This window comes from Microbacterium sp. EG9, assembly GCF_059759475.1.
On sequence record NZ_CM186217.1, the window covers coordinates 2,085,773 to 2,200,702 of the forward strand.

Annotated in this window: 99 protein-coding genes, 4 tRNA genes, 1 other RNA gene and 1 riboswitch (2 of these 105 only partly in view); of the genes, 31 read left to right on the forward strand and 73 right to left on the reverse strand. The window is 71.3% G+C overall.

Annotated elements, in window-relative coordinates:
- The 3 genes from AC6CQV_RS09860 to AC6CQV_RS09870 all read left to right on the forward strand — a co-directional run.
- Positions 1-526, forward strand: partial view of a fasciclin domain-containing protein gene (locus AC6CQV_RS09860; RefSeq protein WP_060960478.1) — the 3' portion only. It extends 137 nt beyond the left edge of the window; 526 of the gene's 663 nt are visible here — the last part of the coding sequence; the start codon falls outside the window, past its left edge; the stop codon is at positions 524-526.
- A 100-nt stretch (positions 527-626) separates the two neighbouring features.
- Positions 627-702 (forward strand) — tRNA-Lys (locus AC6CQV_RS09865).
- A gap of 28 nt (positions 703-730) precedes the next feature.
- Positions 731-1,966, forward strand: a complete 1,236-nt coding sequence (locus AC6CQV_RS09870; protein WP_498259358.1) for a serine/threonine-protein kinase — start codon at positions 731-733, stop codon at positions 1,964-1,966.
- 30 nt (positions 1,967-1,996) lie between these two features.
- On the opposite strand, the gene AC6CQV_RS09875 is transcribed toward AC6CQV_RS09870, so the two are convergent.
- The 9 genes from AC6CQV_RS09875 to AC6CQV_RS09915 form a co-directional block, all read right to left on the reverse strand.
- A complete protein-coding gene (locus tag AC6CQV_RS09875; RefSeq protein ID WP_498259359.1) occupies positions 1,997-2,746 on the reverse strand; it encodes a DUF2510 domain-containing protein in 750 nt (249 codons plus the stop codon).
- Positions 2,743-3,327, reverse strand: coding sequence for an isochorismatase family protein (locus AC6CQV_RS09880; RefSeq protein ID WP_205282470.1), 585 nt, complete (start codon positions 3,325-3,327; stop codon positions 2,743-2,745). Before AC6CQV_RS09880 ends, AC6CQV_RS09875 begins: the two co-directional genes overlap by 4 nt.
- 45 nt (positions 3,328-3,372) lie before the next feature.
- The gene (locus AC6CQV_RS09885; RefSeq protein ID WP_498259360.1) at positions 3,373-5,655 is read right to left on the reverse strand and encodes an MMPL family transporter; all 2,283 of its coding nucleotides are present in this window, start codon (positions 5,653-5,655) and stop codon (positions 3,373-3,375) included.
- A gap of 62 nt (positions 5,656-5,717) precedes the next feature.
- Positions 5,718-6,113 carry a hypothetical protein gene (locus tag AC6CQV_RS09890; protein WP_498259361.1) on the reverse strand — a complete coding sequence of 132 codons (396 nt, stop codon included), beginning with the start codon at positions 6,111-6,113 and terminating at the stop codon, positions 5,718-5,720.
- 92 nt (positions 6,114-6,205) lie between these two features.
- Positions 6,206-6,484 (reverse strand): HPr family phosphocarrier protein, encoded by a 279-nt coding sequence (locus AC6CQV_RS09895; RefSeq protein ID WP_498259362.1) that lies wholly within the window; start codon positions 6,482-6,484, stop codon positions 6,206-6,208.
- Positions 6,477-7,346 (reverse strand): PRD domain-containing protein, encoded by an 870-nt coding sequence (locus tag AC6CQV_RS09900; protein ID WP_498259363.1) that lies wholly within the window; start codon positions 7,344-7,346, stop codon positions 6,477-6,479. Before AC6CQV_RS09900 ends, AC6CQV_RS09895 begins: the two co-directional genes overlap by 8 nt.
- Before the next feature lie 9 nt (positions 7,347-7,355).
- Positions 7,356-8,843, reverse strand: a complete 1,488-nt coding sequence (locus tag AC6CQV_RS09905; RefSeq protein WP_498259364.1) for a glycoside hydrolase family 1 protein — start codon at positions 8,841-8,843, stop codon at positions 7,356-7,358.
- A 1-nt stretch (position 8,844) separates the two neighbouring features.
- Positions 8,845-10,812: a glucose PTS transporter subunit IIA gene (locus tag AC6CQV_RS09910; RefSeq protein ID WP_498259365.1), complete on the reverse strand. Its 1,968-nt coding sequence runs from the start codon at positions 10,810-10,812 to the stop codon at positions 8,845-8,847.
- Positions 10,813-11,002: 190 nt separating this feature from the next.
- A tRNA-Thr gene (locus tag AC6CQV_RS09915) sits at positions 11,003-11,078 on the reverse strand.
- A gap of 243 nt (positions 11,079-11,321) precedes the next feature.
- Between AC6CQV_RS09915 and AC6CQV_RS09920 the strand changes: the two genes are divergently transcribed.
- From AC6CQV_RS09920 to AC6CQV_RS09930, 3 genes are all read left to right on the forward strand, one after another.
- Positions 11,322-12,215, forward strand: a complete 894-nt coding sequence (locus tag AC6CQV_RS09920; protein ID WP_060960469.1) for a MetQ/NlpA family ABC transporter substrate-binding protein — start codon at positions 11,322-11,324, stop codon at positions 12,213-12,215.
- Positions 12,216-12,294: 79 nt separating this feature from the next.
- Positions 12,295-13,332 carry a methionine ABC transporter ATP-binding protein gene (locus tag AC6CQV_RS09925; RefSeq protein ID WP_498259366.1) on the forward strand — a complete coding sequence of 346 codons (1,038 nt, stop codon included), beginning with the start codon at positions 12,295-12,297 and terminating at the stop codon, positions 13,330-13,332.
- Positions 13,325-13,984: an ABC transporter permease subunit gene (locus AC6CQV_RS09930; RefSeq protein WP_060960471.1), complete on the forward strand. Its 660-nt coding sequence runs from the start codon at positions 13,325-13,327 to the stop codon at positions 13,982-13,984. The genes AC6CQV_RS09925 and AC6CQV_RS09930 overlap by 8 nt, the downstream gene beginning before the upstream one ends.
- 18 nt (positions 13,985-14,002) lie before the next feature.
- On the opposite strand, the gene AC6CQV_RS09935 is transcribed toward AC6CQV_RS09930, so the two are convergent.
- The 9 genes from AC6CQV_RS09935 to AC6CQV_RS09975 form a co-directional block, all read right to left on the reverse strand.
- Positions 14,003-15,598, reverse strand: a complete 1,596-nt coding sequence (locus AC6CQV_RS09935; RefSeq protein ID WP_498259367.1) for an alpha/beta hydrolase — start codon at positions 15,596-15,598, stop codon at positions 14,003-14,005.
- Positions 15,595-16,770 carry a DNA polymerase III subunit delta' gene (locus AC6CQV_RS09940; protein WP_191008080.1) on the reverse strand — a complete coding sequence of 392 codons (1,176 nt, stop codon included), beginning with the start codon at positions 16,768-16,770 and terminating at the stop codon, positions 15,595-15,597. The genes AC6CQV_RS09935 and AC6CQV_RS09940 overlap by 4 nt, the downstream gene beginning before the upstream one ends.
- A gap of 155 nt (positions 16,771-16,925) precedes the next feature.
- Complete coding sequence (gene tmk, locus AC6CQV_RS09945) at positions 16,926-17,549, reverse strand: dTMP kinase (RefSeq protein WP_061782570.1); 624 nt, start codon at positions 17,547-17,549, stop codon at positions 16,926-16,928.
- Entirely contained in the window at positions 17,546-20,197 is a 2,652-nt protein-coding gene (gene topA / locus AC6CQV_RS09950; RefSeq protein WP_240191390.1) for a type I DNA topoisomerase, read from the reverse strand. Before topA ends, tmk begins: the two co-directional genes overlap by 4 nt.
- 127 nt (positions 20,198-20,324) lie before the next feature.
- Positions 20,325-20,651, reverse strand: coding sequence for a helicase (locus tag AC6CQV_RS09955; RefSeq protein WP_492493160.1), 327 nt, complete (start codon positions 20,649-20,651; stop codon positions 20,325-20,327).
- Positions 20,652-20,679: 28 nt separating this feature from the next.
- Positions 20,680-21,015, reverse strand: coding sequence for a TadE family type IV pilus minor pilin (locus AC6CQV_RS09960; protein WP_101305825.1), 336 nt, complete (start codon positions 21,013-21,015; stop codon positions 20,680-20,682).
- Positions 21,012-21,251 carry a DUF4244 domain-containing protein gene (locus tag AC6CQV_RS09965; protein WP_060960476.1) on the reverse strand — a complete coding sequence of 80 codons (240 nt, stop codon included), beginning with the start codon at positions 21,249-21,251 and terminating at the stop codon, positions 21,012-21,014. The genes AC6CQV_RS09960 and AC6CQV_RS09965 overlap by 4 nt, the downstream gene beginning before the upstream one ends.
- A gap of 74 nt (positions 21,252-21,325) precedes the next feature.
- Positions 21,326-22,219, reverse strand: a complete 894-nt coding sequence (locus AC6CQV_RS09970; protein WP_498259368.1) for a type II secretion system F family protein — start codon at positions 22,217-22,219, stop codon at positions 21,326-21,328.
- The gene (locus AC6CQV_RS09975; protein ID WP_498259369.1) at positions 22,216-23,283 is read right to left on the reverse strand and encodes a TadA family conjugal transfer-associated ATPase; all 1,068 of its coding nucleotides are present in this window, start codon (positions 23,281-23,283) and stop codon (positions 22,216-22,218) included. The genes AC6CQV_RS09970 and AC6CQV_RS09975 overlap by 4 nt, the downstream gene beginning before the upstream one ends.
- A gap of 377 nt (positions 23,284-23,660) precedes the next feature.
- On the opposite strand from AC6CQV_RS09975, the gene acs reads away from it, so the two are divergent.
- Entirely contained in the window at positions 23,661-25,634 is a 1,974-nt protein-coding gene (gene acs, locus AC6CQV_RS09980; RefSeq protein ID WP_191008074.1) for an acetate--CoA ligase, read from the forward strand.
- On the opposite strand, the gene AC6CQV_RS09985 is transcribed toward acs, so the two are convergent.
- From AC6CQV_RS09985 to sp36, 4 genes are all read right to left on the reverse strand, one after another.
- Complete coding sequence (locus tag AC6CQV_RS09985; protein WP_498259370.1) at positions 25,618-30,363, reverse strand: HtaA domain-containing protein; 4,746 nt, start codon at positions 30,361-30,363, stop codon at positions 25,618-25,620. The genes acs and AC6CQV_RS09985 overlap by 17 nt on opposite strands.
- Before the next feature lie 121 nt (positions 30,364-30,484).
- Complete coding sequence (locus tag AC6CQV_RS09990) at positions 30,485-30,952, reverse strand: neocarzinostatin apoprotein domain-containing protein (RefSeq protein ID WP_498259371.1); 468 nt, start codon at positions 30,950-30,952, stop codon at positions 30,485-30,487.
- Between the two features lie 213 nt (positions 30,953-31,165).
- A complete protein-coding gene (locus AC6CQV_RS09995) occupies positions 31,166-31,633 on the reverse strand; it encodes a RidA family protein (protein ID WP_498259372.1) in 468 nt (155 codons plus the stop codon).
- Positions 31,630-31,848 (reverse strand): Sp36 family protein, encoded by a 219-nt coding sequence (sp36, locus tag AC6CQV_RS10000; RefSeq protein ID WP_061782358.1) that lies wholly within the window; start codon positions 31,846-31,848, stop codon positions 31,630-31,632. Before sp36 ends, AC6CQV_RS09995 begins: the two co-directional genes overlap by 4 nt.
- Before the next feature lie 88 nt (positions 31,849-31,936).
- Here sp36 and AC6CQV_RS10005 point away from each other — a divergent pair, with 88 nt between their 5' ends.
- The 4 genes from AC6CQV_RS10005 to AC6CQV_RS10020 all read left to right on the forward strand — a co-directional run bounded on the left by AC6CQV_RS10005 (position 31,937) and on the right by AC6CQV_RS10020 (position 36,432).
- Entirely contained in the window at positions 31,937-34,513 is a 2,577-nt protein-coding gene (locus tag AC6CQV_RS10005) for a transglycosylase domain-containing protein (RefSeq protein WP_205282458.1), read from the forward strand.
- On the forward strand, positions 34,510-35,505 hold the full coding sequence (locus AC6CQV_RS10010) for a metallophosphoesterase (protein ID WP_498259373.1): 996 nt from the start codon (positions 34,510-34,512) through the stop codon (positions 35,503-35,505). The genes AC6CQV_RS10005 and AC6CQV_RS10010 overlap by 4 nt, the downstream gene beginning before the upstream one ends.
- Positions 35,506-35,521: 16 nt before the next feature.
- Positions 35,522-35,595: transfer RNA gene (locus AC6CQV_RS10015), tRNA-Pro, on the forward strand.
- A gap of 72 nt (positions 35,596-35,667) precedes the next feature.
- Positions 35,668-36,432: an HAD-IIB family hydrolase gene (locus AC6CQV_RS10020; protein ID WP_060958320.1), complete on the forward strand. Its 765-nt coding sequence runs from the start codon at positions 35,668-35,670 to the stop codon at positions 36,430-36,432.
- 38 nt (positions 36,433-36,470) lie between these two features.
- Here AC6CQV_RS10020 and AC6CQV_RS10025 read toward each other — a convergent pair whose 3' ends face one another.
- Complete coding sequence (locus AC6CQV_RS10025; protein ID WP_061782357.1) at positions 36,471-37,208, reverse strand: FadR/GntR family transcriptional regulator; 738 nt, start codon at positions 37,206-37,208, stop codon at positions 36,471-36,473.
- A gap of 103 nt (positions 37,209-37,311) precedes the next feature.
- On the opposite strand from AC6CQV_RS10025, the gene AC6CQV_RS10030 reads away from it, so the two are divergent.
- Positions 37,312-38,148 carry a DUF1295 domain-containing protein gene (locus tag AC6CQV_RS10030; RefSeq protein ID WP_498259374.1) on the forward strand — a complete coding sequence of 279 codons (837 nt, stop codon included), beginning with the start codon at positions 37,312-37,314 and terminating at the stop codon, positions 38,146-38,148.
- Here AC6CQV_RS10030 and AC6CQV_RS10035 read toward each other — a convergent pair.
- The 4 genes from AC6CQV_RS10035 to AC6CQV_RS10050 all read right to left on the reverse strand — a co-directional run bounded on the left by AC6CQV_RS10035 (position 38,141) and on the right by AC6CQV_RS10050 (position 42,883).
- On the reverse strand, positions 38,141-38,743 hold the full coding sequence (locus AC6CQV_RS10035; protein WP_060958317.1) for a thymidine kinase: 603 nt from the start codon (positions 38,741-38,743) through the stop codon (positions 38,141-38,143). The two genes, AC6CQV_RS10030 and AC6CQV_RS10035, sit on opposite strands and share 8 nt — an antisense overlap.
- 19 nt (positions 38,744-38,762) lie before the next feature.
- Positions 38,763-40,196, reverse strand: a complete 1,434-nt coding sequence (gene mqo, locus AC6CQV_RS10040; protein WP_232784042.1) for a malate dehydrogenase (quinone) — start codon at positions 40,194-40,196, stop codon at positions 38,763-38,765.
- A gap of 165 nt (positions 40,197-40,361) precedes the next feature.
- Entirely contained in the window at positions 40,362-41,435 is a 1,074-nt protein-coding gene (locus AC6CQV_RS10045; RefSeq protein ID WP_060958315.1) for an aspartate-semialdehyde dehydrogenase, read from the reverse strand.
- Positions 41,436-41,581: 146 nt separating this feature from the next.
- The gene (locus AC6CQV_RS10050; RefSeq protein ID WP_101305812.1) at positions 41,582-42,883 is read right to left on the reverse strand and encodes an aspartate kinase; all 1,302 of its coding nucleotides are present in this window, start codon (positions 42,881-42,883) and stop codon (positions 41,582-41,584) included.
- Between the two features lie 122 nt (positions 42,884-43,005).
- Between AC6CQV_RS10050 and AC6CQV_RS10055 the strand changes: the two genes are divergently transcribed.
- Entirely contained in the window at positions 43,006-43,494 is a 489-nt protein-coding gene (locus AC6CQV_RS10055; RefSeq protein ID WP_498259375.1) for a hypothetical protein, read from the forward strand.
- Here the strand turns inward: AC6CQV_RS10055 and AC6CQV_RS10060 are convergent.
- From AC6CQV_RS10060 to AC6CQV_RS10130, 15 genes are all read right to left on the reverse strand, one after another.
- Positions 43,379-44,263 (reverse strand): lytic transglycosylase domain-containing protein, encoded by an 885-nt coding sequence (locus AC6CQV_RS10060; protein ID WP_498259376.1) that lies wholly within the window; start codon positions 44,261-44,263, stop codon positions 43,379-43,381. The two genes, AC6CQV_RS10055 and AC6CQV_RS10060, sit on opposite strands and share 116 nt — an antisense overlap.
- A 5-nt stretch (positions 44,264-44,268) precedes the next feature.
- Entirely contained in the window at positions 44,269-45,084 is an 816-nt protein-coding gene (locus tag AC6CQV_RS10065) for a phosphate ABC transporter ATP-binding protein (RefSeq protein ID WP_205283673.1), read from the reverse strand.
- A 192-nt stretch (positions 45,085-45,276) separates the two neighbouring features.
- On the reverse strand, positions 45,277-46,242 hold the full coding sequence (locus tag AC6CQV_RS10070) for a sortase (RefSeq protein WP_498259377.1): 966 nt from the start codon (positions 46,240-46,242) through the stop codon (positions 45,277-45,279).
- Positions 46,239-47,009 carry a hypothetical protein gene (locus AC6CQV_RS10075; RefSeq protein WP_498259378.1) on the reverse strand — a complete coding sequence of 257 codons (771 nt, stop codon included), beginning with the start codon at positions 47,007-47,009 and terminating at the stop codon, positions 46,239-46,241. The genes AC6CQV_RS10070 and AC6CQV_RS10075 overlap by 4 nt, the downstream gene beginning before the upstream one ends.
- Positions 47,006-48,103 carry a hypothetical protein gene (locus AC6CQV_RS10080; RefSeq protein ID WP_498259379.1) on the reverse strand — a complete coding sequence of 366 codons (1,098 nt, stop codon included), beginning with the start codon at positions 48,101-48,103 and terminating at the stop codon, positions 47,006-47,008. Before AC6CQV_RS10080 ends, AC6CQV_RS10075 begins: the two co-directional genes overlap by 4 nt.
- Before the next feature lie 175 nt (positions 48,104-48,278).
- Complete coding sequence (locus AC6CQV_RS10085; RefSeq protein WP_498259380.1) at positions 48,279-49,895, reverse strand: DUF8696 domain-containing protein; 1,617 nt, start codon at positions 49,893-49,895, stop codon at positions 48,279-48,281.
- A 40-nt stretch (positions 49,896-49,935) separates the two neighbouring features.
- Positions 49,936-51,096, reverse strand: coding sequence for a hypothetical protein (locus tag AC6CQV_RS10090; RefSeq protein ID WP_061782356.1), 1,161 nt, complete (start codon positions 51,094-51,096; stop codon positions 49,936-49,938).
- A 63-nt stretch (positions 51,097-51,159) separates the two neighbouring features.
- Positions 51,160-53,682 (reverse strand): hypothetical protein, encoded by a 2,523-nt coding sequence (locus AC6CQV_RS10095; RefSeq protein WP_498259381.1) that lies wholly within the window; start codon positions 53,680-53,682, stop codon positions 51,160-51,162.
- A gap of 157 nt (positions 53,683-53,839) precedes the next feature.
- The gene (gene pstS, locus AC6CQV_RS10100) at positions 53,840-55,324 is read right to left on the reverse strand and encodes a phosphate ABC transporter substrate-binding protein PstS (protein ID WP_498259382.1); all 1,485 of its coding nucleotides are present in this window, start codon (positions 55,322-55,324) and stop codon (positions 53,840-53,842) included.
- A complete protein-coding gene (pstA, locus tag AC6CQV_RS10105) occupies positions 55,321-56,568 on the reverse strand; it encodes a phosphate ABC transporter permease PstA (protein ID WP_498259383.1) in 1,248 nt (415 codons plus the stop codon). Before pstA ends, pstS begins: the two co-directional genes overlap by 4 nt.
- Positions 56,568-57,581, reverse strand: a complete 1,014-nt coding sequence (gene pstC / locus AC6CQV_RS10110; protein ID WP_060960205.1) for a phosphate ABC transporter permease subunit PstC — start codon at positions 57,579-57,581, stop codon at positions 56,568-56,570. Before pstC ends, pstA begins: the two co-directional genes overlap by 1 nt.
- A gap of 207 nt (positions 57,582-57,788) precedes the next feature.
- Positions 57,789-59,471, reverse strand: a complete 1,683-nt coding sequence (locus tag AC6CQV_RS10115; protein ID WP_498259384.1) for a protein kinase domain-containing protein — start codon at positions 59,469-59,471, stop codon at positions 57,789-57,791.
- Positions 59,468-59,953 (reverse strand): hypothetical protein, encoded by a 486-nt coding sequence (locus AC6CQV_RS10120; protein ID WP_498259385.1) that lies wholly within the window; start codon positions 59,951-59,953, stop codon positions 59,468-59,470. Before AC6CQV_RS10120 ends, AC6CQV_RS10115 begins: the two co-directional genes overlap by 4 nt.
- Before the next feature lie 174 nt (positions 59,954-60,127).
- Positions 60,128-60,721 (reverse strand): recombination mediator RecR, encoded by a 594-nt coding sequence (recR, locus tag AC6CQV_RS10125; protein ID WP_060961043.1) that lies wholly within the window; start codon positions 60,719-60,721, stop codon positions 60,128-60,130.
- A gap of 3 nt (positions 60,722-60,724) precedes the next feature.
- A complete protein-coding gene (locus AC6CQV_RS10130; protein ID WP_498259386.1) occupies positions 60,725-62,905 on the reverse strand; it encodes a DNA polymerase III subunit gamma and tau in 2,181 nt (726 codons plus the stop codon).
- 86 nt (positions 62,906-62,991) lie between these two features.
- Here AC6CQV_RS10130 and AC6CQV_RS10135 point away from each other — a divergent pair, with 86 nt between their 5' ends.
- From AC6CQV_RS10135 to thiD, 4 genes are all read left to right on the forward strand, one after another.
- Positions 62,992-64,095: an NAD(P)-binding domain-containing protein gene (locus AC6CQV_RS10135; protein ID WP_498259387.1), complete on the forward strand. Its 1,104-nt coding sequence runs from the start codon at positions 62,992-62,994 to the stop codon at positions 64,093-64,095.
- Between the two features lie 49 nt (positions 64,096-64,144).
- Positions 64,145-64,239, forward strand: a riboswitch (TPP riboswitch).
- Positions 64,232-65,035, forward strand: a complete 804-nt coding sequence (gene thiM, locus AC6CQV_RS10140) for a hydroxyethylthiazole kinase (RefSeq protein WP_498259388.1) — start codon at positions 64,232-64,234, stop codon at positions 65,033-65,035. It overlaps the preceding riboswitch by 8 nt.
- A complete protein-coding gene (thiE, locus tag AC6CQV_RS10145) occupies positions 65,032-65,715 on the forward strand; it encodes a thiamine phosphate synthase (RefSeq protein ID WP_498259389.1) in 684 nt (227 codons plus the stop codon). The genes thiM and thiE overlap by 4 nt, the downstream gene beginning before the upstream one ends.
- The gene (thiD, locus tag AC6CQV_RS10150; RefSeq protein ID WP_498259390.1) at positions 65,712-67,145 is read left to right on the forward strand and encodes a bifunctional hydroxymethylpyrimidine kinase/phosphomethylpyrimidine kinase; all 1,434 of its coding nucleotides are present in this window, start codon (positions 65,712-65,714) and stop codon (positions 67,143-67,145) included. Before thiE ends, thiD begins: the two co-directional genes overlap by 4 nt.
- Before the next feature lie 91 nt (positions 67,146-67,236).
- Here the strand turns inward: thiD and AC6CQV_RS10155 are convergent, their stop codons facing one another.
- Genes AC6CQV_RS10155 through AC6CQV_RS10165 form a run of 3 tightly spaced genes read right to left on the reverse strand, consistent with a single transcriptional unit; the run spans position 67,237 to position 71,284 of the window.
- Positions 67,237-67,749: a hypothetical protein gene (locus tag AC6CQV_RS10155; protein ID WP_498259391.1), complete on the reverse strand. Its 513-nt coding sequence runs from the start codon at positions 67,747-67,749 to the stop codon at positions 67,237-67,239.
- Positions 67,750-67,753: 4 nt separating this feature from the next.
- Positions 67,754-69,742, reverse strand: a complete 1,989-nt coding sequence (locus AC6CQV_RS10160; protein WP_060960006.1) for a primary-amine oxidase — start codon at positions 69,740-69,742, stop codon at positions 67,754-67,756.
- Between the two features lie 57 nt (positions 69,743-69,799).
- A complete protein-coding gene (locus AC6CQV_RS10165) occupies positions 69,800-71,284 on the reverse strand; it encodes an APC family permease (protein ID WP_498259392.1) in 1,485 nt (494 codons plus the stop codon).
- Positions 71,285-71,503: 219 nt separating this feature from the next.
- Between AC6CQV_RS10165 and AC6CQV_RS10170 the strand changes: the two genes are divergently transcribed.
- The 3 genes from AC6CQV_RS10170 to AC6CQV_RS10180 all read left to right on the forward strand — a co-directional run bounded on the left by AC6CQV_RS10170 (position 71,504) and on the right by AC6CQV_RS10180 (position 75,259).
- The gene (locus AC6CQV_RS10170) at positions 71,504-72,991 is read left to right on the forward strand and encodes an APC family permease (protein WP_498259393.1); all 1,488 of its coding nucleotides are present in this window, start codon (positions 71,504-71,506) and stop codon (positions 72,989-72,991) included.
- On the forward strand, positions 72,984-73,694 hold the full coding sequence (locus AC6CQV_RS10175) for a helix-turn-helix domain-containing protein (RefSeq protein WP_498259394.1): 711 nt from the start codon (positions 72,984-72,986) through the stop codon (positions 73,692-73,694). Before AC6CQV_RS10170 ends, AC6CQV_RS10175 begins: the two co-directional genes overlap by 8 nt.
- 188 nt (positions 73,695-73,882) lie before the next feature.
- Positions 73,883-75,259 (forward strand): HNH endonuclease signature motif containing protein, encoded by a 1,377-nt coding sequence (locus AC6CQV_RS10180; protein ID WP_498259395.1) that lies wholly within the window; start codon positions 73,883-73,885, stop codon positions 75,257-75,259.
- A gap of 42 nt (positions 75,260-75,301) precedes the next feature.
- On the opposite strand, the gene AC6CQV_RS10185 is transcribed toward AC6CQV_RS10180, so the two are convergent.
- The 10 genes from AC6CQV_RS10185 to ffs all read right to left on the reverse strand — a co-directional run bounded on the left by AC6CQV_RS10185 (position 75,302) and on the right by ffs (position 86,838).
- Complete coding sequence (locus AC6CQV_RS10185) at positions 75,302-77,845, reverse strand: glycoside hydrolase family 65 protein (RefSeq protein WP_498259396.1); 2,544 nt, start codon at positions 77,843-77,845, stop codon at positions 75,302-75,304.
- A 32-nt stretch (positions 77,846-77,877) separates the two neighbouring features.
- Positions 77,878-78,606 carry an HAD family hydrolase gene (locus AC6CQV_RS10190; RefSeq protein ID WP_061782345.1) on the reverse strand — a complete coding sequence of 243 codons (729 nt, stop codon included), beginning with the start codon at positions 78,604-78,606 and terminating at the stop codon, positions 77,878-77,880.
- A gap of 67 nt (positions 78,607-78,673) precedes the next feature.
- Complete coding sequence (locus AC6CQV_RS10195) at positions 78,674-79,864, reverse strand: acetate/propionate family kinase (RefSeq protein WP_101305791.1); 1,191 nt, start codon at positions 79,862-79,864, stop codon at positions 78,674-78,676.
- Positions 79,861-82,011 carry a phosphate acetyltransferase gene (gene pta, locus AC6CQV_RS10200; protein WP_498259397.1) on the reverse strand — a complete coding sequence of 717 codons (2,151 nt, stop codon included), beginning with the start codon at positions 82,009-82,011 and terminating at the stop codon, positions 79,861-79,863. The genes AC6CQV_RS10195 and pta overlap by 4 nt, the downstream gene beginning before the upstream one ends.
- A gap of 230 nt (positions 82,012-82,241) precedes the next feature.
- Positions 82,242-82,946 (reverse strand): hypothetical protein, encoded by a 705-nt coding sequence (locus tag AC6CQV_RS10205; protein ID WP_498259398.1) that lies wholly within the window; start codon positions 82,944-82,946, stop codon positions 82,242-82,244.
- Positions 82,947-83,923: 977 nt separating this feature from the next.
- Entirely contained in the window at positions 83,924-84,112 is a 189-nt protein-coding gene (locus AC6CQV_RS10210) for a hypothetical protein (protein WP_498259399.1), read from the reverse strand.
- A gap of 75 nt (positions 84,113-84,187) precedes the next feature.
- Entirely contained in the window at positions 84,188-84,814 is a 627-nt protein-coding gene (locus AC6CQV_RS10215; protein WP_498259400.1) for a hypothetical protein, read from the reverse strand.
- A 255-nt stretch (positions 84,815-85,069) separates the two neighbouring features.
- Complete coding sequence (locus AC6CQV_RS10220) at positions 85,070-85,573, reverse strand: hypothetical protein (RefSeq protein ID WP_498259401.1); 504 nt, start codon at positions 85,571-85,573, stop codon at positions 85,070-85,072.
- An 806-nt stretch (positions 85,574-86,379) separates the two neighbouring features.
- Complete coding sequence (locus AC6CQV_RS10225; RefSeq protein ID WP_498259402.1) at positions 86,380-86,580, reverse strand: hypothetical protein; 201 nt, start codon at positions 86,578-86,580, stop codon at positions 86,380-86,382.
- 161 nt (positions 86,581-86,741) lie between these two features.
- Positions 86,742-86,838, reverse strand: an RNA gene (gene ffs, locus AC6CQV_RS10230) — signal recognition particle sRNA small type.
- A gap of 82 nt (positions 86,839-86,920) precedes the next feature.
- Here ffs and AC6CQV_RS10235 point away from each other — a divergent pair.
- Genes AC6CQV_RS10235 through AC6CQV_RS10245 form a run of 3 tightly spaced genes read left to right on the forward strand, consistent with a single transcriptional unit; the run spans position 86,921 to position 91,405 of the window.
- Positions 86,921-87,901, forward strand: a complete 981-nt coding sequence (locus tag AC6CQV_RS10235; protein WP_101305789.1) for an AAA family ATPase — start codon at positions 86,921-86,923, stop codon at positions 87,899-87,901.
- An 8-nt stretch (positions 87,902-87,909) separates the two neighbouring features.
- The gene (locus AC6CQV_RS10240) at positions 87,910-89,184 is read left to right on the forward strand and encodes a DUF58 domain-containing protein (protein WP_498259403.1); all 1,275 of its coding nucleotides are present in this window, start codon (positions 87,910-87,912) and stop codon (positions 89,182-89,184) included.
- Entirely contained in the window at positions 89,171-91,405 is a 2,235-nt protein-coding gene (locus AC6CQV_RS10245) for a transglutaminase TgpA family protein (RefSeq protein ID WP_498259404.1), read from the forward strand. Before AC6CQV_RS10240 ends, AC6CQV_RS10245 begins: the two co-directional genes overlap by 14 nt.
- Positions 91,406-91,441: 36 nt before the next feature.
- Here AC6CQV_RS10245 and AC6CQV_RS10250 read toward each other — a convergent pair whose 3' ends face one another.
- From AC6CQV_RS10250 to AC6CQV_RS10265, 4 genes are all read right to left on the reverse strand, one after another.
- The gene (locus AC6CQV_RS10250) at positions 91,442-92,851 is read right to left on the reverse strand and encodes a dicarboxylate/amino acid:cation symporter (protein ID WP_082734188.1); all 1,410 of its coding nucleotides are present in this window, start codon (positions 92,849-92,851) and stop codon (positions 91,442-91,444) included.
- Between the two features lie 152 nt (positions 92,852-93,003).
- Positions 93,004-93,294, reverse strand: a complete 291-nt coding sequence (locus AC6CQV_RS10255) for a hypothetical protein (protein WP_498259405.1) — start codon at positions 93,292-93,294, stop codon at positions 93,004-93,006.
- Between the two features lie 338 nt (positions 93,295-93,632).
- Positions 93,633-93,721 (reverse strand) — tRNA-Ser (locus AC6CQV_RS10260).
- Positions 93,722-93,768: 47 nt separating this feature from the next.
- The gene (locus tag AC6CQV_RS10265) at positions 93,769-94,479 is read right to left on the reverse strand and encodes an NUDIX hydrolase (RefSeq protein ID WP_498259406.1); all 711 of its coding nucleotides are present in this window, start codon (positions 94,477-94,479) and stop codon (positions 93,769-93,771) included.
- A 69-nt stretch (positions 94,480-94,548) separates the two neighbouring features.
- On the opposite strand from AC6CQV_RS10265, the gene AC6CQV_RS10270 reads away from it, so the two are divergent.
- A complete protein-coding gene (locus tag AC6CQV_RS10270; RefSeq protein ID WP_498259407.1) occupies positions 94,549-95,442 on the forward strand; it encodes an ATP-grasp domain-containing protein in 894 nt (297 codons plus the stop codon).
- 10 nt (positions 95,443-95,452) lie between these two features.
- On the opposite strand, the gene AC6CQV_RS10275 is transcribed toward AC6CQV_RS10270, so the two are convergent.
- From AC6CQV_RS10275 to AC6CQV_RS10295, 5 genes are all read right to left on the reverse strand, one after another.
- Entirely contained in the window at positions 95,453-97,138 is a 1,686-nt protein-coding gene (locus AC6CQV_RS10275) for an ABC1 kinase family protein (protein WP_498259408.1), read from the reverse strand.
- Between the two features lie 5 nt (positions 97,139-97,143).
- Positions 97,144-97,746 carry a PadR family transcriptional regulator gene (locus AC6CQV_RS10280; protein ID WP_498259409.1) on the reverse strand — a complete coding sequence of 201 codons (603 nt, stop codon included), beginning with the start codon at positions 97,744-97,746 and terminating at the stop codon, positions 97,144-97,146.
- Positions 97,747-97,853: 107 nt separating this feature from the next.
- On the reverse strand, positions 97,854-98,408 hold the full coding sequence (locus AC6CQV_RS10285) for an NYN domain-containing protein (protein ID WP_060960013.1): 555 nt from the start codon (positions 98,406-98,408) through the stop codon (positions 97,854-97,856).
- A 79-nt stretch (positions 98,409-98,487) separates the two neighbouring features.
- Entirely contained in the window at positions 98,488-98,667 is a 180-nt protein-coding gene (locus tag AC6CQV_RS10290) for a hypothetical protein (protein WP_060959994.1), read from the reverse strand.
- A gap of 55 nt (positions 98,668-98,722) precedes the next feature.
- Entirely contained in the window at positions 98,723-99,367 is a 645-nt protein-coding gene (locus AC6CQV_RS10295; protein WP_498259410.1) for an NAD(P)H-binding protein, read from the reverse strand.
- A gap of 63 nt (positions 99,368-99,430) precedes the next feature.
- Here AC6CQV_RS10295 and AC6CQV_RS10300 point away from each other — a divergent pair, with 63 nt between their 5' ends.
- Positions 99,431-100,465 carry a lactonase family protein gene (locus AC6CQV_RS10300; protein ID WP_060959992.1) on the forward strand — a complete coding sequence of 345 codons (1,035 nt, stop codon included), beginning with the start codon at positions 99,431-99,433 and terminating at the stop codon, positions 100,463-100,465.
- A 71-nt stretch (positions 100,466-100,536) separates the two neighbouring features.
- On the opposite strand, the gene AC6CQV_RS10305 is transcribed toward AC6CQV_RS10300, so the two are convergent.
- From AC6CQV_RS10305 to AC6CQV_RS10325, 5 genes are all read right to left on the reverse strand, one after another.
- Positions 100,537-101,373, reverse strand: coding sequence for an SDR family NAD(P)-dependent oxidoreductase (locus AC6CQV_RS10305; protein ID WP_498259411.1), 837 nt, complete (start codon positions 101,371-101,373; stop codon positions 100,537-100,539).
- An 18-nt stretch (positions 101,374-101,391) separates the two neighbouring features.
- The gene (locus AC6CQV_RS10310) at positions 101,392-102,702 is read right to left on the reverse strand and encodes an MFS transporter (protein WP_498259412.1); all 1,311 of its coding nucleotides are present in this window, start codon (positions 102,700-102,702) and stop codon (positions 101,392-101,394) included.
- Positions 102,703-102,850: 148 nt separating this feature from the next.
- A complete protein-coding gene (locus AC6CQV_RS10315) occupies positions 102,851-104,152 on the reverse strand; it encodes a M18 family aminopeptidase (RefSeq protein WP_498259413.1) in 1,302 nt (433 codons plus the stop codon).
- A 27-nt stretch (positions 104,153-104,179) separates the two neighbouring features.
- Positions 104,180-104,560, reverse strand: a complete 381-nt coding sequence (locus AC6CQV_RS10320; RefSeq protein ID WP_060959988.1) for a DUF3054 domain-containing protein — start codon at positions 104,558-104,560, stop codon at positions 104,180-104,182.
- Positions 104,561-104,598: 38 nt separating this feature from the next.
- A complete protein-coding gene (locus AC6CQV_RS10325) occupies positions 104,599-105,381 on the reverse strand; it encodes an isocitrate lyase/PEP mutase family protein (protein ID WP_498259414.1) in 783 nt (260 codons plus the stop codon).
- A 93-nt stretch (positions 105,382-105,474) separates the two neighbouring features.
- On the opposite strand from AC6CQV_RS10325, the gene AC6CQV_RS10330 reads away from it, so the two are divergent.
- Positions 105,475-106,110 carry an NADPH-dependent F420 reductase gene (locus tag AC6CQV_RS10330; RefSeq protein WP_498259415.1) on the forward strand — a complete coding sequence of 212 codons (636 nt, stop codon included), beginning with the start codon at positions 105,475-105,477 and terminating at the stop codon, positions 106,108-106,110.
- A 16-nt stretch (positions 106,111-106,126) separates the two neighbouring features.
- Here the strand turns inward: AC6CQV_RS10330 and AC6CQV_RS10335 are convergent, their stop codons facing one another.
- The gene (locus AC6CQV_RS10335; RefSeq protein WP_060959985.1) at positions 106,127-106,486 is read right to left on the reverse strand and encodes a winged helix-turn-helix transcriptional regulator; all 360 of its coding nucleotides are present in this window, start codon (positions 106,484-106,486) and stop codon (positions 106,127-106,129) included.
- Positions 106,487-106,585: 99 nt separating this feature from the next.
- On the opposite strand from AC6CQV_RS10335, the gene AC6CQV_RS10340 reads away from it, so the two are divergent.
- Positions 106,586-107,446 carry an NmrA family NAD(P)-binding protein gene (locus AC6CQV_RS10340; RefSeq protein WP_061782336.1) on the forward strand — a complete coding sequence of 287 codons (861 nt, stop codon included), beginning with the start codon at positions 106,586-106,588 and terminating at the stop codon, positions 107,444-107,446.
- A gap of 28 nt (positions 107,447-107,474) precedes the next feature.
- Here the strand turns inward: AC6CQV_RS10340 and AC6CQV_RS10345 are convergent, their stop codons facing one another.
- A complete protein-coding gene (locus AC6CQV_RS10345; RefSeq protein WP_498259416.1) occupies positions 107,475-108,902 on the reverse strand; it encodes a dihydrolipoyl dehydrogenase family protein in 1,428 nt (475 codons plus the stop codon).
- Positions 108,903-108,998: 96 nt separating this feature from the next.
- Between AC6CQV_RS10345 and AC6CQV_RS10350 the strand changes: the two genes are divergently transcribed.
- From AC6CQV_RS10350 to AC6CQV_RS10365, 4 genes are read left to right on the forward strand one after another with little or no spacing between them, the layout of a single operon-like run.
- Positions 108,999-109,823, forward strand: a complete 825-nt coding sequence (locus AC6CQV_RS10350; RefSeq protein WP_060959983.1) for an ABC transporter ATP-binding protein — start codon at positions 108,999-109,001, stop codon at positions 109,821-109,823.
- Positions 109,820-110,527 (forward strand): ABC transporter permease, encoded by a 708-nt coding sequence (locus AC6CQV_RS10355; protein WP_060959982.1) that lies wholly within the window; start codon positions 109,820-109,822, stop codon positions 110,525-110,527. Before AC6CQV_RS10350 ends, AC6CQV_RS10355 begins: the two co-directional genes overlap by 4 nt.
- Positions 110,524-111,237: an ABC transporter permease gene (locus AC6CQV_RS10360; protein WP_498259417.1), complete on the forward strand. Its 714-nt coding sequence runs from the start codon at positions 110,524-110,526 to the stop codon at positions 111,235-111,237. The genes AC6CQV_RS10355 and AC6CQV_RS10360 overlap by 4 nt, the downstream gene beginning before the upstream one ends.
- A gap of 37 nt (positions 111,238-111,274) precedes the next feature.
- Positions 111,275-112,204 carry an ABC transporter substrate-binding protein gene (locus AC6CQV_RS10365; RefSeq protein WP_060959980.1) on the forward strand — a complete coding sequence of 310 codons (930 nt, stop codon included), beginning with the start codon at positions 111,275-111,277 and terminating at the stop codon, positions 112,202-112,204.
- A gap of 158 nt (positions 112,205-112,362) precedes the next feature.
- On the opposite strand, the gene AC6CQV_RS10370 is transcribed toward AC6CQV_RS10365, so the two are convergent.
- Both AC6CQV_RS10370 and AC6CQV_RS10375 read right to left on the reverse strand, forming a co-directional pair.
- Entirely contained in the window at positions 112,363-113,679 is a 1,317-nt protein-coding gene (locus AC6CQV_RS10370; protein WP_498259418.1) for an LLM class flavin-dependent oxidoreductase, read from the reverse strand.
- On the reverse strand, positions 113,676-114,930 hold the 3' portion of the coding sequence (locus AC6CQV_RS10375) for an O-acetylhomoserine aminocarboxypropyltransferase/cysteine synthase family protein (protein WP_205282415.1). 59 nt of this gene lie beyond the right edge of the window; 1,255 of the gene's 1,314 nt are visible here — the last part of the coding sequence; its start codon lies off the right edge, out of view; the stop codon is at positions 113,676-113,678. The genes AC6CQV_RS10370 and AC6CQV_RS10375 overlap by 4 nt, the downstream gene beginning before the upstream one ends.

Here is a 114,930-nt window from a genome sequence, read left to right on the forward strand (position 1 = left end):
GATGGCGCCATCGCCGTCCACGATGGACCCGGCCGCCAACCTCGTGGGCCCCGGATGCGCCGCGTACGCCGAGGCCGTGCCGTCCGGCGCCGGTTCGGTCGAGGGCATGTCTCAGGACCCGGTGGCCGTCGCCGCCTCGAACAACCCGCTGCTGAAGACCCTCGTCGCTGCCGTGAGCGGCCAGCTCAACCCCGACGTGAACCTCGTCGACACCCTCAACGGCAGTGAGTTCACCGTCTTCGCCCCGGTCGACGACGCGTTCGCCAAGATCGACGCGGCCACGATCGACTCGCTGAAGACCGACAGCGCCGCGCTGACCAAGATCCTCACGTACCACGTGGTTCCCGGCCAGCTCGACCCGTCGCAGGTCGTCGGCACCCACAAGACCGTCGAGGGCGGCGACCTGACCGTCACCGGCTCGGGCGACAACCTGAAGGTCAACGACGCCACCGTCATCTGCGGCGGCGTCCAGACGGCCAACGCGACCGTGTACCTCATCGACACGGTTCTGACGCCGACCAACTGATCGTCTCCGGTCACACCCCGGCCGAGGCCGCCGGCGCACTGCGCGCCGGCGGCCTCGTCGCGTCCGTGCCCCGCCCGCAGCCGGTACGCTGGGATGCCTGGGGCCTCTAGCTCAGTCGGTAGAGCATCGGACTTTTAATCCGCGGGTCGTGGGTTCGAGCCCCACGGGGCCCACCAGTGGGGCGCGCGCGGCTAGCCTCGGAACGTGGACGATCGGACGTCAGCTGTGGATGTCGGGATGCTGCTCGATGCGCGCTACCGCATCGATGCGCTCATCGGCACGGGCGGCATGTCGCGTGTCTACGCGGCGCACGACCTCACGCTGGGTCGCACGGTCGCGATCAAGATCATCACGGCGACAGGCGATGATCTCGATGCCGGCCAGCGGGTGCGGGTCGAGACGGCCGCGCTCGCGGCGCTCACCCACCCGAACCTCGTCGTGCTGCACGACGCGCGCCTGACCGGTCCCGGCCCCCGCTACCTCGTCATGGAACGTGTCGACGGCCCCTCGCTGTCGGCGCGGCTCGCCGAAGGAGCGCTGACGGATGCCGAGCTCACCCGCATCGCCGGCGAGCTGGCCGAGGCGCTGAGCGCGGTCCACGCCGCCGGTGTCGTGCACCGCGACATCAAACCCTCCAACATCCTGCTCGCGCCCGGCGCGACATCGAGCCGGCCGCGTCGCGCGAAGCTCGCCGACTTCGGCATCGCTCATCTGCTCGGCTCGGAGCGGATCACCCAGCCCGGCACCCTCATCGGCACCGCCGCTTACCTCGCTCCCGAGGTCGCTCTCGGTCACGCTCCGGCCCCGGCATCCGACGTGTACTCCCTCGGCCTCGTGCTGCTGGAGGCGCTCAGCGGTGCGCGGGCCTTCCCGTCCGCTCAGGGCGCGGGGCAGCTGCTCGCCCGACTCGCGCAGGACCCCGAGATCCCCGCGGACCTCCCGCCCCTGTGGGCGGGGCTGTTGCCGGCGATGCTCGACCGCGACCCGGCGGCGCGCCCGAGCGCCGCCGCGATCGCCGACACCCTCGCTGCTCCCCCGCGCGCGACGGGTGCCGAAGACACCCGCGTCCTCATCCCGCCGCTGCCGCCGGCGGAGCCCGCCGCCGCAGCCGCGGCGCGGTTCGATCGGGATGCGGCCGGGGCACGCCCGTGGTGGCGCCGCACTCCGCTGCTGATCGGCGCGGGCGCGGCGGCGGCCGCGATCGTCATCGCCCTGTCGGCATGGTCGGGACTGTCGTCGGCGCCGAGCGTCGAACCGTCACCGACCACGACGCCGCCGTCGTCGACGCCCACGCCCACGCCCGCGGCGACCGACGCGAGCACGGTGTCGAACCCCGACCCCGTCGCTCCCGCCGACCCGAAAGACAAAGGCAAGGACAAGGGCGGACCGGGCGAGAACAACGGCGGCAAGGGCGGCGGCCCGGGCAAGGGCGGCGGCTGAGCCGCGCCTTCCCCCGGACGGATGCCGCGGTCAGCTGCCCAGAGTGCCGACGGACAGGACCTGCAGGATCTCGCCGACCAGCCATACGCCGAGCGAGATCGCGGCGACGAAGCCCACGACCGTCGCCGCGACCCACGTCCACAACGGAGCCCAGCCGCCGGCGACGGTCCGCCGCCGCAGCACCACCGCGCGCCCGATCATGTAGACGGCCGACCCTGCGCTCACCAGCACGAAGAACGACCATGCCCAACCGAACGGCGCCGGCACGCCGCGGCGCTTCAGCTCGCGCCAGTCGAGCCAGCTGAACACGATGAACGCGGCGTAGCACGCCCAGCCGATCAGGGAGATGCCGAGAGTGCGGATCTCCCACGACGTCAGGTCCGCGGTGGCCGCGGCCGCGGCCGTCCCCGAGCTCGACTCCGCCGCGCGCATCATCGCCGCGATGATGGAGAGGTAGCCGTTCCAGTCGAAAAGGAAGATCGACAGCATCGGCAGCACGGATGCGGCGACCGCCAGCCACACCCAGATCGTCTTTGTTGGAACGTCGACGGCGGGCGGGGTGGCCCCCGGACCCGGAGACGCGGGAGCCGTCGGGTAGGCCGGATACGCCGGAGCGGCCGGCGCGGCCGGCGCGGCGGGTGCGACCGGCGCGGCGGGATTCGGTGCGTATTCGCCGAACCGCGGCGCGGGCGCCGTCTGCGCGGTCCACTGGGTGCCGTCCCACCAGCGGCGCGCGGCGGCATCCGCCGGGTCGGGGTACCAGCCGGCGGGGGCGCTCACGAGGCCGCTCCGACCAGCTCGGCGCCGGCGTGGGCGAGTTCGGCGAGCGCGGCATCCGAGCTCTCCGGCGCGACGCCCGCGATGAGGTCGGTCAGGACGCGGACGTGCAGCCCGTGCGCGATCGCGTCGAGCGCCGACGCGCGCACGCAGTGATCGGTGGCGAGGCCGGCGACATCCACCTGCGTGACGCCGTGGGCGCTCAGCAGGGACGACACCTTCTCACCGGCATCCGTGGTTCCTTCGAACAGCGAGTAGGCGGGCATGCCCTGTCCCTTCTTGACGTGGTGGGTCACGGCGTCCGTGACGAGTTCCGGGTCGTAGTCCGCTCCGGCCGTGCCGGCGACGCAGTGCACCGGCCAGGTGTCCACGAAGTCGGGGGCCGCATCGGAGGCGAAGTGGCCGCCGTTGTCGGTGTGACCTTCATGCCAGTCCCGCGACGCGACGATCAGCGCGTAGTCGTCGGCGTGCGCGGACAGATACGCCGTCAGATCGCGCGCGACCGCGTCACCACCTGCGACGGCGAGCGCTCCGCCCTCCGTGAAGTCGTTCTGGACGTCGACGATGAACAGTGCTCTGGTCATACCACCGAGGCTAATCCCTCGGGGCGGCTGCGGTCGGCGCCCCGGTCACAACTCCGCCGAATCGCCCCCACCACGTCGCCGCGACCGGCGTGTCGCGCCCGCCGCCACCGGAATGGAGGAGTTTCGCCCGGCATCGACGTCGGCCCGCGCGAGACGTGAGGGCCACCAGATCCGCCGGCCGAGGTCGTACGCGACCGCCGGCACCAGCAGCGAGCGCACGACGAACGTGTCGAGCAGCACGCCGAAGGCGACGATGAACGCGAGCTGGGCGAGGAACAGGATCGGGATCACGCCCAGCGCGGCGAAGGTCGCGGCCAGCACGAGCCCCGCCGAGGTGATCACCCCTCCGGTCGCGACGAGCCCGCGCAGGATGCCGGGGCGTGTGCCGTGACGCTTCGACTCCTCCCGCACGCGCGACATCAGGAAGATGTTGTAGTCGACGCCGAGTGCCACGAGGAAGACGAAGCCGTACAGGGGCACGGCGGGGTCCGCCCCCGGGAAGTGGAACAGGTTGTCGAAGACGAGCGCGCTGACGCCGAGTGCCGCGCCGAACGACAGGATGACGCTCAGGATCAGGATGACCGGGGCGACGACCGCCCGCAGCAGCAGCATCAGGATCACGAGGATCACGGCGAGGATGACCGGGATGATGAGGGTCCGGTCGCGGATCGAGGTGTCGTTCGTGTCGAGGTCGATCGCCGTCGGCCCGCCGACCAGGGCGACGTCCGCGCTGAGCTCGGTCGTGAAGCTCGTCCGCAGATCGCGCACGGTCTGCTCCGCGGCCAGCGAGTCGGCCTCGTCCGACAGCGTCGCCACCAGCAGCACGTCGCCGTCGACGATCGTGGGCTGGGGCGGCGTCGCACTCGGCGGACCGGCCAGCGTGTAGACGGGGGCGCCGTTCTGCACGGAGACACCGATCTGACCCGACGCGGTGTCCTTCGCGGTCGCGGCGACGGACTCGATGCCGGGCGCCTTCTCGAGCACGGTCACGGCGTCGGCCACCCGGTCCTGGGGCACGACGATGTACGCCGGGCTGCCCGATCCCGCGGCGAAGTGCTGGGCGAGCACGTCCTGCCCGTCGCGCGCCTGCGACGCGCCCAGCACCAGGTCGCTCTGCGGCACCCCGTCGGCCTTGAGCTGCAGCACGCCGACGGATGCCGCGAGCAGCACGACCGTCGAGATGATCCACACGGGCCGTGCGTGGCGCGCGACCAGCCGCGCCTGGCGGCCCCAGAAACCGCGGACGGGGGCGTGCGGGTCGGTGACGAGCCGCTCGGCGTTGTCCCCCGGGTCGCCGTCGGCGCCCTTCGGGATGAAGGGCCAGAACGCCGCGCGCCCGAAGATCGCGAGCAGCGCCGGCAGGAACGTGAGGGCGGACAGCACCGCGAACGCGATGCCGATCGAGGCGATCGGCCCGAGCGCCCGGTTGCTGGCGAGATCGCTCAGCAGCAGGCAGAGCAGGCCGGCGATGACCGTGCCGCCCGAGGCGATGATCGGCTCGAACGCGCCACGCCAGGCGGTGATCGCGGCATCCCACCGCTTGGCCCCCGTGCCGATCGCTTCGCGGAAGCGTGCCGTGTAGAGCAGGGCGTAGTCGGTGGCGGCACCGATGACGAGGATGAACAGGATGCCTTGCACTTGCCCGTTCAGCACGAAGATGCCCGCCTTGGCGAGCCACCAGACCGTCAGCAGCGCGACGCACAGGGCGAAGGTCGAGGTGAGCAGCACGAGCACCGGCAGCAGCGGCGAGCGGTAGACGATCACCAGGATGATGAACACCGCCCCGAGCGCGACGGCGAGCAGCAGGCCGTCGATACCGAGGAAGCCCGCCACCAGATCGGCGGTGAAACCGGCGGGGCCGGTGACCCACGCCTCCAGGCCCGACGGCAGGTTCTTCTCGATGCTCTCGCGGACGGCCGTGACCGTCTCGCCCACGTCGCCCGCGGTCGAGATCGGCACGAAGAACTGCACCGCCTCGCCGTCTTCGGACGGGATGGCCGGCGACACCTGCTCGACGCCCTCGACGCCGGAGATGGTCGAGGCAAGATCGGAGATCTGGGTGAGCTGCGCCGCGCTGAGCGCCCCGTCGCCGGTGACGACGACGACGGCGGGGATGCTGTCGCCGCCGGTGAACTGCGAGAGCCGCTCCTGCACCTGCGTGGACTCCGCGGAGGACGGCAGGAACGAGGACTGGTCGTTGGTCGCGACCTCGTCGACCTTGCCGAAGTAGGGGCCGCCGATGGATCCGCCGACGAGCCAGATCAGGACCAGCAGAACGGGGATGCCGATACGCAGCCAGCGCGTCGGGGTGTCGGTGCGACGAATCATGTCGCTAGCTTATCTAGTAATAAGTCCCGCATGCCAGCGCCGTGATGCGCGGGGACGCGCACTCACCCGCGGACGAAGTAGAACACCCAGCCCGTGACGAGACTGATCATGCCGAGGGCGAGCATCCCCGCCGCCGACCAGGTCAGCGCACGCAGCCCGGCGGGGCGCCGCTGCAGCCGCATGCGTCCCTGCCAGCCGTGGCGGTACCAGATGGATGCCGCGTCGGCGTCGCCGATGACCGCGGCCTCCGCCGCCGACAGGGGCGCACTGTTCGCGTCGCCGTCCGCGTCGAACCACCGCGCGAGCGGATGCTCGCCGTCGCGGTCGATGATGGCCTCGGCCGGGAGCCACGTGCCGTCGGCCGCCCACACGACGACAGCCGCGGCGGCGAGCACGACGAACGCGCCGAGTCCGACCCACGTGAAGATCTCGATCAGCGCGTCGATCGCGTGATCCATCGAAGACGATCCTCCACGGGTCGGCCGAACGAGTTGGACAGGAACGGAGTCGACTCCATCCGCATCGCAACGCTACCCCACGGCATCTGCCCTCAGGCGTCGAGGTCGCTCTCCAACATCTCGATCAGCTCTTTCAGCACGCCAGCGGCGTCGGTACGCCGTGTGCGCAGAACGATGCGCTCACCGCGAGCGAGATCGAGCGCGAGCAGGTCGATCACACTCGCCGCCGGGTACCACGGCCCTGCCGGCTCGTCGGCTCGAGCCACTTCGATCCCCCACGCATCGGCACGCGAGGCACGCGCAGCGAGAAGAGCCGCCGGCCGGCCGTGCAGGCCGCGTCTCGCCCCGATGGTCGCCACCGTCTCAGTCACGCTCACGCCTCTCGGGCTGCGTGCGAGCAGACCCCGCCAGCCGGACCACGTGCAACGTCAAGAGGAGGATCTCCTCGGCACTCAACGCGCCCCCGATGCGATCAGCGATGATCAGCGCCATCTCACCTGCCGCCGCGTACTCATCCGGCTGCTGCTCCCGGAGCGGAGCCAGCAGCGATCCGAGGGCGTCGGAACTCCCCGCCTCCGCCCGTCGGCGCGCCAGGAGATGCAACACGTGACTGGCGAACCGGGCCAGGGCGTGGTCGTCCGCCGCACGAGAAAGCGACAGGCGCTGTTCGACGAGAGCGACGCACCGACCGATCACATCGGTCATGTCCATCGTTGCCGCCACGGACTCCGTGCCGAGTTCGGCATTGACGATGTGCAACCCGATCGGGATGGCTTCGATATCGGGAAGCGTCACCGACGCGAGCCGTTCGACGGTGGCGATGGCCTCTCTCCCGAAGGCGACTTCACGGGGATAGAAGGCCGCAGCCTCCCACCGCAACGGATAGTCGATGAAGATCCCCGCCCGCACCCGGTCGATCGCACCGTCGAGATGATCGGCCAGCGGGACGATGAGCCGGTCGATCACGTGGTCACCGAAGCGGACGCCGGCGTCCTCGGCGATCGCGATCGCCAGATCGACGTGCGCGATGGGAAGCGCCGCGATGCGACGCGCGAGCCGGTCCGCGCGCTCTCGGTCTGTGCTCACGAAGAGGCGGTGCACCTTGTCAGGGTCCACCGCCCCGCCGACGGGCACCAGGAAGGCGATCCCTCGGCCGATGGCCACATACTCCTCGCCCGCGTCGTTCGTGCACAGGACGACGTTGTTGTTCAGGACCTTGTGAGCGGTGAGCATGTGCGGCCGTCAGCCCGCGTCGATGAGAGACGTCCCGCGCGAGGCGATGACGTGCGTGTACCAGTCGAAGGAGTCTTTCTTCGTGCGTGCCAAGGTGCCGTTCCCGTAGTCGTCCTGGTCGACGTGGATGAAGCCGTAGCGCTTCGTCATCTGCGAGGTCGAGCAGCTGACGAGGTCGATGGGCCCCCACCACGTGTACCCACGCACGTCGACGCCGTCCTCGATCGCCTCGCGCACCTGCAGGAGATGCGCACGCAGATAGTCGATCCGATAATCATCGTGGATGCTGCCGTCGTCGTCGACCTTGTCGCGGGCGCCGAGACCGTTCTCCACGACGTAGAGGGGCTTGCCGTACCGACCCCACAGCTTCAGCAGCGCGATACGCAGGCCGACGGGATCGACGGGCCATCCCCACGCCGACAGCTCGAGGTGCGGGTTCTTGAGCTTACTGACCAGGCTGCCGGAGATCTCGTCGGCGTCCGGACGGTCTTCGGCCAGGTACGTCATGTAGTAGCTGATCGAGATGAAGTCGGCGGTGCCCGCGCGCAGCGTCGCGGCATCCTCCGGCTCCATCGCGATCTGAATGCCCTTCTCCCGGAGATAGCGCGTCATGTAGGTCGGGTATTCGCCGCGCACCTGCACATCGGGGTAGAACAGGTTGAGATTGTCTTCGTGCGTCGCCCGGAGCACGTCCTCCGGCTTGCTGGAGGCCGCGTATGTCTCGAGCCGACAGATCATGCAACCGATCTGCGCGCCGGGCATCAGTTCGTGACCGAGAGCGACGACGCGTGCCGCTGCGACGAACTGGTGGTGCGTCGCCTGGTATGCGGCCTGTAGTTCCCGCCCCTGCACACGGTCGGGGAAGACGCCTGCCCCGGTATAGATGCTCGTCAGGTTCATGTTCATCTCATTGAAGGTGATCCACAGCTTCACCTTCGAGGCGTACCGTTCGAACACGGTCCGGGCGAACCGCTCGAAGAGCCCGATGGTCTCGCGGCTGAGCCAACCGTCCAGTCGTCGACTGATCTCGATCGGCATCTCGTAGTGGGACAGAGTGACCAGGGGCTGGATGCCGTGGGCCAGCAGTTCGTCGAAGACGGCGTCGTAGAACGCCAGTCCCTCCTCGTTCGGCTCGCTCTCGAAGCCGGTCGGGAAGATGCGTGCCCACGAGATCGACATCCGGAACAGCCCGAAGCCCATCTCCGCGAACAGCGCGATGTCCTCGCGGTAGCGGTGGTAGAAGTCGATGCCGTGGCGCTTGGGGTACATGGTGCCCTCCGGCGCCCGGCCCGCCAAGGCCTCCTCCACCTGCTCCGACGTCGCATCGAAGGTGAAGTCGGCGATGCTGCCGTCAGCGGTCGGCGGGACGAAGCGGGCGAAGTCGGACGTCGACAGTCCCTTTCCGCCTTCTTCGGCGGCGCCCTCGATCTGGTTCGCGGCGGTGGCTCCGCCGAAGAGGAAACCCTCCGGGAAAGCACCGAGTTGCGTCGTTGTCATATCAGTTCTCCTTGTCGACGGAAATGGTCGGGGTGCCGACGGCCAGAAGCGGCTCGCCGGCGGGGATGATGTCGTCACCGGGCGTCACCAGCGCTACGACCGAACCGGCGATCTCGGCGTTGGTGATCACGACCGGGGTGGCCAGGCTGAGGCCTGCCGAGGTGATCGCGGCGGGGTTGAAACTGATCAGCCTCTGGCCGGCGACCACGCGATCGCCCTGTGCGACGAGCGGCGTGAACGTCCCCAGCGGCAGGGTGACGGTGTCGATACCGACATGGATCAGCACCTCGATGCCGTCCTCGGTGACCAGGGCGACCGCGTGCGCCGTCGGAGTCATGACCTCCACGACGCCATCGGCAGGGGCGAACACGGACCCGTTCACGGGCAAGATCGCGATGCCGGGTCCGAGCAGCCCGCCGGCGAAGGTCGAGTCCGGCACATCATCGAGTGCCACGACGCGACCCTCCACGGGAGCGGCGATCAGCCGGACACCGCGACTCGCGGTCGCCGCCGGCGACGACGGAGCAGCGGCATCCTGCGCAACGCCTGCGGTGCGCGGCTCACGAACGAAAACGACCGTGAGGACGAAGGCGATCGTGAAGGAGATGGCGATGGAGACGAACGCATTCACGATGTTCGCGGGGTCGTCAGCGTTCACATAGAGCGGCAAGGACGCCAGCCCGGGTACGGCGAAGCCGTAGCACTTGAGGGCCGTGAGCCCCGCGTATGCGCCTCCGACGGCGCCACCGATGAGGGTGAAGAAGAACGGCTTCTTCAGACGAAGCGTGACGCCGAAGATCGCCGGCTCGGTGATGCCGAGAGAGGCGGGGAACGCGGTCGACAGCGCCAACGCCCGCAGCGACCGCACGCGGATCGCGACGGCGAGCGTCGCGCCGACGGTCGCGAGGTTCGCCACGACGTTGAACGGCAGCAGGATCAGGTCGTACCCCCGCGTCGACAGCGACTGGAACGTGGTCGGGAAGAAGGCGTAGTGCATGCCGGTGATGACGATGAGCGGCATGAGTCCACCCAGGAGGATGCCCGCGAACAGTCCCCCGTGATCCATCAGCCAGTTGGCGCCCTCGCTGAGGTAGACGCCCGCGTAGCTGCCGAGCGGGGCGATGACGATGAGAGTCAACGGAATCGAGATCAAGAGGGTCACGAGCGGAACGACGACGATCTTGACCGACGAGGGGGTGATCCGTCCGATGAGTCCTGCGATCTTCCCCAGGACATAGACGCCCAGGATCGCCGGGACCACCGAGCTGCTGTAGCTGAGGAACGGAACCGGTAGACCGAGGAAACTCAGCCCGGCGGGGCCGCCCTGCGACACGGCCGCCGCCCCTTGGACGATGGTGGGGTACAACAACGCGGCCGGGACCGACAGGGCCAAAGACATGTCGACGGAGAAGCGCCGCGCGCTCGAGGCGGCGACGAGGAACGGGAGGAAGTAGAAGGGCGCATCACCGATGAGACCGAGGATGCGGTCGATATCGCTGCCTGCGACCACCCAGCCGAGCTGGCCGACGAGCGCGATCACCCCCTTCAACAGACCCGCCCCGACGATCGCCGGCAAGATCGGCGTGAAGATTCCCGACAACGTCTCGAAGAGCAGGTTGACGAGGCGCTTCGGCGAGAATCGGCCGGCACCCTTCGGCTGAGTCGCGGCGTCGGTATCGCCGGCATCTCCGAGGGCGGATGCCGACAGCAGCGGCGCCAGAGAGGCGAACTGCGCGGCGACATCGGTGCCGACGATCACCTGCAGCTGTTCTCCGCTGAACTGAGCCCCGACCACGCCGGTCCTCTTGATCGCTTCGAGATCGACCCTGGCGCGATCGACGATGTCGAAGCGCAGCCGGGTGATGCAGTGCCACGCCTGAGAGATGTTCTGCGCACCGCCGACAGCGTCGACGATTCCCCTCGAGATGCTGTCGCGCGTGACAGCGGTGGGGCCCTGTGAGCCGGTCATCGTTGACCTCCTGGTCGAAAAATGGCAACAAAAAAACCTGAGGTCGACGTCTGCTTCGAAAAGCATGACGACGAACTCAGGTTCCGCCCGAAGTGAATCGGTTACGCCCTGTGGGTCGTGCGATCACTGTACACCCTGGGAGCCCTCGACAAGAAGTCGCGACGATCTGCCCGGGGGTGAGGTGAAGAAGTGGAGCCGCCTAAGGGAATCGAACCCTTGACCTATTCATTACGAGTGAATCGCTCTGCCGTCTGAGCTAAGGCGGCGCAGGGAGCCGGAGCGCCATGCACGATGATCGATCCTACAGGGTCGGGGCGCCTCTCGCGAACCGGTCGCCGGGGCCGGCGACGCCGACCCGATCCGGCGGTGTCGTCGTGTTACGTCCCGATTCTGATCTGGACGCCGGATCTGCCTACCGTCGATGAGGCACCGCGACGAGGCGAGCGCGGAAGCCGACCCTGCAGTCCTCCCGCGCCACGCGGTGCCCCGACCCACAAGGAGCACCACCCATGTCCAAGAAGACCCTGGCCGCCGCTCTGGCGCTGCCGCTCGTCCTGCTGCTGAGCGCGTGCGCCTCCGGCGCCGCATCGCCCTCCGACTCCGCGGGGGCCTCCTCCGACCCCGTGCGCATCGGCGTCGTCGGCGCCGGCGACCCCTACTGGGAGACCTACAAGGAAGCCGCTGCCGCCGAGGGCATCAACGTCGAGATCGTGAACTTCGACTCCTACGACCAGCCGAACCCGGCTCTGTCGGCGGGCGAGCTGGACCTGAACCAGTTCCAGCACATCATCTACCTCGCCACCTACAACGTGAAGGCCGGAGACGACCTGGTGCCGATCGGGGCGACCGCGATCTACCCGCTGGGCCTGTACTCGACCAAGTACGCCAGCGTCGCCGACATCCCCGCCGGTGAGACCATCGCCGTCCCCAACGACGAGTCCAACCAGGCGCGCGCGCTCCTGGTCCTGCAGTCGGCGGGCCTGATCACACTGAAGGACGGCGGGTCGATCTTCTCGGCCGTCGCCGACATCGAGCCGGGCTCCAAGGTCAAGGTCGAGGCCGTCGCCGCCGACTTCACCGCCTCGTCGCTCCCCGACTTCGCCGGCGCGGTCGTGAACAACGACTTCGTCGCCAAGTCCGGACTGACCAAGGACCAGCTGCTCGCGCAGGACGACCCGGCGGACTCGTCGGCGTTCCCGTACATCAACATCTTCGCGGCCAAGGCCGCGGACGCCGACAACCCGACCTACGCGAAGCTCGTCGAGCTGTACCAGAACACCGCCGCTGTCCAGGAGGGCGTGCTGGAGGCCTCGGGCGGCACCGCGGTGCTCCTGAAGACGCCGGTCGCCGATCTGGTGACGTCGCTGAAGAAGACCGAGGACGACATCCGCGCCCAGCAGTGATCGCCCCGCGTGTGCGGCCCGTCGGAAGGCGGGCCGCACACGCGTGCGTCGTCTCCGCCTCGACCCGGATCGGGAGCCCATGAGCATCATCAGACTGACATCGGCCACGAAGGTCTTCCCCCCGCAGACGAAGGGGGCACCGCCCGTGGTCGCCCTCGACGACGTCTCCCTCGACGTCGCGGCGGGTGAGATCTGCGGCATCATCGGATACTCCGGTGCGGGCAAGTCCACCGTGCTTCGTCTCATCAACGCGCTGGAGACGCCGTCGTCGGGACGCGTGGAGATCGACGGCTCCGACATCACCCGGTTCGGTGAGCGGGAGCTGCGGAGGCTGCGCGCGGACATCGGCATGATCTTCCAGCAGTTCAACCTCTTCGACTCGCGGACGGTCGCCGGGAACGTGGCCTACCCGCTGGAAGTCGCCGGCCGCCCCCGTGGCGAGATCCGCTCACGCGTCGCGGAACTCCTCGAGTTCGTCGGCCTGTCCGCCAAGGCGCAGAACTACCCCGAGCAGCTGTCCGGCGGGCAGAAGCAGCGGGTCGGCATCGCGCGCGCTCTCGCGACGAGCCCCCGCATCCTCCTCGCCGACGAGGCGACGAGCGCGCTCGACCCCGACACGACCCAGGAGGTCCTGGGTCTCCTCCGCCGGGTGAACGCGGAGCTCGGCGTCACCATCGCGCTCATCACGCACGAGATGGAGGTCATCCGCACCCTCGCCGATCGCGTCGTCGTGATGGAGCAGGGCCGCGTCATCGAGACCGGCACCGTCTTCGACATCCTCTCCGCCCCGCAGCATCCGGCGACCGCGCGCTTCGTCGCCAGCGTCATCGACGACGTCCCCACCGGCGACGACCTCGCCGCCCTGCGCGCTCGGCACGACGGACGCATCGTCACGCTGGACGTCCGCGACGGCGTCGCCGCACAGGCGGACGTCTTCGCCGCCCTGGCGGCCCACGGCGTGCGCTTCGAGGTCGTGCACGGCGGCATCAACGACATCCGGGGCCGCGTCTTCGGACACCTCACGCTCGCCGTGACCGGCGACGCGGATGCCGTCACGCGCGCGCTGGCCGCGGCATCCGCGCACGCGCCCCTGACCGAGGAGGACCCCCGTGGATAGGCTCATCACGCTGCTGCCCCAGCTCTGGGAGGCGACGCTGGAGACGCTGTACGTCGCGAGCGCGGCGCTGGTGCTGGGCGGTGCCGGCGGCCTGCTGCTCGGTCTCGCCCTCTACGCGACCCGCCCGGGCAGCCTCTTCCCGCAGCGCGCGGTTTTCGGAGTGCTCAACGTCATCGTGAACACGATCCGACCGATCCCCTTCATCATCCTGCTGGCCGCCGTGCAGCCCATCGCGCGCGGGGTCGGCGTGCCCGGCATCGGCGTGCCGTTCGCGGTGTTCGCCATCACGATCGCCTCGCTGTTCGCCATCAGCCGCATCGTCGAGCAGAATCTGCTGACCGTGCGCCCCGGGGTCATCGAGGCCGCGCGCGCGGCGGGCGCGAGCCGGTCGCGGATCCTCTTCCGGCTCGTCCCCCGGGAATCCCTGGGCCCGCTCGTGCTCGGCTACACCTTCGTCGTCGTCGCGCTCGTCGACATGACCGCGATGGCCGGCGCCGTCGCCGCCGGCGGACTCGGCGAGTTCGCGATCAACTACGGCTTCAAGCAGTTCAACCCGTGGGTGACGTGGTCGGCCGTGCTGGTCATCGTCGTGATCGTCCAGCTGGTGCAGTTCGTCGGCAACGCGCTCGCCCGCCGGGTCCTGCGCCGCTGAGCACCCCTCCGCGCGAGCTCAGCAGGTGAGCCCGTTCTGCGGCACCGTGCCGTCGACCAGGTAGTCCTCCACGGCCGTGTCGACGCACGTGTTGCCCTTGTTGTAGCCGGTGTGACCCTCGCCCTGGCGGGTCACCAGCACCCCCGACGACAGCTGCTCGGCCAGCGAGACCGACCACTCGTACGGCGTCGCGGGATCGTTGGTGGTGCCGACCACCACGATGGGTGCGGCGCCGTCGGCGGCGATCTTCTCGCGCACGCCCGTCGGCGGGTACGGCCAGACCTCGCACACGTCCACACCCTGCCAGTACGGCGCGATGGTCGGCGCCTTCTGGCGCACGAGCGCGTCGGCGGCATCCTTGTCGGCCTGCGACGAGTCGAGGGGGTAGTCCATGCAGTTGTAGGCCCGGAAGGCCTCCGTCGAGTTGTCCTGATAGGTGCCGTCGGAGCGGGCGTAGTAGAAATCGGCCAGCGTCAGGGCGGTGTCGGCGTCGCCGGCGAGGGCGTCGGTGAGGGCCTTGCTGAGGTAGGACCAGCTGTCCTGCGAGTACAGGGCGGCGATGATCGCGGTCATCAACGTGTCGGCGCCCAGCTCACGCCCGTCCGAGCCGGTCAGCGGCGAGCTGTCGACGCTCGCCAGGAGCGTGCCGAGGGCGGCCATGCCCTCGTCGACGCTGCCCGAGAACGGGCAGGAACGGCCCTGCAGACAGTCGGCCATGTAGGCCCGCAGCGCCGACTCGAATCCGATGGCCTGCGTCGTGCTCACGTCCAGTCCCGACACCGACGGATCGATCGCGCCGTCGAGCACGAGGCGCCCGACGCGCTCGGGGAACAGCTTGGCGTACGTCGCGCCGAGGAAGGTGCCGTACGAGTAGCCCAGGTAATTGAGCTTCGTGTCGCCGAGCACGGCGCGCAGCAGATCCATGTCGCGCGCCGCGTTGTCGGTCGTGATGTACGGCAGGATGCCGTCGCTTCCCGCTTCACAGGCCTTCACGAAGTCCTGGTTGCGGGCCGTCAGCTCGTCGGTCCAGCCCTGGCTGCCCCGCGGATCGGCGGGGATGTCGAAGAGGTAGGCGTCCATCTCCGCGGCATCGAAGCAGCGCACCGCCGTGGAACGGCCGACGCCGCGCGGGTCGAACCCGATGACGTCGTACACATCGGAGAGCGCCGCACCGACCGCGAACGACGACGACTGCGCGATGAGATCGTAGCCGCTCGCGCCGGGTCCGCCGGGGTTGGTCAGCAGCGACCCGATGGCGTCGCCGTCGGTCGCGGCGCGGCGGATCACGGCGAGATCTATGGTCCCCACCGAGGGATCGGTCCAGTCCAGCGGTGCGGTGACCGTCGCGCAGTCGAAGCTCCCGGCATCCGCGCCGCTGCAGGCCTGCCAGTCGAGCTGCTGCCCGTAGAACTCCTCGAAGCCGGCGGGAGCCCCGTCGAGGTCGGGTTCGCGGCTGGGCGCCGGCGTGGCGGCGCTCTCCGGGGGGATGGCCGCGTACAGGCAGCCGGACAGCATCGTGGTCGCCGCCGCGAGGGCGGCGATCGTGACCACGGCGCGCCGGACGACGGATCGGCCGACGACGGAACGACGACGGCGGTGGGATGTCTCGGTCACAGTGTCCTCCCGCTCGCGACGGTCACGAGCATGCTCTCCAGGGCCAGGGCGGGGGCGGCGTTGCCCTCCAGGTTCGTGCGCGTCTGCGAGATCGCGTCCAGCACCACCAGCGTGCGGGGGGCCGACCAGGCGTCGGCGAGGGCGCGCAGTTCCGACGCCAGCTCGCGGTTGATGAGATCGTCGCCGCGACCGAACTGCAGCATGAGCACATCGCGGAACATCGACTCGAGATCGGTGAGCACGCGGTCGATGCCGTCGCGCAGGCTGCGGGTCGCGCGCCGCTTCTGATCGTCCTCCAGCGCGCTGAGCTGACCGCGCACGGCGGGCGGCACCGCCGCGCCGGCGACGATGCCGAGGGTGCGCAGGAGCGACGCGCGCTCGGCCTCGTCGCGCTCGGCCGTCAGCGCCTTGGCGTCGTCGGTGGCCAGCTGCACGATCCGCGCCGCGGTCTCGACCGCTCCCCCGACGCCGCGGACCGACAGCACGGCGCGCAGCGTCTCGTCGCGGCGGGCGCGCGCACCCTCGTCGGTGGCCAGGCGCACCGCCATGCCGATGTGGCGCTGCGCGAGCCGTGCCGCCTGCTCGGCGGTGGCCGGGTCGACGCCGGTGCGTGCCACGATGAGGCGTCCGACGTCGGCGACATCGGGTTCACGCAGACGCAGCGTGCGCACGCGCGAGCGGATCGTGGGCAGGAGGTCGGCGTCGCTGGGCGCGCAGAGGATCCACACGGTCCGCTCCGGCGGCTCTTCGAGCGCCTTGAGGAGCACGTTGCTGGTGCGCTCGACCATCCGGTCGGCATCCTCCATCACCATGACGCGGTAGCGGCCGAGCGACGGGGAGAAGTAGGAGCGCTCGACGAGCGCGCGGGCGTCTTTGATCGAGATGATCACACCCTCGGTGCGCAGCGCGGTGAGGTCGGGGTGCGTGCCGGCGAGCACCTGACGCATCGCGTTCTCATCCCCCGGCTCGGCGATCAGCGCCGCGGCGAACGCGTATGCGAGGGTCGAGCGGCCCGAGCCGGCCGGGCCGGTGATGAGCCACGCATGCGCGAGCTGAGCGGGATCGGATGCCGCGGCGCGCAGCTGCTGCAACGCCTCGTCCTGGCCCCACACCTCGCCCCACGGGACCTCCGTCCCGGGCTCCCCCTCGGCGATCGGAGCATCCGCAATCATGCCCCCAGCCTACGTGCCCGCACGGACACCCCCAGGGAGTTCTCCCCCCAGCGGCGAGCCGCCATGTCTTGTGCGAGCCGCCACGGCGCGTCCGGCCCGGGGCGTGGCGGCTCGAGCGCGGGATGGCGGCTCGGCGGGGTGGGGTGGGGGCGGGGTCAGGCGAGGCGGTGGGCGATGTGGGTCTGGATGGCGGCGGCCAGCTCGGCGGCGGGGAGCGCGGCGTCGAGCACGAGGAACCGCTGCGGATCGGCGGCGGCCAGGCTCAGGAACGCGACGCGGACACGATCGTGGAACTCGGCCTTCTCCGCCTCGAGACGGTCGAAGGGCTTGTCGGCGGCATCCAGTCGCCGACGGGCGGCGGCCGGATCGAGGTCGAGGAGCACCGTCACGTCGGGAAGCGCGTCCTCCGTGGCCCACAGCGACAGCTCGCGCACCTGGTCGGCATCCAGCACACGCCCCGCACCCTGGTAGGCCACCGACGAGTCGAGGTAGCGGTCCTGGATGACGACCTCGCCGCGGTCGAGGGCGGGTCGCACGAGCGTCGCGACGTGCTGGGCGCGATCCGCCGCGTAGAGCAGCGCCTCCGCGCGCGGGGCGACCTCGCCGCGGTGGTGCAGGACGATGTCACGGATCAGGACGCCGACCTCCGTGCCGCCGGGTTCACGGGTGCGCAGGACCGTGCGCCCCTGATCGCGCAGCCAGCGCTCGAGGAGGCTCGCCTGCGTCGTCTTCCCGGTGCCGTCACCGCCCTCGAACGTGACCCACAGTCCGCGGGTCATTTCTTCTTGGCGGCCGGCTTGCGCGTGGTCGTGGTCGTCCGGCGGGTCGTGCGCTTGGGCGCGGGACCCTTCGCACGCTTGTCCGCGAGCATCTGCACCGCGACCTCGAAGGTGATGTCGTCGGCGGTCTGCCCGCGCGGGATCGTCACGTTCGTGGTCCCGTCGGTGACGTAGGCGCCGAAGCGGCCGTCCTTGATGCGGATGGGCTTGCCCGACACCGGATCGGCCTCGAACTCCTTGAGGAAGCTCGCGGCGCGGTTGGCGTACTTCGGCTGCGCGTAGATCTCGAGCGCCTGCTCGAGGGTGATGTCGAAGATCTGGTCCTCGCCCGCGAGCGAACGCGAGTCGGTGCCCTTCTTCAGGTACGGACCGTAGGGGCCGTTCTGCGCCGTGATCGGGGTGTCGGTCTCGGGGTCGACACCGACGGTGCGCGGAAGCGAGAAGAGCTTCAGCGCGGTCTCGAGGTCGATCGTCTCGGGCGACATGCTCTTGAAGAGCGAGGCGCGGCGCGGCTTGGGCGCCTCGACCTTCTTCTTCGCGACCCGCTTCTTCGGCGCCGACTCGGCCGCGGCCTCCGCGACGGGCGCGGGCTCCGGCTCGGGCTCGGCGGGGAGCACCTCTTCGAGGTAGGGACCGAAGCGACCGTCCTTCACCACGATGTCGCGCCCGTTCTCGGGGTTCTGTCCGAGCACGCGGTCGCCGGCGATCGGGGCGTCGATGAGCTCGCGCGCCTTCTCGGGGGTGAGCTCGTCGGGGGCCAGATCGCCGGGGACGTTGACGATGCGCGACGTGCCGTCTTCGTTGGGCACGTCGAGGTAGGGGCCGTACCGGCCGAAGCGCAGGGTGGCGACGTCGCCGATCTTCGTCGCGTTGATCTCGCGCGCGTCGATCTCGCCGAGGTTGTCGAGGATGTGACGAAGGCCCACGTGGTTCTCGGAGCCGAAGTAGAACTCCTGCAGCCACGCGACGCGCTGCTGCTCGCCGCGCGCGATCGCGTCGAGGTCGTCTTCGAGCGCGGCCGTGAAGTCGTAGTCGACGAGGTCGGCGAAGTGCTCCTCGAGCAGCCGCACGACGCTGAACGCCAGCCAGCTGGGCACGAGCGCCTGACCGCGCTTGGTGACGTACTCGCGGTTGATGATGACGTCGATGATGCTCGCGAACGTCGAGGGACGACCGATGCCCTTCTCCTCCAGCGCCTTCACGAGCGACGCCTCGGTGTAGCGGGGCTTGGGGCTGGTGGCGTGCCCCTTCGGCTCGACGTCGTGCAGCGAGAGCACGTCGCCGACGGCCAGTGGCGGCAGCGACTGGTCGTCGGACTTGTCGGCGTCACCGCGCTTCTCGTCGCGCCCTTCCTCGTACGCCTCGAGGAAGCCCTTGAAGGTGTACACGGTGCCGGATGCCGTGAACGACGCCGTGCGGCCGGCCGCCTCGGTCTCGAGCGTCACCGTGGTGGTCTCGTACTTGGCGTCGGACATCTGCGAGGCGACGGTGCGCTTCCAGATGAGGTCGTACAGGCGCAGCTCGTCGCGGTCCAGCGACGACGACACGGATGCCGGGGTGCGGAAGGAGTCGCCCGAGGGACGGATCGCCTCGTGCGCCTCCTGCGCGTTCTTGCTGTTGTTGCGGTAGCTGCGCGGGTTGGCCGGCACCGCCTTGTCACCGTACAGCGCCACGGCCTGGGTACGCGCCGCCGTGACCGCCTGCGTGGACAGCGCGGTCGAGTCGGTGCGCATATAGGTGATGTACCCCTTCTCGTAGAGCCGCTGTGCGACGCCCATGGCGTGCTTCGCGCTCATCGAGAGCTTGCGACCGGCCTCCTGCTGGAGCGTGGAGGTCGTGAACGGGGGCTTGGGGCTGCGGGTTCCGGGCTTGGCCTCGACGGCCGTGACGGTCGCCTCCCCGCCCGCCTCGATCGCGGCGGCCAGCTCGCGCGCCTGCGATTCGGTGAGGACGACGACGGCCTTCTTCAGCTGCCCGGCATCGTCGAAGTCGGTGCCGCGCGCCAGCGGAGCGCCGTCGAGGCGGGCCAGGCGAGTGGCGAACGACTCGCCGCCGGAGGCGGCGAGCGCCTCGACATCCCAGTACGACGCCGAGACGAAGGCCATGCGCTCGCGTTCGCGATCGACGACGAGGCGCGTCGCAGCCGACTGCACGCGCCCGGCGGAGGTGCCCTGTCCGACCTTCCGGCGCGTGACGTCGGAGACGTCCCAGCCGTACAGACGGTCGAGGATGCGGCGCGTCTCCTGCGCGTCGACGAGGGCGAGGTCGAGCTCGCGGGTGTTGTCGACGGCGGCGCGGATGGCGTCCTTGGTGATCTCGTGGAACACCATGCGCTTGACGGGGACCTTGGGCTTGAGGGCCTCGAGCAGGTGCCACGCGATGGCTTCGCCTTCGCGGTCTTCATCGGTGGCGAGCAGGAGCTCGTCGGCGTTCTTGAGGGCGCGCTTGAGCTCGGCGACGGTCTTCTTGCCGCGCTCGCTCTCCACATAAAGAGGAGTGAAGCCGTTCTCGATGTCGATCGAGTACTTTCCGACCGAGGTCTTCTTCAGCTCGGCGGGGATGTCCTTCTTGTCCGCGAGGTCACGGATGTGACCGACCGAGCTGAGCACCTCGTATCCGTCGCCCAGGTATCCCTGGATCGACTTCATCTTCGTCGGCGACTCGACGATGACGAGCTTCTTGCCCCCAGCACTCTTGACAGCTGCCACGTGGCGTCCTTTCTCCGATGCACACCATACACACCGCTCGACGTGGAGGACGCTGGGAGCCGCCGCCTCACCCATCACCGGGAGGGGGCCCGGCCCGCGCGCGAGCCTCCGCGGCAAGCACCCCCGACCCGAGGCGGACACGGACCGTCGCGGTCGTTCCGACCACGGTGCACGCCACGACCGCGGCACCCGCCACGGCCGCGACATCGACGGCGCGTTGGCACGCCGTCCCCGACACGAGGCCCGCGGCCGTATCGGCGGCGGCGAGGGCCGCGGCATCCGCGATGCCCGCCGCGCGGGCACCGACGACCGCCGCCGCCCCGGCGGTCACGACACCGACCGCCACGGCCGACGCGACGGCGACCGCGGCGAGCGCGGCCGCTGCCCCCGCCATCAGCGATCCCCCCTCATCATCACTGTCGTCACCGTCCACCGTCGAGGGCGCAGGAGCGGGCCCGCAGCTCGGGCAGCGGAAGCGGGATGCCGGGGGACGCCGTCGCGGTGACGCACACGAGATCGCCGTCGGCGGTGACCCCGGCGACGTGTCCACCGGCGATCGCCTGCACGATCTCGCCGGCGCGATCGGGCTCGCCGCGCGCGGCGAGCCTCGAGGCCTGCGCGGCCGCGTGCTCCAGCCGCACCTGCCGTCCCACCGCGGACACGGCGCCCGCGGTCAGCGCCACGAGCAGCAGCACCGCGGGAACGATGACGGCGAACTCCGCGGTCGCCGAACCGCCGTCATCGTCCCGGCGACTCATGCGACCGTGAGTGCGCGGCGGACCAGATCGGTGAGGATGCCGCGCACCTCGTCGCTGCGCATGATCACGACGAGCAGCCCCGCGAACGCGACGGCCGCCATCGTCGCGACGGCGTACTCCGCCGTGGCGGCACCGTCCTCGTCGGCGTACAGGGCGCGGGCGCGTCGAGCGCTCAACGGCGGCAGCGACGCGGTCGCAGTCCTCGGCGAGGGGCGGTCGAGTGATGAGAGTGACATGGGATCTCCTTTTCGTGACGGTGGACGAGCGGGCACGGGGTGACGGCGGCGGTGTGCCGCCGAGTCGGTGAGGGCTAAGGCGGTGCCGCGGGTGCGCCGAGCGGCAGGGACGCGCCGCCGACCACCGAGAGCAGCAGCGGGGCGACGCCCAGCAGCAGGAAGGCAGGCAAGGTGCACACGCCCATCGGCAGCAGCAGCGACGCGCCCAGACGGGCCGCACGCAACCGGCCCTCCGTGCGTGCGGCACGGCGTTGCTCCGCGGCGGCCGCCCGGAGGAGGTCGACGGCCGGGGCGCCCGCCCGCTGCGACAGCCGCAGGACCGCGTGCACGTCAGGAGCGATCCGTCCGGCGCCGGCACCCTCCGCCGTCGCCAGCGCCCGATCGATCGACACGCCCCCGGACAGGGCGATGGCGACGACTTCCGCCTGCATACCGGCGAGGCGGTCGTCGGGCTGGGCGCGCGCCACCAGGCGCTTCGTCCAGCCGCGTGCGGCGAGCATCAGTGCGACGCCTGCGACCGCGCACGCGATGCCGATCGGCTGGGTGAGCGCCGCGACGAGGTCGAAGCCCAGCGTCATGCCGAGGAGCACCGCGACGACCGGGAGCCACGTGACGAGACGCGCGGTGGCGGTCGGGTCGGCCAGCGCCACGCGCACGTCGTCGCGCGCCTCCTGGGCGCCGCGCAGCGCGTCGGCGAACCGCCGGAGGCTGGATGCGAGCGGCGCGCCGACGGTCTCCGCGACCTGCCACGCGGCGGCGACATCGACCCACGCGCCGCCCAGTGCGCGCAGCGCGGCGGAGGCGCCGGGCCCGTCGGGAGCCGTCGCGACCCGCAGCGCGACGGGATCGCCGTCCTCGGCCAGCAGCTCCCACGCCCGGCCGGGCGCGACGCCGGATTCGAGGAGGACCGACACCTTCTGGACGGTCGCCGCGGCGTCGGAGGCCTCCGCGGGCCGAGCGGCGCTCACGATCCGACCTCCATGCGCAGGCGGCCGCTGTCGTCGAGCGCGGGCCGCGCGATTCCCGAGACGCGCCGGATGCCGTCGGCGCCCCGCTCGACGTGGACCACCACGCCGATGGCGCTGACGACCTGACGCGCCATCGAGCGATCGTCCATGCCCGCGAGCGCGCCCAGCGCTTCCAGCCGGGCCGGAAGGTCGCGGATGCTGCCGGCATGGACGGTGCCGGCGCCGCCGTCGTGTCCCGTGTTGAGCGCGGTGAGGAGCTCTCGCACCTCCTCGCCGCGACACTCCCCCACGACGAGGCGGTCGGGCCTCATCCGCAGGGCCTCACGGACGAGCCGCGCCAACGGCACCGCCCCGGCGCCCTCCAGATTGGGCTGTCTCGCCTCGAGGCGGACGTGGTGGGGATGCCGGATGCGCAGTTCGGCGACGTCCTCGATGGTCACGATGCGTTCCCGGGCGGGAACACGTCCCAGCAGCGCCGACAGCAGGGTGGTCTTGCCGGCCCCGGTCGCACCGGAGATGAGGACGTTCCGGCGCGCCGTCACGAGCGCGTCGAGGCGGCGGAGGGTCTCGGCATCGCACAGACCGCCGCGCACGAGCTCGTCGAGATCGGGGATGCCGACCTGCGGGAGACGGATCGAGATGGCCGTGCCCGAGCACGCCACCGGCGGGAGCACCGCGTGCACCCGTGCGCCGTGCTCCCACCGGACGTCCACGAGCGGTGTCGCATCGTCGAGGTGGCGTCCGCCGACGCCGATGAGGGCGACGGCCAGCGCGCGCAGGTCGTCCGCTCCGAGGCGCCAGCCCTCCACGGATTCGACGCCGCGACCACGGTCGACGAAGAGGCCGTCGACGCCGTTGATGAACACGTCCGTGATCTGCGGATCGCCCAGCAGATGGCGGAGGGGGTCGAGCGCCGGATGGTCGGGCAGCGGTCTGCGCTCCGGCCGCCGCAGCGGAGCCGCCGGTGACGCCGCGGCCGCCGCCGCATCGACCATCGGGGTCCGGCGCACGGATTCGGGAACGCGCCGGCTCTCGCGGCGACGGACGACGAACGGCTCGGACATGCCTCGACGGTAGGTCCGGCCGACGCCTGCGCTCGGGGTGGGCGGCGGCATCCGTGGACAGTGCGCGTCGGCGCGACGTTGGGGAGGAGTCTTCGCCGGAAAGAGAGAAGGCGGCATCCCATAGGGGGAGATGGGATGCCGCCACGCGACATCCCGGAATCGGGGGTGGTCGGGAGTCGCGCTGCCTGAATCGAAGTTCGGCCGGATCGAGCTTACGCAGACGCGCGGCACCACTCCAATCGAAACCGCGTGTTTCCACTGATATATCGGATGTCCGTCGCTCCCCACTTCCGGAGGTGGTGCACGTCGGAGGCCGTCGCTAGATTTCGTGAATCGTCCGGGACACGGTCCCGTCCCCGCCGCAAAGGAGCGCGCAGATGAGCAGCCAGATCGACCACTTGCTGAACGAGACCCGTCGGTTCGCCCCCTCCCCCGCGTTCGCCGCCGACGCGATCGCCACGGCCGACCTGTACGCGCGCGCGGATGCCGACCGTGAGGCGTTCTGGGCCGAGCAGGCCCGCGCGCTGCACTGGCACACCCCGTTCACCGAGGTCCTCGACTGGTCGCAGCCGCCCTTCGCCCGGTGGTTCGCCGACGGAGAACTCAACGTCGCCTACAACTGCCTCGACCGCCACGTGGCGGAGGGCAACGGCGATCGCGTCGCGCTGCTGTGGGAGGGCGAGCCGGGCGATGAGCGCCGCATCACCTACGCGCAGCTCACCGAGGAGGTCAAGCGCACGGCGAACGTGCTGCAGGAGCTCGGCGTCGGCGCCGGCGACCGGGTCGCGATCTACCTCCCCATGATCCCGGAGGCGATCGCGGCGATGCTCGCCGTCGCGCGGATCGGCGCCATCCACTCGGTCATCTTCGGCGGCTTCTCCGCCGACAGCCTGCGCTCCCGCATCGACGACGCCGGCGCGAAGCTCGTCATCACCGCCGACGGCGGCTACCGCAAGGGCCGCGTGTCCCCGCTGAAGCCGGCGGTCGATCAGGCGCTCGGCGACCGCGGTGCGGGACCGCAGGAGACGGTGGAGCACGTCCTGGTCGTGCGGCGCACCGAGAACGAGGTCGCCTGGACCGAGGGACGCGACATCTGGTGGCACGACGCCGTGCCGGCGGCTTCCGCCGAACACGAGGCGCAGCCGTTCCCCGCCGAGAACCCGCTCTTCATCCTGTACACGTCGGGGACCACCGGAAAGCCGAAGGGCATCCTGCACACCTCGGGCGGATACCTCACCCAGGCCGCGTTCACCAACCGGGTCGTCCACGACCTGCACCCCGAGACGGATGTCTTCTGGTGCACGGCCGACATCGGCTGGATCACCGGTCACTCGTACGTGACGTACGGTCCGCTCGCGAACGGCGCGACCCAGGTGCTGTACGAGGGGACTCCCGACAGCCCGCACCCCGGCCGCTGGTGGGAACTGGTCGAGAAGTACGGCGTGACGATCCTCTACACGGCGCCCACGGCCATCCGATCGTTCATGAAGCTGGGCCGCGAGATCCCGCAGCGCTTCGACCTGTCGTCGCTGCGCCTGCTCGGATCGGTGGGCGAACCGATCAACCCCGAGGCATGGATGTGGTACCGCTCGATCATCGGCGGCGACACCGCTCCCATCGTCGACACCTGGTGGCAGACCGAGACGGGGGCCATCATGGTCTCCGCCCTGCCCGGCGTGACCGAGACCAAACCCGGCTCGGCGCAGGTGCCGCTCCCCGGCATCGGAATCGACGTCGTGGACGACGAGGGCACCCACGTCGGCAACGGCAACGGCGGCCTCCTCGTGATCACCCAGCCGTGGCCGTCGATGCTCCGCGGCATCTGGGGCGACCCGGAGCGCTTCGTCGAGACCTACTGGGAGAAGTTCCAGGACAAGGGCTTCTACTTCGCCGGCGACGGCGCACGCCTCGACGAGGACGGCGACGTCTGGTTCCTCGGGCGCGTCGACGACGTCATGAACGTCTCCGGCCACCGGCTCTCGACGACCGAGATCGAATCGGCGCTGGTCGGCAACGAGGCCGTCGCCGAGGCGGCGGTGGTGGGCGCGTCCGACGAGACCACCGGCCAGGCGGTCGTCGCCTTCTGCGTGCTGAAGGAGTCCTTCCTCAAGGCGCATGACGCCGCCGGCATCGTCGACGTCCTGCGCCGTTGGGTCGGTGAGCAGATCGGCCCGATCGCGCGTCCGCGCGACGTGTACATCGTCACCGAGCTGCCGAAGACCCGCTCCGGCAAGATCATGCGGCGGCTGCTGCGCGACGTGGCCGAGGGACGCGAGGTCGGCGACACCACGACCCTCGCCGACACGATGGTCATGTCCACCATCCAGTCGAAGATCACGCCGACGTCGTAGGATCACCGGCCTTCCCGCGCCGGCGCATCACCAGGACGGTGCCCACGGAGCCGGCGGCCGCGCACAGCAGCGCGATGCCGGCGATCAGGAGCCACGCCCACACCGGGAGCGCCGGCGTCCCGGCCTCCGCCGTGGGCTGCGTCGCCTGCGGCGCGTCGCCGTCGGTGAGTACCTGCGCGGCGCACTCGGTGACCGCGACCGAGAAGTCGATCGAGTCGAACGCGGTGCCCGCCGGGTAGTTCGGGAAGGCGGCCGAGCCTTCTGCCGTGATCGTCGTGGCGGCCCCGGTCACCGTGATCGTGTCGGCGGTGCGGGAGACGTCGCCCTGCGTCAGGTCGACGTCGGCGAAGGGCACCGCGACGGCCGTCACGACGTTCTCCGTGCGCCCGGCCAGAGCGTCGTCCATCGTGAGCCCCGACACGTCCAGGAGCAGTTGGGCCCGGGTCGAGTCGATGAGGCGGATGCGCGGGTTTCCGACAGTGGTGTGCAAGAGGCCGTCGTGGCCCGTGAAGGTCACCGTTCCGGTGAAGTCGACCTGACCGGTCGCCCCGGCGATGTCGGCCGTCCCGGTGCCGCCGCGCCACTGGAAGACGGGCGTGCTGTAGGCGGCGCCGTCGGCCACGGTCCACTCGCCGTGGGCGATCGAGCCGGAGATGTAGGAGCGGAACGACTCCTTGAACCCCCAGTCGAGCGACGCGTCCCGCACGGTGCAGCCGCTCATCGCGAGCGGGGCGAGGACGGTGATCGGCGCACCGAGAGCGAGCTGCGCGCCCTGGAAGGTCAGGGTGTGCTCCCCCGGCGCCAGCGTCGCCGGGAGCAGCCCGCGCCAGGCGGCGACACCGTTCTCGTCCGCGGTGAGCGCGAACTCGAGGACCACCGGGCTCGAGTACACGACGACCTTGATGTCGGTCTCGCCGGGGGCGAAGCCGCTTCCCGAGGCCGCGATCTCGCCGCCCGCGGGCACGCCGGCAGCGAAGGCGGGGTCGACCGTGAGCCCGGCGCGGGCGGGCGGGTCGGCCGGAGGGACCCACGCCGCGCCCGCGGCGGCGGACGCGACCGTCTGCGCCGGTGCGGCGGAGCCGGGCGCCGCATCCGCGCCGACGACGAAGGTGACCGCGTCCATCGCCGTGCCGGCGCCGTAGAACTGCGACGATCCGTAGGAGAACACGCCGGCGCCCGACGCCGTGAGGGTGGCGGGCACGGAGGTGTAGGCGATCGCGCCGTCCGCATCGCTGCGGGTGCCGGCAGACAGGTCGAGCGCGGCCAGCTCGGTGCGTCGACCGCCCACACTGACGATCAGCGCCCCGGCCGATGCCGAGTCGATCCGCACCTGCGGGTCGCTGAAGGTGAGGTCGAGCACGCCGGAGTGTCCGGTGAACCGCACCGCACCGCCGTAGCTCGCGGTGCCGCGCCCGTCGGCGAGGTCGCGCCCGGTCTGCCCGAAGCGGAACCGGCCGTCCGCCGCACTCGCGCCGCCGGAGACCGCGATGGCCCCCTTGGCGATCGGCCCGGTGATGTAGCTGCGGAAGGAGGACTTCACACCCCAGAGCAGGGCGCCCTCGCGGGTGGGCACGACCGTGGTCGGTGCGCTCGGCGCGATCACGGGTGGCGTGACGACGGGGACCTCGGGGGTGGTCGGGGTGGTCGGGGTCGCTCCGGAGAACCCGACGGCGAAGGATGCCGGCCGCTTCGCGGCATCCATCGATCCGCCGGTCGAATAGAAGTAGGCGGCCAGATGGGTCGTCGCGTGGAAGTCGACGAACGACTGGGGCCACGACCCCCACCCGGAGCCCGACCGCACCTGCGGGGTTCCGCCGCGCGCGTCGATCTCGACGCCCGCGAAGTCCGGCGTGACGACGAAGCCGCGCTGCGCGTCGACGACGACGCCGCGCAGCGTCGCCACCGTCACGCCCGCCTGCGGCGCGACGGCCTCCTTCGGCTTGTCCGGATCGGACATGTCGCCGGCGTAGCCGGAGAGATCGGCCGTCAGGGAGCCGACGCCGTCGGCCGAGACCTCGAGCCGGGGATGGGAGAGGGTGAACGGCACGAGCCCGTCGTAGAAGTTCACGCTCACCTCACCCGGCCAGGTGATGGTGGCCGCGCCGCTCGCATCGAGCACCGCGGTGCCGTCGGTGAATCGCATCAGCTGCGCGGCCTGCCCGCCCGCGTCGACATGGCTGCCGCGCGTGTCCCACGTCGCGGTCGCGGTGGAGCCGTCGGCGGCGCGCTGCACGATCTCGGCGCCGTCGCCGCGCGCACGGTAGGTCGCCGTCGTCCCGTCGGAGACGCCTGCCGAGAAGTAGTTCGCGGCGCTGCCGTTGGGGGGACGGTGCTGCCATTCCGGCGCGCCGGTCCACTCGAGGACGACTCCCGTGTAGGTCGTCGTCTCGGGAACCGAGGGCCGCTCGCGCACGCTCACGCGCACCTCGGCGCTGTAGACGGTGTCGACGCTGTTCGAGAGCCGGGCGCGGTACACGGCGCCGTCGTCGCTCAACGGCGCCGCGTCGACCGTCAGCCTGCTCCCGTCGACGCCCGCGGCCACCTCGACCCAGTCCTCTCCCGAGCGGCGCTGCCAGGACACGGTGGGAGCGGGGTTGCCGGACGCGAGCACCGAGAGCTCGTAAGGCTGACCGACATACACCGTCGGCGCCGTCGGCTGGGCTTCGACGATCGGGGCGGTCGTGACCCGGATCGTCGCCGGCGCGGTGGCGACGCGGCCGCCGGGGGTGGCGAAGACGGCGCGAACCTGGGTGCCGTCGGTGTTGACGGTGGCCTCGAGCGCGAGAAGCGGCGAGGTCTCCCCCGAGATGTCGGCGAACCGGGTGGCGCCGGACGGACGGATCTGCCACTGCACCTGACCGGTGCCGGTCGCCTGGAAGGCGATGGCCGTCGACGCCGTGCCGGCGGCGAGCGTGACGGCACGGTCGGCGGGGTCGGAGGTCACGACGGGAGCGATGCCCGTGAGCTCGAGGCGCTGCAGCGCCCGCCGTCCCGTCGCGGCATCCGCGACCTGCACGATGACGGAGCCGTCGGGAAGGACGGCGAACACGTCGCGGCTGAGGGCGTCGCGGGCGAATCCGGCGATCGGGATGCTGGCGACCAGGCGGTGGTCGCGGAGCACGTCGATCGAGGCCGCCGTCTGGCTGAGCACGTAGTCGAGGCCGTGCGCGGCGTCGGAGCCCGCCTGGTCCGCGTAGCCCTGGACGCCGATGCCGACGTCGTTCGCGAGCATGCGGACCGATCCCGCGATCACATCCGCGTAGCCGACGACGCCCGTCCAGTTGGCGCTGTAGAGCATCACCGCCCCGTCGGCCGCGGTCGCGGCGAGCTCGTAGGTGAAGTACTGGTTCCACTCGGCCGCATAGGGCTGCGTGGTCGGAACGGTGTCGGCGACGAAGGCCGCGGTCGCCGTCTGGGCGCCCACGACGAGGTGGCGCGCCGGCAGCGGGATGCCCTCGGCGAGCTTGCCGACGGCGAGGTAGCTGCCATCGCGGAGCGCGACCAGTGTGCCGCCCGCCTTCGGGCCGGAGCTTCCGAACAGGTCCGCGGCGCGCTGCGCGTCGGTCGCATCGGCGGGCAGCACGATCGGCACGGAGACGAGGGCACCCGTGCCGCCCGCCGACCGCGTGAGGGTGAAGCGGTCGGCCGCGGTGCCGCGCACCTGCGTGATGACGGCGATCTCGTTCGCGACCGCGTTCCACGCCATCGCGTTGAGGGTGTACGCCGTCCCCGAGATCGTCCCCACGGTGGCCGTCTCGTAGCCGCCGCCCGTCCAGGTGAGCGCGGTCAGGGTGGCGTCGCCGCCGCGCACCCCGCCGACAGTGGTGCGCACCTGGGTGAGCACGAACACGCGGTCGGATGCCGGGTCGTTCGCGACCGCGTACGCGGCGTTCGCGGCGAGCGGCACCTCGACCGCGCCGACCGGCTGGAGGGTCACGGGATCGAGTGCGCTCACGGTCAGCGCCGTCGCGGTGCTCGTCGCCCGCTCGACCACGTGCAGCGCCGTCGCGCCGACCAACGCATCGCGGCTGGCCGGATTGACGGCGCCGACCCAGGTCGCGGCGGGCGTGAAGGCGGGCGCGCCCGGAACGCTCCAGTGCTCGCCCAGATCGGGCGCCCCGCCGGGACCTGCGTAGGTGAGCGAGACCGGATCCATCGTCGTGCCGACCGGATAGAGCGGGAAGCCGTCGCCGGCCACCGTGGGCATGGCGGGCCAGGTCGTCGTGCCGTCGCCCACGACCGGGCTCGCCCCGAGCGCATCGATCGTGGCGATCACGACGTCCTCGTAGCGCGTGATCGCGCCCCCGGGCGTGTCCCGGGAGATGCCCTCGTAGTCTCCTCGGAGCTCTTGCCTGTCGGCGGAGATGGTCAGCTGCAGGCCGGAGAACGTCGAGTCGAGCAGGCACGACGTGAAGGCGACGTTGTCGTCGCAGTACGCCGCGAAACGCACCGACCCGCCCAGCTGCACCGTGAGCGCGTTGCCGTCGCCGAACGAGCCGGCCGTGACCGGGAAGTCGAAGGCGCCGTCCGCCGCCCGCGTCACGCCGCCGGTCATGATCACCCCGGCGCCGATGTAGTTGCGCCAGGACTCCTTGATGCCCCAGTGCACGTTCCCCGCACCGATCTCGACGGGGGCGGCCACGGCGGGAACCGGGGCGAGGACGGCGAGCAGTCCCGCCAGAAGGGCCAGGACGGCGGTGAACGCGGGGATGCGGCGGCGCGCGGACATGCGGAAGTACCTCGGTCGGGTGCAAGAGAAGGGGAGGACGGGTGGGGCCGGCGCCGGGGCGCGCCGCAGTGAGGACACGGTCGCGGCGACCGGCCCCACCCGTCCGGGGAGGGGGGTGCGACTACTGCTCGACGCGGAACGAGACGCTCTGGTCGACGATCTGCTTGGTCGTGCCGTGGGTCGCGACCTTGATCGCGCACGCGTTGGTGGCGGTGCAGTTCACCGTCGCGGGCTGTCCGGGTGCGGAGGCGTGGGTGTTGGCGCCGTTGCTCTCCAGGGCGACGGTGGCGGTGAACGCACCCGAGGCGTCCGTCGTCACGGTCTGGAAGCCGGCGCACGCGGGGATGCCGAAGAGATAGCTGGTGTTCGAGCACAGGCCGACGTAGTAGTCGGTGTTGGCCGCGAGGCCCGTGACGGTCGTCGTCGTGCTGTCGCCGTCGACGAAGTAACGGGTGCCGGCGGCATCCACGGACGGCGCCGGGCTCAAGCCGGTCGCCGCGAACGCGGGGACGCCGACGAGTCCGACGAGGGCGAGCGTGAGGCCGGCGATCGAGGCGGCCATCGTGCGCTTTCGCAGGGTACGGGACATGAGGGAGTACTCCAATCAGTAGGGTTGGAGTGCCTCTCGGCACTCGGTGCGGCGCCCGCACACGTGCGGGCGCTCGATGAGCCGATGAGGCGCCGGGGCGGCTGCCGCTACCAACAGTCGCCGCCCCGGCTCTCACCAAGCTCTTAGGTGAGGCTAACCTAATTCACGGCCCGGCGGAAGTGCGTCATCGACGACGTCTTCCGTGGGCACGGGTCAGGCGAAGGAGAAGACGACCTCGACCTCGACGGGGCTGTCGAGGGGAAGGACGGGCACGCCGACCGCCGATCGCGCGTGTCGGCCGGCCTCGCCGAAGATCTCGCCGAGGACCTCGCTCGCTCCGTTGATCACGCCGGGCTGCCCGGTGAAGTCGGGGACGGACGCGACGAAGCCGGTGAGCTTGATGACACCGGTGAGGCGTTCGAGGTCGCCGACCGCCGCGGCGGCGGCCGCCAGGGCGTTCAGCGCGCTCTGCCGCGCGAGACGTTGCGCCTCGGATGCCGCGACGAGCCCCTCCCCCTCGCCGACCTTGCCCGTCGCCGGAAGCGCGCCGGAGATCATGGGCAGCTGGCCCGAGGTGTAGACGAGATCGCCGTGGACGACGGCGGGCACGTACGCGGCGACCGGCGGCACGACGGCGGGCAGCTCGATGCCGAGCTCGCTCAAGCGGGCGGCGATGCTCACGCGTCCTCCCCGAACTGCTGCGCGGCCACGGCCGCGGCTCCGAGGCCGCCGTTGGCGGCGCCGCCGCCGACCGGCCGCTTGAAGTAGGCGACCAGTCCGCCTTCCGGACCCGGCACGACCTGCACGAGCTCCCACCCCTGCTTGCCCCAGTTGTTCAGGATGGCGGCCGTGTTGTGGATCAACAGGGGCGTCGTGAGGTACTCCCACGTGGTCATGCGAACTCCCGGAATCGGTGCGGTGGAGCGGAGGGCGCGCCCCGGCGCACCGAGGGATCCCCCAGGGTTGTCCCTTACCATCAAGCCTATGCCCCAACTCAAACGGACGGCCACCGGTGTGCTCGGTGGCCTCGCGGGACTCGTCGGTCTGAGCGCTGTCGCCGGCATCCTCGTCACCGCGACAGTGACTCCCGCGATCGCGGTCTCCGGGTACGCCGCCTCGAGCGCTCTCGACACGTTCGAGAACATGCCGGGCTTCCTGCAGATCGACCCGCTGATGCTGCCGACCGAGATGTACCGCAAGGACGCCAACGGCAACGACACGCTGATGGCGGAGTTCTACGACCAGAACCGCATCCCCGTCACCTTCGACCAGGTCAACCCGGTCATGTACGACGCGATCATCTCCAGCGAGGACAAGAACTTCTACACCCACGGCGGCGTCGACCTGCTGGGCACCGTGAGCGCGCTCGTCGGCAACGCCTCCAGCGGCTCCAACCGCGGTGGATCCTCGATCACCCAGCAGTACGTCAAGAACGTGCTGCAGCAGAACTGCGAGCGCAAGGCCACCAACGACGACGAAGTGAGCGCCTGCTACGCCACGACGACCGCCAACGAGGGCGCCGAGGGCTACCAGCGCAAGCTCCAGGAGATGCGCTACGCCATCCAGCTGGAGAAGATGTACTCGAAGGACGAGATCCTCCTCGGCTACCTCAACATCACGAACTTCGGTGGACTCGTCTACGGCATCGGCGCCGCCGCGCAGCACTACTTCGGTGTCTCGGCCGCCGACCTCACCATCGCGCAGGCCGCGACGATCGCCGGCATGGTGCAGGCGCCGAACGTGTACCGCATCGACCGCCCCGACGGCTCGACGACCGACAAGGCGGGCAATCCCGTCAACAGTGCCGCCGACGGCTACGCACTGACGCTCGAGCGTCGCAACTACGTGCTGGGACGCATGCTCGACAACGGCAAGATCTCCCAGGAGGAGTACGACGCGGCGAAGGCCTCGCCGATCGAGCCCAAGATCACCGACCGCACGCAGGGCTGCCAGACGGCGGCGGGCGCGGAGTTCTTCTGCGAGTACGTGCGCACCATCCTGCTGAACGACCCCGCCTTCGGCGAGGACGACGACACGCGCGCCGCCAACCTCCGCCGCGGTGGCATGAAGATCTACACGACGCTCGACCCGACCCTCCAGCAGGAGGGGCTCAACGCGATCTCGATCGTGCCGGCGACCGTCGACTACATGAACCTCGGCGCGTCCGGCGTGCAGGTCGAGGTGGGCACCGGCCGCATCCTGTCGATGGTGCAGAACCGTCCCTACTCGATCGAGGATGCCGCCGTCAACGGTCCCACGACCCAGGTCAACTACAACGTGCGTGCCATCAACGGCGGCGGCGGCGGACACTCGGCCGGATCGACCTACAAGGTCTTCAGCCTGCTGAACTGGCTGGAGCAGGGGCACTCGGTCAACGAGACCCTCAACGGCCGCATCGGCGCCAAGAAGATCGACCAGTGCAACGGGACGATCCAGAACGTCGTCGCCGGCAACAGCGGCGGCGGACAGGTCGGCAACTTCGAGAACAACCCCGGCTACACCGGCACGGTCTACAACTTCACCCGCGACTCGCTGAACTCGGGCTTCCTCACGATGGCCGAGAAGATCTCGGTCTGCTCGACGAACCAGCTCGCCATGAAGATGGGCGTCATGATGGGTGACGGCAGCCCGCTCGACCAGACGAACCTCGCGTACAACGTGCTCGGCGACCAGCCGGTGGCACCGCTGGACATGGCCGAGGTCTACGCCTCGATCGCCGCGAAGGGCGTGCTCTGCCAGCCGAAGTCGATCGACAAGGCGCTCGACGCGGCCGGCAACGACATCACGCCGCAGACGAACTGCTCCCCCGCCATGAGCGAGGCCGTGGCGAACACCGCGGCGTATACGCTCGAGGGCGTCATGAGCGGCACGGGCTCCGGCGCGCGGATCGGCGACGGCGTCCCGGTGTTCGGAAAGACCGGTATCCACGAGTACCTGCACACGTGGATGGACGGCTCCTCCACGAAGGTCGCGACCGTGGTCTGGGTCGGCAACGTGCAGGGCGACGCGCTCCTGAGCGACCACTACGAGAACGGCTACGTCCTCTCCCGCATCCGCAACTCGATCTGGCCCGCCATGCAGGGCGCCGCCAACGCGAAGTTCGGCGGCGACGCGTTCCCCGGCCCCGACGCCGCGCTCACGAAGCGGCAGCTGGCCGACCTCCCGTCGGTGATCGGCATGACGGTCGACCAGGCCACCCAGGCGCTGCAGACGGCCGGGTTCTCGGTCACCGTCGGCGACGCGGTGGACGGCACGGAAGCAGCGGGCACGATCGTGCAGCAGGACCCCGGCGCGGGTCGCGTGGCGGGTGGCACGACGGTCACGATCCGTCCGAGCAACGGCCAGGGCGTGGCGGTGCCGGGCGGGTTCACGACCTGGAAGGACGCCCAGGACACGTTGAAGGCCGCCGGCTTCGCCGTCACCGGTCAGTGCACCGTCTCCCCCACGGCCAGCGACGACGGCACCGTGACGGGGACCGACCCGGCCGCCGGAACCGTGGTGAGCCGTGGCGCGCAGGTGACCGTCCAGTATCAGGCGAAGAACTGCGGCGGACGTTCGTGACGCCCGGTCGTACCGCCCTCGCTGCCGTCTCGGCGGCGGGGGCGGTCGCCGTCGGGGCGACCGTCTGGGGCACGTGCATCGAGCGGTTCCTGTTCACGGTGCGCCGCCATGAGCTCGCGATCCTTCCGGCCGGCTCGCCGTCGATCACCGTGCTCCACCTGTCGGATGCGCACATGGCGCCGTGGCAGCACCGTAAGCAGGAGTGGATCGCGCGCCTGGCCGAGGCGACCCAGCCCGACCTCGTCGTGAACACCGGCGACAACCTGGGTCACGCCGATGGCCTGCGCGGCATCCGCACCGCTTTCGCTCCTCTCCGCTCCGTCGCGGGCGTCTTCGTCCACGGCTCGAACGACGTCACGGGTCCGTCGGCGCGCAACCCGCTGCGCTACTTCCAGGGGCCGTCCTCGCGTCCGCACCGCGCGGAGCGGCTCGACACGGCCGCGATGAACGCGTACTTCACGGACGAGCTGGGCTGGACCGACCTCAACAACACGGCCGCGATGCTGGAGGTGGCGGGCCTGCGCCTCGAGACGTTCGGCGTCAGCGACGCGCACCGCGAGTGGGACGACCTGTCGGCCCTCCCCGATGCTCTCGACGCCGCTCGACGCCCGCGCGCCTTCCGGCGCTCGCCCGCCCCCGACCTCGCGGTCGGCGTCACCCACGCCCCCTACCGCCGCGTGCTCGACCGCTTCGTCGAGCTGGGAGCCGAGGCGATCTTCGCGGGCCACACGCACGGCGGACAGGTGCGGGTCCCCTTCTCGCGGTCGGCGATCGTCGCGAACTGCGACATCCCGCTCGACCAGGCGCGCGGCCTCAGCAGCTGGAGCGCCGCCGGTCGCCGGGTCCCGTTGAACGTGTCGGCGGGACTCGGACACTCGATCTACGCGCCGGTGCGCTTCGGATGCCGTCCGGAGGCGTCGGTGCTCACCCTGCGCGCCCGCGACGCAATCGATGGCCCTCTCGATTCGTCAGCACGGCCCCTGCCGGGGTAGACTCGGGGGGTTGCCACGGGGTGTGGCGCAGCTTGGTAGCGCGCTTCGTTCGGGACGAAGAGGCCGCAGGTTCAAATCCTGTCACCCCGACAGCAGAGAGGCTCCGCCTGTATCGTCAGGCGGAGCCTCTCGTGGCTCACTCACCGGATGGGAGCACACCCGATGACCACCCCGCGCCTGATCGCCTTCGATCTCGACGACACCCTCGCGCCGTCCAAGAGCGCGATCGATGCGCGCATCGGCGATCTGCTCCTCGACCTCGCTGCACGCGTCGAGGTGGCGATCATCTCCGGCGGGCAGCTGCAGCAGTTCCAGACGCAGGTCGTCGACCGGCTCCCGGCCGCCGATGCGGCCACGTTGGACCGATTCCACCTCATGCCCACGTGCGGCACGCAGTACTACCGACTCGAGGCGGACGGAGTGCGCACCGTCTACGCGCACGCCCTGACGGAGGACGAGAAGTCCCGCGCCCTCGCCGCCGTCGAGGAGGAGGCCCAGCGCCTCGGACTGTGGGAGGCCGAGCCCTGGGGCGACATCCTCGAGGATCGCGGCTCCCAGATCACGTTCTCGGCGCTCGGACAGACCGCTCCGCTCGAGGCCAAGATGGCCTGGGACCCGACGGGCGAGAAGAAGAACGCGCTTCGCGACGCCGTCGCGGCGCGCATCCCCGACCTCGAGGTCCGCTCCGGCGGCTCCACCTCGGTCGACATCACCCACCGCGGCATCGACAAGGCCTACGGCATGCGCAAGCTCGCCGAGGTCACCGGCATCCCGCTCGACGACATGCTCTTCGTCGGTGACCGTCTGGACGAGCACGGCAACGACTACCCTGTGCTCGCGATGGGCGTGACCTGCCAGGCGGTCGACGGCTGGGAGCACACCGCCGAATACCTGACGGCGCTGATCCCGACGCTCCCGCTGCGCTGACGCCCCGAGGGCGGAGGCGTGCGGAGGCGGGCGGAGGCTCAGCCCTCCGTCGGGACGACGGCGTCGGAGGGCGCGGGCATGCCCGCGTCGGCGTAGTACGCCGTGATGTGCGCTCGCACGAGGTCGCGCGCACGCGCGGCGTCGCCGTCGTCGATGGCGGCGAGGATGTCGCCGTGCTCGCGGTGCAGCCGCGCGACCGTGGCGTCCCAGTCGTCGATCCGGCGCGCGCCGGCACGGATGTAGCTCTCGATGGTGGTGCGCAGGCCCGCCATCGTGGCGGCGACGACCACGTTGCCCGCGGCATCCGTGAGGCGCAGGTGGAACTGGGCGTCGAGCGCGAGGAAGTCGTCGGCCGTGAGACCGGCATCCTCCATCGCCTTGAGCGTCGCGCGCGCCTCGGCCAGATCGGGCTCGTCGAGATCGGCCAGATGCGCGACCGCCCACTCCTCCAGCAGGAGCCGCGTCTCGTACACGTCGGGGATCGGGAAGCCCTGGGCGGCCACCTGCAGGCGCAGCAGCTGGGCGAGACCGCCGTGCGGCGTCGCCGTCACGATCGCGCCCGCCGTCGGACCGGAGCCCGTCGCGGTGCGGATGAGCCCCATGACCTCGAGCACGCGCAGCGCTTCACGCACGCTGGAGCGCCCCACGCCGAGGGTCGCGGCGAGCTCGCGCTCGGGCGACAGCCGGTCGCCGGGGCCGAGGGCCCCGCTCAGCAGATCGGCCTCGATCTTCTCGAGCACCACACGCCATGCGCGCGCCGGAGCGTTCTCCGTCATCGTCGCCTCCCGCCGCTTCCTATATGGTCAGGCCACATTAGCGCACGTCGGACGGACCGGCAAAAATCCTCGCCGTGTCGGACTCCGGCCCTACGCTCGGAGAATGGACCCGCTTCTGGCCGTCATCGTCGTCGCCGCGCTCGCGTCGGCCTTCTGCTGGATCGCCTCCCTCCTCACCCGCGACACGTCGTGGGTCGACCGGCTGTGGTCGATCGTCCCCGTCGTGTACGTCTGGATCTTCGCCGCGGCCGGACTCGCGTCGGGTCAGGATGCCGTGAGACTCGTGCTGATGGCCGTGCTGGTCACGGCGTGGGGCGCCCGGCTGACGTTCAACTTCGCCCGCAAGGGCGGATATTCGGGAGTCGAGGACTACCGGTGGGCGATCCTGCGCGCGCGCATGCCGGCCGCACTCTTCCAGCTCTTCAACCTGCTGTTCATCGTCGTGTACCAGATGACGCTCCTGGTGCTCATCACCCTGCCCGCCTGGACGGCCTGGCAGCATCCCGCCCCGCTCGCACCCGCAGACGTCGTCCTGGCCCTGCTCTTCCTCGGGATGCTGAGTGGAGAGACCGTCGCCGACCAGCAGCAGTGGGAGTTCCATCGCGCCAAAGCGCGGGGAGAGGCGACCGGGTTCCTCACCCGCGGGCTGTTCGCCTACAGCCGGCATCCGAACTTCTTCTTCGAACAGGCGCAGTGGTGGGTCTTCTACGCGATCGGGGCGACGTCGGCGGTCGTCGCGGGCGCGGGCTTCTGGGGCGGGGTGATCAATCCCACCATCGTCGGCGCCGTGCTGCTGACCCTGCTGTTTCTGGGTTCGACCGTGTTCACCGAGTCGATCTCGGCGAGCAAGTATCCGGAATACGCCGACTACCGCCGGACGACGTCGATGCTCGTGCCGCTCCCCCGACGCCGCGGCGCGTCGCGCGACGCCGTCAGCTGAGGCGGCCGCCCGACTCGCGCAGATAGCACTCCGCGCACATCGACTCGTAGGTCACCTTCTCGTGCGACAGCTCGTCGATCGCGACCTGATCGCCGTCGAAGACGAACCGCCCACCCACGAGCCTCGCGTTGAACAGCGCCTTCCTCCCGCACCGGCAGATCGTCTTCAGCTCTTCGAGGCTGTGCGCGAGCTCGAGCAGGCGCGCAGAGCCCGGGAAGGCACGGGTCTGGAAGTCCGTACGGATGCCGTAGGCGAGAGCCGGGATGCCGTCGTCGACCACGATCCGCAACAGGTCGTCGACCTGCTCCGGCGTCAGGAACTGGGCCTCGTCGATGAGCAGGCAGGCGACCGCGCCGTCGTAGCGGGCGGCGTGCTCGGCGACGAGCGCACGCAGATCGGCATCCGGAGCGATGAGGAAGTCGACCTCGCGCGCCACCCCGAGCCGGCTGGAGATCTGGTCGGCACCCTTCGTGTCGATCTCCGGCTTGGCCAGAAGGACGTGCTGTCCGCGTTCCTCGTAGTTGAACGCGGCCTGCAGCAGCGCCGTCGACTTTCCGGAGTTCATCGCTCCGTAGCGGAAATAGAGCTTGGCCATGCGAGGGGGATGCCGCGGGTCAGCGGTTGATGCCCAGCACGGCGGAGGTCGCGGTCAGCGACGCGTCCGCGGCAGCCGGGTCGCCGTTGAGCGTCGAGCCGTAGCTCGGGATGAGCGCCCGCAGCTCCGGCTCCCACTCGGCGATGCGGTCGGGGAAGCACGTCTTGAGAAGGCCGAGCATGATGGATGCCGCGGTCGATGCCCCCGGGGAGGCACCCAGCAGACCCGCGATCGAGCCGTCCGCGGAGGTGACGACCTCGGTGCCGAACTGCAGGACGCCACCCTTCTGCGGGTCCTTCTTCATGACCTGTGCCCGCTGGCCGGCCTGGAGCAGCTCCCAGTCCTCGTCCTTCGCGGTGGGCATGAAGTCGCGGAGCGAGTCGACCTTCTTCTTGTGGTTCTTCAGCAGCTCGCTGACGAGGTACTTGATGAGCCCGGGGTTGTCGACGGCGACCTTGAGCATCGGGCCGATGTTGCCGGGGCGCACCTGCGCGACGATGTCGGTGATGCGACCGTTCTTGAGGAACTTCGGGCTGAAGGTCGCGAACGGGCCGAACAGCAGCGAGGCCTCGCCGTCGACGACGCGCGTGTCGAGGTGGGGCACCGACATGGGCGGCGCGCCGACCGAGGCCTGCGAGTACACCTTCGCCTTGTGCTGCGCGACGATCGCGGGGTTCGAGGTCTTCAGCCACTGCCCGCCGATCGGGAAGACGCCGTAGCCGGAGATCTCGGGGATGCGCGAGGACTGCAGGAGCTTGATGGCCCAGCCGCCGGCGCCCACGAACACGAACCGCGCCGAGAAGCTGCCGGGCGTGCGCCCGAGCGTGTGGCGGTACGACACCTTCCAGGTGCCGTCGGCGTTCTTGCGGAGCTTTCGCACCTCGCGGTTGGTCACGACCTCCACGCCCTGCTCCTGCAGGTGGGAGAAGAGCTGGCGCGTGAGCGAGCCGAAGTCGACGTCGGTGCCGGCCGGCACGCGCGTGGCGGCGAACGGCTCGTCGGCCTTCTTCCGCTTCTGCATCAGCAGCGGCGCCCACTGGTTGATGACGCGGGAGTCCTCGGAGTACTCGATGCCCTCGAACAGCGGCTGCGTGCGCAGCGCCTCGTAGCGCTTCTTGAGGTACGCGACATCCTTCTCCCCGCGCACGAAGGTCATGTGCGGGGTCGCGTTGATGAAGGTGGACGGGCCGTCCAGGACGCCGCGCTCCACCAGGCTGGACCACAGCTGGCGGCTCTGCTGGAACTGCTCGTTGATCGCGATGGCCTTGGCCGGGTCGACCGAGCCGTCTGCGGCCTCCGGCATGTAGTTGAGCTCGCAGAGCGCCGCGTGACCGGTGCCGGCGTTGTTCCAGGCGTTGGAGGACTCCTCGGCGACATCGCTGAGCCGCTCGAGCACCACGATCTTCCAGTCCGGCTGCAACTGCGTCAGCAGGGTTCCGAGGGTGGCACTCATGATGCCACCGCCGATCAGGACGACGTCGACGGGTTCACTCACAATGATCCAGTCTAGGTGCCGTTTTGCACGGTCTCCGCGTGCCGCGGCATCCCTCGCCGTGAACTCTCGCCGTTCTTTCGCCCGCGCTCAATTCCACGGATGCCGCGGGCGTGCGCCGTGGCGTCAGACGGTCGTCGCGGTGAGGCGGGCGGCGACGAGCTCGGCGATCTGCACGGCGTTGAGCGCGGCGCCCTTGCGCAGGTTGTCGTTGCTGATGAACAGCACGAGGCCCTTGCCCTCGGGCGCGGACTGGTCGGCGCGGATGCGGCCGACGTAGCTCGGGTCGTTGCCGGCGGCCTGCAGCGGCGTCGGCACCTCCTCCAGCGCGACCCCGGGAGCGGATGCCAGGATCTCGCGGGCCCGCTCGGGGGTGATGTCGTCGCGGAACTCCGCGTGGATCGAGAGCGAGTGGCCGGTGAAGACGGGCACGCGCACGCACGTGCCGGCGACCCGGAGCTCGGGCAGCTCGAGGATCTTGCGGCTCTCGTTGCGGAGCTTCTTCTCCTCGTCGGTCTCGTTGTCGCCGTCGTCGACGAGGTTGCCCGCGAAGGGGATGACGTCGAACGCGATGGGGGCGATGTACTTCTCGGGCTGCGGGAAGTCGACGGCCGATCCGTCGTGGACGAGATCGAGCGTGTGGCCCTGGGCCAGCACGCCCTCGACCTGGCCGAGCAGCTCCTGGGCGCCCGCGAGGCCCGAGCCCGACACGGCCTGGTAGGTGCTGACGATCAGGCGTTCCAGGCCCGCAGCGGCATCCAGGGGCTTCAGGACGGGCATGGCCGCCATCGTGGTGCAGTTGGGGTTGGCGATGATGCCCTTGGGCGGGTTCACCGTCGCGTGCGGGTTGACCTCGCTGACCACGAGCGGGACCTCGGGGTCCATGCGCCACGCGCTCGAGTTGTCGATGACGATCGCGCCGGCCTCGGCGAAGCGCGGGGCGTGCGCCCGCGAGCCGGTGGCACCCGCGCTGAACAGGGCGACGTCGATGCCGGTCGGATCCGCCGTGGCGATGTCTTCGATGATGACGGTCTCGCCGCCGAACTCGACGGCCGTGCCGGCCGAGCGGGCCGTCGCGAACAGCCGCAGCTCGCGGATCGGGAACGAGCGCTCGGCGAGAATCTCGCGCATGACCGTGCCGACCTGTCCGGTGGCGCCGACGACGGCGACGTTCAGTCCTGAGTCAGAGATGCGGGTCATGAGGGATCCTTGCGAGAGAGGTGGGGTTGAGTGATTCTATCGCCGGCCGAGCGCAGGCGATCTGCCGAAGGACGGCGGATGCCCGCCATATCGGCCCGTGTGGGGCGGACGGCCCGCTCCGGGCGCGATGCCGTGTGCTGGGGCCGTCAGCGGCCGGTGCCGGCGTAGACCGTGGCCTCGGTGTCGCTGTCCAGGCCGAAGGCCGTGTGCACGACGCGGGCGGCCTGGGCGAGGTCGTCGCCGCGCAGCACGACCGAGATGCGGATCTCCGAGGTCGAGATCATCTCGATGTTCACGCCCGCGGTCGACAGCGCCTCGAACAACGTCGCCGAGACGCCCGAGTGGGTGCGCATGCCGGCGCCGACGACGGAGAGCTTGCCGATCTGGTCGTCGTGCACGAGGCTCTCGAATCCGATGCCGGCCTGCTCGGCGGCGAGCGCCCGCAGGGCGGTCGCGGCATCCGACTTGGGCAGCGTGAAGGAGATGTCGGTGCGGCCCGTGGCCGCGGCGGACACGTTCTGGACGATCATGTCGACGTTGGCCCCCGACTTGGCGATCACCGTGAAGATCTCGGCCGCCTTGCCGGGAACGTCCGGCACGCCGATGACGGTGATCTTGGCCTGGCCGAGATCGGTGGCGACACCGGCGACGATGGGCTCTTCCATGGGGGACTCCTCTGTGCTGTCGGGAGCGAGGCTTTCGGGGACGGTCATGCCGGGGCCGAGCACGAAGGTGCCGCGGCCGGAGCTGAACGTGGAGCGGGCGTTGATCATGACGCCGTGCCGGCGGGCGTACTCGACGGCACGGATGTAGAGCACCTTGGCACCGTTGGCGGCGAGCTCGAGCATCTCCTCGGCGGACACGACCTCGAGCTTGCGAGCCTTCGGCACGACGCGGGGGTCGGCGGTGAAGATGCCGTCGACGTCGCTGTAGATCTCGCAGACGTCGGCGTCGAGGGCGGCGGCGAGCGCCACGGCGGTCGTGTCGGAGCCGCCGCGACCGAGCGTCGTGATGTCGCGGGTGTCGCGGTTGAAGCCCTGGAAGCCCGCGACGATGACGATGGCCCCTTCGTCCAGCGCCTCGCGCAGCCGCACGGGCGTGACGTCGACGATGCGCGCCGAGCCGTGGTCGGCGGTCGTGATCATGCCGGCCTGGCTGCCGGTGAACGAGCGTGCCTCGAAGCCCATCGAGTGGATCGCCATCGCCAGCAGCGCCATCGAGATGCGCTCGCCCGAGCTCAGCAGGATGTCGAGCTCGCGCGGCGCCGGGATGGGAGCGACCTGCGCGGCGAGGTCGATCAGCTCGTCGGTCGTGTCGCCCATCGCGCTGACGGCCACGACGACGTCGTGCCCGGCGCGCCGGGCGTCGACGATGCGCTTCGCGACCCGCTTGATGCTCTCGGCGTCGGCGACGGACGAGCCGCCGTACTTCTGGACGATCAGCGCCACGTGTGGAACTCCTGAAGACATGTCGACGGGCACTCGGATGCCGCGCCCACCTCCCCATCCTAGAGAGCGGCGCATGCCCGCCGAGCCATGTGACGGCGGCCGGCGGCCACTATCCTGCGAGCATGGATGCGCTGGAGAACTGGCACGAGTACAACGTCGCGATGCTCGGCGCGACCGCCGCACTGGCGGGTCTGGTCATCGTCGCGGCCAGCGTGAACATCCAGGTCGTCATCACGGCGGCATCCCTGACGTCCCGCGTCGCGTCGGGGATCGCGGGACTGATCCTCGCGAGCATCGTGTGCGCCGTGGGGCTGTTCCCGGATCTGACGATCACCGCATACGGCGCTGTCGTCGTGGGCGCGGCCGCCCTCACGACGGTCTTCGCCGCCGTCGCGGCGGTGCGCATCTTCCAGAACCATCACCCGGAGAACCGCCTGCGGGCAGGCAAGGCCGCGGTCGCCTTCGTCACGCCGTTGCTGTACGCGGCGGGCGGGATCATCGCGCTGACGGGATCCGGCGGCGGACTGGTCTGGCTGGGGGTCGGGGCGATCGCGGCGATCGTCTCGGCGCTGTTCGTGTCGTGGGTGGTGCTGGTCGAGGTGCTGCGCTGAGGCGCGCGGCGCGCGCGGCGGCCGCGGAGTAGCGGTTCGCGAGGGCGGCGACATCGTCGACGTAGACGTCGAGGTGGTTGTACGCGAACACGGCCGCCCGCCACCCGTCGGCATCCGTCATCGTGCCCGCAGCGCAGAGGTAGCGCGCCGTCGCGAGTGCCGCGTCGTCGATCTGGTTCGGATCGGCGATGCCGTCGCCGTCGGCGTCGCCGCCCCAGCGCGCCCACGTGTCGGGGATGAACTGCATCGGGCCGACCGCGCGGTCCCACACCGCGTCGCCGTCCCACCGCCCGCCGTCGGTGTCCGCGATCGCCGCCACGCCGTCGCCGTCCAGCGCAGCCCCCCGGATCGCGGGCGTCGAGCGGCCGTCCTCGCCCAGCACCGCTCCCCCGTGCCGCCCGTGGTCGGACTCGATCGCCCCGATCGCGGCGACGGTGTTCCACCCCAGCCCGCACGAGGGCTGTTCGGCGGCGACCGTGAGCTGGGCGCCCGCGTAGGCACGCAGGGCGCGGGCGGGGATGCCGGTGGCCGCGGCGGTGCGGGCGAGCCACGCGGAGTCGACGCGTGCGGCGGGCGCCGTGACGACCGGAGCGACCTGCTCGACCGGCTCGACCGGCTCGACCGGACCGCTCGCCGAGGACGCGAGGGGCGCGGGCGGACGCGGCGTCTCGGCGTGGGCGATCACCCCGCCGACGAACACCGCGATCAGCGCAGCGGCGACGGCGATCAACATCCCGTCGCGCGGCGACCACCATCCGCCCGTCCGCATCGCGCTCAGCCGAAGCGGCCGTTGACGTAGTCGAAGGTGCGCGGGTCGATCGGGGAGGAGAACATCGCGTCGGTGTCGCCGTGCTCGACGATGTGGCCGGGCTGGCCCTGCGAGGCGAGGAAGAACGCGCACTGCTGGGAGACCCGCTGCGCCTGCTGCATGTTGTGGGTGACGATGACGATCGTGACCTCGCGCGCGAGCTCGGTCATCGTCTCCTCGATGACGCGCGTGGAGGTCGGGTCCAGCGCCGAGCACGGCTCGTCCATCAGGAGCACCCGCGGCCGCACGGCGAGGGAGCGCGCGATGCACAGGCGCTGCTGCTGCCCGCCCGACAGGCCGCCGCCGGGCGCACGCAGACGGTCCTTCAGCTCCCGCCACAGTCCCGCTTTCGTGAGGCAGGTCTCGACGAGCATGTCCTTCTCACTGCGACTGGCACGGATGCCCGCGAGCTTCAGGCCCGCGACGACGTTGTCGTAGATCGACATGGCCGGGAAGGGGTTGGGCTTCTGGAAGACCATGCCGATCTTCTTGCGGGCATCCACGAGACGGTGGCCGGCGTCGTAGATGTCGTCGTGGTCCAGCAGCACCTCGCCGGCGAGGGATGCCGAGGGCACCAGTTCGTGCATGCGGTTGAGGATGCGCAGGAACGTCGACTTCCCACAGCCGGAGGGGCCGATGAGGGCCGTCACCTGACCGGCGGGCATCTGCAGCGACACGTCGTGGAGCACCTGGTGGTCGCCGAACCAGGCCGAGATGGCGCGGGCCTCGAGCTGCGAAGGCGGCAACGGGACCGTCGTCGCGCCGACGGCATCCGCGTGCATCGCCGGCGCGCCGCCGACCACGACGGCTCCGCCCGGTGCGGCAGAGAGGGCGAACTCGCCGCCTGCCATCACCAGTTCCGACGGGGCGGGCGCGCGTCCGCTCGTGCGGCCGAGGAAGCGGGGGCGGTTCGCCCGCTCGGCTCGGTGGGCCGCGCGGGAGGGTTCGACGTCGTCAGACATGAGGGCTCCGAGTCAGAGGAGGTTGGGAAGGAGGCGGACGAGCTGATCGCAGACGAAGACGCTCGCGAGGAGGAGGACCGGCACGAAGACGATCCAGGTCTTCTGCGCGCCCACCCGACGAAACGCCCAGACCGCGGCCACCTCGGCGGCGACGAGGAACTGCAGGGCGAACACGAGCGCCCACACGGTGGAGGTGTCGGTGGCCATCGCCCGGTCCGACGGCGGCAGCGTCACCGGCGTCGTCTGGCGGGCACCGGCCGGCTGCGCCGGGGAGGTGAGCGTCGCGTCGACGTAGGCGATGCCCGTCGGGACGTACGGAGCCCCGCGCGCGGTCATGAGGATGAGACGGCTCTCCCCGCGTGCCGGGGCCGGCGGGGTGGGGTCGCCGGCGTAGCGCACGCCGAGCACCTCGAAGGTGTTCGCCCCCTGGCCGGTGCGGACCTCGAACGTGTCGCCCGGCTGGAGCGACTGCAACCGGCCGAAGGGCCCGCCGAACGCCGCGGCACGACCCATGACGACGCTCACCCCCACCTGTCCGGGCAGGACCGTGTCGCGGCGGTGTCCGGGGCCGCCGGTCAGCACCCCCGAGGAGGTGCCCTCGGAGATGACCTCCCTGATGCCCAGGCGCGGGATCTCGATGATCCCGACGGGCACGCCGTCGGCGAGCAGGACGTCGTCGAAGTCGCCCTCGCTCACCGGCGCCGTTCCGGCGGCGAGCTGCGCGCGATACGTGTCGGAGAGCTGCTGCTGCGCCGCGAAGTGGAGGACGTGACTGAGGATCAGCAGGTGGAACACGAAGGCGAGCGCGAGCGCGGCGACGAGCGCCAGGATGCCGCGCGCAAGCGCCTGCCCCGCGGTGAGCGGCGCGTACTGCGGCATCGGCCGCGGCATCCGACGGGGGCGCCGCGGGGGCGGCGGGCTCGCCGGGGCCGCCGGGGCCGGGGCGACGATCTGGGTCCGCTCCTCGAACAGCGTCATGCCGCGGCCTCCGCCGGCGGCTCGGCGGCGAGGGCGAGGGCGACCGCGCGCCACGCGAGCAGCCCGATGACGATCACGGCCGCGACGAGCACGCTCACCCACGGGAAGACGAAGACCAGCGCGTCGCGGGTCACCGGCGTCAGCGCCGTGCCGTCCACGGTCGCCGGCGGGGTGACCGTCGCGTGGGTGTCGACCAGGCCCCACTGTCCGGCGCCGTGCAGGCGGGTGGAGACGACCCGGACCTCGGCCGGCTGCAGCGCCGGAACCGCGACACCGCGCGTCTGATCGAGCGGGACGCCGAACAGCACGCTCTCCATCCAGAAGTCCAGCGTCAGGTCGATCGTGCGGGTGGAGGCGTTGCGCACGGTCAGCCACAGCGTCACCTCACCGCTGCCGGGGTCGGGCGAGAGGGCGACCGAGGAGTTGATCCCCCCGATGTAGACCATGCCGGCGATGCTGACGTCGTCGGCTGCGCCGGTGCCGCCCGACGCCGAGCCTCCCGACGCGCCGCCGGCCGCTCCCCCGCCGCCGGACCCGCCGGACGTCGACGACGATCCGGGAGCGGGAGGGGTCGTGGGCCGCGGGCTCGCGGTGGACGACGGGCTGGGCGACGGGGTCGATCCGTCGACGACCGTCACCGACACGTTGCCGCTGTCGTCCACGCCGTCGTCGGCACGGGCCCCGAGCCCCGCGATCGGCAGCAGGGTGAAGAGGGCGACCGCGCCCAGCAGCGCGACGGCCCACGGCGTGCGCCGGAGGGCGGTCATTCGTCGACCGCCCCGGAGGCGGCGCGCAGCCTCGCCTCCGCTGCGGCGGCCGCCTGGCTCTCCGTGTAGGCGATCCATTCCCGGGCGGCTTCCTCGTCACGACGGCGACGCCGGCGCACGAAGAGGACGACCGCCACGATGAGCGCGACGAGGATCACGACGCTCCAGGGCAGGACGAGCACGACGGTGTCGCGGGAGACGGGCGCGACGGGCACCTGGAGAGCGGCATCCGAGGCGTCGACGAAGGGATGCAGGAGCGCGCTGGGGTTGAGGTAGCCCCACTGCGCGACGCCCGGCAGCTCGAACTCGTAGGTCGCGGAGTTGCCGGGCAGCAGCACCGGGATGCTGCCGCCGCGCTCGGCGGTGACGGGGACGCCGAACCAGGTGGCCGCGCTCATCGTCAGGTTGGCGGCGAGAGCGACGTTGCCGGGGTTGTCGACGGTGTAGAGGACCTTCAGGGAGCCCCCGAACGGGTTCCACCAGTCGCCCTGATAGGTCGCGTCGAAGCTGGCCAGCGTGAGCCGGGGCTGCAGCTCGCCGGAGACCCGGGCGAACACGGCGGTCGCCACGCGGCGGTCCAGGCTCACCTGCTGACCGTCTTCGACGACCGACGCGACGATGCCGCCGACGTGGTCGCCGGGGGTGGCGTCGGCGGGGATGGCGACGGTGAACGTGAGGAGGCGGACCTCCTGGGGGGCGAGGGAGAACTGGATGCGGTTCTCCCCGTTCTCGAAGCGGACCCACGCCCCGACGGAGGTCGGCGTCTCGGCCGACGCGAGCAGCGAGAAGTCGCCGTTCGTGCCGTTGTAGGCATCGGTCGCCAGCACGGTGAAGTCCTGGCTCTCGGTGCCGGTGTTGCCGACGAGCACCTGGTCGGTGACGCTCTGGCCGGGGTCGGCGGAGTAGGCGAAGCGCGTGCGATCGTCCGGCCGGCCGTCCGCGCCGGCGGGGCGGGTGGCCACACCGACCGTCGTGTCGGTCGAGCCGGCGTCGTCGGCGTGGGCCGCAGCGGGGACGCCCAGCGGAGCGAGGGCGAGGGCGAGCAGGAGGAACGCACCGAGCACGGGCTGGATGCGGCCCCTCGATCGGGTCAACGAGGAGAGCACGGTCTATTTCCGCAGATGGCGGCGACGCAGCGTCGTCGCGGGGGTGAACGGGGAGTGATCGAGATCGTTCGCGCAGATGACGGATGCCGCGCTGCGCACGAACACGCAGTGAGGGGAGGCCGCAGGCGGCCTCCCCTCACCGGTTCTCAGTGGAGGGCTCGACTCACTTGGAGGCGAGCGTGAGGGTCAGCGTCGAGTGGTACTCGCCGACCTTCGCGTCCTTGGGCGCGGTGAAGACGAGGTCGGCGTCGAACAGCGCGCCGCTCGTCAGAGTGGACACGCCCGCGGCGCTCTGGGCGATCTTGGTGCCCGTCGAGCCGAGCGTCACACCGTCCAGGAGCGTGTAGCCGGTGTAGGCCTTCGGGGTGACCGTGAGGGCCGTGCCGGGGATCTCGTCGTTGGCGGCGTTCGTGAACGAGGTCCAGCCGACGTTGAGGTCCCAGCCCTTCAGCACGTTGCGGTCGTCCACGACGGTGACCTTGCCGAGCGACTGGGTCGCCGCCGTGGCGCTGCGCGCGACGTTTCCGAAGTTGATCGCCGACTTCTCCGCGTTCAGCGACCACAGGTCGCTCGCCGTGACCGTCGCCTGGACGTCGGCGGTGGCGGTCTTGTCGGGGTAGGAGGCGACCGGGACGGTGAACGTGCCCCAGGCGAGCACGTCGGGGTCGGCCGGGAGCGTCAGGGCGACCGTGTGCGCGCCCGCCGGCAGGCTGCTGATGTTCACCAGCGCGTCGCCGTTGGCGTCCGTCGTCACCTGACCGAGGCTGGTCGGGGTGGACCAGGCCCACGCCTGCAGCGTCTTGTTCGCGTTGGCCACGCCCGCGGGCACGGTGATCGTCTTCGCCCCGTCGGCCGGGTCGGTGATGGTGACCTTGTGCGCGTCGGAGCCGGTCGGCTCGGTGGGCACCGAGTCGATCACGGTCAGGGTCGCCGCGGAGGTCGTGACGGAGCCGGCCGTGTTGGTGAAGACGGCACGGTAGCGCGCGGCGTTGTTCGCCAGCGTCGTGTTGGCGACCGTGAGCGATGCGGAGGTCGCACCCGCGACATCCGCCCAGTTGGCACCGCTGTCGGTGGACGACTGCCACTGCACCGCGGGCGCGGGCGAGCCCGACGCGGCCGCGGTGAAGGTCGCGGAGTTGCCGAGGATCACCGACGCGTCGGCGGGCTGCGTCGTCACCGTGGGGGCGACGGCGGGGTGCGGCGTCGAGAACGTCCAGGTGCCCTGGTTGAAGTCGGACGTCGCGACGACGTCGACGAAGACGAAGTCCGTCTCGACGACCTGCGAGCCGCCGTTCTTGAGGAACGCGATGCCGAGCGAGTACTCGCCGCCGGTGTAGGAGCCCGCCGCGGTGAACACCGAGCGGATGCCGGACGGGCTGCCCTGACCGTTGCTGGTCAGCGAGCTCGGCTGGAGGTTGGGGAGCTGGATGCCGGGGTTCGGGGTGAAGCCGAGCGCCGCGTAGGCGTTCCACTGCGACTGGTCGGCCTCCTTGCCACGAGGCGAGATGAACTTCACGACGGAGTCGGCACCGGCCGGGATCGAGAAGTAGCTGTTGAAGTCCGTGTCGCTGGCCTCGGGCGCGGCGAGCACGCCCTTGTTCCACTTGAGCGACGCGCCCTCCGTGATGGGGGTGCCCTCCTCGACATCGATCAGGTAGACGTCGTGGGTGGAGCCGACGGTGGGGACGATCGCCGCGCTCGCGCCGAGCGTCGGGACGAGGACGAGGGCGGCGGCGGCCGCGAGGCCGACCAGTCCTCGGGTGAGGGTGTTGGTGTTCATGAGGATCGTGTTCTCTTTCTCTGTCTGCGCGACGAGGGGATCAGCCGTTGCGGGTGACGGTGTCACCGACGGGCTTGGCGAAACCGAACTTGAGCTTCACGGCCTTGGTGGTGGCCGGGGAGTTCGAGGTGCCCCAGTAGGTGAGGCTCTGCGGGGAGCTGGTGTCGAGGAGCTCGCCGAGGCCCGCGTCCGAGAGCTTCGCCGTCGGGACGACGATGTAGACGGTGCGACCCCAGCTCGCGCTGTTGTAGAAGTCGGAGTTCGGGACCAGCGTGCTGGTGCCGGCGGTGCCGTTGAAGCTCAGCGTGCCGGTGAACGGGCTCGGCAGGCCGTCGATGGTGCCGACGAGCGTGGCGGCGTTGAAGGTGTTGATGCGCGAGGCGCCGTTGACCTGGCCGATGTAGTTCGCGACCGAGACCGGGATCAGCTGGATCTCGTCGGTCCCCGGGGTCAGGACGGTGCCGTCGTTCTCGGGGATCGAGTTGTTGCGCGTGTCCACACCGCTGCCGATGCTGGTGACGCCGATCTTGCTGAGGAAGGTCGTCCAGGTGCCCGAGCTCGACTGGATGGCGAGCGGCTTGACGACGTAGCCCGAGGAGCCGGCCGCGACCGGGGAGGCCGAGGTGGACGTGTAGATCGACTTGAGCTGGGCGGAGGACAGACCCGACACCCAGTCCTTGGCCGCGGCCGCGTCACCGCTGCCGGAGGCGCCCACCTTGAACACGAACGAGATCGCGTCCTGCCCGAAGGGGATGTAGGTGAGGACGCTGCCCTGCGTGCCCGAGACGGATGAGCTGCGCGCGAGGTCGACCTGGTCCTTGATGTTGACGTTGTTGTACGTGAACGAGTTGCCGCCCACGCCGCCGATCGACGCGAGCAGCGCGTTGCGACCTGCACCCGAGCCGTTGGGCCGGTCGAACGTCGGGCCGAAGGGCTTGGTCTGGATCTTGCCGACGCCGCCGGTGACACCGAGGGCGAAGGCGTCCCAGGATGCCAGGACCTTGCCCGCGCCGGTCGCCTTGACCGAGGGGCCCGTGATGTTGGTGCCGTTGGCCAGGGCGCTGACCGCATCCTGCAGCGTGTCCGAGCCGACGATCGAGTAGCCGTCGGTCACGGGGTCGGCGTGAGCAGCGCTCACGCCGAAGCCTGCGAGGGCGACGCCGACCGCGGCGCCGATGGCCGCGAACTTCTGGAGTTTCATGTGTTCCTGTTTCCTTGTCGGGTACTGCGTTGGTGGAAGGCAGAAGCGACGCGGGGACGCGCTTCAGAGGACCCGCCGGCGAAAGCGGGTGATCAGGGGGACGACGAGTGCGCCCGCGGCGCCGCCGAGGACCGTCGCGGGAACGGCCGCGGCGAGGGCCCCGACATCCGGGTCGCCGGGGGTGGTGGCGCCGGCCAGCGCACCGCTGGCCGCTCCCGTCGCGGTGGGCGCCGCGGCGGCGGGAGCCGCGACGGGAGCCGCAGCAGCCGCCGCGGCGCCCGGTCGCGCGGGAGCCGCGGCGGCCGGGCTGGTGGGCGGCGCCGTGGTGGTGGCGGGGGCGTACGTCTCCAGGCGCTCGGCGGCCGCGGTCGCCTGCGCGACCCAGGAGGAGGGCAGTGGCGCGTATCCGGCCGGGAGCTGTCCCTCGTCGGCGCCCGGCGTCTGGCCGTTCGTGCTGACGGCGTAGCGGATGAAGGCGGCGTAGGAGGTCCGCACCGTGGCGGTGGTCTTCGCGGGGTTGTTGGCGGCGTAGATCGGCAGCGTGAGCGGGTAGGCGGATGTCGCGGCCTTCGCCTCCGGCGACGCCGGCTGGAACCCGACGACGGCGCCCGCGGCGTTGTCCGCGGTCATCGCGGCGGCGGCCGCGGCCATCGCGTCGCCGGTGGCCGCGACGAAGCTCCCCGCGGGATTTCGCAGGGATGCCGAGATCACCTGGTACCGGGCGGCCGCGGCGGAGCTGGTCAACCCGAGCATGGCCTGCGACCCGGTCGCCATGCGCGACGCCTTGGCGTAGCGCGGCGGGCTCGCATACGGATCCCAGCCGCCGAGGATCTGACCGTCGCCGCGGAGGGTGAGATAGGAGACCGTGCCGAGGTCGGACGCGTACGGACGCCAGGTGACGAGGTTCACGGGACCGGAGTTGGTGGGCGCGTACTCGACGGGATCGGCCTTCGGGAAGTCGTCGCGATCGAGCGAGAAGGCGCTGCCCGTCTTGTTCTTCGCCGCGTCCGTGGCGTACCAGGGGTTGACGGTCATCCCCCACGGGTCCGGCTCGCCCGCGAGGAAGGCGCGCGCGTCGTCGTCGGCCGCGATGTAGGCCCACACGGCGCGCGCGGCGTCGGAGCGCCCCTGCGGGACGATCACGTCCGCGATCGCGGGTCCGGCGAGATCCTGCGCGGCCCACTCCGGGTCGTTCACGGCGAGGAAGTCCGGGTCCTTGGTGATGTTGCTGGGGTTCTTGGCACCCATGTACGACGTGTCGGCGCCGGTGGGAAGGGACGACAGGTACGAGTAGCTCAGCAGCTTCGCGAGCAGCCGCGGCGTCAGGTTCACCGAGGTGAACGGCAGGTGCGCCGCCGAGAGGTACTTCTCCGGGATGTCCGGCAGGAACGGGTCCGGCGAGCGGTCGATCGCCAGCGCGACGCTGATGCCGCTGATGGCCAGGGGCGCGTACACGAGCGGATCCGACCCGCCGTCTGCGGCGAGCGGGAACGAGGTGAGGGCCAGCGGCGCGTCGTCGGTGGTCGCGGCGGCCGTCACGGCATCCGATTCGGGGACCGTGAGAAGCGAGTACACGCCCCCGGACGCCTGCTTGCAGACGGCCGGCTGCCACGAGCCCGCGGCGTAGGAGATGAGCTCGCTGCCGGCGAGCTGGTGCTCCTTCGCGCCCGCCTCGCATCTGCTGCCGACGGGCTCGAAATCCAGCTTGATCGACAGCGCATGCCTCCACGAGTCGATGAACAGGCCGGACTGCGAGATGCTCGAGGCGCCGTTGTCGGCGGTGCCGCGCGGCAGCACGACCAGCCAGCAGCTGGCACCGGTGGTGACGCCGTCGTGGACGACGGGAGTGCCGCAGCCGAGCCCGTTGGACTGCGCGAGGGTCTGGACCTCGAAGGACACCGCGCCGCTGCCGTCGTCTCCCGAGCCCGCCCACGGGATTTCGTTGGTCGTGTACGAGGTGAAGAACTCGTTGGTGCTCAGATCGACAGTCAGATCGCGCGACTTCGCCCCCGTCGTGGGATCGGTCCTGATCGCGTCGACGCGCTTGCCGTCACGCGCGACGAACGGGATCGCGGTGTACGGGGGCAGGAAGCTCGCGAGACCGGGGGCGGTGTACGCCTGATCCTCCTTCGGCACGTTGGCGAGGGCGGTGCCCGAGGCCCGGTACGCGTCGCGGGACGCGCCGATGTTGCCCGGAGCCCCGTACTGGCACGTGGTGCGGTCGGGGCGGGAGGAGTCGGTCGGGTCGTCGCCCCAGCACATGAAGATCTGCAGGAAGTTCTCGCCACCGCTGCTCACGCTGGACACCACCGACTTCTTGCCGCCGGTCCAGCTGACGCGCACGCCCTGCGCCACGAGGTTCTCGGTCTGCGAGACCGTCACGGCCAGGTCGGGCATCGGCGCGTGCGTGAGGTCGCGATCCTGCTCGGCGGCGGTGACGGTGACGGCGGAGGACGCCGGGGTCGCCGCCTGCGCGGGCGAGCCGAGGGCGACGTTCGCGCCCGCCACGAGGGTGAACACGAGGGCGGCCGTCATGAAGCCGCTGGCCGTGGAGGCGAGCAGGGTCCGCCGTCGAGGACGCAGCATCCTGGAACCGTTCTTTCGGGTATCGCCGGCGATCTCTCGCGCGACGTGATCACGCTAGAAGCGCGCTATGGATTCGAGATGAACGAGCTGGGAACGAGGCGACTCGTCGGGGTACCGAACGCTCGAACGCGGTCAACCCCAGACCGGAAGGGAAAATTCAGCGTCGTCGATCGTTCCGCAGCCGTCGCGACAGCAGCGGCGGCAGGATGACCGCGGCGACCAGGAGTCCCCCGGCGACGAGCATCGTGGTCTGCGGCACCCCCCACGCGTCGGACGCGAGCGTGAACGGGCTCGACACCGCCTGCGCCCCGCCGGCTGCCGCCCCGGAGACCAGGTTGCCGTTGGCGTCGTAGACGGGATCGGATGCCGTCGCCCCGGCCGCCGCAGCCGTTCCTCCCGCCGCGGCGGCGGCCCCGCCGCCTCCGGAGCCGTCGCCGCTGCCGCCGCTCGCTCCGCTGCCGGGATCGTTCGCCGGCGCGCCGGAGTTCTTGCACGTGGACGGATCGAATCCGCTCACGGACGCTCCCGGGATGCGCTTGATCTGGTCGTACGCCGCCTGGACGAGGTTCATCGGCAGCGGCGAGTAGCCGAGCGTCGCGGCCTGGTTCTGCCCTTCACAGACGACGTACTTCAGGAACTCGCCGAGCGTGAAGCCCTTCACATCGGTGAAGACGCCGCCGACCGCTGTGGGCACGATCATGTACGAGTAACTCGAGACGGGATACGCATCGGCCTCGGGGGCGTTGTACACGTCGTCGAGGATCTGCGTGAGGTAGTCGGGCGAGTTCTGGTCGGTGTTGATCTTCGCGTGCGTCAGGGCGACCTGCACGTTCGCGGCGGTGGGCTCGACGAAGGCGCCCGCCGCGTTCTGCACGCGCACCACGGGGAAGCCCGCGTTGAGCGCGTAGGAGTACTCGACGTAGGTGATCGCGCCCTCGCCGTAGTCCTGCTTGACGTACCCGGACACACCGAGAGACCCGTTCTGGGCTTTGAACGTGCTGTTGATCGTCGGGAACTGCGAGGTCATGCGGTAGGTCCAGATGGACGGGTACTGCGTCGCCATCCAGCGCGTGAACTGCGCCGTCGAGCCGGATCCGTCCGAGCGCACCACGGGGGTGATCGGACGGCTCGGAAGAGCGAGGTCGGGGTTGAGCGACTGGATCGCCGGGTCGTTCCACGTGGTGATCGCGCCGGTGAAGATCTTGGAGATCACCTCTCCGGTCAGCTGCAGCGTCGTGACCCGCTTGCCGTTGATCTTCAGGTTGTACATGAACGAGCTGCCGCCGGCGACGATCGGGAGATAGGCGTACGGCCGACCGGAGGGGTCTTCGGGCGCGTCGTTGGGGTTGTCCGGCGTCAGCTGGAAGGGGATCTCGCTGACGGCGAAGTCGACACGACCGCTGATGAAGTCGGTGCGACCGGCGGAGGACCCGGTACCGGAGTAGTTCACCGTCATCGCGAAGTTGTTGGCGACGTTGCGGCGCCACTGGTCGAGCGCGTTCTGCGACCACGTCGACCCGGAGCCCGAGATCGCGACGTACGACGGCGCAGCGCCGGCGGGCAGCACCGACACGAGCGAGAGGGCGACGACGGTCGAGACTGCAGCCGCGGTCCGGACGAGGAGGCGAAGTCGACGGGTCACGATGTCTCCTGGTGAGAGGCGGCGAGCGGAGGGGTCACGCGTGCGGAGCCGCGACGACGCTCGATGCGGAGCAGGTCGTCGCGCGAGCGCTGCGACGCGCGGCGCCGCTGACGGTCGGAGAGGACGCCCGCTCCCCGGCCGCCGATGACGCGCGCGATCACGAAGAGGAGCAGGACGAGGATGATGAGCACCGCGGCCGTCCCGAAGCCGCGGGCGATCATGTTCGGCTCCGGCGACTTGACGAAGTCGAACACCTGCAGCGGCAGGGAGATCATCGGCCCGGTGAAGGGGTTGACGTTCATCTCCGCCGTGACCCCGGAGGTCAGCAGGACCGGCGAGGTCTCACCGATCCCGCGCGCGGTGCCGAGGATCACGGCCGTGACCAGACCCGAGCGCGACGTCGGCAGGACCACGTTCCACACCGTGCGCCAGCGCGTCGTGCCCAGCGCGTAGGACGCCTCGCGCAGATTGTTCGGCACGAGGCGGAGGACGACGTCGGAGGCGCGGATGATGATCGGCAGCATCATGACGCTGATCGCCAGCGCCGCGGCGAACCCCGAGCGCTGGTGCGTGACCAGCGTGACGACGGCCGCGTAGATGAACAGTCCGGCCACGATCGACGGCAGCGCCGTCATCGCGTCGGAGATCGTCCGCACGAACCGCGCGAACCGCCCGCCGACCTCGTTGAGGAACACCGCCGTGGTGATGCCGAGCGGGATCGTGATCACCAGGGCGATGGAGATCTGGATCAGCGTCCCGACGATCGCGTGTGCGATCCCCCCGACGCTGAGCGGTTCGAGCGGTCCCGCCAGCCGCATGGTCTCCACGAAGAAGTTCGGATGGATCAACGCGGGCACGCCGCGCACGACGGTGAAGCCGAGGACGAAGACCAGGGCGCCGAGCAGCAGGGCGCCCGCCGAGTAGAAGAGCGCGGTCATGATGCGCTCGCTGACGGTGAGGCGGTCGGCGCGCAGGGCGGACAGGACGCCGTACACGCCCAGGAACGCGATGAAGGAGATGATCAGCCACCCGACGAAGCCCGTCATGGGCGTCAGCCATCCGAACAGGAGGGTGGCGATGGCCAGGCCCGCCGCGACCGCACCCCACACGTTGAACGCGTCGTCGAGGGGGACGCTGCGCAGATCGCGACGAGCGGCGACCTCGTCGCGACGGTGCGGTACGGCCGTCCGCCCCGCGGCGGCGCTCTCCGCGCGCTCCGGCGCGGCGGTCTCGAGGATCGTCATCAGTTGCTCTCCGCTCCCGAACGGCTGCGGGCCACGATCGTGGATGCCGTGAAGTTGACGATCAGGGTGATGATGAACAGCACGAGCCCGGCGGCCATGAGCGCGGACAGCCCGAACTGACTCGCCTCCCCGTAGCGCAGGGCGATCAGGGCCGACACCGAGTTGGTCCCCGTCTTCAGCACCTGCGGGTTGATCGAGAAGATCGGGGAGATGATCATCACGACGGCGATCGTCTCGCCGAGCGCCCGGCCGAGGGCGAGCATGGTTCCGCCGATGATGCCGCCGCGGCCGAACGGGAGCACGACCGTGCGGATCATCCCCCACCTCGTCGAGCCCAGGGCGAGCGCGCCCTCGCGCTCGCCGAGAGGCGCCTGCGAGAACGCCTCGCGCATGACGGAGGTCTGCGTCGGGACGATCATCAGCGACACGACGATGCCGGCGATGAACGCGGAGGAGGTGAAGGCCCCGGCATCCGTGATGCGGGCGCCGGTGTCGTCGGTGACGGCGAACAGCGGGATCCAGCCGAAGTAGGTCGAGATCCACTGCGAGATGGGGATGACGTTGGACTGGAGGAAGAACACGCCCCACAGCCCGAAGACCACGCTCGGGACAGCGGCCATCAGATCGACGAGCGAGATCAGCAGGGGCCGCACGGAGCCCGGCACCACCTCGCTGATCAGCAGGGCCGTCGACAGCGACAGCGGGACGGCGATGGTGAGGGCGATCAGGGCGATGGTCACGGTGCCGAAGAGCACGGCCGCGATACCGAACTCGCCCGTCTCGGGCGACCATTCCTGGGTCCACAGGAAGGCGGGCCCCGACCGCGCGAGCGCCTCGCCGGCGCGCCCGGAGAGGAAGACGCCGACGGCGAGCATGATCGCGACCGTGACCCCGCCCGCCGTGTAGCAGACGGCGCGGAAGATGCGGTCCGCCTGCACCGGGCGGGAAGTGAGCGGCCGCGGAGTCGGCACGGTCGGCGCCGGGATGACCTCCGTCACGGAGTCAGTGGTCATGGCGCCTCCCTGGCGGGCCGAATCGGTCAGCGGATCGCGATGTCGAGCGACGCTTGTGGATCCGGGCCGCGCGCGCTGCGGGGCGCTCGGGACGCACGCCGCGGTCACAGGATGACGGCACGAGGTGAACGAGGATCGCTGGTTTCATGACCGCCGTCTTACGCCTCGCCGTGCGGGAGATGACGGCTCGAGACGGTGCGCGCGGGCTCACGGACGGGGCGGGTCGGTGACCGCCGGCGACGGTGTCGGAACCGGTGTCGGGGATGCCGACGGGGTGGGCGTCGCGACGGTCTCACCCGGGATGGAGAGCACCACCACCGTGCCGACCGGAGCCCGCTCGCCTGCCGAGGGCATCGACGCGGAGACGGCGCCCGAGGGGCCCGCGCCGGCGACCGCCGTCCGCGACGCGAACCCCGCGGACACGAGAGCGGCCTGGGCGTCGGCGAGCGTCATCCCCACCACCGCGGGGATCGCATTGCTCCCCGACGCGAGACGGAGCGTCACAGGGGAGCCCTCCCGCACACGCTCCCCCGCCCCCGGCGACGACTCCAGCACGACGTCGGCGGGAGCCGGTCCGTCGACGCGCGCGAGGTCGCCGACGGCGAGCCCCGCGCTCTCCAGCGCGGCGGTGGCCTCGGCGAGACCGAGCCCCCCGAGCTGCGGAACCCCCACGAGGACCACCGCGACGCTCGTCGGTGTCGGCGGTGCGGCGACGGACGGCGACGCGGTCGCGGACGGGGCCGTCGGCGAGGCGGCCGGCGGAGCGCTCGTGGATGCCGCCATCGCCGACAGGCCCGCGGCGGCGGTCACCGCGGCGATGAGGACGGCAGCGACCAGGGGCGCCCGCCACGCGCCGCGGGCCGCGGTCACGGCGGGCGGCGGTGCGCTCCCCGCCGCGGCGGCGGGCGTCACGGGGTCGGCCGCGAGACGGGTGCGGTACACGCGGGTCCGCGCCGTCTGCTCCCCCGCCTCGTCCGGAGGCGTGTCCGCGGTGACACCGATCGCGGGGACGGCGGCGGCGAGGGCGACGGCCATCGCCGCGGCATCCGCGTACCGGTCCTCGGGCCGTTTGAGCATCGCGGTCGTCACGACGCGGTCGAGCGGCCGCGGGATGCCGCGCCGCCGTGCGGAGGGCACGGGCGGCGGAGCGGTGAGGTGGGCGCGCACCACCGCGCGCGCATCGCCGGCGAACGGCGCCGACCCGGTGAGGGCGAAGCAGAGCGTGGCGCCGGCCTGGTAGAGATCACTCGCCTCCCCCACGGCGGCGCCGGACAGCTGCTCCGGCGACGCGTAGGGCACGCTCGCCACGACACCCGCGGTGCGGGAGTCGTCCGCGCTGAGCAGGGCGTCGGCGCCGAGGGTCGTGCGGCCGGGGATGTCCGCGAGCCCGAAGTCGAGCAGCCGGACGCTCCGCGCGAACGCGTCCGCGTTGCCGGCATCGGCGCTCAGACGAGGGTCGAGCATGATGTTGGCGGGGGTGAGGTCACGGTGCACCACCCCGCCGTCGTGCACCGCCTGCAGCGCATCGAGCACGGCGCCCATCAGCGCGACGGCCGCCCACGGTTCGAGGGGCCCGTGCTCGCGGACGTGATCGGCGAGCGTCTCGCCGTCCACGCGCTCCATCGCGATCCAGGCGACCGGCGGGTCGCGGTCGTCCACCCCGGCGTCGTACACCTCCGCGAGGTTCGGATGCGCGATCGCGCGGGCGGCCCGGACCTCTTCGAAGAACGCCTCCCACACGGCGGGGCCGACGGCGAGGTGCGGGTGCAGCAGTTTCAGGGCGACGACGCCGCCGCCGACGACGTCGTCGGCCTCGAAGACGGATGCCGTCCCCCCGCTGCCGAGCAGTCGGCGGAGGTGGAACCGGTCCGCGATCAGGCCATCGCTCATCGCAGGATGAGCGGATCCGTCGGCTCCGGGCGCGCGAGCACGGGCTCACCCGCCGCAGCGAGCTCGCGCATCAGGCGCACCGCCAGCACCGCCGCGCTCTCCGCCGCCGATCTCTTCTCGTAGCGGCGTGCCCCCATCATGACCAGTGCCCCGCCGGAGCTGACGAACCATCCCGTGCTGCGCAGCCGCGGCGCCGGATTGGTGTGGATCTCGAAGGCGGCCGCATCCCGCAGCACGACCGCGAGATCGGCCCGCGCCGCCGTCTCATCGGCGAACACGCGGCATCCGCGGGCGATCTCGCGACGGTTCTCGCTCACGAGGCGCCACGCGACCGCGGGTGCCGGCGGCAGGACGTCCTGACCGGTGAGGAACGGTCCCACGCCGGGCCGGCCCGCCGCGATCTCGGCGACGACGCGCATCCACTCGAGGGCGGAGGGGTGCGTGGCCGCGGGAAAGTGCGCGTAGAGAAGACGCGCGGACATGATGCTCCCTTTCGCGACACCGGAAGTCGTGCACTCGGCCGCGAAGGAAGAGTGTCGGCTGCAGGCGACGCGGACGGGTCGGCGGGGTGAACGCGGGAGGTCGATCTCGCGCACGAGAGGTTGCGCGCGACCGGGGCTAGAGCACCCAGGCGCGGCCGGACGCCGCCGGCGACATCAGATGCTCCGGCGGCCCTCGAAGGCGCGGCCGAGGGTGACCTCGTCGGCGTATTCGAGGTCGCCGCCGACCGGCAGTCCCGACGCGAGTCGCGTCACACGGATCTCGAGGGTGTGCAGCAGCCGGCTGAGGTAGGTCGCGGTCGCCTCCCCCTCCAGGTTGGGGTTGGTGGCGAGGATGACCTCCTGCACGGTGCCGTCCGCGAGGCGCTGCATGAGCTGCGCGATGCGAAGATCTTCGGGCCCGACGCCCGCGATAGGGCTGATCGCGCCGCCGAGCACGTGATAGAGCCCGCGGAACTCACGGGTGCGTTCGATCGCGGAGACGTCCTTGGCGTCCTCGACGACGCAGATGAACGTCTGGTCGCGTCGCGGATCGCGGCAGATGGCGCAACGCTCCTGCTCGCTGACGTTTCCGCAGATCTCGCAGAAGCGCACCCGTTCGCGCAGTTCGCCCAGCAGCTGCGAGAGACGCGCGACGTCGAAGGTCGGCGTCTGCAGGATGTGGAACGCGATGCGCTGCGCCGACTTCGGTCCGATGCCCGGAAGGCGGCCGAACTCGTCGATCAGGTCTTGGACGATGCCGTCGTACATGGATCAGTTGAACCTCGTCGGCGGCGTGTACGGTTCCTCGCGCACGAACGTCGCTCCCAGCACCTGGCGCACGACCGCCTCCCCCACGCGCTCGATCCCGCCGGGGCGCGGGGCGCGTACGGGGGCGGGACGCTCGACGGCCACGGGCGCCCGCGGCGGGACGGGCGCGTCGTCGACGGGCGGCGGGAACTCGTCGTCGTCCGGAGCGTCGTCGTCGGTGAGGGTGTACTCGGCCGCTGCCGGGGACGGCGCCTCGCGGACCGCCGTCAGCGTGCGGACGGGCACCGCCACGGCATCCCCGGGCTCGTCGTCGACCGCGAGCCCGGGCGCCTCCGTCAGGGCGGAGGCGACGGGAGCGGACGGCGCGGCCGCCACCGGGCCGGGATCGGTCGGGATCGGCGCGACGGCCCACTCCGTCACGGGCGCGGCGGCCGCGGAGGCCACGGTGCCGCCCGTCCGTCCGCCTCCGCCCGGGCGCGCGCCGCCGGTGGGAGCGGGCGCGGTCGCGGGCGGCGATGCGGGGCGCGGGGGCTCCGCGTGAGCACCGTCGGCCGGCGGGTCGGCGTCGAAGCGCGCGACGTACTTGACCCGGATGCCGAGGACAGCGTGGATCGCTCCGCGCAGGTCTTCGCTCGGTCCCTTCCCGGCCGCGAGCTTCTTGAAGGCGGCCACGTCGCCCTGCGTCCGGAAGCTGAGGGTCAGCACGTCGTCGGCGAACGCGATCGGGGTGGCGTCGGTCGCGATCATCCACGACGACCGGCTCACCGGTTCGAGCCGCTGCAGGATCTCGGGCCACGCGTCGCGCACCTGCGGCAGCGTCACGGGACCTGCCGGCGGCACGGGAGCGGCGGCCGGCGGCGGAGTCGGTACGGCGACCGCCGGCGGGACCGGTTCCTCCGGCGGAGTCGACGCGACCGGTGCGGCCGGCGCGGCGGTGGCCGGCGGGGTCGGCGGGGTCGGCGCGGCGGCAGCCGGCGGGGTCGGCGCGGCCGGCGGCTCCGCGACGGGAGCCGCGGCAGGCACGGCCACCGGCGGCGAGTCCGGGGCCGCCGCCGGAACGGATCCGGCGGTGTGGGCGAGGACGCGGGCGACGAGCAGCTCCAGCTGCAGCCGCGGAGACGTCGCACCGCTCATGTCGTCGAGGGCTCCGACGACGAGATCGGCGATGCGCGAGAGGCGATCAGTGCCGAACGCGGACGCCTGACGGCCCATCCGCTCGAGCTCGTCGGCCGGGATGCCGCGCAGCACCGCGCCGGCACCGTCTCCCGTGGCCGCGACGATGATGAGGTCGCGCAGACGCTCGAGCAGGTCGTCGACGAAACGACGCGGGTCCTGACCCGTCTGCACGACGCGGTCGACGGCCGCGAAGGCGGCGGCCGCGTCGTGGGCCGAGAACGCCGTGACGACCTCGTCGAGCAGGGCGCCGTGCGTGTAGCCGAGCAGGGCGACGGCGCGCTCGTAGCGCACGGTCGCACCGGCGGCGCCGTCGACCGGATCGGATCCGGCGATGAGCTGGTCGAGCAGCGACAGCGTGTCGCGGGGCGACCCCCCGCCGGCGCGGACCACGAGCGGCAGCACGCCCGCCTCCGTCTGCACACCCTCCTGGGCGCACAGCTGTTCGACGTACTCGAGCATCGCGGCGGGCGCGACGAGGCGGAACGGGTAGTGGTGGGTGCGCGAGCGGATCGTGCCGATGACCTTCTCGGGCTCGGTCGTCGCGAAGATGAACTTGACGTGCTCCGGCGGCTCCTCGACGAGCTTGAGCAGGGCGTTGAACCCCTGCGCCGTCACCATGTGCGCCTCGTCGAGGATGAAGATCTTGAACCGGTCGCGCGCGGGGGCGAAGATCGCGCGCTCACGCAGGTCGCGGGCGTCGTCGACGCCGTTGTGCGAGGCCGCGTCGATCTCCACCACGTCGAGGGAGCCCCCGCCTCCGCGGCTGAGCTCCACGCAGCTGTCACAGACGCCGCAGGGGGTGTCGGTCGGGCCCGCCGCGCAGTTCAGGCAGCGGGCGAGGATGCGCGCCGACGTCGTCTTGCCGCAGCCGCGCGGGCCGCTGAACAGATACGCGTGCCCGACGCGGTCGCCGCGCAAGGCGGTCATGAGCGGCTCGGTCACCTGCGCCTGCCCGATCATCTCGCCGAACGTCTCCGGACGGTAGCGGCGGTACAGGGCGGTGGTCACCAGAACAGACTACGGCGTGCCCCCGACATGCGGCGCGGCGGGCGCCCCGGCGGGAACATCTGCGGCCGGACCGCGTTGGGATGGGCATGAGTCTCGCCCTGCCCGACCGGACGGTGGACGTCCTCGTGATCGGCGCCGGCCAGGCGGGACTGTCGGCGGCCTACCATCTGCGCCGCCGCGGGTTCGTCCCGGCACCGGGCGACGGACGCGCCCCCGTGTTCGTCGTGCTCGACGCCGATGCCGCTCCGGGCGGCGCCTGGCAGCATCGGTGGCGTTCGCTGCGGATGGCGACCGTCAACGGCATCCACGAACTGCCGGGAGCCCCCGTTCCCCCGGCCGACCCCGACGCGGCGAGCGCCGACGTGCTCCCGGCGTACTTCGCCGACTACGAGCGGCGATACGATCTGAGGGTCCAGCGGCCCGTGGACGTCACCGCCGTGCGCCGCGTCGACGCCGATCCGCACGGCCTCCTGGAGGTCGACACCGATCGCGGAGCCTGGCACGCGCGGTTCGTGATCAACGCCACGGGCACCTGGCGACGGCCGTTCTGGCCCCACTACCCGGGTCAGGAGCAGTTCGCGGGCCGCCAGCTGCACGTGCACGACTATGTGTCGGCCGACGAGTTCCGCGGTCAGCGCGTCGTCGTCGTGGGCGCCGGCATCTCGGCCGTGCAGCTCCTGGAGGAGATCTCCCGGGTCGCCGACACCTTCTGGGTCACGCGGCGGGAGGTGCGGTGGGATGCCGCGGAGTTCGACACCGCGGCCCGTGTCGCGGCGATCGCGGGCGTGGAGGAGCGGGTGCGGCGCGGCGAGGCGCCGGGCAGCGTGATCTCGGTGACGGGCCAGCACTGGACGCCCTGGGCGCGGCGCGCACAGGAGCGCGGCGTCCTCGTGCGCCACCCGATGTTCACCCGCATCGAGGAGCACGGGGTACGGATGCCCGACGGGTCGTTCGAGCCCGCCGACGTCATCCTGTGGGCCACCGGCTTCCGCGCCGACATCGCCCATCTCGCCCCGCTGGGGCTGCGGACCGCGCTCGGCGGTGTCCGGGTGGCGAACGGTCGTGCCGTGGACGAGCCGCGGCTGTTCCTCATCGGCTACGGGCCGTCGCAGTCGACGGTGGGCGCGAACCGCGCCGGCCGCGATGCGGTCCGCGCGATCGTGGCCGACCTCGCGGCCGCTCCGGTCTGAGGCGCCGACGGCGGGTTCGCGCCCGCGGCGACGCACTGCTACATTCCTGGTCAACGACACGGGGTGCCCGAACCATGGGCTGAGATCACACCCGTCGAACCTGATCTCGTTCGTACGAGCGAAGGGATGTCCCCTGATGAGCGCGCGCGCCCACCTCTCCCCCGCCGACGCCGTGGATGCCGTGCGCACGGCCCATCCGCTGGTGCAGTGCATCACCAACGCGGTGGTGACGAACTTCACCGCCAACGCCCTCCTGGCCCTGGGCGCCGCCCCCGCGATGTGCGACATCCCCGGCGAAGCGGGCGTGTTCGCGGGCATCGCGGACGGCGTGCTCGTGAACCTCGGCACGCCGACGGCCGAGCAGCGCACCGCGGCGCGCGAAGCGGTCGCGGCGACCGAGCGCTGGGTGCTCGATCCCGTCGCCGTCGGCATGCTCCCGGTGCGGACGGCCCTCGCCGCCGAGCTCGTCGAGCGCCGACCCACGATCGTGCGCGGCAATGCGTCGGAGATCCTCGCACTCGCCGGCCTCGGGGCGGGCGGACGCGGCGTGGATGCCACCGACGACCCGGAGGCCGCGGGGGACGCGGCGGTCGCGCTCGCCCGGCGGACGGGCGGGGTGGTGGCGGTGTCGGGGCCGGTCGACCTGATCACCGACGGCACCCGGGTCGTCCGGGTGCACGGCGGCGATGCGCTGCTGACCCGGGTGACGGGAGGCGGATGCGCGCTCGGTGCGACCATGGCGGCCTTCCTGGGCGTGTGCGATCCGCTGTCGGCGGCGGTCGCGGCCTCCGCCGTGCACGCCGTCGCGGCGGAACGGGCGGCGCGCGCGGCCAGCGGGCCGGGCTCGTTCGCGGTGGCGTTCCTCGACGCTCTGGCCGCCGTGGCGCCGGCCGACCTCGACACCCCCGATCGTCTCTCGTCTGCGGAGCCCGCACGATGAGCGGGGCCACCGGTCACGACCTCTCGCTGCACCTCGTCACCGACGAGCGCGTCCCGTTCCCGCTGCTGTGCGAGATCGTCGATGCGGCCGTGGCCCGCGGGGCGAGCGTGGTGCAGCTGCGCGCGAAGACCTCCACCGCCCGCGAGCTGATCGCACAGGCGGTCGCTCTGTCGCATGTCGTCGCCGCACGGGCGGCGCTCGTCGTCGACGACCGGCTCGACGTCGTGCTCGCGGCCCGTGACGCCGGCGCCCGTGTCGACGGCATCCACCTGGGCCAGAGCGACGTGCCCCCGCAGACCGCCCGTGCCCTGCTCGGCGCCGACGCGCTGGTCGGCTGGACGGCGAACACCCCCGCCCATCTCGCCGCCGCGGCCGAGATGCCCGCCGGCACCCTCGACTACCTCGGGGTGGGGGTCATCCGGCCCACCGCGACCAAGCCCGATCACCCCGAGCCGCTCGGCATCGGCGGGTTCGCGAGGATCGCCGCCGCGACCGCACTGCCCTGCGTCGCGATCGGGGGCGTGACGCCGGCCGACGTCCCTGCCCTCCGGGCCGCGGGCGCCGCGGGCGTCGCGGTGGTCTCGGCGATCTGCGCGGCCGCCGATCCGGGCGCGGCGGCGGGGGTCTTCGCCGCCGCTCTGACCGGCCCCGCCGAGCACGCCGCCGAGGCGGCCCGGTGACCGCCGGCATCCCCCGCGTGCTCAGCATCGCCGGGACCGATCCGACCGGTGGGGCGGGCATCCAGGCCGACCTCAAGTCGATCGGCGCGCTCGGCGGGTACGGGATGGCGGTGGTCACGGTGCTCGTCGCCCAGAACACCCGCGGCGTGCGCACGTTGCACGCGCCGCCGACAGCGTTCCTCGACGAGCAGTTGCGCGCGGTCAGCGATGACGTCGAGATCGATGCGGTCAAGATCGGGATGCTGCTCTCGGGCGAGATCGCCGGCGTCGTCGAGGCCTGGCTGACGCGGGTGCGTCCGCCGGTGGTGGTCCTCGATCCGGTGATGGTGGCCACGAGCGGCGACCGGCTCCTCGACGCCGAGGCGGTGGCGGCCGTCCGTCGGCTGTGCCGCCGCGCCCACCTCGTCACCCCGAACCTGCCCGAGCTGGCCGTCCTCGTCGACGCCGCGCCCGCCGCATCGTGGGCGCAGGCCGTGGCGCAGGCCGAACGCCTGCACCGTGAGACCGGGACGGCCGTGCTGCTGAAGGGCGGGCACCTCGACGGCGCCGCCTCTCCCGATGCGATCGTCGACGCCGACGGCGTGCACGAGGTCTCCGGCATCCGCGTGATGACCCGTCACACGCACGGCACCGGGTGCTCGCTGTCCTCCGCCATGGCCACGCTCGGCGCCGCCGGGATGCCGTGGCCGGCGGCGCTGGCACGGGCGAAGGCGTGGCTGACGGGCGCGTTGCAGCATGCCGACGCCCTTCGCGTCGGCGAGGGCGACGGACCCGTCGACCACTTCCACGAGCTGCGCCCCGCGCTGCGGGACGGGGCGCCGTGGAGCGCGGGCGTGTGGCGGCTGACCTCGACCGTTCGCGCCGACGTCGACGCGTGCGACCTCGTGACGGGCCTCGGCGACGGCTCCCTCGACCTCGACCGCTTCCATCGCTACCTCGCGCAGGACGCCCTGTATCTGCGGGCATACTCCCGCGTGCTCGCCCGCGCCGCCGAGCTCGCGGCGGATGGGCAGGAGCGCGCCTTCTGGACCGAGGCGTCGGCCTCGTGCCTCCTCGAGGAGGAGCGCCTCCACCGCGTGCGCATCGGCGAGGCCCACCCCGAGCCGGGCCCGGCCACGCGCGGCTATCTCGCCCACTTCGACCGGGTCGTCGCGGGCGGCTCCTCTGCGGAGCTGGTCGCCGCCGTGCTCCCCTGCTTCTGGCTCTACGCCGACCTCGGCACCCGGCTCGCGCCGCTCGCGCACGACGCGCACCCCTACGCCGACTGGCTGCGGGCCTACGGCGACCCGGCGTTCGCGGAGGCCACGAGGCGGGCGATCGCGATCGCCGACGCGGCAGCCGCCGCGGCATCCCCGGACGACCGCGACCGGATGTCCGCCGCGTTCGAGCGGTCGATGCGTCACGAGCTCGCCTTCTTCGACGCCCCCTGAGGGTGACGATCCCGTTGACGCTCACGCCGGAGACCAGACCCGGGTTTCCTGCGCACGCGTCAACGGAACGGCCTGTGGACGAGAGGGCGCCTCAGACGACGAGGGCGAGCGACATCAGACCCACGGATGCCGCCATCGCCGCGTACTGCCCGCGATCCAGCGCGGTGCGCGCCCGCACGGCCACCCGCACCGATCCGAGCACATAGGCGCCGGCGAGCGCCACGCCCACCGGTGCGAGCGCCGGAGCGGACGCCCCGTGGTGATGCGCGGCGTCGGCGACCCCGCCGCCGGTCATCGCGAGCATCAGTGCCGCCATCACGACCATGCCCGCGGCGGCATGCAGTCCCATGGGCATCCGTACGGCGTCCGCGGACCGGCCGGATCCTCGACGCCGTCCACCGGCCGCCGAGAGGGCGATCGCCCCGGCCAGGAGCATCGCCACCCACCACACCACCGGCACGAGCCGCGTCACCGCGGCATCCGCCATCGCGATGAGCATGAGCAGCGCGGTCGCCAGCTCCCCGGCTCGCGCCCGCCGCCGGTCGGCTGCCAGGCAGCACAGTCCGATCGTGGCGGGCGCGAGCGCGAACAGGTGCAGGGTCACGTTCTCAACTGTGGTGTCCGTGACCGCCGTGGTCATGACCGTGACCGCCGTGATCATGACCGGGCGCGCAGTGCGCGGACGTCGGCGCGGGAACATGCAGCGCGGGGTTGCGCTCGAAGAAGTTGTACGGCTTGAGGGTGAACTTCGCGTAGTCCATCGGCATGACCGGCCAGTCCTCGTTGCGCGGGAAGTGCGTCAGGCCGAAGGTGTGCCACAGCACGAGGTCCTCGCCGACCAGCGGCTCGTCGCCGGCGATGAAGGCGGGGATGCCGCCGCCGCCCGGGTGTTGGTTCACGAAGTCCCCCGCCGCGTACCGCTCGTCCGGGTCGTACTTCGTGACGAAGAGGTTCTTGGTCGCGAAGGCGGCGCGCGCGGCGATCGAGGAGTCGTCGTCCGCCAGCAGCACGGGGGTCTCCGTCGGGAAGAGCACGTACGACGTGGGCTGGCCCATCGCCGTGGTCCGCTCGGTCGAGGCGATCTGCCAGACCCGGTTCACGGCGCCGTCGGCGACGCGGCCGGAGACCTTCTCCGACACGATGGGCGTGACCTTCTTCGTGAAGGCGTTGCCCGCCGGGTTCTGCGGCGAGATCGGCACCCGCACCGCGTCGATCTCGTTGACGACGTTCGCCACGCCGTCCACGGTCATGTCGAGCCGGGCCGAGAAGAGGTGCTGATGGTAGGGGGCGCCCAGGCCGGGTGCCACCTGCGACGCGAACGGGTAGTCCGCGCCGGGGTAGGCGGAGGTGAAGAGGATGCCGGTCAGCTTCGCCTCGCACTCGAGCGTGCCGTCGAGGTACAGGTACCAGAAGAAGCCGTAGTCGTAGTTGCCGACCGTGGTGAAGAAGGAGATCACGAGCCGGCGCTGGCGGCGCACCTCGCTGGCCCCCGTGAAGATGTCGGTGTGCTTCCAGAGGGAGCCGAAGTCCTCCTCGTGCATGCACACGCCGTTGCGGACGGTCCGCGGCATCCCCAGCTCGTCGGCGAGCACCGCGTCGACATAGGTGATGTCGCCGACGCAGTCGCACCCGAGCTCCAGCTCGTTGGTGTAGCGCCCGAACAGGTACTCGCCGGTGTCGAAGTAGTTCTGCCAGAAGCGGTTGGGCGCGGGGTCGGCGTACGGCACGACCATCTCGCTGATCGAGCCGCGGTACATGACCGGTCGTCCCTGGAAGCTCAGCTGGCGCAGGATCAGCCCTTCGCGCGCGTCGAAACCGATGCGCAGATCCCAGTCCCCCCACACGACGTGCTCCTGGTCGACCGTGAAGCTCGACCCCTCGGGCTGAGTGATGACGATCGGCTTCAGCCCTTCGAGGGGCGGGCCCTGGAGGGCGGGATCGTCGTAATTGCCGCTCGTCTCGGGCACCGCGAACCCGGGGGTGTCCACGATCTCGATCACCGAGCGCGCCGCGACGTCGATGTAGGCCGTGAGGCCGTCGACGGGATGGGCCCACGGATGGTCCTGGGGGTGATCCTGTCGGAAGGCGAAGGTGCGGAGGATGCGTCGTCCCTCCTCGGCCGGGTACCCGTAGTGTCCCGCCGACAGCGGAACGAGCACGACGTCCTCGACCGTCAGACCGCGGGCGGCGAGCGCGGCCACCCATCCCTCGTCGGCGCCGGCGATCACGCCGACCTCCTCGAACTCCGCATCGAGGATCGGGAGCTGTCCCGCCGTTCCGTCGAGCACCGTCTCGCGCAGCACCTCGCCGCTGGCGAGGGACACGACGAGGTCGCTCGACCGGGTCGTCGCCATGTCGAGCAGCTGCACCCGTGCGCGCCGCTCGGGCGCGGGCCCGCCCTGCTCCCAGGCCGCGATCTCGCCCTTGGCCGGCTCTTCCAGTCCGACGTAGACGAATCGGACGCGATCGGTGGTCGACGCGAGCGCCAGCACGATCGTGCGGACCGCGTCGATCTCGGCGGCGGAGAGGGAGGCCAGCGGGTGGGCGGGCACGGCGGGGGCGGCGAAGCCCGACGCGGTGAGGTCGGTGAGGGTCATCCGGATGTCCTTCGTTCGAGGGGTGGGGCTTTCGTGGGGTGCGGCGTTCGAGGGTGCTCAGCCGGCGATGGCGTCGGTGAGCTTCGCGTAGGCGGCGGGGCGGCGCGCGCGGATCCACGCGGCCTGGACGTAGCCCAGAGCGGGGAAGAGCACGACGAGCCCGATGAGGAACCAGCTCAGCCCGCCGAACACCGGGGCGCCCTCGGCATCCACATCGCCGACCATGATCGGGAAGTAGGCGACGATGAGCGCCGCCGAGATGACGAGCCCGGCGAACCCGAGCGCCGGGGCGACGATGGTGTTCCAGACCCGCCGGTCGGAGCGCCGCCTCAGGAAGTAGACGATCACCGCCACCGAGGTGACGGCCATGAGGATGGCGATGGCGAGCGTGGCGACGCCGGCGAACCACGTGAAGACGGCCAGCACCGGGTCGAGCTGGAAGGCCGCGAAGACCCCCGTCAGCACGGCGGCCGTGACGGTCTGGACGATGGAGGACGCGTGCGGCGACAGGTGGCGGTGGTGCACGGCGGAGAGCCGCTCGGGCAGAACGCCGGCGGTGGCCATCGAGTGCTGGTAGCGGGTGACGACGTTGTGGAAGGAGAGCACGCACGCGAACATCGACGTGATCAGCAGCACGTTCGTGACGATCTCCCCGATCGGTCCCAGGTAGGTGGCCATCGTGCGCAGGATGAGGCTGCCCGGATCGGCGGCCGCCTCGTCGACGATCGCGCTCGGTCCCCACGCCATCACGAGACCCCACGAGGCCACGGTGTAGAAGACGCCGATGCCGATCACGGCCATGTAGGTGGCCCGCGGGATGGTGCGATCCGGGTCGCGGGCCTCGTCGCGGAAGATGGCGGTGGCCTCGAAGCCGATGAAGGCCGCGATGGCGAACATGAGCCCGACCCCCGGCGAGCCGCTGGCGATGTTGGCGGGCTCGAAGGGGGCGAGGCTCAGCCCCTCGGGGGCACGGAACAGCACGACGGCGACGAGCACGACGACGACACCGACCTCCGCGATCAGCAGCACCCCGAGCACCTTGCTCGACAGGTCGATGTGCCGATAGCCGAGGATGCCGACCAGTCCGATGACCAGCAGCGAGAACAGCCACCACGGCAGCGAGATCCCGGCCGTCGACGCGAGCGTGTAGGAGAGGATGTAGCCGACGTAGCCGTACACCGAGACCTGGATCGTCGTGTAGGTCAGCATCGCGATCCATGCCGCCGCCAGTCCCGTCGAACGTCCGAGGCCGTAGCCGACGTAGGTGAAGAAGGCGCCCGGCCGCGGGATGTGCCGCGACATCGCGGCGAGACCCACGGAGAACAGCAGCAGGATGACGGCGCTGACGGCGTACAGGGCCGGGAAGCCGACCCCGTTTCCGATCAGGATGCCGAGGGGCGCCGCACCCCCGATGACGGTGAGCGGCGACGCCGCGGCGACGACCATGAAGACGATGGCCGTCGCGCCCAGCGAGCCCGTCAGGGCGCGGGCGGGCGACGCGGCGGATGGGGTGGCGGCGCCGGGTGAGTCGATTCTCGTCATGATGACGTCTCCAGATCGGGGTGCGGAGCGAGGCGGAAGGAACGGATACCGGGATCGTCGCGCAGGGCCGTCACGGCGCCGTCTCCGGGCCGTGAAAATCCCGCGCTCCCGGAATGGGAGTGCCCGCCGGCGGCGTCTCATTCGGGGAAACCAGGCGGAAACACGAGAGACGTGGGGCGGCAACGGCGCCGCCCTAGCATCGGCGGGCAAGGAGGGACGATGACCGCACTGGAGCGCGCGATCCGCAGCCCCGCGCCGGTCCGCGACTTCGGCGGACGCTCACCGCTGCACGGCCTGGACCGGCGCAGCGTCGGGTTCATCGACGTGATGGCGCAGTCGGTCGCCGCCGTCGCCCCGGCCGCGGCGGCGACCACGGTCACGGTCCTGGTCGCCGGCGTGTCGCCCGGCGGCGTCATCGTGTCGGTGCTCGTCGCCGGGGTCCTGAGCCTGCTGGTCGCCTCGGCCGTCGGCCAGTTCGCGCGCCGCCTCGCCGCGTCGGGCGCGCTGTACACGTACGCGGCGCGCGGACTCGGGCCGGCGGGCGGACTCGCGACGGGAACCGCCGCCGTGGTCGGGTACGCCGCCGTCGCGATGTTCGCGCTCCTCGGCGGCGCCTACTACACCACCCTCCTGCTCCGGCCGTTCTGGCCGGCCGCCGACGCACCGCTCGGGATCGCCTGCGTCCTGCTGGCCGAGGCGGGACTGCTGACTCTCGTGCTCGTCCGCGGCATCCGCCTCTCCGCTCGCGTCGCGCTGCTCGTGGAGTTCGCCTCCGTCGTGCTCATCGTCGTCCTGCTCGTGGTGCTGCTGACGCGGATCGGTCCGGTCGATCCGGCGGCGCTGCTGCCGTCGCCCGCCGCCGACACGCCGCTGGGCGTGGGCGCCGGGGCGCTCATCGCCCTGACCGCCTACGTCGGGTTCGAGAGCGCGGCGACGCTCGGGGTGGAGGCGCGCACCCCGCTGCGGACGATCCCCCGCGCCGTCCGCGCCACCGTCGTGATCTCGCTGCTGCTCTACCTCCTGGCCGCGGCCGCCCAGGTCGCCGGGTTCGCCGCGCTGGGCCGCGACTTCGCCGCCAGCGCGTCGCCGCTCAACGAGCTCGCCGACGCGTTCGGCATCGGCGGGTGGGCGAGCGTCGCAGACCTCGGCATCGCGGCATCCTTCCTGGCGTGCGCCATCGGGTCGACCACGGCGTTGGCGAGGGTGCTGTTCGCGATGGGACGCGACGACGTCATGCCGCGCCTCGCGGGACGCACCCACGCGCGCTACGGCACGCCCATCGGCGCCATCGCGATCGCCCTGCCCGCGGTGGTGGGCATTCCGCTGGCGCTCGTCGTCTGCGGCGTCGACCTCCGCGACGCGATGCACATCACGATCGCCCTCGGCGGCATCGGCTACATCGTCTCGTACGTGTTCGCCTGCATCGCGGTGCCGCTGTTCCTGCGCAGGATCGGGGAGCTGACGCCGCTCGTCGCGGTGACGGCCCTGTGCGCCGCCGTCGCGCTGTCGGGGGCCGTGGTCGCCTTCGCGGCGGCCGACATCGCGGCGGGCAGCGCCGCCGTGTGGATCGCCGCCGCGGTCGGCGCCGTCTCGGCCGCCCTGATCGCGTGGCGCCTGCGCCGCCCGATCGGCCCGTTGGGGGCGTACGACGTCCCCGTCGCCGCGGCCGTGCTCGGCGGCATCGCACGAGATGACCGGGATGGCTGAGACACGCGCCGGCCCCTCGCAGCCGACGCTCTCCGCGCGCCAGCCGCGCGCGATCCACAGCGCGCTCACGGTGCTCGAAGCGGTCGCGGAGCTCGGCGCCGGCGTGACGGCGCGCGAGCTCTCGACGCGGCTCGCGCTGCCGCGCGCGACGACCTACCGTCTGCTCAACCTGCTCGTCGAGGACGAGTACCTCGTTCGCACCCCCGATCTGTCCGGATTCGCGCTGGGGTCGAAGGTGGCGCAGCTGGCCGCGGCCGCCGCCCCCGCTCGACTGCCCACCCGCGCCCACGACATGGTCGCCGACGCGCGATCGACCATACGAGGAGGCGTCCACGTCGCCGTGTACGTCGACCGCCGCGTGCAGTTGCTCGACGAGGATCCCGATTTCCCCTTCAGCGATCCGGTGCGCCTCGCGCGCGAGCCGGAGCGCTACGCGCTCGGCGCCCTCATGCTGGTCGCCGCGGGCGATTCCGGACCCACCGCGACGACCGCGGCGGCCGAGCTCGCGCGGATCGGCGGTGTGCGCCGGCTCGACGGCGGCGTGGCGGGGTTCGGATGCCTGGCCGTCCCCCTCCGCGGCGCCGACGGCGGCATCGCCGGCGCGCTGGCCTTCTCCGGCCCGCGGCACCGGATCGTCGAGGCGGACGAGCTGCTCGGTCGACTGACCCCCGTCGCCGAGGACGTCGCACCGTACGTCGCGTGATGCGAAGTCTCTTCCGAACCCGTTGTATTCTTCGAATCTTTGTTCTATACTGGGGCGGAGAAGTCCCGCGCGTGCCCACCTCGTTTCAGCGGGTTCTGCCTCCCGGCCTCGGCCGGGCGGAGGTGATGATGCACGCGATCCCGGATGCCCCGGCTCGAGGTTCGGCCTGGCCGGCGTTGGATGATCTGGTGACGCGCCTGCGGGCGGCCCGGCGCCGCATCGCCGCAGCGCAGGCGGAGGAAGCGGCCGTGCTCGCGGCGGCGGTCGAGCTCGTCGCAGAGCGGGTGGCGGTGTCACGGCAGGAGGCCCAGCAACAGGGCCGGACTCTGCGGATGGGAGACGCGGATCTCCCGGTGCGCGAAGTGTGCCTCGAACTGGGCATGGCGATCCGGGCTTCCGACAGGGGCGTGCAGCGGCGGATGTCCGATGCGCATCAGCTGAAGACCTCGTTCCCCCGCACCCATGCGGCGTGGGCGGCCGGTGAGATCGACGCCGGTCATGCCTGGGCGATCAGCAGGACCGGGACCATGCTCACCGGCGACGAGGATCGCGCGCGTTTCGAGGATCGTGCGCTGGAGGTCGCCCGATCCGAATCCCCGACGCGCGCGGCGCCGGCGATCACGGCGATCGCCGCGAGCATCGACCCGGCCGCGTTCGACCAGTCCGCCCGTCGGGGCTTCGATGAGCGCTCGGTGCGCCTGTTCGACCTCGACGACGGGATGGCGAGGTTGATCGCCGACCTCCCGGCCCCGCTCGCCCACGCGATCCACGACGCGCTGACCACCCGTGCCCGCGCGATCCTCGACCGCGAGCCGGAGGCGGAGGCCGACGCGGCCCCGCCGCGCGCCGACGCCGATCCCGATGGCGGACACGACGCCGACGAGGATGCCGTGGTCACCGGGGACGGCAGGGGAACCGGCCCGGGAACGGGCGGGCGAACCGGCAGCCGCCACCGGGCGGACGCCCGCACGCTGGCGCAGGTGCGCGCGGACGTCTTCAGCGACCTGCTGCTCACCGGCCGACCGACGACCCGCGCGACCGGCGCCGGCCTCGAGGCCGTCGCGGCGCGGATCCACGTCACGGTCCCCGCCCTCACCCTCGCCGGTGACCCGACCGGCGGCCCGGCCCTGCTGGCGGGGTACGGCCCGATCGCCACATCTCTCGCCCGTCGCCTCGCGGGGCTCGCCCCCGGCTGGGACCGGATCTTCACCGACCCGCACACCGGCGAGGTCCGCGCGGTGGACCGATACCGCCCCAGCGCGGAGCTACGCCGCTATCTCACCGCCCGCGACGAGCACTGCCGCACCCCCGGCTGCACCCGCCCCGCGCAGCGGTGCGACATCGACCACACGACCGCGGCCGCGCAGGGCGGCGCCACCGCCCACGACAACCTCGCCCACCTGTGCCGGCGGCACCATACGACGAAGCACCACACGGCGTGGCGCGTCCGGCACCTCGGAAACGGCACGCTCGAGTGGACGAGCCCGGCCGGACACCACTACCGCGACCGCCCACCCGCCACCGTCAGGTTCGTCCCCGCCGCGGAGGACCCGCCGCCGTTCTGACCCGCGCCGAAACGCGGGCACATCGGCGACCGGGTCGCACCGCTACGAGTCGATGCCGAGGTTCGCGTCGTCGCCCGCGACCGCACCGACCACCGGGATGCTGCCGGTGATCACCGGGATCGAGGTGGTCATCGTCGGGACCGAGGCCGACAGCAGTGTGCCGTCCTCACGCAGCGCCTCACCGATGTCGCTGATCGTGGGGCGGCCCGACAGCTCCGGCCCCTGGCCGCGCAACGGCACGACCACCGTGGCGCCCGGCTGCACGACGAGCGACTCGCCCCGCACCGAGAACGCGACGGGCTCGCCGGCACCGGCATCCACGCGCAGCTCGTCGGAGGTGATCTCGACCTTCAGGCTCGTCCCCTGCCACTGGAGGGAGAACGACAGCGACGGCCAGTCCTTCGGCAGACGCGGGTCGAAGCTCAACTCGCCGTAGTGGTCGCGCATGCCGCCGAAGCCGGCGACGAGCGCGGTCCACACCCCGCCGGCCGACGCGACGTGCACGCCGTCCGCGGCGTTGTGATGCAGGTCGCCGAGGTCGACGAAGATCGACTGCGAGAAGTACTCGCGCGCGAGGTCCTGGTAGCCGACCTCCGCGGCGAGGATCGCCTGGACCACCGCGGACAGCGTCGAGTCGCCCGTGGTCAGCGGGTCGTAGTACTCGAAGTCGGCGAGCTTCTCCTCGTCGGTGAAGTGGTTGCCCTGCAGATACAGCGCCAGCACGACATCCGCCTGCTTCAGCACCTGGTAGCGGTAGATCACGAGCGGGTGGAAGTGCAGCAGCAGCGGACGCTGTTCGCGCGGCGTGTTCTCGAGATCCCACACCTCGCGCTCGAGGAACACCTCATCCTGCGGATGGATGCCGAGGCCCTCGCTGTACGGGATGTGCATGGCCTCGGCCGCGGCATCCCACGCGTCGGCCTCCGCCGGGTCGAAGGAGAGCCGCTCGACCATCTGCGCGTAGTGCTCGGGAGCGTCCTCTGCCATCTCGCGCACCGCACGCGCCGCGAAGCGCAGATTGAAGCGCGCCATCACGTTCGTGAACAGGTTGTCGTTGACGACCGTCGTGTACTCGTCCGGGCCGGTCACGCCGTGGATGTGGAACACCTCGGGTTGGCCGTCCTCGGTGAAGCGCCAGAAGCCGAGCGTCGCCCACAGCCGTGCCGTCTCGACGGCGATGTCGACGCCCTCGCGGTAGAGGAACTCGTCGTCGCCGGTGGCGCGCACGTACTTGGCGAGCGCGAAACTGACGTCCGCGTTGATGTGGTACTGCGCGGTGCCGGCGGCGTAGTAGGCCGACGCTTCCTCGCCGCTGATCGTGCGCCACGGGAACAGGGCCCCCGCCTCGTTGAGCTGCGCCGCACGACGCCGGGCCGCCGGCAGCATGAGGTAGCGCATCCGCAGGGCGTTGCGCGCCCAGATCGGCGTCGTGTACATGAGGAACGGGAGCACGTAGATCTCGGTGTCCCAGAAATAGTGGCCGCTGTAGCCCGAGCCCGACACGCCCTTCGCGGGGACACCCTGACCGTCGGCGCGCGCCGCGGCCTGCGCGAGCTGGAAGAGGCACCAACGCGTCGCCTGCTGCAGGTCGTCGTGGCCGCCGATGACGACGTCGGAACGGTCCCAGAAGGCCGACATCCACTCGCGCTGACGCTCGAACTGGCGCTCGATGCCCTCGGCCGCCACGCGGTCCAGCGCGCGGCGTCCGCGGTCGACCAGCTCGCGAGCGGGCACCCCGCGCGACGTGTGATAGCTGACGAGCTTGGTGACCGTCACGGGCACCCCGGCCTTCGCCTGCACCCGGTAGACGTTCTTGGCGATGTCGGGCTCGATGAGCGTGCGCGACGAGTACTCGTTGTCCGTCTCGATCACGTGGTCGGCGACCACCGACATCGTCATCCCCGACGCGGTCACGCGGTAGGCGAGCGCGGCGCGGTCGCCCTCCTGCCAGTACTCCTCGGGCTGGAGCACGCGGTCCTCGATCTTCTCCGCCTTGCGCGGATCGAATCCCTTCGCGGTGCCGCCGCCGGGAGCCGAGCCCCCGTACACGTCCTCGCCGTCCTGACGGTTGATGATCTGGCAGCTCACCGTGATCGGGGCGTCGCTGTTGAGCACCGTGACCGTGACACGCATCACGGCGAGGTGGCGCTCTTCGAACGAGACCATGCGCTCGAAATCGATGACGACGTCCTTGCCGCTGGGGGTCATCCAGCGCACGTGGCGCGTGAGGAGCCCGTTGCGCATGTCGAGGGCGCGCTCGTACTCGCGGATGTCGGCGACGTCGAACGACAGGGGCTCGTCGTCGACGTAGACGCGCATGACCTTGGCATCCGGCGCATTGATGATCGTCTGGCCGACCTCGGCGAAGCCGTAGGCCTGCTCCGCGTGGCGGATCGGGAAGATCTCGTGGAACCCGTTGATGAACGTGCCGTGCTCGTGGGCATGGCGACCCTCGGGCTGGTTGCCTCGCAGGCCCAGGTAGCCGTTGCCGAGCGCGAACAGCGTCTCGGTGACGCCGACGTCGTCGAGCGAGAAGCGCTTCTCCACCAGACGCCACGGGTCGATCGGGAAACGGTCGCGATCCATCCTGTCCATCCTTCCGTCGGACTGGTCGGTCATCAGGCGACGAACGCCGCGAGGTCGTCGACGACGAGCGTCGCGCCGAGGTCGAGCAGCGCCTGGGCACCCGCGCCGCGGTCGACGCCGACCACGAGCCCGAACCCGGCTGCCACGGCGGAGGCGACGCCCGAATGCGCGTCTTCGACGGCGGCGCTGCGCGCCGGGTCGACGCCGAGCATGCGGGCCCCGGCGGCGAACATGTCGGGCGCGGGCTTGGAGCGCAGCCCCTCGCGCGCCGAGACCACTCCGTCGACGACGACGGGGAAGAAGTCGCGGATGCCGGCCGCGGCCAGCACCTCCTCGGCGTTCTTGGAGCTCGAGACGACGCCGATCGGCGTCCCCGCTGCGCGCAGCTGTTCGAGGAGCGCCAGAGAGCCCGGGTAGGGCGCGATGCCGTCGGCGCGCAGGACACGCGCGAACACCTCGTTCTTGCGGTTGCCGATGCCGCAGACGGTGTCCGCGGAGGGATCGTCGTCCGGATCGCCCCAGGGCACCTCGACGTCGCGCGAGCGCAGGAGGCTCGCGACGCCGTCGTAGCGCTGCTTTCCGTCGAGGTACCGGAAGTAGTCCTCTTCCGTGTACGCGGGCTCGATGCCCCACGCGGAGAACAGTTCGGTGAACATCGATTCCCACGCGTGCATGTGCACCTCGGCGGTCGGGGTCAGCACGCCGTCGAGGTCGAAGAGCACGCCGTCGAGAGCGCTGAGGTCGGGAAGGTCGGCTGTCACGGATTCAGCGTAGTGGGCAGGTGCGGACGTCGCGTATCGGTGAGCCGCGTCGCGGCGGATCGGCCGGTCAGTCGGCCACGACCGCGAGCGTCTGACGGGCGATCTCGAGCTCCTCGTTGGTCGGCACGACGAGCACCGTGACGCTCGAGTCGTCGGTCGAGATCGTGCGGATGCCGCGTTCGCGGGCCTCGTTGCGCTCCGCGTCGACACGGATACCGAGGAATCCCAGCGTCGCCAGGGCCTCCGCACGCACGAGCGGCGAGTTCTCCCCCACCCCGGCCGTGAACGAGATCACATCCACCCCGCCGAGCTGCGCGATGTAGGCGCCGATGTACGCCCGCAGCCGGTGGATGTAGACGTCGAAGGCGAGCATGGCCGCACCGGCGCCCTCCTCGCGGCGGTCCTCGATGTCACGCATGTCGGAGACACCGGCGAGACCGACCATGCCGCTGCGCTTGTTGAGGAAGTCGTCGAGGTCTCCGGGGCTCATCTCCTCACGCCGGGCGAGCACGAGCAGCACGGAGGGATCGAGGTCGCCGGAGCGCGTCCCCATCACGAGCCCCTCCAGCGGCGTCAGCCCCATCGAGGTGTCGACGGAGTGCCCGCCGTCGATCGCGGTGATCGAGGCGCCGTTTCCCAGGTGCAGCACGAGCTGCTTGAGCTCGCGCAGCGGCCGTCCCACATAGTCGGCGGCGGCCTCGCTGACGAACTTGTGGCTGGTGCCGTGGAAGCCGTAACGGCGGATGCGGTGCTTGCGCGCGATCGTCTGGTCGATCGCGTAGGTGTAGGCGGCCGGGGGCAGCGTCTGGTGGAACGCGGTGTCGAAGACCGCGACGTGCGGCAGGGCGGGGAAGGCCGCGCGTGCTGCGCGGATCCCCTGCAGCGCTCCGGGGTTGTGCAGCGGCGCGAGCACCGAGAGTTCGTCGATGTTGATCTCGACGAGGTCGTCGATGAGCGTCGGACGGAAGAAGCGCGCGCCGCCCTGGACGACGCGGTGGCCCACGGCCGACGGCGGGGTCTCGACGAGCGACGGGCCGTATTCCTCGAACGCGTCGAGCATCACGCGGAAGCCGGCGGTGTGGTCGGGGATGGGCAGCTCGCGCGTGTGGTCGGCATCCCCCGTCTTGTGCCGGGCCGACCCGATCTCCTGTCCGATGCGCTCGACGAGTCCCGATGCGAGCGCCGTCTGCGACTCGACGTCGACGAGCTGGTACTTGAACGACGAGGAGCCGCTGTTGATGACGAGGACGACGGTCATGCGTTGTTTCCCTGCTGCTGGTTCTGCGCCTGGATCGCGGTGATCGCGATCGTGTTGACGATGTCTTCGACCAGCGCACCGCGCGACAGGTCGTTGATCGGCTTGTTGAGCCCCTGGAGGACGGGGCCCATGGCGACCGCGCCCGCCGAGCGCTGCACGGCCTTGTAGGTGTTGTTGCCCGTGTTGAGGTCGGGGAACACGAACACGGTGGCCCGTCCGGCGACAGCGGAATCGGGCATCTTCGCCTTGGCGACGGCGGCGTCGGCGGCCGCGTCGTACTGGATCGGTCCCTCGACCAGCAGCTCCGGTGCGCGCTCGCGCACGAAGGCCGTGGCCTCGCGGACCTTGTCGACGTCCTCGCCCGAACCCGACTCGCCGGTCGAGTAGGAGAGCATCGCGATACGCGGGTCGATGCCGAACTGACGAGCGGTCGCGGCGGACGAGATCGCGATGTCGGACAGCTGCGTCGCCGTCGGATCGGGGATGACCGCGCAGTCGCCGTAGACGAGCACCCGGTCGGCGAGCGCCATGAGGAACACGCTCGAGACGACCGAGACGCCGGGCCGGGTCTTGATGATCTCGAAGGCGGGACGGATCGTGTGTGCCGTGGTGTGCGCGGCGCCCGAGACCATGCCGTCGGCCAGGCCGAGGTGCACCATCATCGTGCCGAAGTACGAGACGTCGGTGATGGTGTCGGCCGCCTTCTCGTACGTGATGCCCTTGTGCTTGCGCAGCTCCGCGTACTCCTCGGCGAAGCGGTGCACGATCTGGGGGTCGAAGGGGCTGAGCACCTGTGCGGCGCCGAGGTCGAGACCGAGCTCGACGGCCCGGCCGCGCACCTCGGCCTCGTCGCCGAGGATCGTGAGGTCGGCGATGCCGCGGGCGAGCACCGTCGCCGCAGCCTTGAGCACGCGGTCGTCGCCGCCCTCGGGCAGCACGATGCGCTTGCGTCCCGTGCGGGCGCGCTCCAGCAGCTGGTACTCGAACATGAGCGGCGTGACCACGGTGGAGTGGGCGAGGCCCAGCGCGCGCGTGAACTCGTCGGTGTCGACGTGCTGCTCGAACAGGGCCAGGGCGGTGTCGAACCGGCGCTGCGAGCCGGCCGCGAGACGACCCCGGGTGCCCATGACCCGCACCGCGGTGTCGTACGTGTCGAGGTCGGTCTGGATGATCGGCAGCGGCGAGTCGAGGCCGACCATCAGGTCCTGGACCGCCGGCGGCAGCGGGAACGGGCCGTTGAGGATGATGCCCGCGATCGACGGGAACGTCCCCGACGAGTTGGCCAGCAGCAGGCCCAGCAGCACCTCGGTGCGGTCAGCGGGGGCGATGACGATGGCGCCCTCGGTGAGTCGCGGAAGGATGTTGTTGAGCGACATGCCGGCGACGACGACGTCGAGCACCTCGCGCACGAGCAGGGCCTCGTCGCCGCGCAGCAGCGTGCCGCCGAGGGTCAGCATGATGTCGCGTACGGCGGGAGCGACGAGGAACACGTCCTCGGGGATGGACCACACGGCCACGTCGGCCTCGCGACTGCCGTCGACGGCCGGGATGTCGCGGACGACCTCGCCGATCGCCGCGTTGATCTCGTCCAGGTGATCGGGGTCGGCGCGGTTGGTGATCACGGCGAACAGCTCGGCGCGCTGGTGCGTGATGTCGGTGAGCGCGAGCGCGGTGAGCTGCGCCAGCTGCTGCGGCGTGCGCGCCTCGCTGACCCCGAGACGGTCGCCTTCGTGGCCGCGCCCGTTGAGCACGACGAGCACCGGCGCGCCGAGGTTCGCGGCGATGCGCGCGTTGTAGCCGAGCTCGCTCGTGGAGCCGACGTCGGTGAAGTCGCTGCCGACGACGACGACCGCGTCGCACTTCGCCTCGACGGCCTTGAACCGCTCGACGATGCGCGAGAGCGCGGCATCCGGGTCGTTGCGCACGTCGTCGTAGGTGACGCCGACCGCCTCCTCGTAGTCGAGGTCGACGCCGATGTGGTCGAGCAGCATCTCGAGCACGTAGTCGCGCTCGTCGATGGAGCGCGCGATGGCGCGGAACACCCCGACCCGCGGAGTGGAACGGCTCAGCGCGTCCAGCACTCCGAGAACGATCGTGGATTTTCCGGACAGGCCCTCGGTGGAGGTGATGTAGATGCTCTGCGCCACGGGTTCCAGCCTAGGCGGGGCCCCCGCGGGGCCGTGAGGGATCTGCCGGAGAAAACCTTCCGGCGGGACGGAAGCAGGGCGCGGTCACGGGTGGGCATGGCCATGTGCACCCGTCTCTGCGCTGCACGGCGCCACGACGCGATACCACCTCGCTTCAGGCGCGCTGGTTCCAGCCCGGATGCGTCAGCTCGGCGAGACTGATGCTGATCGTTCACATCTATGGAGTGGGGTCACGACACTTCGATCGCGCCGAGTCCGAACTCGTGAACGTATGAGGGAAGGTCGAGTCTGGATTGTCGAGACGTCGCGTAGACGGTCGCCGACCCAGAAACCGTCTCCAGTCGCGTATCGTCGACCTCCACCATCACCGTCCCAACGTCGACGTGCGGGAAGTCGTGACGGAAGCGCTCACCGACCAGGGCGACCGCGCTCTCTCGTGTGTCGGTGAGCGCGAGGGAATACCTGTCGCGCAACGTGGCGGAATCCTCGTGCCAGATGGTCCGCACTCCGAAGAGCGATACTCCCATGTACGGCAGCAGACGAGCGGCGTAAAGCTGCTGTTCGAGCGAAAACGGCCCCATCGCGACCGGACGCCGGCTCCCTGGGCCAAGAGGAATCAACGGGGCAGGCTCACGAACGAGCAGACGGGCTTCGATCCCTGGTCTCCTGATTCGCCAGTCGAGCAGCGTGGGGGTGAGCTCGTCGACCCCAACGGCGACACAGCCCCGCCCCACGCAAACAGTATCTGGGTCGTCGGCGAGCACCGCTTCGACACCTCGCTGGCCGCCGTCGAAGGCGAGAGCGAATGTGTATCGTGTGCTCTTGCCCAGCCTCTTCGCCTGTACCAGAGCGTAGATCTCACGGGTAGCCGGCACACTGGCGTCGAAGCCCTGGAGCGCGATCTCGTGGCGAAGCGCATCATCATCGGCGTTCACGTGCAACCAAACCTCTGTCCCGGAGGGCAATGCCCGTACCTGCTGCGGTAGGCACCAGTTCACGAACGTTCATCTGATGCCGACTTCACATGCTCCTACAGATCGCGATGCTGGCCGAGCTGCCCATCATCCGCGTCACCACCAAGCAACCTTTCCGAAACCGCGTGGTCGGCCAGACGTTGTGAGCGAGCGATTGACTCGAAGATTCACGCTCGGAAGACGAGGATCATCATCCCCCAAGGGAAGCAGGAACATCGCGAACAGGATAGTGAGCCACCCCTGCACATGTGTCTTAAAAACCCGGCACGCCGTCCAACCCTGCGATTCTCAGCACTAGCGCCGAGCGCCAGATCCGCACCACTTTGTCCGAGCGCACCGAGACGCTTACGATCCCGGGCACAGCAGGTCAGTGAAGCTCGGCCTGCTGAGCGAATGATTCACCTGCGCCCAGTGCCCGTCAGCATCATCCCACTCAACCGGCCCCAATACACCAACGACGGCCCACCACCCGCGAGCTGGTACTCCTGACCACTGACAGGTGCGACCTCAGCACTCTCCACGAGCCGCATGCCATCTACCGGTTCGTCGAGAACGATCACCTCACCGGACTCCAAGAACCACGGTCCCTCATACGCCGCAGCACGGCCCAGTCTGCGCCCGCACCGGAACTCGGACGCTCACCTCAAGACGGGTAGCCCTATCAGGGGAGCCGGATTCTTCTCTTCATCGTCGGAGGAGGCGGACATCGTCGACGGAAGCGGCGATGGCCGCGACTTTGCTCTCCTCGAGGACGGCGAAGAGTCCGAGGGCGCCTTCTCGCGTGGGCACGAAGTCGATCTTCTTCATACGGCGAAACGGGACGTTCGTCGGCCCCACGCTCTCAACGAGCTCCGCACGAACGGATGCGAGCCGACGAGCGAAGACGATACTGCCGATGGAGACTTTGCCGGGAATCGACGCCTCAGCCAATGAATTCTCTACAGATTGGGAATGGTCAAGCAAAGCAAGTACAGAACGACTGCCCCGACAGTCACGCCCGCAATGAGGAGGAAAATCAACACTCTGTCCGAGCCTGCAGCGAGTTCCGGCGCAAGGAGCACGAGCTGCACGACGGTCATCACCGCAACGGCAACGAACAGGGCCGAGCTGGCGACTAACTTTCGCATCAGGTCATCCTCAACCCGCCGGCTGCGTGGCCACTCGCAAGCTGCCTCGTCGCCGTTTCATCCCTCAATCCCCAATCAGTTGTCCGCACTGGAGACGTCCCCACCAGCGCCGAGCCTGAGAATCGAGGCGACCGCACGGCTGGCCTCGTCGACGCGGGTGTCTTTCGGTGGGAAGAAGAGCCTAACGCCACCGCCGATCAGGTAAGCGTCCCACACTCGTCCCTGCACATCGGTGACTCGCACGGCGCGAGCGTGCCCCGGCAGGGGGAGGAACCGAACGCTGGCTACGCTGACGATCCGATCGGACGGTAAGTCGATGAGCGGCACCCCATGTCGATCGATGATGCGCACACGCGACCTGTCCACATAGAGGACACCGGCGCCATCATCTCTCATCCCGCGTCGATCCTCGGGCCCATGAGGAAAGATGGCGACGGCCGCGAGAGCGAGCGCGAAATGCCCGGACTCCGTTGCGTTGCGCGCAACTCTCTGCACGATCTTTCGCGGCTTGATCTGCGACTGATAAATGAGGATTGCGGCAGAGCCGAGCAAGCCGAAGGCCCAGGCTACTTGAAGATAGTCCCCGCGAACGAGGCCGATGGAGAAGAGCGCCGCGCATGCCAGACCGCTACAGAGAAGCAGAAACAAGTACATCCACGCACCAATACGCGATGACGCCTTGACGAACTCGATACCGAGCATCAGCGCTTCTCTTTACGCGCGGGAGCCGGGAGGTTGACCAAGAGAAGTTTCCCTTCGACGATCTCCTACGCTCAACCGGCCGCTGGCGTCACACGCTGTATCGCGTCATCACGGCTCTTCTGCGCCGGTGAGATGTAGCTTAGCTGGGTCGACGGTGGTCGACCTCGGGGTGCCGCGCCCTGGGTCGAACCGTAGGACGTGCGCGTCGTGACAGACGGCGCTGCGGTGGTGGATGGCAACGCCGCAGGCACCGATCTATTCTTGCTGGTGCGAGGAGGAATGAGCGTTCTCATCGTCTGGCAGGCGAGAATTGAGGAGATCAGCCAAAGCCTCACAGGTGCGACGTCCGCACAATGTTGCGCGAAGCGGAACTGTCGAACCACGAGATCGGATTACGTCGATCATCCGCATCCCAAGATTCAGCCAAGACTCTGTGTCTGATGAACGATTCCACATACCCGAATAGGCAACGTCGTCAAAAATGAGCACGTCGACATAAGCAAACCGACGCGTACCTAGATACGATCGCACATAGACAGAATCGGCAGTCAACCACATCTTTGGGCGAAACGAGAACACGACAAGCAAAATCCCTACTGCCGCCGGCACAAAGAAGGCCATCATCGATCCAGAAGCCTGCCAGCCGAGCAAGCCACAGGTGATGAGCATCACCAAGACAAAAGCACTGAGCCGACGCGGAACGACGCCGACCCGACGCAGGACGCGCCGCACCTCAACAGGAACCTCAGAAGACGACACGTAGCCCTCTCCCAACGGAGCCAACACCGAGACGGCGAGCGACCGGTGTCGGCTTGAACATCTCGAGGGTCATCATGCCAGTCATGGTCTCCGCAGGTGTCCGCTGCCATTCCGTGCGGACTCGACAACGTGACTTCGTTGCCGCCACGTTGGCCGAACGGGTCATACGCCGCCACAGGGACCATGATCCCTGCAGCGTCCACCGCCCGCACACCGTCACCATCAGCGGTAACGACCGCACCTCCGCCCCGGCACCGGGAGAGGCACCGTCACGCCTCCCGGCGACGACACCACCCGCTCCTGCACGACGGCGTTGCCCACCCTGATCATCGCGGGAGCATCTCCCCCCACCCGTGAACCCGTATGTGACGGCTGTGGATACTCCGCCGATCGCCCGCGTGCGAGCGACGGGACCGCAGCACCGACGTCAATCCTTGTGATCGGCGGAACTGCGATGCGGTCCGGCCCTGCGGCGTCGGCTCGCCCGTATCGCCTCGTAAACCCCGAGGAGCCCGATGAACGCATACGCGCCGATGAGTGCCCACGGCGCCTCAAAACCCGAAGTGCCGATGTGGGCGAGCACGCTCGCTGGACCGGCGAGCAGCAGCCATGCAACGGCTCGCCCGCCGACGAGACCATGCTCCGGCGAGGACGACTGCCTTTGTCGCGCGCCCTCATCCTTCAAGACAACCGCCGTCCCCGGCACCAATACCAGAAGCCCTCATCCTTGCCTAACTCCGTGGGTGATTCAGAGGGGCTGTCGCGGCGGAACCGAGGGGTGCTCGACATCCGATCAGCACCGGTTCTCATCCTTCGTCCCGTCGGCGAGATGCACGAGCAGGCAGGATCACCCACTCGACGTAATGCTCGATCACTGTCAGGGCAACGACTACTGACATTCCGGCCAGTTTGGCCTCGACTGCTCCCGGGAGAACCGAAAGCAGCAAAGCCGGTAGCACCAGGTAAGGCCCGAAACGCTTCGCATACGACGTCAGGAACAGAAGCATGAGCAGAACATCATCCTCCCCTCGACGACCACCCTGGCCTCGTTTTCGCCACTGAGGGGTGCGTGGGGGCTCTGGTTGCTGCCATCCGCGACCGGGCGGATGACCTCGACCAAGCCCACGACGCGACGACGCCACGGCACCTGCAGCACCCCACCGGGCAAAAGAAAGACTCTCCGCGAACCCGGCAGAGCCCGGTTACCCTTGCTACGTTTCCGTCCTGGGGGAGTTGGCCTGGATGCCGTCTCGCGGAGAGCTACATGCGAGTTTACCCGACGTCGCGCCCGCGGCTCGCCAGCCGGGTTAGCATCGAGCAAGCACCGCCGCTGAGACAGGGAGACGCATGCCCGACCACCCGCTCACCGCCGCCACGTTCGCCCGGGCCGCCGAGGCGGTCGAGACCTCCGTCACGCGCGTGATCGACGGCAAGCCGGATGCCGTGCGCGCCGCGCTGGTCTGTCTGCTGGCCGAGGGCCACCTCCTCATCGAGGACGTGCCGGGGGTCGGCAAGACCATGCTGGCGCGGGCGCTGGCCTCCTCGATCGACGCGAGCGTGCGCCGCATCCAGTTCACCCCCGACCTTCTGCCGGGTGATGTGACCGGGGTCAGCGTCTACAACCCGGTGGACCGCGAGTTCGAGTTCAAGCCGGGGGCGATCTTCGCGCAGATCGTCATCGCCGACGAGATCAACCGCGCCTCCCCCAAGACCCAGTCCGCTCTCCTGGAGGCGATGGAGGAGCGTCAGGTGACCGTCGACGGCACCAGCCACCGGCTGGCCGATCCGTTCCTCGTCGTCGCCACGCAGAACCCCCTCGAGATGGAGGGCACCTACGCACTTCCGGAGGCGCAGCGCGACCGCTTCATGATGCGCATCTCCATGGGCTATCCGGATGCCGCGAGCGAAGCGCTCATGCTCCGCCAGCGCGAGACCGTCAACCCGCTCGACGGGGTGGCCCCCGTGCTCGGCGCCGCCGATGTGCGCGCCCTGATCGCGTGGGCACGCGGGGTGCACGTCTCCCCCGCCGTCGAGGAGTACACCGTGGGGCTCGCGCGCGCCACGCGCGAGCACCCGGATCTGCGGCTGGGCGCGAGTCCGCGCGCCACCCTGCAGCTGGTGCGCGCCGCCAAGGTGCGCGCCGCGCTCGACGGCCGCGAGTTCGTCATCCCCGACGACGTGGCCGCGCTCGTCGAACCGGTCTTCGCCCATCGCCTCATCGCCGCCCGCGGCACCGCGTCGGCGCGGGGGCGCTCGTCGGCCGACACCATCGCCGCCGTCCTGCGCGCGATCGTCGGGTCGGTGCGAGTGCCGCTGGCCACCCGCTGAGGCCGGTCGTGTCCGGCTGGCCTCTGACCGCGCGCGGCACCGGTGCGGTGCTGCTCGCGGCGGTGTGCGGGTTCCTCGCGCAGCGCTTCGGCATCGCCGAGCTCGCCTATGTCGGCGCGCTCCTCGCGATCGTCGTCGCCGTCAGCGCGGCGACGCTGTACCTGGTGCCCCGCTCGGCGCGCGTCTCCCGCTCGTTCTCACCCGACGTGGCGCCGGTCGGCACCGACGTCCGCGTGCGCCTCCGCGTGCGCACCCGATCCTCCCTCCCCTCCAGCGAGGGCCGTTGGCGCGACCGACTGCCGGACGGCATCGACGCGAGCCCCGACGCCACCGCCGCGGGGCCGGCCGGCGTGTTCCCGGCGACCGCCTCCGCCGTGGCCGGCACTGAGGGCGTCGAGCTCGTCTACTCGGCGCGAGCGATGCGCCGCGGCATCCGCACGGTCGGGCCCCTCTCCGTCGTCTCGACCGATCCCTTCGGCTTCACCCGCCGGCGGCGCTCGGTCGGTGACGGCTCTCCGCTCGTGATCGTGCCGGAGGTCGTGGAGCTCGGGCCGCTGAGCGATCTGCCCGGCGACGCCGGCGGCAGCACCCGCAGCGTCGTCGACCGTCTCGGGCAGGGGGCCGACAACCTCATCCCGCGCACCTACGCACCGGGCGACTCGATGCGCCGCATCCACTGGCGCGCCAGCGCCCACCGCGACGAGTTGATGGTGCGACAGGAGGAGCAGGAGACGACGCCCGAGGCCGTCGTCGTGCTCGACCGCGGCGCACCCCGCTGGCCCGTCGAGGCGGCACGCGCCCCGGGAGGCGACCCGGGCTTCGAGATCGCCGTGTCGGCATGCCTGTCCGCGACGGCGCTGCTGGTGCGCGAGGGCTACCTCGTGACGGTGATCGACGCGGACGGCGCCGTGCTGGCCGATCCCATCGAGGGCGGCGACGGCGGCGGTGTCGAGCAGCTGGCCATCGCGCTGGCGACCGTGACGGCACGACGCGACCTCCCCCTCGACGCGCTGGTGCGCCTGTTCACGGGTATCTCTGCCGGTCCCGTCGTGCTCGTCACCGGCGCGATCGACGACGCGGATGCCGCGGCGCTGGCTGCGCTGCCCCATCACAGCACGCTGCCGGTGCTTCTGACCGTGGCGGTCTCCGAGGCGGCGCGTGCTCGCGCCGTCGACACCGGGTGGCGGCTCGGCGTCATCGCTCCGGGCGCCGACCTCGCATCGGCGTGGTCGGATGCCGTCGCCGCGACCAGCACACGAGGAGGCGGCCGTGCCGTCGCCTGAGGGCCGCCGGCGGCGGACGGCGCAACGCGGAGAGCTGCGGCTCTCCCTCGCTCTGTGGCTGGGACTGCTCGCCACCCTCGTGCCGCTCACGCGCGTCGTGCAGAGCGGCTCGTGGCTGTGGGGCGCGGCCGGCCTGCCGCTGGCGCTCCTGACGATCGGCTACGTGCTGCGCCGGCTGCGGGTCGCGGCGACCGTGGTGACGCTCATCGAGCTCGCGGTGTGGACCGGCGCCGTCACGGCCGTCTTCTTCCCCCGCGATGCGCTCCTCGGCGTCATTCCGACGGGGACGCTCGTCGAGGCGGTGCCGCGCATGATCGCCGCGGCATCCACGTCGATCGCCGACGGCATCGCTCCGCTGACGGCGACGACGCCGTTGACCTTCGTGATCGTCGCCTCGCTCGGGCTGCTGACGATCGCGCTCGACCATGTCGTCGTGACGGCGCGGATGCCGCTGCTGGCGAGCGTCGCGCTGGTCGCCGTGTGGCTGATCCCCGCGATCGCCGTGCCCGCGGGCGTCGACGTCGTCGCCTTCGTGCTGCTGGCCGTCGCGGTGCTCGTGTTGATCCGAGCGGAGACGCGCACCCGCGAGTCGCGGGCGCCGCGTCGGGCGGGAGGCGTCTCCGCCGTCGCGGTGACCATCGGCGCGGTGGCGATCGTGACGGCGCTCGCGCTCGGGCCGACGATCCAGGCGGCCACTCCGGCGGCGGGCCCCGGCACGGCCACCATGATCGACCCCTCGTTGGATCTCGGCGCCGACCTGCGCCGCCAGAGCGATGCGACCGTGCTCACGATGCGCAGCGACAGCTCCGTCGTGCCCTACCTCCGCGTCGCGACGCTCTCCGTCTTCGACGGCGCCGTCTGGCAGCCCGATCGCACGAGCACGGTCGATCTCGGCGGCGAGCCGCTGGAGGGTCTCGAGGTGGGCCCCGACATCGCCGTCGCGCAGGAGCGCACGACCATCACCGTCAAGAACCTGGCCACGGCCTACGCGCCCGTCCCCTACGCGGCCGCGCAGGTCGACGGCCTCATCGGGTCGTGGCGGTTCGTGCCGTACAACCGCACGGTCATGGGCTCCCAGGGCGCGACGCAGGGGCAGGAGTACACCGTCCTCGCGGATGTCGCCCGCCCCACCCTCGAGCAGATCCGCGCGACCTCCGCGGGCGGCACCGGGCTGCGGATCGAGGTCGACTCGGTGCCCGCCGACACCCCGCCGATCATCGGCGCGCTCGCCCGCGAGGTCACGGCATCGGCGACCACCGACTACGACAGACTCATCGCCCTGCAGGACTGGTTCCGCGGCCCCGCGTTCACCTACTCGCTCGACGCTCCCGTGCAGGAGGGCTTCGACGGCCAGGGATCGGATGCGGTCGCCGCGTTCCTCGAGGCCAAGACGGGCTACTGCGTGCATTTCGCGGGCGCGTTCGCGCTGATGGCGCGAAGCCTCGGCATGCCCACCCGCATCGTCGTGGGCTTCCTTCCGGGCGCGTTCACCGGTCAGGTCGTCGACGGCGAGCGCGTCGTGAACGTCACCGGCAGCCAGCTGCACGCGTGGCCCGAAGTGTACTTCCGCGGGATCGGCTGGGTGCCGTTCGAGCCGACGAAGAGCCTCGGCACGGCGACACGGTTCCAGAGCGCCGCGTCGAGCGGCACCGACGCGCCCACGAGCGCGCCGACCGCGTCGCCGACCGCCGCGGCCACGACGGCTCCCACCGACAGCGTGAACGGTCCGGCCGAGACCGCGCCCGCGGATGCCGCCGGTGCCGGGGCGGCCCTCATCGATCCCCGGCCGGTGCTCGGCGTCGCCGCCGCCGTGATCGTCCTGGCGATCCTGCCGGCCGCGGCCGGCGCCGCGCGGAGGATGCTCCTCCGGCGCCGCGCCAGTGTGGCCGCCGCCTGGCGGCTCGTGCAGGACACCGCGATCGACGCAGGCGTGCCCGTGTCGTCGTCCCAGACGCCGCGGGCCTTCGGCGCCGTGCTCGTGGCGTCGGCCGACGCGCCGCCCGATGCCGTGTCCCGGCTGGTCTCCGCGGTGGAGCGCGCGAACTACGCCGCGGGAGCGGGGGCGGATGCCGGTGCGCGCGCCGTCGAGGACGCTCTCGGCATCCGCGCCGCGATGCTCGCCGCGATGACTCCCGCTCGGCGCGCGCGGGTGATCGCGCTGCCCCGCTCGCTGCTCATCCGGCCCGGGTCGGCCTTCGCCGACCGCGACGCCCCGGCCTGATCGGGACCGGGGCGTCGCGGGGCGAGAGCCGAGGGGTCAGCTCCGCGACAGTGCCGGGGCGCTCTCGGCGTCGTCCGCCGAGTCGTCCGCGAAGGGCTCCCCGTCGCGGGGCGCGTCGTAGAGCGCGCGGTCGAGGATGCCTTCGCGCTTCGCGACGATCGTCGGAACGAGCGCCTGCCCGGCGACGTTCACCGCGGTGCGGCCCATGTCGAGGATGGGATCGATCGCGAGCAGCAGTCCGACGCCTTCCAGCGGCAGGCCGAGCGTGGACAGCGTGAGCGTCAGCATGACCGTCGCGCCCGTCGTCCCCGCCGTCGCGGCCGATCCGACCACCGACACCAGCGCGATGAGCAGGTACGACACGATGTTCAGCTCGATGCCGAAGAACTGCGCGACGAAGATCGCGGCGATGGCCGGGTAGATCGCGGCGCAGCCGTCCATCTTGGTCGTCGCGCCGAGCGGCACGGCGAACGACGCGTACTCGCGCGGCACCCCGAGGTTGCGCTCGGTCACCCGCTCGGTCAGCGGCAGCGTGCCGATCGACGACCGCGACACGAAGCCGAGCTGGACGGCCGGCCACACGCCGGAGAAGTACTGCTTGATCGACAGCCCGTGGCTCTTGATGAGGATCGGGTACACGACGAACAGCACCAGCACCAGGCCGGCGTAGACGGCGACCACGAACCACACGAGCGTGAGCAGCTTGTCCGTGCCGTACTGCACCACCGCGGACGCGATGAGCCCGAGGGTGCCGAGGGGCGCGATGCGGATGATCCACCACAGCACGCGCTGGACGATCTTCAGCGACGACTGCGTGAACGCCACGAACGGTTCCGCGCGGGCGCCGATCTTCAGCGCCGCGATGCCGACGGCCACCGAGACCACGATCACCTGGAGGACGTTGAAGCCCACCGTCGACGTCACGGCGCCGGTGGCGGCATCCGCGGAGCTCGAGACGGTGAGACCGAGGACGTTCTGCGGGATCAGGCCCTTGAGGAAGTTCCACCAGGTGCCGACCGTGTACGGGTCGGCGGTGGTCAGCTGGTCGTGCGCGACGCGGTTGCCGGGCTGGATCGTGACGCCCAGGACGATGCCGATCGTCACCGCGATCAGCGCCGTGATGCCGAACCAGAGCAGCGTCTGCCCGGCCAGGCGTGCGGCGTTCGTGACGTTACGCAACTGGGTGATGCTCGCGACGATGGCGAGGAAGATCAGCGGCACGACGGCCGCCTTCAGCAGCGTGACGTACCCGTTTCCGATGGTCGACAGCGTCGCCGTCAGTCCGTTCGGGCCTCCCGCGGCATCCGGACCCAGGTTCAGCGCGAGGACGCCGAGCAGGATGCCGGCGATCAGCGCGATCGTGATCTGGAAGCCGAACGACCGGTAGAACGGCTTCTTCGGCTTGGGCGGACGCGCGGCGGGCGCGGTGGTGCTGGTGGAACTCATGAGGGGGATATCTCCAGATTGACGGATGCCGGGTGGAGCGGCGGCCGCGGCGGCGACCACGGAGGATCACCCGACTCGTGAGGCCAACCTCGTCCTCATCCACCGTATTCCCGCGCGCGATGGACGACGACCGCAGCGTCGCGACCATCCGGTCAGTCCGCGGTGAAGAGAATCGTCGTCGTTCCCGCAGAGATCGTGAGTGTCTTCTCGCTTCGCACCCACTGCATGTCGGTCGTGAAGACGCCTTCCGTCCAGGTCTGCTCTCCCGCCCTCGTCACGTCGCACGCCTTCGTCGTCGACGTCGCCTCACCAGGGACGATGACATCCGCGTGCAATGCGATGGGGATGTTCAGCGTGTTGCAAGGAGTTCCGACCACCAGCGTGGGGGTGTCGTTGACGTACTCGGCGTGCAGGGTGATCGAGCCCCCGGCGACCCATTCCACGGGTTCCCCGTTCTCGGTGGCACCCGTCGAACTGAAGTCGTCGCACCCCAGGGTTCCTTCCAGGCCCCCTTGACACTCTTCTCCGGACGGCGGGGTGCTCGGCGCCGACTGCTGGGGATGACTGCACGCCACCACCCCTAGCAGGATGACGGGCAGAAAATCGGACGACAGGGCGAGTTTCCTTCGCACGTGGTGCTCCTCTGCGTTCGAATACTTGTCAGGAGGTCAGCAGCGAGGCACCCGGCAGGAAGTTCAGCGCTGGGATCGCGCCCTCCGCGTCCGGGAGGCCCCGGAATGACGATGAGCCCCACCATGGAGAGGTGGGGCTCATCTCGGAGCGGAAGTGACAGGATTTGAACCTGCGAGGCGAGTTACCCCGCCTACATGGATTCCAGCCATGCTCCTTAGGCCGCTCGGACACACTTCCGCCGACGATCCTATCAGCCGCGGGGAAGCCTCGATGTCGACCGAGGGTCAGGACGGCAGCGGGATGCGCCGGGTCCGATCGCCGAGATCCCACGGCTCGGTCCAGCCGAGGCGGTCGAACAGCGCGTCGAGCAGCATCGCCGTGAAGCCCCACACCAGGTGCCCCTGAACCTCGAACGCCGGTCCGCGCCAGACGCGGCTGTTGCGCTCGATCACGGTGACGGCGCGGTTGCGCGGGTCGAGCAGGTCCGCGACGGGGGCGCGGAAGACCGCGGCCGACTCGGCGTCGTCCACGACGCGGACGGGCGACGGATGCCGCCACCACCCGAGCACGGGCGTGACGAGGTGACCGGAGAACTCGAGGGGAACCGAGGGAAGCGCCCCCAGCACCTCCACGCCCGCGGGGTCGAGCCCCGTCTCCTCCTCCGCCTCGCGCAGCGCGGCCGCGATCGGACCGGCATCCCCGGGGTCGAGACGACCGCCGGGAAAGGCGACCTGGCCGGGGTGGGCACGCAGCGTCGTGGCACGCTCGAGCAGCAGCACATCGAGCTCGCGCGAGACCGCGGCATCCTGCGCGTCGTGCGCACTGGGCACCGCGTCCAGCACGCCGAACAGGATGAGCACGGCGGCGGGCCGCGCCGATGCCGGCGCGGGCAGCTCGCGCAACGGTACGCTCCAGCCCTCGCCGCCGGTGGCGAGCGCGATCAGCTCGGCCCGTGCTCCCCCGCCCGCGGGATCGAGAGCAGGTTCTGAGGGCACCCGTTCAGGCTACGGCCTCACGGCGGCGAACGGCGCGGGGGCGGGCTCGCCCGTCGATAAGGTGGAGCGGTGAGCTCGCCTGCGCCGCGCATCGGCATCGTCGTGACGGACGCCTACTCCGACGAAGACCCCGACCACGACACCCCGCTGCTGCTCGACGCTCTTCGCAGCCGCGGCGCCGCGGCGGACGCCGTGGTCTGGCATGACGATCGCGTCGACCTCGCCGCGTTCGACCTGCTCGCGATCCGATCGCCGTGGGACTACCCCGAGCGTCCCGCGCAGTTCCAGGCATGGCTCGACCGCGCCGAGGCGTCCACGCGTGTCGTGAACGCCCCCGCGACCATGCGCTGGAACCTCGACAAGCACTATCTGGCCGAGCTGGACGGCGCGGGCATCCGCGTGGTGCCGACCGCCTACGCGCGGAGCGTCGACGAGGCCCGCGCGGCCCTCGGCGCCCACGAGCGCGTCGTCGTGAAGCCGTCGGTGTCGGCGGGGGCCCGCGACACCGGGCTGTTCGACGCCGCCGACCCGGGGGCGCTCGCCCTCGCCGCACGGATCATCGACGGCGGCGGCACGGCGATGATCCAGCCCGAGGTGGCGGAGCTCTCGCGCGGATGGGAGAAGGCCCTCTACCTCGTCGACGGCGTCTTCACCCACGCGATCTCGAAGGGTGCGCTGCTGGAGGTGGGCGGCGGTCTCATCGGCGGCGTGTACGCGGAGCATCCCGAGCAGGTCCCCGCGTTCGACGACGAGATCGCCTTCGCGACCGAGGTCGTGCGCGCGGTGCAGACCGTGACCGGCGGACCCCTCCCCCTGTACGCCCGCATCGACACGGTGCGCTCGCGCCGCTACGGGCTCGTGCTGCTGGAGGTCGAGCTCGTCGAGCCCGCCCTGAACCTGCACGTGGCGCCGCACGCGACGCCCGCGGTCGTCGACGCGCTCCTGCGCGCCGCCGCGCGCTGACGCGGCGGCCTCACCGTCGGGGTCGACCCGACCGCGGCAGCAGCGTCATCACGAGCGGCACGACGGATGCCGCCATCAGCACGGTTCCGAACACCCCGTCCGTGGCGCGCAGCAGGATGCCGGCGATCAGGAGGATGCCGAACACCATCGCCGTGAGCCCTCGCGAGGCGATCCGCTCCAGACGGTCCAATCGCCGCTCCAGCCGCGACATGTCGACGGCGACCGTGCCCTCCTCGAAACCCGTGATGAGGCCGTCGAGACGCCCCGGCAGCCGCCACGAGGTGGCCAGCACCTCGCCGACCTGGGCGAGGGCGTCCTTGACGACGTTGCCGCCCTCGTCGCGCAGCACCTGGCCGGCGAACGGTTCGACGCTCTCCCAGATGTTGAACTCGGGGTCGAGCGTGCTGCAGACGCCCGACGTCAGCGAGATCGCGCGGATGATCAGCAGGAAGTTCTCCGGCAACTGGAACGGAAGGGTCCGCACAACGTCGCCGAACTCCTCCGCGAAGTCGCGGAACTCGCGCGGATCGACCTCGCGCAGCTGCGCGAAGCCCATCCCGCCGAAGCGCGCGAACAGCTTCGCGTAGGCGCGCTCGAGGTCACGGGTGTCGGCGCCGGGCAGGAGCGCACCGACGTCGAGGATGCCCTGGACCAGACGCTTGCTGTCGCGCGCGGCGACGGCCAGCAGCACGGTGCGCAGCCCCGAGCGCAGCCGCGTGTCGACCGTGCCCATCATCCCGAAGTCGATGAAGGTGAGCGTCCAGGGCGGCGCCGCGGCATCCGCCGACGCCGGTCGCGGCGTGACGAACACGTTGCCGGGGTGGGGGTCGGCGTGGAAGAAGCCCGTGCGGAACAGCTGGGTGAACATCGTCGTCGCGAAGGCGTGCGCGACCTCGGACGGGTCGATCCCCGCGGCGCGCAGGGCGTCGACGTCGGAGATCTTGATCGCCGTGACGTCCTCGAGCGTGAGCACCTTGCGGGTCGAGCGCTCCAAGACTACCTCCGGGACGGCGACCCGGGCATCGGCGGCGGTGTCGGCGGCGAAGCGCTCGGCGTTCTGCGCCTCGTGGAGATAGTCGATCTCCTCGAGGGAGGTCGCCGCGAACTCCTCCGCGAGCGCCGGGGCGTCGACCCGGTCGGACACCAGCCGCACGCGGCTCAGCCAGCCCGCGACACGGCGGAGGGCGGCGAGGTCGACCTCGACGATCTCATCGATCCCGGGCCGCTGCACCTTGACGATCACCGCGCCGTAACCGGTGAGCGTCGCATCGGCCGGCGTGAGCCGCGCGCGGTGCGCCTGCCCGAGGGATGCCGCCGCCACCGGCGACTCGTCGAACCAGGCGAACGCCCGTTCGAGGGGCACGCCCAGCTCGGCCTCGGCGGCCGCGCGGATCAGCGCGAACGGCACCGGCGGCACCTCGTCCTGCAGCCCTTCCAGCTCCTGCGTGATCTCCGGCGGCAGCACGTCCAGCCGCGACGACATGAACTGCCCGACCTTGATCATCAGGCCGCCGAGGTCGACGGCGAGCGCGTGGAAGCGGCGTGCGATGCGCTGCATCCGGGCGCTGCGCGAACGTTCGGCCAGCCGGCGCAGCCCGACGCGCGGGAGGAACAGGTCGTACCACCAGGTCTGCGCCAGCGACAGTGCGGCGAAGCGGAGGATGCGCCGGTATCGCGCGCGGGACCCGGACGGCACGCCGGTCAGTCCTGCGCGAGGAGGGCGTAGATGCGGCGACGCGCCTCGTCGAGCACATCCACGGCCTGCTGCACCTGCGCGGGCGTGCCGGTGCGTCCGACCTGGGCGACGGCCTGCGCGAGCTCGAACCCGGCCTTGGGCAGCGCGCTCATGCGCCCGCCGTCGCGCTGGCCCGGCGTCTCCCACGGCGCCGTCCGCTCCGCGGCCGCGTCGGCCTCGGCGCGACCCGCGTCGGTGAGGCTGTAGGTCTTGCGCCCGTTCGCCTCCTCGGCGGCGATCAGGCCCTCATCGGCGAGCATCTGCAGGGTCGGGTACACCGAGCCCGCACTGGGCTTCCACGCCCCGCCGCTGCGCTGCTCGATCTCCTGGATGATCTGGTAGCCGTGCATGGGCTGTTCGGCGAGCAGCGCGAGCACCGCCGCGCGCACGTCCCCGCGTCCCATGCGCGGGCCGGTGCGCTGCTCGAACGACGCGCGGAGGTTCTCCATCACGTCCCACATGCCGCCCGGGCCCCCGCCGAACGCTCCCGCGCCGAACCCGCGCCCGCCGAAGCCGTGGGCTCCCGGCCGGCGTCCGCCGAAGTCTGCACCTGCGAATGAGTCGTTCATGATGCCTCCCGATGTCGCGTCGACGATTCGACGATAGTCAACGATATATCGTTCGTCTGTGTGCGGGCTTGGAATCCGAGCAGCGGCGCGGGCGGCGCGACGCGGTCTCAGCCGAGGAACTGCAGCGGATCGAACTCCTCGATCGGGATGACCCGCACCCGCGGCAGGACGGCGTCGAACGCGTGCACGTCGTACTCGAGGTCGAAGAACTCCAGGCCCGGCACGGCGGCGAACTCGCTGCTGCGGAACTCGTGGAATCCGATGAGGCCCACCCGCCGCTCCTCGCCGGCGAGGACGGCGAGGTCGTCGACGAAGTCGCGGTCGTGGCTGACGAGCACGACGTCGCCCCCGCGATCGCGAAGCGCGCGGAGGGTCCGCTGGATCGCCAGATCGACCACCTTCGCGTCGCTCGGACCCGACAGCGGCACGGGCGTGTAGCCGAGCGCGAGCAGCGCCTGCACGAACGGCATCGGCAGGTGCGTCGAGGCGTTGAGGAAGAACAGCCCGCGCACCGGCTGCTGCCACCGCTCCTCGAGGAACCCGAGGAGGCGGTCCCAGCGCGGTCGCTCGTCCGGTTGCGGTCGACGACCGAGGATCGATCCGCCGAGCGTGGCGTCGATGTTCTCACCGTCGACGAGGATCCAGCTGGTCCGTTCCGTCACGTTGCCTCCCTCGGCATCCACGCGTCCTCTCGCGGTCCGCGCCCCTCGACCGTAGCAGCGGGCACGGAGCGGGCGGCGATCAGTCGTCGCCGCGGGCGAAGGCGCCACGCAGGAAGAAGAACACGATCACGGCGACCACGAGCACGACGCCGATCTTCGCGATGAACCACAGCACGCTGAAGACCACGTTCACCAGCACCCACGCGATGAGGATCGCCACGACGACCCCGACGACGGTCCCGAGAGTGCTCCTGCTCATGGTTCCAGCGTAGACGCTGACGCGCGCGGGCGACCGGGATGCCGCGGCTCGGAGCTCAGCGCCGAAGCGCCGACGCGATGGGGGTCGCGCCCGCGTTGAAGCGGATCGTCCGCCCGACGGTCGACGGCTCGTCGATCACCGCGGCGATCACGGCCGCGACGTCGGCGCGCGACACCGATGCGCTCCGTTCGGCATCCACGTCGATGAGCCCCGTCGGCGGGTCGAGCGTCAGCGCCGACGGCGCGACGATCGTGTAGGCGAGGCCGCTGGCGCGCAGGTGCTCGTCCGCGGCGGCCTTGGCCTCGGAATACGCGTAGAACCCGTCCTCGGGGTCGACGCCGTGATCGGGCCCCGCGCCGAAGTACGACACCATCACGAAGCGAGAGACCCCCGCGGCACGCGTGGCGTCGATCGTGCGGATCGCCGCGTCGCGGTCGACCGCGTAGGTACGGGCGGCGTCTCCCCCGCCCGCGCCCGCCGACCACACGACGACGTCGAAGCCGCTCACGAGCCCGGTGAGCCGGTCGAGGTCGAAACGCTCGACATCCGCGACGAGCGGGTGCGCGCCGGTGGCGGAGACCTCGTCCTCGTGGGCGGGGTTGCGGATGACGGCGGTGACCTCGTGGCCCCGGTCGGCCAGGAGCGGCTCGAGGAGCAGGGCCACCTTGCCGTGTCCGCCGATGAGCAGGATGCGCGCCATGGTCAGTCCTCCGGTCGTCGCTGCGGTGACTCCAGCGTACGCGCCGCCGCCTACGCTGGAGCCATGACCGCAACGACTCCCCTCGTCCTCGTCGCCAACGCCGCGGACGGCTCGATCTCGACCTTCCGCCTCGCCGACGGCGCCCTCGAGCGGCTCGCCGTCACCGAGGGACTGACCGGATGCTCGACCTTCGCCGTCGACGCCGCGCGCGACCTGGTCTACGCGGCGGTCAAGGGCGAGCCCGCCGGGATCGTGACCCTCGCGCTCGATCGCGAGAGCGGTCGGCTGACGACGGTGTCGCGGCTCGACCTGCCGGGCGGCGGCATGAACTACCTGGCGCTCACGCGGGACGGCACCGCCCTCCTGGGCGCGAGCTACGGCGGCGGCTACGGCATCAGCTGCCCCGTCGCGGACGGCTCCGTCGGCGCGCCGGTCTCGCGGATCGCCTACCCGAACCTGCATTCCGTGCTCGCCAGCGCCGACGGCCGCTTCGCGTACTTCGTCTCGCTCGGAGCCGACCTCGTCGCCCAGTACGCCCTCGCCGACGACCTCTCGCTCGTCCCGCTCGAGCCCGCGACCGCCGCGGCCCCGGCCGGCAGCGGCCCGCGCCACCTGGTGCTCAACGACGCGCAGGATGCCGTGTACGTGCTGACCGAGTTCTCCGGCGAGGTGCTGCACTACCGCCGCGACACCGCCGCGGGAACGCTCGAGCTCGTGGGCGCGGCATCCGCCTTCGACCGGTCGAAGGGCCTCGGCCACAGCGAGTTCGGCGCCGACCCGCTCGCCCATCACTACATCTGGGGCGCCGACCTGCACTGGGGCACCGACGGCGCGGTGCTGTGGGCGTCGGAGCGCACCGAGAGCACGCTGGCCGCGGTGCCGGTCGCCGCGGACGGGACGGTCGCGGATGCCGAGTCGTTCACCGTGACCGAGCAGCAGCCTCGCGGCTTCGCCACGGGCCTCGGGGGGCGTTACCTCGTCGCGGCCGGGGAGAAGTCGACGACCGTCACGCTCTACGCGGTGGACGGCGCGCAGCTCGAGCGCCGCCAGCGCGCCGAGACCGGCCGCGGCGCGAACTGGGTGCGCTTCGTCGAGTGACCGCCGGTTCGTCCGTCCCGTTCCGCCGCTTCCGCGCCGCCGTGGCGACCACGCGGGACGGATGAACGCGGTCAGAGACCGACCATCTCCGCACTGCGCTCCCACAGGCGCGCCGCCATCACCGGATCGGCGGCGAGCGGCGAGGTCCGGGCCGGGCGGTTGGCCTCGTAGTAGCCGCCCGACTCCCAGTCCAGACCGGGCTTGCCGAGCGCCAGCCAGGCCAGTCGCGCGCCGCCGATGTCCACCGACGTCAGCAGCCGGCTGGTGACCGGGTTCGTGTACAGGAACCGCCAGGCGCCCTTCGCGGTCGACGCGAAGCTGCTGCCGATCACCCCCGGGTGGAAGGCGGCCGCCGCGACCCCGTCGCCGCCCCAGCGCCGGGCGAGCTCCTTCGTGAACAGCACGTTCGCCAGCTTCGCGTTTCCGTAGGCCGCACTGGCGGAGTAGCGCCGTTCGGCGTTGAGGTCGTCGATGTCCCAACGGGCGAAGCGGCGTGCGGCGACGCTCGAGGTCTGGATGACCGAGGCTCCGCTGTCGACCAGGCGCTCGCGCAGCAGGTTCGTGAGCAGGAACGGCGCGAGGTGGTTGGTCTGGAACGTCGCTTCCAGGCCGTCGACCGTCACCGTGCGGTCGCCGAAGATGCCGCCGGCGTTGTTGGCGAGCACGTCGATGCGCGGATGCGCGGCGAGCAGCTCGTCCGCGAGGGCGCGCACCTCGGCGAGCACGGCGAAATCGGCGATATGGAACGGCATGCCCAGCTCGCCGGCGACCTGCTGCGTGCGACGCCGGTCACGGCCGACGATCACCACGCGCTGCCCGGCCAGCACCAGCTGACGCGCGGCGGCGGCGCCGATGCCGCTGCTGGCCCCCGTGATGACGATCGTGCGGGCTGCGGCATCCTCTGTCATGGGTCGCGAGTCTACGCGTCAGCGCACGCGGGCGCGTTCGTCCGTCCCGTCGTGCCGCCACGCCGCCGGCACAGCGACCTCGCCGGACGGATGGACGGGTGCGACCGGGCGGCGGCGTTCGATCGCGACGTTCCACGCGCCGAGCGCGAGCACGATCGCGGCGGCGACGGCGGGCACGACCATCGCGACGCCCACCGACACCTGCTCGGCCAGCCAGCCCGTGAACGCGGCCGACAGCGCCTGCGCCAGCGTCAGCGCCGAGCTCAGCAGCGTCATGGTCGTCGCCGAACGGCCCTGCGGCGCGCGGTGGCCGGCGAGGGAGAACAGCGTCACGAGGGTCGGCCCCACGCCGAGCCCCATCACCAGCAGCCACACGGCCACGGCGCCCAGTCCCGCCGCGTTCGCGTACCCGATGGATGCCGCGGTCAGCACGGCCGCGAACGCCAGCCACCGGTGACGCAGCGCGAAGCGCGCGGGAAGCAGCACGACGCCGAGCGCGAGGACGGCCGAGCCGATGCCCATCAGGCCGTAGAGCAGACCGGCCTGCGCCTCGTCTCCCGCGTCGCGGGCGACGGCGGTCAGCGAGGTGAGCGTGGAGCCGAAGAACATGCCGACGGCGAAGGTAGCCGCGACGAGGACGAGCAGGGGCCGCGTCAGGACCGCGCGGAACGAGGCGCGCTCCGCATCGGCGTCGGCGCGGCTCTGCAGCATCCGGGCCGTGGGGTGCAGCGCGAAGGCGAGCACGAACCCGAAGCTCAGGGCGGCCGCGATCGCGATGGGCGCCCACGGCGCGATGAGGGCGGCGAGGATGCCGACGAGGAACGGGCCGATCACGAACGCGGTCTCATCCGCCGCCGACTCGTACGACATCAACCGCGCCGTGGTCGTCGTGCGGCGCTCCGGGGCGATGCGGGCCGCGACGATCGCGAGCAGGCGGCTGCGCGACATCGCGGCGGCCTGCGGACCGGTGAGCCCGATCGCGAGGGCGGCGGCGAGGACCACCCCTTCGGGCATCCCGCCGGTCGCGACGAGGGGGAACACGGCCAGCAGCAGACCGTTCGCGAGGCCGATCGGGACGAGCACACGGCGCTGGCCGTGGCGGTCGACGAGGTCGCCCATGATCGGACCGGCGATGACGACGCCGATGCCGACGGCCGCCGAGGTCAGCCCGCCGAAGCCGACGGAGCCGGTGGCGTGGACGACGAGCATCAGCACGCCGACGGTCATCATCGCGAACGGCAGACGCGCGATGAAGGCGATCGGCCAGTACGACCAGCCGGTGTGCGCGATCAGCGACTGCCGACCGCGTGCGGTCGAGGGGTGGTGCACAGAATCCTCCGGGGACATCGGCTCGTTATTCACGTGCCGCCTTGCCCTCCGAATGGATCCGGGGCCGCGTTCCCGCCGCGACGTCGCGGCCGGATGGCTGGGTGGAGCAGGTAGATGCACTTCGCGTCCCCGTCGGGGACACAGCGCTTCAGTGTACCCGATGCGACCCGTCGGAGGCGAAGAACGCCGCCGCCACCCGCGTGAGGGCGTGGAGATCCGCCGTCCCGGCGAGCTCCCGCGCGGAGTGCATCGAGAGGATCGGGATGCCGACGTCGACCGTCCGGATGCCGAGACGCGTCGCCGTGATCGGGCCGATGGTCGACCCGCACGGCACGGCGTTGTTCGAGACGAACTCCTGCGAGACGACCCCGGCCGCGTCGCACCAGCCGTGCCAGGCGGCGGCGCCCGCGGCATCCGTCGCGTAGCGCTGGTTCGCATTGATCTTGAGGATGGGGCCGCTGCCGAGCACGGGCTGGACGACCGGGTCGTGCTTGTCGGGGTAGTTCGGGTGCACCGAATGGCCGACGTCGCTCGAGACGCACCAGGATGCCGCGAGCGCCCGCAGCTGCTGGTCGCGATCGGCGCCGAGCCCGAGCTGGATCCGCTCGATGACGTCGGCGAGGAACGGCCCCGCCGCCCCGGAGCGGGTCGCGGAGCCGACCTCTTCGTGGTCGAACACGGCGAGCATCGCGATGTGGTCGGCGTCGGTGTCGGCAGCGGCGAGGGCGACGACCCCGGCGTGCACGGAGGCGAGGTCGTCGAGGCGTCCGCTCGCGAAGAACGCGTCGTCCTTGCCGAAGACCGCGCCCGGGGCCGCGTCGGCGGTGACGACGTCGTAGCCGCGGATGCGCGCGGCATCCACGCCGGCCGCGGCGGCGAGCTCGCCGAGCAGATCGGCGGATGCCGCGTCGCCCAGTCCCCACACGGGCTGGGTGTGGGCCTGCTTGTTCAGGGCGAGGTGGTCGTTCGCCTCGCGGTCGAGGTGGATCGCGAGCTGCGGCAGGCGCAGCAGGGGCCCGGTGGCGGCGAGCGCGGTCGTGCCGTCGTCGAGGACGAGGCGGCCGGCGAGGCGCAGCTCGCGGTCGAGCCACGAGTTCAGCAGCGGTCCGCCGTAGATCTCGACGCCCGCCTGCAGCCAGCCGAGGCGGCCCGTCGTGGGCTTCGGCTTGAGCTTGAAGGCCGGCGAGTCGCTGTGCGCACCGAACACGCGCACCGGCGTCGCGGCGTCCGCCCGTGTGGGCACGATCCACGCGATGACGGCGCCGTCGCGGACGACGAGGTGCTTGCCGCCGGCAGCGTGCGGCCACGCCTGGTCCTCGGCGAGTGCCGTGAACCCGGCATCCCGAAGCCGTCGCGCGACCTCCGCGGCGGCGTGGAAGCTGGACGGCGAGGCGGCGACGAACGCGGCCAGATCCTCGGCGTGGGCGCGGATCGCGGTGGAGTCGGGCATCGTCTCAGCGTAGTTCGCGGGGGCGCCTCACGCGGCGCGGCGCCGCGTCGTGGCCCGGCGCAGCAGCAGCGCGACGAGCCGCCAGCCGAGGAGGAACACCGCGAGCACGATGCCCGCCACGATCACGAACGAGACCGCGATGCCCTGACCGGACGCCACCCGCAGCAGCATGCCGCCGACGAGGGTCACCGCCCACACGGGCAGGCCGGTGCGTCCGAGGGCGAACGGCGCCTTCCACCCCTGGGCGATCAGCCATCCCAGCACGAGGGCGGCGAGGAACGGCCAGGCCGTCGTCGCGAGCCCCGTCCAGACGTCGGAGTCGTGGCTGGCCCGGCCGACGGCGGCGAAGGTGATCACGAGCGCGACGTCGAGGGCGGCGGCGAGCAGGAGGGAGGCGGAACGCGACATGCCTCCATCCTCCTCCCCCGTCGCCGGGCTGCCGTCCGTCAGTTCAGCGCGCGTGTCCCCTCGGGGATCACCCCGTCGGCGTAGAGCTGGGCGGCGACGTCCTGGAACGCGGTCAGCGCGACGCGCTGCGTCAGCGGACCGTAGGAGATGCGGGCGACGCCGAGCTTCTCGTAGTCGGCGGCCGCGAGCGCGCCGGGCAGGCCGATCACGCTGACGGCGCGCTCGCCGATGCCCGCGACCAGCTGGGCGGTCGCGTCGGCGTCGAGCACGCCGGGAACGAACACCGAGGTCGCGCCCGCCTCGAGGAACGCGCGACCGCGGGCGATCGCGTCGGCGATCGACTCCGCCGGCGGGCGTTCTCCGCCGCGCACGATCGCGTCGGTGCGTGCGTTCAGCGCGAACGGCACGCCCTCGGCCTCGGCAGCGGCGACCGCGGCGGCGACCCGCGCGACCGACTCGTCGAAGGGGCGCAGGCGGTCTTCCATGTTGGCGCCGACGATCCCCACGCCGATGGCGCGGCGAACCGTCTCGCCGGGCTCGTCGTAACCGTCGTCCAGGTCGGCGCTGACCGGCACCTCGCCCGCGACGGACACGATGCGCCCAACCATGTCGAGCGTCGTCTCCAGCGGGATGGTGCCGTCGGCGTACCCGAAGGACGCCGCGATCGAGGGGCCGGCGGTGGCGAGGGCGCGGGTCTCGGGCAGCGCGAGCACCGCCTGCGCGGAGACGACGTCCCACACGTTCACGACGCGGAGGATCTCGGGGGCGGTGTACAGGTCGCGCAGGCGCTGAGCGCGGGCGGCCGTGGTGTCATCGGTCATGACCTCAGCCTGTCGCGCAGGGCGCCTCCTCGCCAGCTCTTGACAGCGGACCCACGGGGAATGCGCGCAGGAGGCATGGCTGTTGCCCCTCGCATGACAACAGTGGGAATCATCGGAGCAGGACACATCGGCAGCGCGCTCGCGGAGGGTCTCGTCGCCCGCGGGTACGACGTGGTGATCAGCAACTCGCGCGGCCCCGAGACGCTGGCCGGTCTCGTCGACCGTCTCGGCGGGCGCGCCCGCGCGGCGACCGCTGCGGAGGCCGCGGAGGCGGCGGACTGGGCCGTCGTCACGGTGCCGCTGAAGGCGATCGGCGACGTGCCGGCCGCACCCTTGGCCGGCAAGATCGTGCTCGACACCAACAACTACTACTGGGAGCGGGACGGTCGCATCGCCGCGCTCGAGGACAAGACCACGACCACCACCGCCCTCGTGCAGGACCATCTCGCGGGTGCACGCGTCGTGAAGGCGTTCAACCACATCCCCGCCGCCGACATCCTCACCACCGGCGCTCTCGCCGGCACGCCCGGCCGACGCGCCCTCGCGATCGCGAGCGACCACGCGGATGCCGCGGCACTCGCCACGGATCTCTACGACGCGTTCGGCTTCGACACCGTCGACATCGGCTCGGTCGCCGAGAGCTGGCGCGTCGAGCGCGACCAGCCGGCCTACGTCGTGCGCCAGGACGCCGACGAGCTGCGGGCGAACCTGGCGCGCGCGACGCGCTGATCCTCCCGCGGCGCGATCAGCGACCGACGATCTCGCCGGCGTTGTCGGCGATCCAGCTCATGAGCGGCAGGACGCGCTCCATGAGCTGGTCGCCGCGCGCGGTGAGGGCGTACTCGACGCGGGGCGGGACCTCCGGGTAGGCGGTGCGCACGACGAGCCCGTCGGCCTCGAGGGTTCGCAGCGTCGACGCCAGCATCTTCTCGCTGATGCCGTCGACGGCGCGCCGCAGCTCGCCCCAGCGGGCGGTGCCCTCGCTGAGCGCCAGCAGCACGAGGACGCCCCACTTGCTCATGACGTGGTCGAGGACCACCCGGGTCGGACAGTTCTCCGTGAACGCCTGATCGTTCTGGGTGCGTATTTCCGCAAGACTAACCATCACGTAGGTACCTTACGTGAAAGTGGGTACATGTTCTTCGGAATGTACTGATCCTCCGTATGGGTTCCCTCCCTCGGACCCCAACGAAAGGACCAACTCATGACCATCCTCGTCACCGGTGCCAGCGGGCACCTCGGCCACCTCGTCGTCGACGCGCTGCTGACGCGCGGCGCCACGGCATCCGACATCGTCGCCGGCGCGCGCTCCGTCGCCAAGCTCGACGACCTCGCCGCCCGCGGTGTGCGCACCGCGCACGTCGACTACGACGACCCCGCCACGATCGCCGCCGCCCTGGAGGGCGTCGACACCGTGCTGCTGATCTCGGCCTCCGAGGCCGGTCGCCGCTTCGCCGGGCACAAGAACGTCATCGACGCGGCCGTCGCCGCGGGCGTGCAGAAGTTCGTCTACACGAGCGTCTCGAAGGCGACCACGTTCGACTGGGCCCTCGGCGCCGAGCACAAGGCCACCGAGGAGGCGCTCGCGGCGAGCGGCCTGCCGACGGTGATCCTCCGCAACGACTGGTACACCGAGAACTACCTCACCGACCTCCAGCGCGCCGCCGACTCCGGTGTCATCGCCGCCTCCGTCGCCGACGGTCGCGTCGCCGCGGCCGCCCGGGCCGACTACGCCGAGGCCGCCGCCGTCGTGCTGCTCGAGGACGGCCACCTCGGCCAGGTGTACGAGCTCGCCGGCGACCGCAGCCTGGGCTACGACGACCTCGCGGCCGCGGCCGGCGAGGCGCTCGGCCGCGAGGTGGCGTACGTGCCGGTCTCGCGCGACGACTTCGTCGCGGCCCTTCAGGGCGCCGGTCTGGATGCCGGCACCGCCGAGTTCGTCGCGGGCATGGAGGACGGCATCCGCGGCGGTGTCCTCGCCGACACGGATGGCACGCTGGCGCGCCTCATCGGCCGCCCGACGACCCCGGTCGTCGACACCTTCCGCGCCGCCCTCGCGGGCTGAACGGACGGCTCGGGGCGGTCGGGTCCGCTCAGACGGGACGCCCGATCGCCTCGAGCCACCGCAGCCACAGCTCGCTGAGCGTGGGGTACGCCGGCACCGCGTGCCACAGCCGCGTCAGCGGCACCTCGCCGACGATCGCGATCGTCGCCGCCTGCAGCAGCTCCGCCGTGTCGGCTCCGACGAGCGTCGCCCCCACGAGCACGCCGCGGTCGGTGTCGACCACGGCGCGGGCCTGCCCACGGTAGTGCGCCGCGCGCGTGCTGGCACCGGCGATGTTGGCGAGATCGAGGTCGACGACGCGCGTCGCGAGCCCCTTCTCCTCGGCCTCCGCGGCGGTCAGTCCGACGGCCGCGACCTCGGGTGAGGTGAAGACGACCTGCGGCACGGCCGTGTGATCGGCCGTCGCGACGTGCGCACCCCACGGCGCGTCGTCCACCTCGCCGCCGCGGGCGCGCGCGGCGATGACGTCGCCGGCGGCGCGCGCCTGGTACTTGCCCTGATGCGTGAGCAGGGCGCGGTGGTTGACGTCGCCCACCGCGTACAGCCAGTCGCTGCCGCGCACGAGCATCGTGTCGTCGACGTCGAGCCACGACCCCGGTTCCCGTCCGGCGACCTCGAGGCCGACGTCGCCGGTGCGCGGGACGCGCCCGGTCGCGACGAGGATCTCGGATGCCGTCACCTCGCCGTCGGCGAGCGTCACCGTGACCGCGCCCGTCGCGGCATCCCGCGACACGGCCTGCGGGTGAGCGCCCGTGCGCACGTCCACGCCGTCGTCCCGGAGCGCCTGAGCGACCGCCTCCCCGGCGAACGGCTCCATCGAGCCCAGGAGCCCCGAGCGGGCGAGCACCGTGACCGTGCAGCCGAACGACGCGTACGCCGTCGCCATCTCGCACGCCACGACGCCGCCACCGAGGATCACGAGCGACTCCGGCACCTCCCGCACACCGGTCGCCTCGCGGGAGGTCCAGGGCGAGGCCGCGGCGAGCCCGGGGATGTCGGGCAGCAGCGCCGCCGACCCCGTGCACACCGCGACCGCGTGGCGGGCGCGGAGCACCGCGGCATCCGCACCGTCGCGCGCGACCGTCACCTCCTTCTCCGCGCTCAGGCGGCCGTGACCGCGGACGAGCGCGATGCCCGCACCGTCGAGCCACTCGACCTGGCCGGAGTCGTTCCAGTCGTGCACGATCTCGTCGCGGCGCGCGAGCACCGCGGCCACGTCGACCGGGCCGGCGGGCGGGCTCACGAGGGCCCCGGGCGCGTCGGCGGCGTCCGCGCGCGCGGCACCCGCGCGCAGCAGCACCTTCGAGGGCATGCACGCCCAGTACGAGCACTCCCCTCCGACCAGCTCCGACTCGACGATCGCGACCGTCAGTCCGCCCTGTACCGCCCGATCGGCGACGTTCTCGCCGACGGGTCCTGCTCCGATCACGATGAGGTCGTACTCTTGGACATCCATTCCTCACGCATACCGGACTGTGACGCCAGATTCCAGCCCCTTGTCGCCGTGTCGGGGGTATGTGGTTGGGTGGTTGAATCCGAGCCCGGAGGACGTATGGCGATCGAGTTCCGCTCCGTCACGAAGCGATTCGCTGACGGCACCGTCGCGGTGGACGACTTCAGCCTCGTCCTGCCCGCCCACAAGACGACGGTCTTCGTCGGCTCGTCCGGATGCGGCAAGACGACGCTCCTGCGCATGATCAACCGCCTCGTCGAGCCGACGAGCGGCGAGATCACGATCGACGGCGAATCGATCCGCGACCGCGATCCGGTGCAGCTGCGCCGGGGCATCGGCTACGTCCTGCAGAGCGCGGGGCTGCTGCCCCACTTCAGCGTCCTCGACAACGTCGCGACCGTCCCGATCCTCAACGGCACGCCCAAGAAGCAGGCGCGTGCGCGTGCGCTCGAGCTGCTCGACATCGTCGGACTCGATCGCGCGCTCGCCGACCGCTATCCCCGCCAGCTGTCCGGCGGCCAGCAGCAGCGCGTCGGCGTCGCGCGCGGACTCGCGGCCGATCCCAACATCCTGCTGATGGACGAGCCCTTCGGCGCGGTGGATCCCATCGTGCGCAAGGAGCTGCAGACCGAGACGCGTCGCCTGCAGCGCGACCTCGACAAGACGGTCGTCTTCGTCACGCACGACATCGACGAGGCGTTCCTCCTCGGCGACCAGGTCGTGATCCTCGAGAAGGGCGCGCACATCGCGCAGGTCGGCACGCCCGACGAGATCATCGAGAACCCCGCCAGCGCGTTCGTCGCCGAGTTCGTGGGGGTCGAGCGCGGATCGCGCGCGCTGACGCCGAAGAAGACCGCGCACGGCACGGTGCTCGTGGATGCCGCGGGCCGGGCACAGGGCGTGCTCGTCGACGGGGTGCCATGAACTGGGTCGCGAACAACCTCGATCTGATCGGCTCGCTGGCGCTCGCGCACCTGCGCCAGAGCGCGATCGCGATCGTCGCCGCCTTCGTCATCGCGCTCCCCCTCGGCTGGCTCGCCTGGCGGTACACGGCGCTGCGCGGGTCGGTGCTCACCACGATCGGGCTGCTGTACACGATCCCCTCACTGGGACTGTTCGCGCTGCTGTGGGCGGTCTTCGGCATCCCCTATCTCTCCGAGAGCAACCTCGTGATCGCGCTGACCGTCTACGGCGTGGCGATCATGACGCGCTCGGTCACCGATGGACTCGACTCCGTCGACGCCGCCACCCGCGACGCCGCGATCGCCGTCGGCTACGGCCCGTGGCGACGGTTCTGGACGGTCGACCTCCCGCTCGCCGGCCCGGTGCTGCTGGCCGGCCTGCGCGTCACCGCGACCTCCACGATCGCGCTCGCGACCGTCGGCATCCTCATCGGCGTCGAGAACCTCGGCTACCTCTTCACCAACGGGCTCCAGCGCCGGATCATCCCCGAGGTGCTGGCGGGCGTGGTGATCGTCGTGGTCATCGCGCTCGTCTTCGACCTCCTGCTCGTCCTCGCCGGACGCGTGCTCATGCCGTGGATGCCGCGACGCGACGGCAGCCGGGCCGAGCGCCGCGCACTGCGCCGTCTCGCCGCCCGTCGGCTCGACTCCGCGGAGGCCGCATGAATCTGTTCGCCGACGCCTTCGCGTGGATCTTCTCCCCCGACCGCCTCACCGGGTCGCTGCCCCTGCTCGAGGCGATCGCCCAGCACCTCGCCTTCACGTTCGGCTCGGTGCTCATCGCCGCACTGATCGCGATCCCTGCCGGGTGGGCCATCGGGCACACCGGCCGCGGGCGCGAGTTCGCCGTCGCCCTCTCGGGCGCCGCGCGCGCCATCCCCACGCTCGGACTCGTCGTGCTGCTCTACCTCCTCGTCGGCGTCGTCTACAAGAGCCAGGCCGCGGTCGTCGCGTTCGTGATCCTCGCGATCCCGTCGATCCTCGCGGGGGCCTACGCGGGGTTCGAGGCGATCGACCGCTCGACCATCTCCGCCGCGCGGGCCGTCGGCATGACCGGCCGCCAGATCCTGTGGAAGGTGGAGGTGCCCCTCGGTCTGCCCCTGCTGATCGGCGGCCTGCGCTCGGCCACACTGCAGGTGGTCGCCACCGTGACCATCGCCACCTACGTCGGCTTGGGCGGCCTCGGCTTCTACATCATCCAGGGCATCCAGCTGCGCGACACCGCCCAGATCCTCGGGGCCTCGATCCTCGTCGTCGTGCTGGCCCTCGTCCTCGACGGCGTGTTCGCCCTGCTGCAGCGCATCGTCGTCCCCCGCGGCGTCGCCGCCCGCACGGCGCGTTCGCGCCCCGTGGCCCGGGCCGCGACGGCATCCTGACCCTCCCTCCCACAGCACCCAACGAAAGGCACCTCTCATGTCCGCACTGCGCACCTCCCGTCTCGGAGCGCGGCTCGCCCTGGCGGCGACAGCGCTCACCGTGACCGCCCTCGCCCTCACCGGCTGCGGCTCCAGCAGCTCCCTCGAGCAGCCCGCCGCCACCGGCGACGCGACCGGCTCGGCCTCCACCATCACCATCGGCTCTCAGGCGTACTACTCCAACGAGGTCATCGCCGAGATCTACGCCCAGGCGCTCGAGGGCGCGGGCTACACGGTGGAGCGCAAGTTCAACATCGGCCAGCGCGACGCCATCGTGCCGTCGCTGCAGAACGGCACCATCTCGCTGACGCCGGAGTACACCGGCAACCTGCTGCAGTACTTCGACAAGAACACCACCGCCACCACCACCGAGGACGTCTACGCGGCACTCAAGAAGGCGCTGCCCGAGGGTCTCAGCGTCCTCGACCAGGCTTCGGCGACCGACCAGGACTCGTACAACGTGACCGCGGCCTTCGCCGCGGAGCACAACCTCACCTCGATCGCCGACCTGGCCAACGTCCCGAACCTCGTGCTCGGCGGGGCGCCCGAGCTCGAGCAGCGCCCCTACGGCCCCACCGGCCTGAAGGACAAGTACGGCGTCACCGTGAGCTTCAGCGCGACGGCGGACACCACGGTCGACGAGCTCGTCGCCGGCGGCGTCCAGCTCGCCGACGTCTACAGCGCCGACCCGAGCATCAAGACGAAGAACCTCGTCACGCTGGAAGACCCCAAGGGCCTCTTCCTCGCGTCGCACGTCGTCCCGCTCGTGAGCAGCTCGTTCCCCGCCGACGCGGCGGATGTCATCAACGCGGTCAACGCGAAGCTGACGCCCGAGGGCCTGGTCGCCCTCAACGTCGAGTCCAAGGTCGATCAGAAGTCGACGAAGGACATCGCCGCCGCCTGGCTGAAGGCCAACGGCCTGAGCTGAGGCGTCGGGCGTTTCGACTCGTCTGCGTTTCGACTCGTCGCTGCGCTCCTCGCTCAACGACCGGGCTACAAACTCCCGGTCGTTGAGCGAGCGCAGCGAGTCGAAACGCAGAGCGCAGCGAGTCGAAACGCCCCTCGCCCGTGGCGGCCGGAGCGGCGTCAGAACGACTGCAGGTTCGCCCGCAAGCCGCCGTCCGAGAGCTCGTCGCGGAGGATGCCGCGGCGACGCAGCACGGGAACCAGCTCGTCGAGCGTGCGGTGGATCGTCACGGGATGCAGGTCGCCCCACAGCAACACGCCGTCGTTTCCCCAGTCGCCGAGCTCCTCGATGAGGTCGGCGAACTCCTCCGCCGTACCGACGAAGCCCGACCGGTCCGAGATCCGCCCCAGCCGCGCGAGCGCGGTCAGGTGCGCGCGCAACGGCGCGGTCGCGGCATCCCGATCGCCGATGAGCCGACGCAGGGATCCCTGCGAGACGTGATCCGCGAACAGTCCCGCCGGCAGCGGCGCGTCGAGCTCGAGCGCGGTCAGATCGGTCTCCAGGTCGCTGGACTGGCGCTGCGCGATCAGGCGCAGCGCGTCGTCGTCGGGCCGCGCGGAGGCGGCGACCAGGCGATCGGCCTCCTCCGGCGACGACACGATCACCGGTGAGATGGCGAACATCACCGTCACATCCGACGGCGCACGCCCGCGCTCCACCGCGGCGGCGTGGATCTTCGCGCGGTACGCGCGGACGCTCTGCTCGGTGAGCGGAGCGAGCGCCAACTGGATGTCGGAGTTCGCCCCCGCGAACGCGAGCCCGCGGCCCGACCCGCCCGGAGAGGCGATCACCGGCTCCCCGCGGGTGAAGGGCACGGCGTTGAGCGGACCGTCGAAGGCGAAGTACTCGCCGCGGTGGCGGACGGCGTCGAGCCGGGTGCCATCGGCGTAGACGCCGGTCGCGGCATCGCGCACGAGAGCGCCCTCCCCCCACGAGTTCCACAGCTCCCGCAGACCGGCCAGCCATTCCTCCGCGCGGTCGTAGGAGGCGTCGTGGCCCAGCGGCGCGGCATCGCCGAAATGGCGCGCACTGCCGGTGTCGGTCACGACGTTCAGCCCCAGCCGGTCGCCGCTCAGGTGCTGCAGCGTGGCGAACTGGCGGGCCGCGGTGTAGGGCAGGTACGCGGCGGGGTTGACCGTCGGGATCACGCCGAGGCGCTGCGTCGCCTGGAAGAGGTAGGGGGCGAGCAGCAGCGGGTCGAGCTTGGGACCGCCGAAGGCGTGACGGATGCGCAGGTCGATCGTGTCCGGCGACCCGAGCGAGGGCGCGTCCTCGATGAGCACGAACTCGAACCCCGCGCGCTCGAGCTCGCGGACGGACTGCTGATACAGCTCGGGCCGCGTCCAGTCCCAGTTCCAGTCCAGGTACGGATGACCCCACCCGTGCGGCCCGAAGCCGCGCGCGAGGAACCAGCCGAAGTGCTGCGGACGCGTCATGCCAGGACCGCGACCGGCACGTCGCTGGCGACGGTGAGCGCGTGCGACAGGTCGTCGATGAGGTCGGCGGCGTCCTCGATGCCGATCGACACGCGCAGCGTGCCGTCGTGCACGCCCACGGCGGCGCGCTCGGCATCCGTGAGCGCGGCGTGCGACGTGGATGCCGGGTGCAGCACCAGCGACCGCACGTCGCCGAGGTGGGTCATGTGGGTGAAGACCTCCAGGGCCTCGACGAACGCGCGGGCCGTGTCGGCGTCGCCGTGGAGCGTGAAGCTGAACACGGATCCGAAGCCGTCCGGGAGGTCGCGCAGCGCGAGATGGTGGTCGCGGTGGGCGGGGAGCCCGACGTAGTCGACGGAGGCCACCTCCGGACGTCCCGCCAACCACTGCGCGACCGCGAGCGCGTTCGCGCTCTGCCGCTCGACGCGCAGGCTCAGCGTCTCGATGCCCTGCCCGATCAGGAAGGCGTTCAGCGGCGACGGCGTGGGACCGAACCGGGGAGCGACGGCCTCGCGCGCATACGCGATCCGCGCATCGCCGCCCACCCGCTCGAACACGCTCGGGACACCGCCGCGACCGGGCGCCGTCAGATGCGGGTAGAACCGTCCGAGGCTGGTCTCGTCGAGGCGACCGCTGTCGACGATCGCTCCCCCCAGCACGCTGCCGTGCCCGGCGAGGAACTTGCTCGCCGAGTGGACGACGACGTCGGCGCCGAGCTCCAGCGGACGGACGAGGTACGGGGTGGCGAACGTGTTGTCGATGACCAGGGCGATCCCGTGGCGGTGCGCGAGGTCGGCGAGCGCCGGGATGTCGACGAGGCGGTTGCTGGCGTTCGAGATGGACTCGGCGAACAGCACGCGCGTGGTGGGCAGGATCGCGGCCTCCCACGCCTCGAGGTCGTCGATCTCGGAGACGAAGGTCGTCGTGATGCCCAACCGCGAGAGGTTGTCGCGCAGCAGGCCCCGGGTGCCCTCGTACACGTGCGTCGAGGACACGACGTGCTGGCCCGCCTCGAGCAGTCCGAGCAAGGCGACCGTGGTGGCGGCCTGGCCGCTCGCGAGCAGGAGCGCCTGCGACCCGCCCTCGAGGGCGGCGAGGGTGTGCTCGACGGCGTCGACGGTCGGATTGCCGATGCGCGTGTAGGCGTAGCCCTCGCCGCGACCGAAGTGCGCGGCCGCGTCGTCGTACTCGCCGAACTCGAAACCGGCGGTCAGGTAGATGGGCGTCGCGCGGGACGTCGCGATCCGGGCG

Excerpts from the sequence above, each read along its gene's own strand:
- AC6CQV_RS09880 (WP_205282470.1), bottom strand. The coding sequence starts at position 3,327 with ATGACCAGAGCACTGTTCATCGTCGACGTCCAGAACGACTTCACGGAG.
- AC6CQV_RS09885 (WP_498259360.1), bottom strand. The coding sequence starts at position 5,655 with ATGATTCGTCGCACCGACACCCCGACGCGCTGGCTGCGTATCGGCATC.
- AC6CQV_RS09890 (WP_498259361.1), bottom strand. The coding sequence starts at position 6,113 with ATGGATCACGCGATCGACGCGCTGATCGAGATCTTCACGTGGGTCGGA.
- AC6CQV_RS09900 (WP_498259363.1), bottom strand. The coding sequence starts at position 7,346 with ATGCTCACCGCTCACAAGGTCCTGAACAACAACGTCGTCCTGTGCACG.
- AC6CQV_RS09905 (WP_498259364.1), bottom strand. The coding sequence starts at position 8,843 with ATGACAACGACGCAACTCGGTGCTTTCCCGGAGGGTTTCCTCTTCGGC.
- AC6CQV_RS09910 (WP_498259365.1), bottom strand. The coding sequence starts at position 10,812 with ATGACCGGCTCACAGGGCCCCACCGCTGTCACGCGCGACAGCATCTCG.
- AC6CQV_RS09920 (WP_060960469.1), top strand. The coding sequence starts at position 11,322 with ATGTCCAAGAAGACCCTGGCCGCCGCTCTGGCGCTGCCGCTCGTCCTG.
- AC6CQV_RS09925 (WP_498259366.1), top strand. The coding sequence starts at position 12,295 with ATGAGCATCATCAGACTGACATCGGCCACGAAGGTCTTCCCCCCGCAG.
- AC6CQV_RS09940 (WP_191008080.1), bottom strand. The coding sequence starts at position 16,770 with ATGATTGCGGATGCTCCGATCGCCGAGGGGGAGCCCGGGACGGAGGTC.
- tmk (WP_061782570.1), bottom strand. The coding sequence starts at position 17,549 with ATGACCCGCGGACTGTGGGTCACGTTCGAGGGCGGTGACGGCACCGGG.
- topA (WP_240191390.1), bottom strand. The coding sequence starts at position 20,197 with ATGAAGTCGATCCAGGGATACCTGGGCGACGGATACGAGGTGCTCAGC.
- AC6CQV_RS09955 (WP_492493160.1), bottom strand. The coding sequence starts at position 20,651 with ATGGCGGGGGCAGCGGCCGCGCTCGCCGCGGTCGCCGTCGCGTCGGCC.
- AC6CQV_RS09960 (WP_101305825.1), bottom strand. The coding sequence starts at position 21,015 with ATGAGTCGCCGGGACGATGACGGCGGTTCGGCGACCGCGGAGTTCGCC.
- AC6CQV_RS09965 (WP_060960476.1), bottom strand. The coding sequence starts at position 21,251 with ATGTCACTCTCATCACTCGACCGCCCCTCGCCGAGGACTGCGACCGCG.
- AC6CQV_RS09975 (WP_498259369.1), bottom strand. The coding sequence starts at position 23,283 with ATGTCCGAGCCGTTCGTCGTCCGTCGCCGCGAGAGCCGGCGCGTTCCC.
- acs (WP_191008074.1), top strand. The coding sequence starts at position 23,661 with ATGAGCAGCCAGATCGACCACTTGCTGAACGAGACCCGTCGGTTCGCC.
- AC6CQV_RS09985 (WP_498259370.1), bottom strand. The coding sequence starts at position 30,363 with ATGTCCGCGCGCCGCCGCATCCCCGCGTTCACCGCCGTCCTGGCCCTT.
- AC6CQV_RS09990 (WP_498259371.1), bottom strand. The coding sequence starts at position 30,952 with ATGTCCCGTACCCTGCGAAAGCGCACGATGGCCGCCTCGATCGCCGGC.
- sp36 (WP_061782358.1), bottom strand. The coding sequence starts at position 31,848 with ATGACCACGTGGGAGTACCTCACGACGCCCCTGTTGATCCACAACACG.
- AC6CQV_RS10005 (WP_205282458.1), top strand. The coding sequence starts at position 31,937 with ATGCCCCAACTCAAACGGACGGCCACCGGTGTGCTCGGTGGCCTCGCG.
- AC6CQV_RS10020 (WP_060958320.1), top strand. The coding sequence starts at position 35,668 with ATGACCACCCCGCGCCTGATCGCCTTCGATCTCGACGACACCCTCGCG.
- AC6CQV_RS10025 (WP_061782357.1), bottom strand. The coding sequence starts at position 37,208 with ATGACGGAGAACGCTCCGGCGCGCGCATGGCGTGTGGTGCTCGAGAAG.
- AC6CQV_RS10030 (WP_498259374.1), top strand. The coding sequence starts at position 37,312 with ATGGACCCGCTTCTGGCCGTCATCGTCGTCGCCGCGCTCGCGTCGGCC.
- AC6CQV_RS10035 (WP_060958317.1), bottom strand. The coding sequence starts at position 38,743 with ATGGCCAAGCTCTATTTCCGCTACGGAGCGATGAACTCCGGAAAGTCG.
- mqo (WP_232784042.1), bottom strand. The coding sequence starts at position 40,196 with ATGAGTGCCACCCTCGGAACCCTGCTGACGCAGTTGCAGCCGGACTGG.
- AC6CQV_RS10045 (WP_060958315.1), bottom strand. The coding sequence starts at position 41,435 with ATGACCCGCATCTCTGACTCAGGACTGAACGTCGCCGTCGTCGGCGCC.
- AC6CQV_RS10055 (WP_498259375.1), top strand. The coding sequence starts at position 43,006 with ATGGATGCGCTGGAGAACTGGCACGAGTACAACGTCGCGATGCTCGGC.
- AC6CQV_RS10060 (WP_498259376.1), bottom strand. The coding sequence starts at position 44,263 with ATGCGGACGGGCGGATGGTGGTCGCCGCGCGACGGGATGTTGATCGCC.
- AC6CQV_RS10065 (WP_205283673.1), bottom strand. The coding sequence starts at position 45,084 with ATGCACGCGGATGCCGTCGGCGCGACGACGGTCCCGTTGCCGCCTTCG.
- AC6CQV_RS10070 (WP_498259377.1), bottom strand. The coding sequence starts at position 46,242 with ATGACGCTGTTCGAGGAGCGGACCCAGATCGTCGCCCCGGCCCCGGCG.
- AC6CQV_RS10075 (WP_498259378.1), bottom strand. The coding sequence starts at position 47,009 with ATGACCGCCCTCCGGCGCACGCCGTGGGCCGTCGCGCTGCTGGGCGCG.
- AC6CQV_RS10085 (WP_498259380.1), bottom strand. The coding sequence starts at position 49,895 with ATGAACACCAACACCCTCACCCGAGGACTGGTCGGCCTCGCGGCCGCC.
- AC6CQV_RS10090 (WP_061782356.1), bottom strand. The coding sequence starts at position 51,096 with ATGAAACTCCAGAAGTTCGCGGCCATCGGCGCCGCGGTCGGCGTCGCC.
- AC6CQV_RS10095 (WP_498259381.1), bottom strand. The coding sequence starts at position 53,682 with ATGCTGCGTCCTCGACGGCGGACCCTGCTCGCCTCCACGGCCAGCGGC.
- pstA (WP_498259383.1), bottom strand. The coding sequence starts at position 56,568 with ATGACGATCCTCGAGACCGCCGCGCCGGAGCGCGCGGAGAGCGCCGCC.
- pstC (WP_060960205.1), bottom strand. The coding sequence starts at position 57,581 with ATGACCACTGACTCCGTGACGGAGGTCATCCCGGCGCCGACCGTGCCG.
- AC6CQV_RS10115 (WP_498259384.1), bottom strand. The coding sequence starts at position 59,471 with ATGAGCGATGGCCTGATCGCGGACCGGTTCCACCTCCGCCGACTGCTC.
- AC6CQV_RS10120 (WP_498259385.1), bottom strand. The coding sequence starts at position 59,953 with ATGTCCGCGCGTCTTCTCTACGCGCACTTTCCCGCGGCCACGCACCCC.
- recR (WP_060961043.1), bottom strand. The coding sequence starts at position 60,721 with ATGTACGACGGCATCGTCCAAGACCTGATCGACGAGTTCGGCCGCCTT.
- AC6CQV_RS10135 (WP_498259387.1), top strand. The coding sequence starts at position 62,992 with ATGAGTCTCGCCCTGCCCGACCGGACGGTGGACGTCCTCGTGATCGGC.
- thiM (WP_498259388.1), top strand. The coding sequence starts at position 64,232 with ATGAGCGCGCGCGCCCACCTCTCCCCCGCCGACGCCGTGGATGCCGTG.
- thiE (WP_498259389.1), top strand. The coding sequence starts at position 65,032 with ATGAGCGGGGCCACCGGTCACGACCTCTCGCTGCACCTCGTCACCGAC.
- AC6CQV_RS10160 (WP_060960006.1), bottom strand. The coding sequence starts at position 69,742 with ATGACCCTCACCGACCTCACCGCGTCGGGCTTCGCCGCCCCCGCCGTG.
- AC6CQV_RS10165 (WP_498259392.1), bottom strand. The coding sequence starts at position 71,284 with ATGACGAGAATCGACTCACCCGGCGCCGCCACCCCATCCGCCGCGTCG.
- AC6CQV_RS10170 (WP_498259393.1), top strand. The coding sequence starts at position 71,504 with ATGACCGCACTGGAGCGCGCGATCCGCAGCCCCGCGCCGGTCCGCGAC.
- AC6CQV_RS10175 (WP_498259394.1), top strand. The coding sequence starts at position 72,984 with ATGGCTGAGACACGCGCCGGCCCCTCGCAGCCGACGCTCTCCGCGCGC.
- AC6CQV_RS10185 (WP_498259396.1), bottom strand. The coding sequence starts at position 77,845 with ATGGATCGCGACCGTTTCCCGATCGACCCGTGGCGTCTGGTGGAGAAG.
- AC6CQV_RS10195 (WP_101305791.1), bottom strand. The coding sequence starts at position 79,864 with ATGACCGTCGTCCTCGTCATCAACAGCGGCTCCTCGTCGTTCAAGTAC.
- AC6CQV_RS10210 (WP_498259399.1), bottom strand. The coding sequence starts at position 84,112 with ATGCGAAAGTTAGTCGCCAGCTCGGCCCTGTTCGTTGCCGTTGCGGTG.
- AC6CQV_RS10215 (WP_498259400.1), bottom strand. The coding sequence starts at position 84,814 with ATGCTCGGTATCGAGTTCGTCAAGGCGTCATCGCGTATTGGTGCGTGG.
- AC6CQV_RS10225 (WP_498259402.1), bottom strand. The coding sequence starts at position 86,580 with ATGCTTCTGTTCCTGACGTCGTATGCGAAGCGTTTCGGGCCTTACCTG.
- AC6CQV_RS10235 (WP_101305789.1), top strand. The coding sequence starts at position 86,921 with ATGCCCGACCACCCGCTCACCGCCGCCACGTTCGCCCGGGCCGCCGAG.
- AC6CQV_RS10250 (WP_082734188.1), bottom strand. The coding sequence starts at position 92,851 with ATGAGTTCCACCAGCACCACCGCGCCCGCCGCGCGTCCGCCCAAGCCG.
- AC6CQV_RS10280 (WP_498259409.1), bottom strand. The coding sequence starts at position 97,746 with ATGAACGACTCATTCGCAGGTGCAGACTTCGGCGGACGCCGGCCGGGA.
- AC6CQV_RS10290 (WP_060959994.1), bottom strand. The coding sequence starts at position 98,667 with ATGAGCAGGAGCACTCTCGGGACCGTCGTCGGGGTCGTCGTGGCGATC.
- AC6CQV_RS10295 (WP_498259410.1), bottom strand. The coding sequence starts at position 99,367 with ATGGCGCGCATCCTGCTCATCGGCGGACACGGCAAGGTGGCCCTGCTC.
- AC6CQV_RS10300 (WP_060959992.1), top strand. The coding sequence starts at position 99,431 with ATGACCGCAACGACTCCCCTCGTCCTCGTCGCCAACGCCGCGGACGGC.
- AC6CQV_RS10305 (WP_498259411.1), bottom strand. The coding sequence starts at position 101,373 with ATGACAGAGGATGCCGCAGCCCGCACGATCGTCATCACGGGGGCCAGC.
- AC6CQV_RS10315 (WP_498259413.1), bottom strand. The coding sequence starts at position 104,152 with ATGCCCGACTCCACCGCGATCCGCGCCCACGCCGAGGATCTGGCCGCG.
- AC6CQV_RS10320 (WP_060959988.1), bottom strand. The coding sequence starts at position 104,560 with ATGTCGCGTTCCGCCTCCCTCCTGCTCGCCGCCGCCCTCGACGTCGCG.
- AC6CQV_RS10325 (WP_498259414.1), bottom strand. The coding sequence starts at position 105,381 with ATGACCGATGACACCACGGCCGCCCGCGCTCAGCGCCTGCGCGACCTG.
- AC6CQV_RS10330 (WP_498259415.1), top strand. The coding sequence starts at position 105,475 with ATGACAACAGTGGGAATCATCGGAGCAGGACACATCGGCAGCGCGCTC.
- AC6CQV_RS10335 (WP_060959985.1), bottom strand. The coding sequence starts at position 106,486 with ATGGTTAGTCTTGCGGAAATACGCACCCAGAACGATCAGGCGTTCACG.
- AC6CQV_RS10340 (WP_061782336.1), top strand. The coding sequence starts at position 106,586 with ATGACCATCCTCGTCACCGGTGCCAGCGGGCACCTCGGCCACCTCGTC.
- AC6CQV_RS10345 (WP_498259416.1), bottom strand. The coding sequence starts at position 108,902 with ATGGATGTCCAAGAGTACGACCTCATCGTGATCGGAGCAGGACCCGTC.
- AC6CQV_RS10350 (WP_060959983.1), top strand. The coding sequence starts at position 108,999 with ATGGCGATCGAGTTCCGCTCCGTCACGAAGCGATTCGCTGACGGCACC.
- AC6CQV_RS10355 (WP_060959982.1), top strand. The coding sequence starts at position 109,820 with ATGAACTGGGTCGCGAACAACCTCGATCTGATCGGCTCGCTGGCGCTC.
- AC6CQV_RS10360 (WP_498259417.1), top strand. The coding sequence starts at position 110,524 with ATGAATCTGTTCGCCGACGCCTTCGCGTGGATCTTCTCCCCCGACCGC.
- AC6CQV_RS10365 (WP_060959980.1), top strand. The coding sequence starts at position 111,275 with ATGTCCGCACTGCGCACCTCCCGTCTCGGAGCGCGGCTCGCCCTGGCG.
- AC6CQV_RS10370 (WP_498259418.1), bottom strand. The coding sequence starts at position 113,679 with ATGACGCGTCCGCAGCACTTCGGCTGGTTCCTCGCGCGCGGCTTCGGG.